Source organism: Brevundimonas diminuta (assembly GCF_039673845.1).
Classification (GTDB): Bacteria; Pseudomonadota; Alphaproteobacteria; order Caulobacterales; family Caulobacteraceae; genus Brevundimonas; species Brevundimonas diminuta_E.
In genome coordinates, this window is record NZ_JBDJMK010000007.1 from 1 (window position 1) to 112,566 (window position 112,566).

Genomic DNA, 112,566 nt, shown 5'->3' on the forward strand with positions numbered 1-112,566 from the left:
CACGTCATGCGCCACGCCATGAACCTGGAAACGGTCAACACCTATGAAGGCGCGCACGACGTCCACGCCCTGATCCTGGGCCGCGCCATCACCGGCGAAGCCGCCTTCTGATAGAAGGGTTCTCATGACCGATCGATCGATGATTCCCGCCCCTTACGGCCCCCTGCACGGCGTGCGCGTGCTGGACCTGTCGCGTGTTCTGGCCGGGCCGTGGGCGACGCAGACGCTGGCGGATCTGGGCGCCGAGGTGATCAAGATCGAGCGGCCGGGCGCTGGTGACGACACCCGGCACTGGGGCCCGCCCTTCACCACGACGACGGACGGCCAGCCCGGCGACGCCGCCTATTTCCTGTGCGCCAACCGGGGCAAGAAGTCGGTCGAGCTGGATATCGCCAGCCCGGACGGCGCCGAGGCCGTGCGTCGTCTGGCCGCGACCTGCGACGTGGTGGTCGAGAACTTCAAGGCCGGCGGGCTGAAGAAATACGGCCTCGACTACGCCGCGCTGGCGGCCGTCAATCCGAGGCTGGTCTATTGCTCCGTCACCGGCTTCGGACAGGACGGGCCGGACGCGCACCGCGCGGGCTACGACTATATGATCCAGGCGATGGGCGGGCTGATGTCCATCACCGGCCAGCCGGACGGCGCGCCCGGCGCCGAGCCGATGAAAGTCGGGGTGGCGGTCGTGGACCTGTTCACCGGCCTTTACGCCTCCAACGCCATACTGGCCGCCCTGTGGCACGCGCGGGCGACGGGCGAAGGCCAGCACGTCGACATCGCCCTGTTCGACGTTCAGGCGGCCATGCTGGCCAATCAGGCGACCAACTGGTTCGTCTCCGGCAAGGCGCCGACGCGGATGGGCAACGCGCATCCCAATCTGGCCCCCTATCAGCCCTTTCCCTGTTCGGACGGGATGGTGATCATCGCCGTGGGCAATGACGGCCAGTTCCGCGCCCTGTGCGGCGCACTGGAGCTGGAGGCTGAGGATCGCTTCGCCACCAACGCCCTGCGGGTCGCCAATCGCGAGGCGCTGGGGCCGCTGATCGCGGCGAAGACGGCGGGCTTCAGCATGCAGGGGCTGATGCAGGCGCTGGAGGCCGCAGGCGTGCCCTGCGGCCCGGTCAACACCATCGACCAGGTGTTCGAGGAGCCTCAGGCTATCCATCGCGGCCTGATGGTCGAACAGACGCGCGCCGATCTGAACGGCCCGGTTCGCACCGTGGCCTCGCCCATCCGCCTGTCGAAGACGCCGCTGCGATACGACGCGCCGCCGCCCAAGCTGGGGCAGGATACGCAGGCGGTGCTGGGGGCGTTGAAGACGGAGGAGTGAGGCCCTTCGCTCCCTCTCAGGCCGTCATTCTCGGGCTTGACCCGAGAAGCCAGCCCCGCAACGTCTGAACAGGCATGGGCTCGACGCGGTCGCCGTCGTGTTTGCTGGATTCTAGGGTCAAGCCCGAGAATGACGGCGGGAAGGCAGGTATGGGCGGCGCCGCTGGTTCAACTCACCTGCCGCTTCTCCAGCTTCCGCGCCAGGGTGCGACGGTGCATCCCCAGACGCCGCGCGGCCTCGGAGATGTTGAAATCGGTTTCGGCCAGAACCTCGTGGATGCGTTCCCATTCCAGCGTCTTGATCGAAGTGGGACGGGCGGTCAGGGGCGCGTCGGGGTCGCCTGCCTCGCGGCCGAAGGCGGCCTCGATGTCATCTGTTCCAGCGGGCTTGGCGAGGTAGTGGCGTGCGCCCAGCTTGATGGCCTCGACCGCCGTGGCGATGCTGGCGAAGCCGGTCAGGACCACGATCACCAGATCCGGATCGAAGGCGTGCAGCGTCTGCACGCAGGTCAGACCCGACGCCGTGCCCAGCTTCAGGTCCACCACGGCGTAGTCGGGGTGATGCGTCTTCAGCAGTTCGACCATCTGGTCGTGGCTGTGCGCGGCCAGCACCTGATAGCCGCGCCGCTCGAACGAGCGCCGCAGGGTGCGCGAGAAGGACTCGTCGTCCTCGACGATCAGAAGCTGGCGGGGTTCGTCGGTCATCTCATGCCCTCTTTCCAGACTGCTTATTTCGGCGCCAGGGCGTCGATGGGCAAGGTCAGGCGCACCATGGCGCCCCCGCCCGCCGCGCCCGGCCGGTTCGTGGCGACGACCGTGCCGCCCAGCTTGCGCACCACATTGACCAGCAGGAACAGGCCCAGCCCCGCCCCTGCCCGCGCCTTGGTCGACTGATAGGGCTGGCCCAGCTTTTCGAGGATGGCGGCGGAAAAGCCGGGGCCGTCGTCCTCAAAGGCGATGAACAGGCCGTCGGCGTCAGCGGCGGCCCGCACCTCCAGATGGCGCGCGCCCGCTTCCTGCGCATTGTCCAGCAGGGCGCTGAACACCTGTTTCAGGGCCGGATCGGCGATGATCGGCGGGTCGCGCGGCGTCGGGCCGCTGAGGGCGACCTGCATGGCGTCGGCGGGGCGGTTGGCCGACCACTCGCCGATGATCTCGCCCAGAAAGGCGCTGAGGGCGGTCACGGTCGGCGCCTCGCCGCGCGCCTCGCCCGCCGACATCAGGATGTTGGTGACGATGGATTTGCAGCGCTCGACCTCGGCCTGCATCTGCTCGATATCGTGGCGCAGGTCGGCATCCTCGGTCAGGGCGGGCATCCGCCGCCAGTCGCTGAGGATGACCGACAGGGAGGCCAGCGGCGTGCCCAGTTCATGCGCCGCGCCCGAGGCCAGCAGCCCCATGCGCACGATGTGGTCCTGTTCCGCCGCCTGCTGGCGGGCCTCGGCCAGATAGGCGTCGCGGGCGCGCACGTTCTGGGTGATCCGCGTGACGAAGGCGACCAGCAGCACGGCGATCAGCAGGAAGTTGACCAGCGACCCCTGCTGGATCAGCCCCAGCCGCGCCTCGGCCCCGATCGGCAGGTCCAGCGGCTGACGCCAGATGGCCAGCAGGGCCAGACAGCCGCTTGTCACCAGCACAAAGCCCCAGGCGAACGACGGCCGCAGCAGCACCGCCGCCAGCACCACCTGCATCAGATACAGCGCCGAAAACGGATTGGTCGCCCCGCCGCTGAAATAGAGCAGCCAGCTGAGGGCCGCCACATCGACGCACAGGGCCAGCAGCAGTTCGGGGTCGGTGACCTCCTTGCGGCGCAGGGTCACGGGGGCGCTGACCAGATTCATCACCGCCAGCGCCGTCGGCGCCAGCAGCAGCGGCCCCAGCGGCAGGCTGATCTTCAGCCCCCAGTGGACGATGACGATGGTCAGCACCTGGCCGATGACCGCCAGCCACCGCAGCTGGATCAGCAGCAGCATGTTGCGGCGGGCGGCGGCGCCGGGCGAAACGGGCGTCTCTACGGCGGCGTCCATGCCCAGCAGATTACGCGCAAACCGGATCAGGTCCATGCCGGACGGCTTCATCGGCCCCGCCCTGCCCTGCGGCGGCGTTCTTCCCGCAGCCAGAACCACGCGCCGCCCGCCGACATCAGCGCCAGTCCGAACCAGGTCAGGGCATAGACCAGATGGCTGTTGGCGAAGCGCACCACCGTCAGCCCGCCGCGCGGCCAGCCGCCGGGATTGGGCGCGGCGTCGGCGTCGATGAAATAGGGCGCAACCGGCCCGTCCAGCCGCTTGGCCGAGGCGATGGCCGCCACATCGCGCGAGAACCAGCGGTCGCCCGCCGGATCATTGTCGCGCAGGAAGCCGCCCTTCGGCTCGCTGATCCGCAACAGGCCGGTGACGGAGACAGGCCCCGCGACCTGCCCCTCAGGGCGAGCGTCCGGCGCCGCGCGCTCGGCCGGGACGAAGCCCCGGTTGATCAGGACGGTGAAGCCGCGCGCGTCTTCCAGCGGCGTGACCACCCAGAAGCCCGGCCCCAGGTCCGTCACCGCCTTCACCCGGACCTCGCGGTCATGCAGGAAGCGGCCGCTGGCGGCGACATGGCGATACTGGTCCCCCTGGCGCGTCACGGCGTCGAAGCCCTGCGGCCCCGGCGCCGGAACCGGCTGGGCGTGGATGCGGCTGTCGACCTGCCGGATCAGTTCCTGCTTCCACGCCAGACGCTGGACCTGCCAGACGCCCAGCGCCGAAAAGCCGATGAACAGCATGGCGAACATCGCCAGCCCCGCCGCCATTCGACGGCGTGAAACCGGGCGGGAGGCCGGTCCGGGGGCTGACGAGGCGGTCACAAGGGCGTCTCCGCTATGAAAGGGTCAGCCCATCACCTGCATGTCGTGGACGGGCATCATATTGGTGTTCAGGTGGTACATGACCCACACCGACCCGGCGACGGCGATGACCACGATCACCAGGGTGAAGATCAGCGCCAGCATGTTCCACCCGCCCTCGGACCGGTGGTTCATGTGCAGGAAGAAGATCATGTGGACCACGATCTGCACCACGGCGAAGCCGGTGATGATCAGACCCGTCAACTGCGGCGCCAGCACCCCGGCCATGACCAGCCAGAACGGAATGGCGGTCAGCACGACCGACAGGGCGAACCCGATCAGATAGCCCTTGTAGGTGCCGTGATCATGGTCGTCGCCGTGGTGATCGTCGTGATGGTCCACAGCGTGCTCGTTTTGGGCTTCAGCGCTCATCGCAGCATCCCGAACAGATAGACGAAGGTGAAGACGCCGATCCAGATGACGTCCAGGAAGTGCCAGAACAGGCTCAGGCACATGAGGCGGCGCTTGTTGGCCTGGATCAGGCCCTTCTGACCCAGCTGGATCATCAGGGTGACCAGCCAGATGCAGCCGAAGGTGACGTGCAGGCCGTGGGTGCCCACCAGGATGAAGAAGGCCGACAGGAAGCCGCTGCGCTGGGGCGTGGCGCCCAGGTGGATCATGTGGGCGAACTCATAGAGCTCGATCCCCAGGAAGCACAGGCCGAACAGGCCCGTGACCGCCAGCCAGATCTGCGTCTGCGCCACCTTGTTGCGGTACATCGCCAGCATGGCGAAGCCGTAGGTGATCGACGAGAACAGCAGCATGGACGTGTTCACCGCCACCAGCGGCAGGTCGAACAGATCCTTGGGCGCCGGGCCCGCCGCATAGTTGCCGCCCAGCACGGCGTAGACGGCGAACAGGATCGCAAAGATGAGACAGTCGCTCATCAGATACATCCAGAAGCCCAGCATGGTGCTGTGGCCTTCCGGGTGGTGCGGCTCCTCTACCGGGTGGAAGATCGGCCGCCCGGCGTCGTCGACATAGTCGGGGTTGAGGGAAGGTGCGTGGCTCATCGGATCACCCCTGCGTCGCTGCTGCGGCCGCCAGGGCCTTGGTGCGCGCGTCCTCGGTCGCCTGAACCGTCTCGGCCGGGATGTAGTAGTCGCGCTTGTAGTTGAAGGTGTGGAAGATGGCGTAGGCGATCAGCGCCGCAAAGCCCGCCGCCGCCATCCACCAGATGTACCAGATCAGGCCGAAACCGACGATCATCGACAGCACCGACAGGATCACCCCCGCCCCGGTGTTGGACGGCATGTGAATGGCCTTGAAGCCTTCGGTCGGGCGCTGATAGCCGCGCGCCTTCATGTCCCACCAGGCGTCGCCGTCGTGGATGATCGGCGTCTTGGCGAAGTTGTAGTCCGGCGGCGGCGACGAGGTCGCCCACTCCAGCGTGCGGCCGTTCCACGGATCGCCCGTCTCGTCGCGCAGCTTGTCGCGGTTGATGATGCTGACGGCGAACTGGATCAGCATGGCCAGCACGCCGACGCCGATGATCGCCACGCCCACGCCCGCGATGATGAACCAGATCTGATAGGCCGGGTCGTCGAAGACCCGCATCCGCCGCGTCACGCCCATGAAGCCCAGGACGTACAGCGGCATGAAGGCCATCCAGAAGCCGACCACCCAGCACCAGAAGCTGACCAGCCCCCACTTCTTCTCCAGCTTGAAGCCGAAGGCCTTGGGCCACCAGTAGTTGATGGCGGCGAACAGGCCGAACAGCACCCCGCCGATGATGACGTTGTGGAAGTGGGCGATCAGGAACAGGGAGTTGTGCAGCACGAAGTCCGCCGGCGGCACCGCCAGCATGACGCCCGTCATCCCGCCGATCACGAAGGTCAGCATGAAGGCGACCGTCCACATCATCGGCAGCTCGAACCGGATGCGGCCTCGGTACATGGTGAACAGCCAGTTGAACAACTTCGCCCCTGTCGGGATCGAAATGATCATCGTCGTGATCCCGAAGAAGGAGTTCACGGACGCGCCCGAGCCCATGGTGAAGAAGTGGTGCAGCCACACCAGGTAGGACAGGATGGTGATGACCACCGTCGCATAGACCATCGAGGTGTAGCCGAAGAGCTTCTTGCCCGAGAAGGTCGAGGTGACTTCGGAAAACACGCCGAACAGCGGCAGGATCAGGATGTAGACCTCGGGGTGGCCCCAGATCCAGATCAGGTTCACGTACATCATCGGGTTGCCGCCGAAGTCGTTCGTGAAGAAGTTGGTGCCGACGTAACGGTCCGCCGACAGCAGCACCAGCGTCGCCGTCAGGATCGGGAAGGACGCCACGATCAGGATGTTGGCGCACAGCGACGTCCAGGTGAAGACCGGCATCTTCATCAGGCCCATGCCCGGCGCGCGCATCTTCACGATGGTGGCGATCAGGTTGATGCCGGACAGGGTGGTCCCTACCCCCGCGATCTGCAGCGCCCAGATATAATAGTCGACCCCGACCCCGGGGCTGTAGCCGATGCCCGACAGCGGCGGATAGGCCAGCCAGCCGGTGCGTGCGAACTCGCCGATGAACAGCGACATCATCACCAGAACGGCGCCGACCGTGGTCATCCAGAAGCTGAAGTTGTTCAGGAAGGGGAAGGAGACGTCCCGCGCCCCGATCTGCAACGGCACCAGATAGTTCATCAGGCCGGTGATCATGGGCATGGCCACGAAGAAGATCATGATCACGCCGTGGGCGGTGAAGATCTGGTCATAGTGGTGGGCGTTCAGATAGCCCTCGGACCCGCCGAAGGCCATGGCCTGCTGGATCCGCATCATGATGGCGTCAGCAAAGCCGCGCAGGAACATGATCAGGCCCAGGATCATGTACATGATCCCGATCTTCTTGTGGTCCACGGTCGTGAACCACTCCTTCCAGAGATAGCCCCACAGCCTGTAGCGGGTGAGCAGGGCCAGCACCCCCAGACCGCCGATGACGACGACGGCGAAGGTGGCGACCAGAATGGGCTCGTGGAACGGGAGGGAGTCCCAGTTCAACCGGCCCAGAAGCGGCGATGTTGTTTGTTCGACAGTCATGATCGTTCAGGCGCTCAGGATTGCGACGCGGCGGGCGCGGACGCCGTGGATGGCGCGGAGAAGAGGGAGGCGAAACGCTCGTTCGGTTCGGACCGGCCGGGACGTTGCAGCCCCTGCCCCATGACCCGGTTCAGCGGCGTGTCGCGGGCGACGTCCTCGCCGAAGGCCTGACGGCGGCGGGCGGCCTCGACGGCGGCGGCCTCGGCCTGCAGCGGGGTGCACAGCGTCATCACATAGGACTCGCCGGCGCCGAAGACGGCGTCGCCACGACGGGCGTATTTGTCATAGACCAGCGGCAGGGTGTTCTTGACCGCCGCCAGACCCAGACCGCCCTTGCGGTCGATGTCCATCATCTCGCCCATGCACATCTTGCCCGGCTCGACGCACATGTTGACCACGGCGTCGAACAGGCGGTCGTCGACCGTGGCGTAGTGGATGACGGGCACCTTCTCGCTGGGCTTTTCAAGTTCCAGATAGGTCTCGCGATCCAGACCCTGACCGGCGGCGCGCACGCCCGCGACCCACTGGTCGAACCCGGCCTGATCCATGCCGCGGAAGGCGAAGCGCATGTTCGAGAAGCCGTCGCCTGAATAGTTGGCCGAGAAGCCGACGTATTCGCCCGGACGGTTGATGACGGCGTGCAGCTTCGTCTCCATGCCCGGCATGGCGTAGATCTGACCGGCCAGCGCCGGGATATAGAAGGAGTTCATCACCCCGGTCGCGGTGATGTGGAAGCGGATCGGCCGATCGACCGGCGCCACCAGCTCATTCACCGATGCGATGCCGTATTCGGGGTAGATGAACAGCCATTTCCAGTCCATCGCCACCACCTCGACCTGCAGCGGGCGGTGATCCTCGGCCACGACCTGCCCTTCGGCGATGCGGTCCAGCGGACGATAGGGGTCCAGCAGGTGCGTGCCCGCCCAGGTGATCGCGCCCAGGCAGATAATGATCAGCAGCGGCGCCGCCCAGATCACCAGCTCCAGATGGGTCGAGTGGTCCCAGTCCGGCTCATACCGGGCTTCCTTGTTCGACTCCCGGTATTTCCAGGCGAAGAAGATCGTCAGCAGCATCACCGGAATGATGACGATCAGCATCAGGTAAACCGACATCAGCAGCAGGTCGCGCTGCTGGGCGGCGATATCTCCGGCAGGGGCCAGGACCACGGCCTGACAGCCGGGCAGCAGGGCCAGAAGAGGCAGAAGCAACAGGGGACGCAGGCGGCGCACGGCGGCTCCAGTCGAGGTTGGGGACAAGGGCACGGTCATCTTGCACGCCCCGTAACCCTGCCCCGAAACAGGCGACATTGGACAATCTGCCCTATCCCCAGTTGGAGCCATCGGGAGCAAAGGGGCGTTTCCTTCATTCTTATTGTCGCGGGCGCGTGTGCGCCCCGGTTCCTGGAGCCTCATCGGTCATGAACGCAGCCAGCGGCGCGCCCTCTTCAGAGCCCCTTGAGCGGGACGCCAGCCGGATCAACGCACGAGACGGCAAAATCGACGCGGGCGAAGTCGCCATCGGCGTCATTATCGGCCGGACGTCGGAGTTCTTCGACTTCTTCGTCTACGCCATCGCCTCGGTCGTGGTGTTTCCACAGCTGGTCTTCCCCTATGCGGGACCGCTGGGCGGGACGCTGCTGTCCTTCGCCGTCTTCGCCGTGGCCTTCCTGGCCCGGCCGTTCGGCACGGCCCTGTTCATCGCCATCGACCGGCGCTTCGGGCGCGGGACCAAGCTGACCATCGCCCTGTTCCTGCTGGGCCTGTCGACGGTCTGCCTGGGCTTCCTGCCCGGGCATGAGCAGGTCGGCCACTGGTCGGCCGCCATGCTGATCGCCCTGCGGATCGGTCAGGGCGTGGCTTTGGGCGGCGCCTGGGACGGCATGGCCTCCCTGCTGTCGGTCAGCGCCCCTGAAAAGCGCCGTGGCTGGTACGCCATGGTTCCGCAGCTGGGCGCCCCGATCGGCCTGATCGTGGCCAGCGCCCTGTTCGCCTATTTCCTGACCAAGCTGTCGGCCGCCGATTTCATGGACTGGGGCTGGCGCTATCCCTTCTTCGTGGCCTTCGCTATCAACGTCGTGGCCCTGTTCGCGCGCCTGCGCATCGTGGTGACCCCGACCTTCCAGGCCGCCTTCGAGACGCTGGAGCTGCACCCCACCCCCGTGACCAAGGCCGTGCGCGAAGAGGGCGGCAGCATCGTCATCGGCGCCTTCGCCCCGCTGGCCAGCTTCGCCATGTTCCACATGGTGACGGTGTTCCCGCTGTCGTGGGTCTTCCTTTACACCGACGAGGCGCCCAGCCGCTTCCTGATGATCGAGCTGATCGGCGCCGTCTTCGGCCTGTTCGCCATCCTGGCCTCGGGCTGGCTGGCCGACCGCTATGGCCGCCGCGCCCTGCTGGCCGTCACGGCGGCCGGTATCGCCGCCTTCTCGGGCTTTGCGCCCCAGCTTCTGGACGGCGGTTCGGCGGGCGAGCTGAGCTATATGATCCTGGGCTTCATCCTGCTGGGCCTGTCGTTCGGTCAGGCGTCCGGCTCGATCGCCTCCAGCTTCAGCCTGACCAACCGCTACACGGCCTCGGCCCTGACGTCGGATCTGGCGTGGCTGTTCGGCGCGGGCTTCGCGCCGCTGGCGGCGCTGGCGCTGTCGGGCCGGTTCGGTCTGGTGGCGGGCGGGGCTTACCTGTTGTCGGGCGCCGTCTGCACCCTGCTGGCTTTGTGGCTGAACCGCGAACTGGCCAAGGGCAACGCGGGCGCCAAGGCGTAAGGCTTTTCTCCCCCCCGCCTGAAAAGAAGGGGCGCGACCTGCCGGTCGCGCCCCTTTTTCAATTCCCCTTCCCCCTCGATGGGGGAAGGGCCGGGGATAGAGGTGAGAACGCGACCGGCGCCGCACAGACGCATGAGACGCCGCGTCACCCCCCTCTTCCTGCACACCGGCTGCCGACACCCTCCCCCATCGAGGGGGAGGGCTTCAGGCATAGCGCCTCAGCCCTGCGCCTTGGCCTTGCGGCGCCAGTGGGTCAGCAGGTGCTCGGTATAGCCGTTCGGCTGTTCCCTGCCCTTGAACACCAGATCGCAGGCCGCCTGCCACGCGGGCCCCTCATAGCCCGGCGCCAGAGGGCGATAGTCCGCATCGCCCGCGTTCTGACGATCCACCACCACGGCCATGCGCTTCAGCGCCTCCATGACCTCGTCCTCGGTCATGACGCCGTGACGCAGCCAGTTGGCCAGGTGCTGGCTGGAGATGCGCAGCGTCGCCCGGTCCTCCATCAGGCCCACGTCGTGAATGTCCGGCACCTTGGAGCAGCCGACGCCCTGATCCACCCAGCGCACGACATAGCCGAGGATGCCCTGCGCATTGTTGTCCAGCTCCTGCCGGATCTCGTCGGCGCCCGGCGCTTCCGTCGCGAACGGCGGGGTCAGCAGGGGCGTCAGGCCGGTCAGCGCGCGCTTGGCGATCTCGGCCTGACGCGCCCAGACGTCGACCTCATGATAATGCAGGGCGTGCAGGGTCGCCGCCGTCGGCGACGGAACCCATGCCGTCGAAGCGCCCGCGCGCGGATGGCCCGCCTTGGCCGCCAGCATGTCGCCCATGCGGTCGGGCGCGGCCCACATCCCCTTGCCGATCTGCGCCCGACCCGACAGGCCCGCCTTCAGGCCGATGTCGACGTTGCGGTCTTCATACGCCTTGATCCAGCCGGTCTCGCGCACCGCCTCCTTGCGGACGACCGGGCCGCCTTCCATCACCGTATGGATCTCGTCGCCCGTACGATCCAGGAAGCCGGTGTTGATGAAGACCACCCGCCCCTTCGCCGCCGCGATGCAGTTCATCAGATTGACGCTGGTGCGGCGCTCCTCATCCATGATGCCCATTTTCAGCGTCAGGGCGGGCAGACCCAGCATGGTTTCGACCGCGCCGAACAACTCGTCGGTAAAGGCCACCTCGTCCGAGCCGTGCATCTTGGGCCGCACAACATAGACCGAGCCAGCAGGACTGTTGCGCGCCTCGGCCGGGCGACGCAGGTCGTGCAGGCCGATCAGGCCGGTCATGGCGATATCCAGCAGATGCTCGGGCGTCTCGCGCCCATGGGCGTCCAGCACGGCGTCGGTTGTCAGGTGCAGGCCGACGTTGCGCACCAGCATCAGGCTGCGCCCCTTGAGCACCAGCCGCGATCCATCGGGCGCCGTATAGACGCGATCAGGGTTCAGCCGCCGCTCGACCGTGCGGCCGCCCTTCTGGAAATCGGCCTGAAGATCGCCGCGCATCAGGCCCAGCCAGTTGGCGTAGACCAGCCGCTTGTCCGCCGCATCGACGGCGGCGACGCTGTCCTCGGCGTCGGCGATGGCCGACAGGGCCGCCTCGACCAGCACATCGGCGACTCCCGCCGGGTCGTCCTTGCCGATGCGGTGCGCGCGGTCGATGACGATCTCCAGATGCAGGCCGTTGTGGAGCAGCAGAACCCCCGACGGCGCGTCGGCCTTGCCCGAATAGCCCGCGAACACATCCGCGCCCGCCAGCCCCGTCTCCAGCCCGCCGTCCAGCGTCACGATCAGGCGGCCATGCTCGACCCGATAGGCCGTGGCCTGAGCGTGTGATCCCGTCGCCAGCGGCGCCGCCTGATCCAGAAAGGCGCGGGCGCGGGCGATGACGCGGGCGCCGCGTTCGACGTCATAGCCGCCCGCCGTCGGCGCCTCGCCCAGCGCATCGGTGCCGTAAAGCGCGTCATACAGGCTGCCCCAGCGCGCATTGGCCGCGTTCAGCAGATAGCGGGCGTTGGTCAGCGGCACGACCAGTTGCGGCCCGGCCATGGTCGCGATCTCGGGGTCGACGTTCGCCGTCTCGGCCCTCACGTCCTCGCGTTCAGGCTCGATATAGCCGATCTCCTGCAGATAGGCCTGATAGGCCGTCTGATCCGGCTGGCCCGGATAGGCGCGATGCCAGTCGTCCAGCTTGTTCTGCAGTTGGTCGCGGCGTTCCAGCAGGTCGCGGTTGCGGCGGCTGAACTGAGCCAGCAGCCCCTCCACCCCGGCCCAGAAGGCGTCAGCGCTGACGCCCGAAGCCGGCGCCGCCTGATCGCGCACGAAGGCGTCCAGTTCTGCGGCGACCTTCAGCCCGCCATGACGGACATAGGCATCGGCGGGGGTCTTGGGGGCGTCGAACATGGCGGTCTCCTTCAGTCTGGAGAATACGCCCCATGACCCGCGCTATCCACGGCGAAGAAAGAGGCTTATCTTTGCATAATCCACAATGATGAGGGCCCGCCATGCTGGCCGAGTATGAAATCTTCGTCCGTGCGCTGGAGGAAGGCAGCCTGTCCGCCGCCGCGCGTCGGCTGGACCTGTCGCCCGCCGTGGCCTCGCGCAGGCTGGCGCGGCTGGAGGACCGGCTGGGCGTGCGGTTGATCGAACGCACCTCGCGCCGTCTGGCCCCGACCGAGGCCGGACGGCTGGTCTATGACCGCGCGGCGCAGCTGCTGGAGGGGGTTGAGGATCTGGAGGCCGTGGTGTCGCGCCGCACGACGCAGGCGCGCGGCCTGCTGCGCGTCTCGGCGCCGACCTCGTTCGGACGGCGGCGGCTGGCGCCCCTGCTCCAGCCGTTTCTGGCGGCCCAGCCCCGTCTGACGCTGGAACTGAACCTGAGCGACGCCTTCGTCGACCTGATGGCCGAGGATGTCGACGTGGCGGTGCGGATCGGCGGCTATGAGGCGGCTGATCCGCTGATGCATCGTCTGGCGCCGAACCGGCGGGTGCTGTGCGCCTCGCCCGCCTATCTGGCCGAGCACGGCGCGCCGGACAGTCTGGACGACCTGCGCCGCCACGCCCAGCTGGCGGCCGAGAACCAGTCGACCTGGCGTCTGGAAGGCCCCGAAGGCCCCGTGGTCTTCCGCGCCCGCAGCCGGGTGCGGACCAACTCAAGCGAAGTGGCGCGCGAACTGGCGCTGGCGGGCGCCGGGGTGGCCCTACGCTCGACCTGGGACGTCGGCGACGAACTGCGCGACGGGCGGCTGAAGGTGGTGCTGCCGCAATATGCCGGATCGTCGGACGTGGCGATCTTTGCGCTGACAGCGGGTCGGGCGCGGGCCGAAACCCGCGTGCGGGCGTTCATCGCCTTCCTGCGCGGCCTGTATGGCGAAACGCCGGAGTGGGATCGGTAGCGCTGTTTCCTTCTCCCGATGGGAGAAGGTGGCCCGAAGGGCCGGATGAGGGTTCCAGGCATCAGTCGGCTTAAGCCGCCGCGAAACGGCTGACGCCGACTGACAGGATCGAACCCTCACCCTTTGGCTGCTTCGCGCCGCCCTTCGGGTCGCCCTAGCCAATCGCCTTCGGCTCTTGGAGGCTCAAGCCCTCTCCCATCGGGAGAGGGTCAGCTATCCTACTTCATCCAGCGGTCCAGCCAGGACGACATCTCATACAGGGTGTGGCCCACCGATTCCCGCGCACGATAGCCGTGGGCCTCCAGCGGCAGGACGACGTATCGCGCCGTCGCGCCATTGCCCTTAAGCGCCGCATAGAAGCGCTCGCTCTGCACCGGGAAGGTGCCCGAGTTGTCGTCCGCCTCCCCGTGGATCAGCAGGATCGGCTCATTGATCCGGTTGGCGAAGGTGAAGGGCGACATGGCGTTATAGGTCTCGGTCGCCTCCCAATAGTTGCGCTGCTCCGCCTGGAAACCGAACGGCGTCAGGGTGCGGTTATAGGCGCCCGAGCGCGCGATGCCCGTCTTGAACAGGTCCGTGTGCGCCAACAGGTTCGCCGTCATGAAGGCGCCGTAGCTGTGCCCGCCCACGGCGATCCGCTCGCGATCCGCCACGCCAAGGGCGACCACGGCGTCGACCGCCGCCTTGGCGCTGGCCGACAACTGCTCGATGTAGGTGTCGTTCGGCTCGGCCCCGTCGCGGCCGATGATCGGCATCGTCGGGTTGTCGAGGATGGCGTAGCCCTGGGTCAGCAGGAACAGGTGGCTCGACCCCGACGGGCGCACGAAGCGGTTGTCGGTGTCCACGACCTGACCGGCGACGGCGGCGTCGGTGAACTCGGCCGGATAGGCCCACATCAGCAGCGGCAGCGGGCCGTCGCGATCCTTGTCGTAACCGGCGGGCAGATACAGCGTCCCCGACAGCTCCACCCCGTCGTCGCGGGTATAGGTGATCAGCTGGCGCGTGGCCTCGGCCAGCTGCGGGGCCGGGTCGGGGAAGTTGGTCAGGGCCGTGACGCCGCCATCCAGATCGCGCACGCGCAGATTGGCCGGATCGGTGCGGCTTTCGCGATAGGTGACCAGCTTGCGGCCCGCCTCGTCCAGCACGCCGACGACGATTTCATACTCGCCCTGCGCCGAGCGCCAGACGCGCTCCGTCTCGCCCGACTTCAGGTCCAGCAGGTCGAGGAAGGGATAGGCCCCCTCGCGCGTCGCCCCGTCACCCTCGACGAAGACCTTGGAGCCATCGGCGCTGAACCGCATGACCGAGCGGCCGCGCGCGTTCGGCTCGGTCACGACCGAGCCCGGATCGTTGTAACGGTCCTGATAGTTGCGATCGACCAGAACGCGGCCCTGTCCCGGGTTCGACGGGTCGATCAGGGTGCGCGTCTCGTGCCGGGTGTTGAACCAGCGGCTGTTGACGATGGCCGCGTCGTCGCGACCCCAGGTGATGCCGCCGTAACGCTCCTTCAGGTCGGCCAGGGTCTGCACCCGGTCGTTGAAGGGCGCGCGCAGCATGAAGACGCGATCGCGCACCTCGGCGGGGTTGCGCGGATCGCCGCCGTCCTGAGCCTCGGCCCAGACCAGTGTGGCGTCGGCGTCGGCCCGCCACTGGACCGCGCGCGGACCGGGGGCCACGGCGTCGAACGGCGTCGGCACATTGTCACGCAGCGGCAGGTCGGCCACGCGATGAACCTGTCGCCCGTTCATGTCGGTGACGATGACGTCCGACGGAAACAGGCTGGCGGGCACGACGTAGGAATAGGGCTTCTTCACCCGCGTCTGCAGGATGTAGCGCCCGTCCGGAGAGGTCGACAGCCCAAGAATGACGCCCGGCTGCCCCACCGAGCGGGCGCGGCCGTTCAGCGACACCACCGTCGGCTGGCTGGTGAAATAATAGTCGAACAGGGCTTCATCGCCCGCATTGGACAACAGGTCCTGATAGGTGCGCACCGGGGCGGCGCGGCCGCCTGTCTCGGTGATGATCGGGCCTTCCGGCGGATGGTCGACGTTCGGCGCCAGACCCCGCCCCGCCGGAACCGCCAGCACCAGCAGCCCCGATGAATCCGACAGCCAGGTGAAGCCCCCGCCGGTCACGGCGTTGACCATCGGCCCGTTCAGCCTGCGCGCCTTGGCCTGGGCGACATCGGCCGTCCACAGCTCCAGTCCGTTCGGCGTATTGAGCAGAAAAGCCACGGTCTGACCGTTCGGCGCCCAGCTGACGTTCGTCAGGCGCGCATTGGCGGGCAGCCCCGTCACCGGGCGCGCAGCCCCGCCGTCGACCGTCTGGAAGCTGAGCCCCGTCAGCCATGCGACGCGGCTGTTGGCCGGGCCGTTGTTCTTCGGATTGATGCGATAGCCCGCCAGCCGCAGCATCGGCTCGGCCAGTTCGGCGATCGGCGGCAGATTGGCGCGGTCAGTCAGCAACAGGGTCTTGCGGTCCGGGCTGATGCTGACGCCCGGGTTGGGCTTGGCGTCCAGGATCTGAGCGATCGGCGCTGGCGGCTGATGATAGGTCGGAGCGGCGTCCTGGGCCGCATTCTGGTTCGCGCTCTGGGCGACCGCCGCAATCGGCAGGGCCAGAACCGGAACGGCGGCGGCGAGGACCAGGGCGGGCAAGGCGGCCCGCAACAGACGGTGGCGCATGGAGCTTCCTTGATTGAAGACACGGCTTGGATCGTCAGGTTTGCGGCCCTGCGGCGTCGGGGTCAACCGCCAGTCTGAGACGCGCGCCCGATGCGCGCATGACGCGAGACGGTCGGCTTGCCGCTTGCCCCTCCCCTTCCCCCGCTTTAAGGACGGAGATGACCGCGATATTCATCAGACGGTGAAAAGGGAGTTCGATGGGCAAGATTTACGCTGACGTGAAGTCCGCGCTGGAGGGGCTGACATTCGACGGCATGACCGTCATGTCCGGCGGCTTCGGCCTGTGCGGCATTCCCGAGAACCTGATCGCGGGTCTGCGCGACACGGGCGTCAAGGGTCTGACGGTCATCTCCAACAATGCGGGCGTGGACGGCTTCGGCCTGGGCCAGCTGCTGGAGACGCGCCAGATCGCGAAAATGATCTCGTCCTACGTCGGCGAGAACAAGGAGTTCGAGCGCCAGTATCTGGCCGGCGAGCTGCAGTTGGAGTTCAACCCGCAGGGCACGCTGGCCGAGCGCATCCGCGCGGGCGGCGCAGGGATTCCCGCCTTCTTCACCGCCACCGGCGTCGGCACGCTTGTGGCCGAAGGCAAGGAAGTGCGCGACTTCGACGGCCGCAAATACGTCATGGAAACCGGCCTGATCGCCGACCTGTCGATCATCAAGGCGTGGAAGGCCGATGAGCGCGGCAATCTGGTGTTCCGCAAGACGGCCCGCAACTTCAACCCGATGATGGCGACTGCGGGCAAGGTCACGCTGGTCGAGGTGGAAGAGATCGTTCCCGTCGGCTCGCTGGACCCCGACCACATCCACACGCCGGGCGTCTATGTCGACCGCCTGATCCAGACCGTGTCCGAAAAGCGCATCGAACAGCGCACGACGCGCAAGCGGGAGACCGCATAGATATTCCCCCTTTGTTCCGGCAGGCAATTGGATACCATGGTTACTTCGAATCACGGAGAACCAACATGGCCAAGTATCGAACGGCTATCGACAGAAACGGTGTGATCTCGCCTTTTCATGGCGGAGAACATGAGTTCGCAGAGCTTCCTAGGCTGAATGACTGGGTGTCTGTTTCCGGTAAAGGCGAGAATGGCCGCGATTGGTTTCAAGTCGTGGCCGTCCTTCACGAACTTCAATCTGATCCCGGTGGTCCTCTGATCATCGTGCAAAAATCGCAAGGCAACCCTCCCACGAGTTGGGGGATGCCAAATATCTAAGGGAAGAGAATGGCCCGCACTCGCGAACAACTGGCTGAACGCGCCGCCAAGGAGCTGCAGGACGGCTTCTACGTCAATCTGGGCATCGGCATTCCGACGCTGGTGGCCAACTACATCCCCGAGGGCATGACCGTCACGCTGCAGAGCGAGAACGGCATGTTGGGCATGGGCCCCTTCCCCTATGAGGGCGAGGAAGATCCCGACCTGATCAACGCCGGCAAGCAGACGATCACCGAAATCCCCGAGAGCAGCTATTTCAGCTCCTCGGACAGCTTCGCCATGATCCGCGGCGGCCACATCAACCTGTCGATCCTCGGCGCGATGGAAGTGGCCCAGAACGGCGACATCGCCAACTGGATGATCCCCGGCAAGCTGGTGAAGGGCATGGGCGGGGCGATGGATCTGGTCGCGGGCGTCAAGCGCGTGGTCGTGGTCATGGATCACGCCAACAAGCACGGCCAGTCCAAGGTGCTGAAAGAATGCACCCTGCCGCTGACCGGCACGGGCGTCGTCAGCCGCATCATCACCGATCTGGCCGTATTCGACGTCAAGCCGGGCGGTTCGGGGCTGGAGCTGATCGAACTGGCCGACGGCGTCACGCTGGACGAGGTCGCGGCCAAGACCGAGGCCGACTACATGGTGGCGCCAGGCGTGGGCTGAAAGCCCCTGCTCCCGCTGTGAAAACAGAAACCCCGGCGACCGCGAGGCCGCCGGGGTTTTTCCATGTCTTCCTTCTCCCCCTGTGGGAGAAGGTGGCTCGCGCAGCGAGACGGATGAGGGGTGTCTGCGCCCCGGCGTCCGGTTTGCGCGCCGATGCGTCGATGAAACTTTTAAGGGCGGCGTCTTCACCCCTCATCCGAGCGCCTTCGGCGCCCACCTTCTCCCACAAGGGGAGAAGGGGATTCAGTCCCGCGTCGCCTGGAAGCCCTGCTGGTCGGTCCACAGGACGATCTGGCGGCTGGCCTCGGCCGTGGCGCGATCGAAGGCGGCGACGATGGCCGACTGGCGGTTCTCGCCCGCGCTTTCGCGCACTGTGATGCGGTCCTCGACGACAAGGCTGCGGTCGCTCATGCGGTAAAGGCGCAGCAGCACGACGATGTTCGCATCCGGCACGGCGCCCGGCGCGGCGTAGGCGGCCTCGAAGCGGCGCACGTCGACGTTCAGCACCAGACCTTCACGCGACAGGGGGCCGCTGCTCAGCACCGTGCAGGTGCCGCCGTCGGCGAAGGCGTTGCGCAGGGCTTCCTCGAACAGGGTCTCGGCCGGAGACACCCAGCGCGCGCCCTTGATATAGGCCGCCTCGGTCCCGGTGACCGCCAGCAGGCGATCGCCGCGCGCAGCCTCGGGGAAGTCGACGCGGCGCATGGCGACGTGAACGTCCGGGCAGGCCGAGGTCGCCCCCGTCCCGGCATAGGCCGAGGCGCCGCCGAAGCGATACAGCTGCACCGGGTCCGGCGTCGCCAGCACGGCGCAGCCCGACACAGCGCCCGCAAGGGCGGCGCAGGCGGCGAGGCTCATCAGTCGGTTGCGGATCATGGCTGCACCTCGATTTCCTTGGACGGCGCCTTGGAGATGAACTCACGCGGACTGTCGCGAACATTGTTGATCAGGGACTGCAGCGAGCGCGTCGCCTGATCCAGCTGGCGGATGGTGTCGTTCAGCTGCGGCACCGTCTGCGTGCCGAAGTCGCCCAGCGGCCCCTCAAGACCGGACGCGGAACGGTTGATCGAGGCGATGGCGGCCTGGGCTTCGCGCGTCGCCGCATTGATGTTGGCGATGGCCTGCTTGCCGTCCGTCTCGACCAGCTGACGGGTCGAGGCGCCCAGCTGCTGATATTCGCCGACGGCGGCGTTGGCCTTGATGATCGTTTCTTCCAACTGCTGGAACATGCCCTTGCGGGCTTCCAGTTCGGCGGTCATGGCCTCGACGTTCTTCACGCTGGACGAGAAGCTACGGATATTGTCGTCGGACAGCACCCGGTTGATCCGGTTCAGCGCGTCCACCGTCTGCGCCAGCACGGTGCCCGAGCCGCTGAGCAGTTCAGCCAGCGGGCTGGGCTGGCTTTCGATCACCGGCACGACGTGGTCGGGATACTGATCCTTCAGCAGGGCGCTGGACGGCTCCCCTGCGGTGATCTGGATGTAGTTCAGGCCGGTGATGCCCTGCGGCTCCAGCTGGGCGCGCGAGGTCACGCGCACCGGGGTCGTGCCGTTCAGGCGGACGCGGGCGATGACCTGGTCGCCCTTTTTGGGATCCAGATTCAGGTTCGTCACCTCACCGACGCGAATGCCGTTGAAGTGGACTTCGCCGCCTTCCGACAGGCCACGAACCGGGCCGTAGAAGACGATGTCATAGACGTCGAAATCCTTGCTGAACTGCAACCGGGCCAGCCAGATCGTGAACACGGCCAGCGCCACCATAAGGGCGACGGTGGCGATGCCGACGGCGGCGTAATGAGCGTCTCTTTCCATCGTTTCGCGCCCTCCTCAGGCCGCGGTCTTGTGGGCGGCGCGACCGCGCGGCCCCAGAAAGTATTCCTTGATCCACGGATGGTCCGAGCGTTCCAGCTCGGCCACCGGGGCCTTGGCCACCACATGCTTGTCGGCCAGCACGGCGACCTCGTCACAGATGGCGTAAAGGCTGTCGAGGTCGTGGGTGATCATGAAGACCGTCAGGCCCAGATCGTTCGACAGCTGTCGGATCAGTTCGTCGAACGCCGCCGCCCCGATCGGGTCCAGACCCGCCGTCGGCTCGTCCAGAAAGACCAGTTCCGGGTCCAGCGCCAGCGCCCGCGCCAGACCGACGCGCTTCTTCATCCCGCCTGACAGTTCGGCCGGTTTCAGATAAAGGGCCTCGGGCTTCAGCCCGACCATGGCGACCTTCATCTCGGCCAGTTCGCGGATCGTCGCCTTGGACAGGCTGGTGTGTTCGACCAGAGGCGCAGAAACATTGTCCAGCACGGTCAGGGCCGAAAACAGCGCCCCCTGCTGGAACAGGACGCCGGTGCGCCGCTCCAGCGCCGCAGCTTCCTTTTCGGACATGGTGGAGCGATCCTCGCCGAACAGGCGCACGTCGCCGCCCTCTGGCTCCTTCATGCCGATGATGGAGTTCAGCAGCACCGTCTTGCCTGTGCCGGACCCGCCGACGACGCCCATGATCTCGCCGCGCCGGACGTTCAGGTCCAGATCCTTGTGGATCACCCGCTCGCCGAACTGGCTGAGCAGGCCCCGCACCTCGATGACGTTTTCACGTTCACCGTTTTCCCTGTCGGTCGCGCCCGTCATATTTTCAGCTCGATGAAGATCAGGGCGAAGACGGCGTCCAGCAGGATGATGGCGAAGATGGCCTGCACCACGGCCGACGTCACCCGACGGCCCAGGCTCTCGACATCGCCCGCCACCGACATGCCCTGACGGCAGCCGATGGCCGCGACCACCAGGGCGAAGACCGGCGCCTTGACCAGACCGACCATCATGTGACGCGGCATATAACCGTCCTCGACCAGCCGCTGCAGGAAGAAGGCCGGGCCGAGGTTCAGCTGGCTCCACGTCACCAGAATGCCGCCCAGCAGTCCGCCCACCATGGCCAGAAAGGTCAGCAGCGGCAGCATGACCAGCAGGGCCGCCAGACGCGGGATCACCAGCGCCTGAAACGGATCGACCCCCATAACCCGCATGGCGTCGACCTCCTGCGTCATGCGCATGGAGCCGATCTCGGCGGCGAAGGACGAGGCCGACCGGCCCGCCAGCAGGACGGCGGTGATGACCACGGCGAATTCACGGAAGACGGCGACGCCGATCAACTGCACCGCAAAGACCCCCGCCCCGAACTGGGTCAGCAGGTCCACGCCGATGAAGGCCACCACGGCGCCGATGAAGAAGTTGGTCACCACCACGATGGGGATGGCGTCCAGACCCGTACGCTCGGCCTGACTGAACCATGCGGCCCAGCGGATGCGGCCCGGATGCTTCAGCGTCGTCAGCACCGAGGCCATCAACCGGCCCAGGAAGGTCAGCGACAGCATGGCCTCGGCGCCGAAGTCATGAACGCCGCGACCGATCTTGGCGAAGCCGCGCGTCATCGGCGCAGACCGGCGCGGCGGGTCCGCCGTGTTACAGTCCAGCTTGGCCACCATCCGGTACAGACGCCCGGCTTCGGGGCGCGCCGACCAGGCGTCTTCGGGAATGGGACTGTCCATGGCCTGAGCCACGGCCAGGGCGCCGGCCGTGTCGAAACGGCCCAGCTCATCAAGGTCCAGAGCAGTCACGGCGCGCCCGTCCAGCTCGTCCTTCAGGCGATCGCCCAGACGGCCCATGGTGACGGTCGACCAGTCGCCGGCCAGCCGCAGCCGCGTCTGGCCGTCCTGATGCTCGTCGATCTTATAGGTCGCCCGTTTCATGAATTCGATACCGACGCAGGCCCGCCTGCACGCACAGCCCGCTTAAAGCTATGCTTTGTGCACTGCGTCAACGGTCGATGACAAATCCTGATCTCTTCCGTCTTTGCTGAACGCAAGCCAAGGCCTCCCGACACGGTGCAGCTTTGTGAACGTCGCCGGATGATTTTCGTTCAGAACCCGGTTCCAGGATCAGGCTTAACGCAGATAATCCAGCAGGGAGACCTGACGCAGCTGGCTGACGACCTGCGCCGAAGCCTGTAGCGCCATCTGCGCCAACTCAAGCTTCACCACGGCCTCGGCCATGTTGGCGTCGGTCTTTCCGGCCAGAATAGTATCCACTGAAATCTTGCGGCTTTCCTGAGAGTCCAGCAGGCGCTCGACCCGGTTCTGCATCCCTCCGTTACGCGCCTGCTGTTCCACCACGCCCTTGGCCGCCGCCTCGAACCGGCCCATCTGGGTGGTCAGGAAAGCCTTCTGCGCATCGCTCATCGGTCCTTCCAGCGGCGTCGTCTCGTGCATCAGCTGAATGTCGCGGAAGATGCCGAACAGCTCCGACCCCACAGCATCGGCCAGAAAGCCCGTGTCCATCGACACATTCTCGTCCAGCCACGAAGACTGCTTCAGCTGATCGTTGCGGAAGGCGTCGTTCGTCCCCGGCAGGGCGGCCAGACGCGCCATCATGCCCGCGCCCGGCTGTCCGGGGATGTCGGGCAGATCCACCGGCGCGCGGTCCACGGCGCCCCCGGCGAACAGATATTTGCCCTGATGCTTCATGTTCAGCCCGTCCTGAGCCTCCATGAACAGGCTTTCCAGCGCGGGCATCAGCGATTCCATGCGCCCGGCGGCGATGGCGTCGGCGATCGCCTGCCGCGCGGCCGTGGCGGCGTCGGCGACCCGGCCCAGCGCCAGATCCTGCGTCTCCAGCCGGTCGGCGACGGTCTTGCTGGTGTCGATGAAGGTCTGGATGCGGGCCTGACTGCTCATCAGGGCGCTGACCGTTTCGGAGTTGCGGCCGAAGCCGACCAGATCGGTGGCGTTCTTTTCGGTGCTGAACACCTTCTGGGCCTCGGCGTGCCGGTTCTGGGCCGACATCAGGTCCAGCAGAGCCGATTGATAGTTTCCGTACGTAGAGACGCGGGTCATCGCACCATTCCCAGCAGGATGTCGTACATATCCTTAGCGGCCTGAACCATGCGCGCCGAAGCGTTAAAGGCTTGCTGATAGGTCGTCATCAGCACCAGCTCCTCGTCCAGATTGACGCCCTCGACCGAGGTGCGGCGCGCCGTCGCCTCCTTGGCCAGAGCCTTGGCGCTGGCGGCGTCGTTCTTGATCATGGCGGCCCGGCTGCCGATCTCGCCCGACAGTTCCGAGGCATAGCGCGACAGCGACATGGAGCCGCCCGCCGCCCCGCCCGCCGCCGAAAAGTTCGCTGCATTCTCGCCCGCGCTGGCCAGCAGACGCGCGCCGCGCGCGTCATTGCGGCTGACCACGGAGGCGCCCACGCCGCCGCTGGCGTCCGCCTTGGCGAAGGCCATCAGGGCCGGATCGCGCGCGATGTCGGCGCGCACCGAAAAGGCGTCCGCGCGCGACGCCCGCGTCCCGCCCAGTCCGAACAGGGCGCTCATCGATACGCCCGAGGGGACCTGAAGCGTGCGGTCCTGCACCACCGACAGGCTGGCGCCCGTCCCCGGCCGCGGGGTGAAGGTCATCTCGCCCGCCGCATTGAGACTGAAGGTGCCCACCCGGCCCGCGCCGGTCACAGGGTCGTTCATCGCGGCCAGCAGACTGGCCATGTCGCCGCCTGCGGGAACGGCGATTTCAATGTCGCGTATCTTTGCGCCCGCGGCGTCATTGAAGCGGAAAGTGATCGTCTCACCCGCGGTGAAGCCGTGCTGCGACGCCGCCGTCAGACCCGTTTCATAGGTCGAGGGCTGGTTGCTGACGATCAGGTCGTTCAGGCCGAAGAAGTGCGAAAAACCCCGCCCGCCCTTGTTCGAGGGCGCAGCCGGGTCATCGGCCACCACGACCCCCGTGCCGGGCGCGCCTTCGATCTTCAGGCGGCCGTCGACGAAGCTGGCGCTGCCGTTGGCGCCCAGCTGGGCGTTCAGATCGGCCAGGAAGGTCGCCGGGTTCAGCGTCGCCAGATCCAGGTCGATCTTCTGCAAGGCCACGCCCTGGCCGTCGGTGATGATGATGGAGGTCCGGCCAGTAAAGCCCGACAGCGCCGTCTCCAGCGACTGGCCGATATTGCGCCCGGTCAGGCTGTTCGGCGGCGGCGCGGCGGATGAGGCGTTGTGCGCCCGGTTCAGTTCATCGGCCATACGCGACATCAGTTCGGCCAGACGCTCGGCCGTCGCCGGGGCTTCGCCGTCGCGCAGGTCCAGCAGCCCCTTCAGTTCGCCCGAGGTCAGGCCCTCGGCCAGCGGCCGCGCCTTGCCGGCGGGCGGCTCGATCACTGTGATCTCGTTGAACACCGTCTCGGCCGAGACGGCGCCCGCGCGCGTATAGTCCAGACGCGCCGCGCCCTGCCCCGCCAGCAGTATGCCCGCCCCGGTGCGGATCTCGACCCCGCCGACGGAACGGTTGGTGATGCGCACGTCCATCAGGCCGGACAACTGGTCGATCAGGGCCGCCTGCGCCGTCTGGGTGCCGGATGAATCGGCGTTGGCCACGGTGGCGCGGGCGATCTCGACGTTCAGCTTTTCGATCTGCTCCAGCAGGCTGTTGACGGCCTCGACCCCGCTCTTGATGCGGGCGTCGGCGTCTTCGCGCACCGCCTGGATCTGGCTGTTGATGCGGGCAGCCTCGTCGAACAGGCTCTGCGTCTTCCAGATCGCGTCCTGCCGCCGGGGGCCGGAGGTGGCGTCCTCGGCCGAGACGGCGAAGGCCGAAAACACGCTGTCGATCTGAGCGAAGAAGCCGCTGCCGGCGCCCGGATCGCCGAACATCGACTGGATGCGGTCATATAGTTCATAGCGCACCGTCTGGCGCCCGGCGTCGGCGCTGGCGTTCAGACTGGCCGCCTGCAGGAAGCGGTCGGTGGCCAGGCGGATGCGGGCGATCTCCACGCCCGAGCCGACACCCTGACTGGCCCAGGACTGCTGGTCGGCGATCTTGCGGACATAGCCCGGCGTGTTGACGTTGGAGACGTTGTCCGAAACCACCCGCAGATGCGTCTGGGCCGCGTTCATGCCCGAGGTGGCGATGTTCATGATCGAGTTGAGGGTCATAGAGCATCCCCTGCGCCGCGGCGCGCCATCGCGCCTTCGCCCGGCAAGCCTTGCAGGCAAGCGTGCAGATCTTGCCCGGCGATCTGAACAGGTCTTCTGACCATCTCTTTGAATTTCCTCGACATCGGCCTTCAGCCCCTGTGCGTTCAGTCTGAAGGGAGGCAAGGCGCGGGCCACGACCGCCCTGCCGACCCGCGCCCGGCAAAAACGGCGCGGCGCGGCAATAAACGCCCGGCGGAAGGGCCGTGCCGCCCCTCCGGGAAAACGAACAGTTTTCTTATTTTTCAAGGAGATAAACCCGCACCCTCGCTCTGGCCCGAGGCTTGCGGAGGGTCTGTCGAATGACCCAGGCGCAGCAGGCGCCGCCCCCTCAGCGACCGAAAGCGCCTGCCTAGAAGCATGTCCGCCCTCAGCCTCCTGTCTGTTTCTGCGCCCGCCGTCCCCGGCGGAGCCGACATGGACGCCCTGACCGGGGCGCCTGCGGACAGCGCCGTCTTCACGGACCTGCTGCTCGCTCTGGACGCGGAAAGCGAAGCAGACGCCTCGCCCCAGCCTGCGCCCGCCCCTGCGCCCGCGAAGGCGGAACCAGCCGTCAGCGCCATGCCCGTCGCGGCGCCCATCTGGTTCGCCCCGCCCGCCGAGGCGGCTGGCCCCCTGTCGATGGAAACCGGCGCCGGAGCGGACGCGCCCTCCCCTGAATCCGCCGCGCCCCTGATCCAGGCCGAGGCCGCCCTCGCCGCCCAGATGGCGCAGGCGCCTGCGACAGCGTCGACCCCCGCGCCCGATCCGGCGTCCGACCTGATCCCCGCCCCCATCACCGCGACCGACAGCGAGATGGCGCCTGACGCAGCCGTCGGCGACGAGACGCCATCGCCGGACGCAGCCGCCCCCGCCAACCGGACTGCGCCTGTCTCCGACGCCCTGCTGGCGGGCCTGACCGGCCTGCGCAACGGAGCGGGCGAGCGACTGGCCCTGGCCCGCGAGGCCAGCCGTGAACCGGCTTCATCCGCCGAGACGACCAACCTGTCGCCCGACCGCAGCGCCTCGCCGCGACCGGACGCCGAGGCCGCATCGCCCGCCGCTTCAGCCCGTCCGTCAGCAACACCGCCTGCTCAAGCCGAGATGGCGGCGGCGCCTGCCGCTCCGTCTTCCGGCGACGCAGACGCGCCGCCCATGCCGCAGGGCGCCCTTGACCCCGCCTCGTCGCCCGCATCCGGCGCTCAGCGCGACCTTGGCCTGTCGCAACTGTCGCGCGCCACGGTCGAGACCACCGCCCAGATCGCCGCCCAGATCATCAGGAAGCTGGACGGCCGCTCGACCCGCTTCGACATGGCTCTGACGCCCGAAGGTCTGGGCCGCGTCGACGTCAGCCTGGAGATCGAATCCGACGGTCAGGTCACGGCGCGTCTGGCCTTCGACAATCCGGCCGCGGCGGCCGATCTGCGCGCCCGCGCCGACGAACTGCGCCGTCAGTTGCTTGAGGCGGGGCTGCAGCTGTCGCCTGACGATCTGGAGTTCGCCGAGCGTGATCCGGCCTCCGGCTTCGGCGGCGGCGCGTTTGATCGCCAGCCCGACCGCCGCGCCTTCGCAGGGGCCGCCCGTCTGAGCGCCGAAGCCGACGCCGCTGTCCCGCCGTCCGGCGCCTGGACATCCCTTTCCCTGACGCCTGACCGCGTCGATCTGAAGGTCTGACGATGGTTGACGCCGTCTCCGCCAACAATGCTGCAGGCCGGGTGAACAACGGCGGCCAGATGCTGGCCTCCAACTTCCAGACCTTCCTGTCGCTGCTGACCACCCAGCTGCGGAATCAGGACCCGCTGTCGCCGATGGATTCCAACGCCTTCACGGCGCAGCTGACCCAGATGGCGGGCGTGGAGCAGCAGTTGCTGACCAATGACCTACTGACCAGCCTGCTGAAGGCCCAGCAGGGCGACGGCCTGACCGGCGCCGCCCCCTATATCGGCAAGGACGCCACCGCCGTCTGGGCCGCCACCCGTTTCGAGGACGGCGAGGCCAGCTGGAGCTATGAACTGGCTGCCGACGCGACCGAGGCCACGCTGCAGGTGCTGGACGCCTCGGGCAAGGTGATGTGGAGCGGCCCCGCCCCCGACCGGACCAACGGCCTGCATGACTTCAAATGGGACGGCCAGACCACCGGCGGCGGTCAGGTCGACGACGGCGGCGTCTATACATTGAAGGTCATCGCCAAGAATGGCGCAGGCAAGGACGTCGACGCCCAAGTATTGATCCGCGGTCGCGTCACCGGCGTGGAAATGTACGATAGCACGCCCTTTGTCATCATCGGCAAGTCGATCATGCCGGTGTCCAGCCTGATCGCGCTCGAAGAGCAGAAAACCGCGAGCGCCCCGCCCGATACGACAGAGGGGAACGCCTGATGCGCCCCTTCGCCGCCGCCTTTTTCGTTTTCAGTCTCACTCAATCGTAAGGAACCCCAGTCATGAGCATCAACGGCGCCATGATGGCCGGCGTGTCCGGTCTGACCGCCAACGCCGCGGCCCTTTCGACGATTTCGCAGAACATCGCCAATGTGAACACCGTCGGCTACAAGCGCGCGTCGACCGAGTTCTCGACCGTCGTCAACGCCCAGACGGCGGGCCTCAACTATTCGGCCGGGGGCGTTCAGGCCTCGGCGCGCCACTTCATCAGCCAGGCGGGCCAGCTGCAGCGCACCACCTCGGGCACCGATCTGGCCATCGCCGGTCAGGGCTTCTTCGTCGTCACGGAAAAGTCCGAGAACCTGGCCGCGTCGGACACGCGCCTGTTCACCCGCGCGGGCGCCTTCAAGATTGATGAGCTGGGCTACCTGAAGAACACCTCAGGCCTGTATCTGCAGGGCTGGCCGGTGGACAAGGACGGCAACGTCAACCTCGACCCGTCCGACATGACTCGCCTGCGCACCATCAACGTCGGCTCGGTCGGCGGCGCTGCTGAACCCACCACCCGCGTCGGCCTGAACGCCAATCTGAAGTCCAGCCAAGGCTCGTCCGATGCGGCGAAAGCATATGCTGCTGTTGAAGCCGGAAACCCCACGCAGCCTCAGATCGACATCGCTTACGACCCTGCGTCAACGACGCGCTCGATGGCTTCCTACGACCCCACCGTGCCGAACCAGGGCACAAAACCGGACTTCCAGATCAGCGTCCCCGTGTCCGATTCAAAGGGCGGAGCGCGGATGATGACCATCTCCTTCCTAAAGAAGCATGATGACCCCAACACCTGGTTCGCGGAAATCCATGCGCCGGACGGATCGGTCGAAAACGCCGACCTGCCGCTGAAGAGCGGTCTGGTGAAATTCACGTCCGACGGCCGTCTGGACACCAGCTTCACCAGCCCCGACGCCCTGTTCCCCGACCCGACCAAGGCCACCATCACCCTGGCCGCATCCGGCGCTGCGCCCGGTCCCGACGATGACGGCGCCTGGCTCGGGTCGGAAGGTCTGGCCGCCCAGACCATCACCTTCGACCTGAACGCCTCGGCGGGCGGGCTGACGCAGTACGACAGCACCTCCATCGTCCAGGCCACCTATACGAACGGCACCGCCTTCGGAAACCTGACCGAGGTGAAGATCGACGAGAACGGCTTCGTCACCGCCATCTTCGACAATGGCGTCATGCGCCGCATCGCCCAGGTCGCCCTGGCCACCTTCCCCAGCGCCGACGGCCTGTCCGAGGTGTCAGGCAACGCCTATCGGGTCAGCCAGAACTCGGGCACCTTCAACCTGAAGGCGCCGGGCACGGGCGGCACCGGCTTCCTGGGCGCCAGCCAGCTGGAGGCCTCGACCGTCGACCTGTCGACCGAGTTCACCGGCCTGATCACCACCCAGCGCGCCTATTCGGCCTCGTCCAAGATCATCACCACCGCCGACGAGATGCTGGCGGAGCTGATCAACATCAAGCGCTGATCGGCCAACGGGAATCCATGAGCAAGGTCTCGTTAGACTCAATGAATCCTTTCTTGCCCCGACGCAGAACGCGCCGGACCGGCCGGATGCGTTTTAGCCATTCCTTCACCACGACGCTTAAACGCCCCTTAGCGGGCGGGGCCCTAGCCTGCGCGTCTATGGTGGTGGTGAGAGAGGCTTAAGCCCATGCTGCAAGAGCGACGCCTTAACAGTAACGGCGAACAGTACGTGGTCGGCCCGACGGGCACGCCCCTGACCCTGCGGGACCTTCCCCCGTCGGACACGAACCGCTGGGTCATCCGCCGCAAGGCCGAGGTCGTGGCCGCCGTGCGCGGCGGTCTGATCAGCCTTGAAGACGCCCTGGCCAAATATCGTCTGACCGCCGAAGAGTTCATGGCCTGGCAGAAGGCCATCGACAAATGGGGCATGCAGGGCCTGCGCACGACGCGCATCCAGAGCTACCGCGACTAGGCTTTGCGCCTGAGCGCATGATGACGGCCGCTCCAGAACGGGGCGGTCTTTTTCATTGGGCGCGCCTTCGTTTCAGACCAGGCCTCGAAATCGCGCGCATCAGGGCCTAAATGGCGGCGATGACCATGGAAGCCCTGACCGACGACATCCTCTGCCCCGTTCCCGACATCGCCCCCATGTCGCCTGCCGACATGGACGCCGCGATCGAGAGCGTGCGACAGGCCGTCGGCCTGCCGCAGGGCGCGCGCGTGGTCGCCGCCATGTCCGGCGGGGTGGATTCCACCGTCGTCGCCGCCCTGCTGCACAAGGCGGGCTATGACGTCGTGGGCGTGACCCTTCAGCTTTACGACCACGGCGAAGCGCTGAAGAAGAAGGGCGCCTGCTGCGCCGGTCAGGACATTCACGACGCCCGGCTGGCCGCCGATCTGATCGGCATCCCGCACTATGTCCTGGACTATGAAAACCGCTTCAAGGACGCGGTGATCGACCAGTTCGCCGATTCATACCTGAAGGGCCAGACGCCGGTCCCCTGCATCCGCTGCAATCAGACGGTGAAGTTCCGCGACCTGCTGGACGTCGCCCGTGATCTGGGCGCCGAGGCGATGGCGACCGGCCACTACGTCCGCCGCGCGACGCACGGCAACCGCTCGCAGATGCGCAAGGCCGTCGATCATTCGCGCGACCAGTCCTACTTCCTGTTCGCCACGACGCAGGATCAACTCGACTATCTGCGCTTCCCGCTGGCCGATCTGGAAAAGCCCCAGGTGCGGGGCGTCGCCGCGTCGCTGGGCCTGCGCATCGCCGCCAAGCCGGACAGCCAGGACATCTGCTTCGTGCCGACCGGCGACTATCGCACCCTGATCGACCGTCTGCGGCCGCAGGGGCGTGAGGCCGGCGACATCGTCCACATGGACGGCCGGGTTCTGGGCCGCCACTCGGGCATCACCGACTACACCATCGGCCAGCGCCGGGGGCTGAACGTCGCCGTGGGCGAGCCCCTGTTCGTGACCAAACTGGACCCCGACAACCGCCGCGTCATCGTCGGCCCGCGCGAAGCCCTGCTGACCGCACGCCTGACGCTGGAGGAAACCAACTGGCTGGGCGATCAGGCCACCATCGAGGAAGCCGCCCGCGACCGCACCCCGGTGCTGGCCCGCGTCCGCTCGACGCGCCAGCCCTCCCCCGCCCGTCTGGCATTCGTGAATGACACGGTTCAGGTGGTTTTCGATCAGGGCGAAGAAGGCGTCGCTCCCGGTCAGGCCTGCGTCCTCTACGACCCGGCCGACGACGAGCGCGTGCTGGGCGGCGGCTTCATCCGTTCGACCGAAGCCGTGGCGGTCTGAGGCGGCTCAAGCCGCCGCATAGACCCGCAGACAGTTGCCATCCGGGTCGCGCGCCACAAAGCCGTGGCCGCCGTCCATGTCACTGGGCGGCAGGACGATGCGCGCGCCGCGGTCCCACCAGTCGATATGCAGTTCGTCCACCACGGCGGGCGCGTCCATGCGCAGGTCCGCCTGCGTCCCGCCGCGCCCGCGCCACAGGCTGAGCGTGCGCCCCGGCGACAGCAGGAAGACGGCGTGGTCCGGCCCCGCCTCCACCGGACGCCGCCCCAGCAACCCGGCGTAATAGCGCGCGCTGGCCCCCGGATCGGCCACGTTCAACAGAATGTCGTCGCTCATGGTCATGGCCCTCCGCCCGTCTGAACAGAAGGGGAACCTAGCCGGGCCTGCCGCCAATATCTGTCAGCATCATCGCGCAGGCCCCTGCCGCTCGCACGCCTCGTGCCATCGCTTCAGCAACACCGCTTTGCGCGTGGGGTAGCGAGCCTCCAGCACCTCGACCTCGACGATGCGATCAGTGCGGAAGGTGCGGAAGTCGCCGCGCAGTTCGCACCAGCCCAGCAACAGCCGCACCCGGTCGAAAAAGGCCAGAGCAAAGGGCCAGACCACACGATCAGACGCCGCCCCCGCCTCGTCGCGATAGCTCAACCTCAGCTTGCGCTCGATGCGGATCGCCTTGCGCAAATGGGCCGGATCGACCGCATCGATGGGGATCGGCGCGCCCGGCCCGATGAACAGGGCCGAGTCCTCCATCTCATCGCGCAGGTCCGGCGGCAGCACCGCCGCGATCCGTGAGCGGGCGCTCAACGCCGCCTCGCTCAGCCGCGCATCCGCCCGCTCGGCCACCCAGCGCGAACCCAGCGCCAACGCCTCTATCTCTTCAGGCGTGAACATCAGCGGCGGCAGCAGATAGCCGGGCTTCAGCACATAGCCCACGCCCGGCTCACCCTCGATGGTCGCCCCCTGCGCCTGCAGACTGGCGATGTCGCGATAGAGGGTGCGCAGGGAAACGCCCGTCTCTTCGGCCAGCACGCGCCCGCTGACCGGCCGACGATGCCGCCGCAGGGTGTTCAACAGATCAAGCAGGCGTTCGGACCGGGACACGCCATGTGCTTAGCAGACCTGCTGCCAGAAAACGGCAGCATCCTGCAGCGTGTGATCAGGCCGCCTCGTCCTTGCCCGGCATGACGTCGCCGACGGTGGGGCGGTTTTCGGTGAAGACGACTTCCACCTCGCGCGGATGCACCATCTCATTGCAGCAGCCGCAGGCGATGCGCGGCTTCAGGTCATGGCCGCACGTCTTGTGGCGCAGGACGATGCCCGACGGCTCTTTGTCATAGACATGCTTCTCGCCCCAGGCGTGCAGGGTGATCAGGACGCCGTACAGATCCTTGCCCTTGGGGGTCAGCACATATTCGTTGCGCGGCGGCCGCTCGGAATAGGGGCGCGGCTCCAGCACCCCGTGATGCACCAGCGATTTCAGCCGCGCGGCCAGCACATTGCGCGCCACGCCCAGCCGCTCCTGCCACTGTTCAAAGCGGCGCACGCCGTTGAAGGCGTCGCGGATGACCAGCATCGTCCAAGGATCGCCGATCACCTCAAGCGTGGCGGCGACAGAGCAACTCTGGCGTGAATAGTCGGCGGTGCGTCCCATAAGGCTGAAAGTGACGCCCCGTCAGGCTTTTGACAAGGGTTGCCAAACGCGACGGAGTCGGTAGGTTTCCATTCGCAACGGACATAGCCGCTCCCCGGCTGTTTCCTTCCCTCGACTCGGAGGCGGAGCCAGCGCAGGTTCCGCCTCCGCTTTTCGATGTGAGCCATGACTGAACCCGATCTGATCCGCGCCGCTTTCCGTCTGACGCCTGAAAATGATGCAGGTCACGATAAGGTTCTGGCCGCCCACCTGTCGGGCGAATTCTCCAATGGCCCGGTCAGCGCCCCGCCCGAGGCGGGCTTTCCTTTCGGCGGCCTGCTGGCGGCCCTGTGCGCCGGGGCCATGCGTCAGGGTCTGGGGATAGAGGCCCCGCTGCGCAGCCTGACGGTCCAGTATCTGGCCGCCGCCCGATACGGCCAGTCGCTGCAATTCCGCCCGCGTATGCTGCGCGGCGGCCGCAACGTCGCCTATGCCGTGGTCGAGAGCGGACAGGGCGACCGGCTGACCCATCACGCCAGCGCCACCTATGGCGCCGACGGGCCGACGCCCGCGCCCTTGACGCCGCTGCTGGCGTCGCCGCCCACGCTGGACAGCCTGAAGGACGCGCCGGGCATCAGCGGCCCGATGTCGCCGCGCTTCGCCCAGCACGTCGACTATCACTTCGAGAACGGCCCCAACATTCTGGGCGGCAATGAGGGCAGGCCCGCCGTCGAGCGGGTGTGGATGCGGGTCAAGGACGGCGCGCCGCTGGACGAACTGCGGATGTGCTATCTGCTGGACGCCCTTTATCCGCCCGCATGGACGGCCTTCAAGTCACCGCCGATGATGACGACGGTGGACCTGCGCTATGACTTTCTGGCCGATCCGACGCCGGACAGCGCGCCCGACGGCTGGGCCTTCTTTGAATACCGGCTGCTGGATCACGGTCTGGGCTGGTCGGTGGACGAAGCCATCGCCTGGGGCGCGGACGGACGGCCGCTGGCGCTGGCCCGCCAACGCCGCAAACTGCTGTGAGGCGCCGCTTGCCAGCGGGCCTCCGCCTCCCCTAATCCCCCACGAAACGATTCACTTACGGAAACGCCTGTCATGACCGCCGCTGCTGATCCCGTCGTCATCTGCTCCTTCGCCCGCACCCCGATGGGCGGCTTCCAGGGCGCGCTGTCGCCGGTCAAGGCCACCGATCTGGGCGCCGCCGCCGTCAAGGCCGCCGTCGAGCGCGCAGGCGTCGCGCCTGAAAAGGTCGAGCAGATCTTCATGGGCTGCGTCCTGCCCGCCGGTCTGGGTCAGGCCCCGGCCCGTCAGGCCGCTATCGGCGCAGGGCTCGGCAAGCACGTCGAGGCGACGACGGTGAACAAGATGTGCGGCTCGGGTCTGCAATCGGCCATGATGGCGCACGACGCCCTGCTGGCCGGCACGGCCGAAGTCATCGTCGCGGGCGGCATGGAGTCGATGACCGGCGCCCCCTATCTGATGAACAAGCACCGCAGCGGCGCCCGCATCGGCCACGACGTCATCGTCGACTCCATGATGATGGACGGCCTTGAAGACGCCTATTCCCCCGGCAAGGCCATGGGCGTCTTCGCCGAGGACGCGGCGGCCCAGTATCAGCTCACCCGCGAACAGATGGACGAATACGCCATCGAAAGCCTGACCCGCGCCAAGGCCGCCATCGCCTCGGGCGCCTTCAAGGCCGAGATCGTCCCGGTCGAAGTCGCCACCCGCAAGGGCCCGATGACGGTCAGCGAGGACGAACAGCCCGGCAAGGCTGATCCCGCCAAGATCCCGACGCTGAAACCCGCCTTCGTCAAGGACGGCGCGATCACCGCCGCCAACTCCAGCTCCATCTCCGACGGCGCGGCCGCCATGGTCATGACGCGCGAAAGCACGGCCCGGGCGCTGGGCCTGCCCATCGTCGCCCGCGTGGTCAGCCACGCCGCCCACGCCCATGAGCCGGGCCTGTTCACCACCGCCCCCGTCCCGGCGATGGAAAAGGCGCTGAAGAAGGCGGGCTGGTCGGTCGAAGACGTCGACCTGTGGGAGGTCAATGAGGCCTTCGCCGTCGTCGCCATGATCGCGCAACAGGAGCTGGGCATCGACCGCGCCAGGCTGAACGTCAACGGCGGCGCCACGGCGCTGGGCCACCCCATCGGCGCTTCGGGCGCGCGCATCCTGTCCACCCTGCTGGCGGCGCTTCAGGCGCGCGGCGGCAAGAAGGGCGTGGCGTCGCTGTGCATCGGCGGCGGCGAGGCCGTGGCCATGGCGGTGGAACTGGTCTGAAACTGCAGCGTTGCAGCGGCACAACCCCTGCTAGCGGAGCGCTACCCTTGAAACTGCCGATCTTCCTCGCCGCCGGCGCCGCCGTCCTGAGCCTGTCCGCCTGCGCCACGGCGCAGGCCGAAGGCCTGTCGCAAGCCGGTCAGGCCGACGCGGGCGACATGAAGGCCTTCCCGGCCGCGACGGCGGGCCAGACCCGTCACGTCATCAACCTGCCCGCCCAGTCGGACGAGAATGCGCTGAAGATCGAACTGATCCTGGGCAAGACCAAGACGGTGGACTGCAACCATCAGTTCTTCGGCGGCAGTCTGGAGGCCCGCACGGCGCAGGGCTGGGGCTATGACTACTATGTCCTGCCTGCCCTGGGGGCCGGGGCCAGCACCATGATGGGCTGCCCCCCCGGTTCGGAGCATCAGGCCTTCGTCACGACGCAGGAACAGCCGCTGATCCGCTACAACTCGCGCCTGCCGGTCGTGGTCTACACCCCGTCGGACGTCGAGGTGCGCTATCGCGTGTGGCGCGCGGGCGAGACCCAGACGGCGCGCTGATCCGCGCCGTCCTTTGCAAACATAGGGGGGCGCTGATCCGCGCCGTCCTTTGCAAACATGAGGGGGCGCTGATCCGCGCCGTCCATTGCAATCAGACGCGGGCGTCGGTCAGCCTCGACCGGCGCCCGTTCTGTTTGGCGCCCGTCACGTCTGCACGCGTCGCGTCTATCCGCATCGCGCCGCATCAGCGAAGCCAGCGAGGCGCATCCGGCGCTCAGGACGATCATGAATCCAAACCTGCTTTTGCGAACTAATTGCAGGTTTGCGCAGAGTCGGCCTTCGTGCAAGCGTCCGCCTCCATTTCCCTTTTAGGAGTCGCCATGCGCGAAGACGGCAAGCTGGATTATCTTGAACTGCCCGCGACCGATCTGGCGGCGCACAAGGCCTTCTACGCCGAGGCGTTCGGCTGGCGTTTTCAGGACTACGGCCCGGCCTATGCGGCCTTCAGCGAGGGGCTGGACGGCGGCTTCACGCCCGACGCCATGACGCCCAAGCCCCTGCCCATCCTCTACGCCCACGATCTGGAAGCCATGCAGGCCAGGGTCGAGGCGGCGGGCGGCGCGATCGCCCACGCCATCTTCGCCTTCCCCGGCGGGCGGCGTTTCCACTTCCGCGACCCGTCCGGCAACGAACTGGCCGTCTGGTCGGAAAACTAGAGCGAAATCGGTTGAGTTGGGCGCATGTCCAACTCAACTCAGATATTCGCTGCAGATGAAAAAGGCCCTATTTGGGGTCTACGGTCTGGGCGATGCGTTCGGCCTCGTCGCGCTCGGCGCCATCGGCGGCCATCACCCAGACGTGGATTTCATTCGGCTCGGCCGGGCGCTGGAACAGATGCTCCATCGCCACGCGGCGCGCGCCGTCCGGCACGATGATCGAGACGCGCCCGCCCACCGTCACCTGCTCGCCCTCATAGATGGGGAACTGCGACGACGGCCCGGTGTAGATCATCAGATAGGTCTTGGGCCCCTTGCGCACGGCGTAGACGTGGGCGCCCGGCGCCGCCCGCCCCTCGACCATCTGGAAGCCCGACGGCAGGTCGATGCTGAACGGCAGGGCCGCGCGCGTCGCCGCGTCCAACTGCGGGCTGGGCGCAGGCGCAGCGGCCGAACCGGACGCCGGAGGCGCCCGCCGCCCGGCGACCGGGGCGTCTGCGGCCGCCGGGGCCGGACGCGAAGGCGCCGCTTGAGGCTGAGGCTGAGGTTGGGCTTGCGGACGCGCCTGTGGCGTCGCGGGCGCAGCGGTCTGAGGGGCGGAAGCCTGGGGCGCGGAAGTTTGCGGCGCCGCCGTCGGACCGCCATTCAGGCGTCGGGTCAGGTCTTCGATCCGGGCGCGTTCGGCCGGATCCTGCTGGGCGCTGACGGAGGTCGCAGCCAGAACGAGGGGAGCCGTCAGGGACAGGGCGAGCAATGCAGCTTTCATGCCCCGACATTGACGCCGGGCGTCGCATCCGGTCAAGCGGACATCTGATCAGCGATCACCCGACGGGCAGTTCGACCCAGAAGGTCGCGCCGTGCCCCGGCGCCGAAACCACGCCGATCTCGCCGCCCTGAAGCTCAGTCAGACGCTTGGCCAGCGCCAGCCCCACGCCATGCCCCTCCACCGCCGAACGCTCAAGCCCCAGACGGTTGAACGGCTCGAACAACTGGGCCTGTTTCTCCGCCGACAGGCCGGGGCCGCGATCGATGACCTCGATGCGGATGCGACCGGCGCTCCATGATGCGCGCATCGTCACCTGACCGCCTGATGCGGCGTATTTGACCGCATTGCCCGCCAGATTGGCCAGCACCTGCGCCAGACGGTGCGAGTCGGCCAGCGCCACCAGTTGATCGTCCTGCGCCTCGATCACGATCTTCATAGCAGCGGCGGCGGGGTTCAGCAGAAGGCTGCGGCGGACGTCTTCCAGCACCCCGACGACCTCGGTGGGGCGCAGGTCGATGCGGACATCCCCGCCCTCGGTGCGCGCCACATCCAGCAGGTCATGGGCCAGCGCCTCGACCTGACGGGCCGTCTTCACCAGCATCTGCGCCATCTCGACCTGCTGCGGCGTCGTCTTGCCCAGATGGCCGCCCGCCCACAGTTCGCCGATGCCGATGACGCCGCCGATCGGGCTCTTGATCTCATGGGCCACATTGGCCAGCAGCCGCGACTTGGCCGCCGAGGCGCGCTCGGCCCGGATGCGCCCCTCGCGGGCGTGTTCGGCCAGACGGTCGCGCTCCTCCAGCAGGGCCGCGACCAGCAGCATCGGCATATAGCCCAGCAGCACCAGAAGCTGGCTCAGCAACACCCGCTCGGACGGGCCGAAGGCGTGATAGGGGCCGCTGCCCGCCATCGCCCCGCCGATCGCCATCACCGACACGATCAGCAGGCTCCACGCCATGCCGACGACCCGGAACCGCATCGCCATCAGCACCAGCGGCGGCAGCAGCATGAAGCCGTAAGGCAGGCTCAAATGCGAAAAGACGCCGTAACAGGCGCCGACGATCAGCCCCGTCAGCACCACGCCCTCGACCAGTCGCGCGGGCCGCCGCAGCATCTCCAGCCGCCTGCGCTCCAGCGACAGGCCGAAGACGCCGACCACCGCGAACCCCAGCGCATGGCTGACCCACCAGAAGCCCAGCGCCTCCACCCAGTCCGAGCCGATGATCGTATGCAGGCCGATGGCGCCCAGCATGGCCGCCGGCATCGGCGCCACGGCGCAGACCGCCAGAAAACGCAGCAGCCCCTCGACGCTGTCGACGCGGAACCCCGGCGACAGCCGCCGCATCAGGGCCACGGCGACCATGATCTCCAGCAGGTCGGCCAGGGTCAGCAGCACCGCCACCGCAGGGCGACCGCCGCCCATGAACTCGCCCGCCAGCATGCCGACCGCGATCAGGACGGCGAAACCGGCGTCATGCGCCAGACCGCGCCCGCCCCTCAGCCACAGCGCCATGGCCGCGCCGCTGGCGCCCCACAGGCCGACGACCACGCCGTTGAAGCGCGCGAAACTGACCGACAGCACCACCAGAACCATGACGCCGACCACCGTCAGGATCGGCAACAGCGGATGGCGGAAATAACCCCCGACGCCCGGCGTCCGCCCGGCCGCGATCGGCCCGGCGTTCGGCGCAGCGCCTGACGGCGAAAGGCCCGCATCCGTCCTTCCGGCAGCGCGGCTCATCATCATGATCTGGTCCACGTGACTAAACAGGCGGCGAACCCTGACCGAGCTTCCTAAACATCCTCTGAAGTCAGACCTTTGAAGTCAGACTGGCGAGGACGCCTCAAGTGCCGCGCCGAACGCCCGCATCGCCGCCGCCGGTCCCTGCGGATGCGCCCAGACCCCGGCGCTGACGGCCACGAAGTCCGCGCCCGCCGCCGCGATGGCCCCGGCGTTTTCCGCCGTGATGCCGCCGATGGCGACGCACGGAACCTCCATCGTCTCCTGCCAGATGGTCAGGATGTCGGGCTCGGCGTGATGGACCACATCCTTGGTCGACGTCGGGAAGAAGGCGCCGAAGGCCACATAGTCCGCCCCGCCCTCGGCCGCCTCCATCGCCAGATGGCGGCTGCCGTGGCAGGTGACGCCGATCATGGCGTCGTCGCCCATGATGCGCCGCGCCTCGGCCAGGGAGGCGTCCTCCTGCCCCACATGCACGCCGTCGCAGCCGGTCGCCCGCGCCAGATCCGGCCGGTCGTTCAGGATCAGGGCCACATCGTGCGCCTGACAGATCGGCTTCAGCCGCGCCACGGCGGCGCGAATCGCATCGTCCGAGGCCTCTTTCAGACGGATCTGCAGGGCGGCGCAGTCCCCGGCCGACAGGGCGGCCTCCAGATCGGCGGCAAAGGCCTCCAGATCCGGCAGGGCGGCGGGCGTGATCAGATACAGCCGACAGGCCGGACGGGCGGGGATTTGCGGTTGACGAGCCATGGCCGTGCCCTGCCCTTCGCCGCCCTCGCCGTCAATGTCGCACGCCCATGCGAATGATTTGCACCCGCCTTAATAAATGATATAGCGAGTTATTCTCAGTGCTTCGGGGCGCGGTCTTGTACGTCTGCAACTGTAACGGTCTTCGTCAACGCGACGTCGCCCTCGCCATCGAGGCGGGCGCCACCCGTCCCAAGGACATCTTCGCCAGCCATCAATGCGCGCCGCAATGCGCCAAATGCGTCTGCGAAATGCGCCAGATGATCCAGGAAACCCAGACCGCCTTCGCTCTCGCCGCCGAATAGAGGCGTCTTTTGAAAGCGGATTTCACTCGCATTATCAATGTAGTGATAAGAACTCGCAAATAATCCACGGCGTTTCAGCCGTGATATGAAGTCCTTACGGGCGGCCGAAAGGCCCTGTCGTCGCGCCGACGTCGCTTTCGCCGCCGCTGAAACAAGGACGACGACCATGAAGGGCGATCCCGCGATCATCCGCACCCTCAATGCGGTGCTGACCAATGAACTGACGGCGGTGAACCAGTATTTCCTGCACGCCCGCATGTTCGAAAGCTGGGGCCTCAGCCACCTCGGCAACGTCATCTACGAAGAATCGATCGGCGAGATGAAGCACGCCGACATGCTGATCAAGCGCATCCTGTTCCTGGACGGCCTGCCCAACCTGCAGGACCTGCACAAGCTGAAGGTCGGCGAAGACCCGATCGAATGCCTGGGCGCCGACCTGCAGCTGGAAATCGACAGCCGCGCCGCCACCCGCGACGCCCTGACCCAGTGCGAGGAAGCCCGCGACTACGTCAGCCGCGACCTCCTGCTGAAGATCCTGGCCGACACCGAGGAGCACATCGACTTCCTCGAAAACCAGCAGAGCCTGATCAAGCTGATGGGCGCGCAGAACTATCTGCAGTCGGCCATGAAGGAAATCGTCACCGACGGCGCCGCCACGGGGAACTGACTCTCTCCCAACCTGCCGTCATCGTCGGGCCCGGCGCGGTGATGACGGCATAGGGGGCGATCGCACGCGCCATTGCCCTTTTTCGGCTAATCCTCTAGGGCTCGCCGCGATTTGGCGCGCCACGCTCTGGCGGTCGGCGCCTGCCGCCCCCCAGCAACGAGCCCTACGGTTCTCATGAAAATCAACGCCAACACCATCAAGCCCGGCATGGTCCTGCAACACAATGGCGGCCTGTGGGTCGTCACCAAGGCCAGCCACGTCAAGCCCGGCAAGGGCGGCGCCTTCGCCAACGTCGAGGCCAAGAACCTCGAAACCGGCAACAAGCTGAACGAACGCTTCCGTTCGGAAGACAAGGTCGAGCGCGTCACGCTGGAACAGCGCGACTACTCCTATCTGTTCGACAACGGCGAGACCCTCGTCTTCATGGACGACGAATCCTATGAGCAGATCGAACTGCAAAAGGGCTGGGTCGGCGAAGACCGCATCCCCTATCTGCAGGAAGGCATGAAGGTCATCATCGAGTCGCACGAAGAGCGTCCGATCGGCCTGGAACTGCCGGAGCACGTCGTGCTGGAAGTCGTCGAGACCGAGCCGACCGTGAAGGGCCAGACCGCCTCGTCGTCCTACAAGCCCGCCAAGGCCTCGAACGGCATCCGCGTCATGATCCCGCCCTTCATGTCGACGGGCGAGAAGATCGTCGTCGACACCTCGACCGGCGAATACGTCCGCCGCGCGGACTAAAAAACACCGCCTTTCCCGGCCAAGGTCGGGCACGCTAAGACTACAGGGGCGCGGATGGTCCGCGCCCCTTTTGCTTCTCCGTCCATCCGGGCCGCAGGCCTTCTGAGGATCGACGGATCAGGAGAACCGCCTATGGCCCTCGCTTCCGCCCTGCTTCAGGTCATGATGGACGCCGTCCGCAAGACCGCCCGCCCGATGCTCCGGGATTTCGGCGAGGTGTCCCAGCTGCAGGTGTCCCGCAAGGGCCCCGGCGACTTCGTCACCGCCGCCGACGTCAAGGCCGAACAAACCCTGTTCGAGCTGCTGCTGAAGGCCCGCCCCGGCTACGGCTTCCTGGGCGAGGAGCGCGGCATGGTCGAGGGCACCGACAAGACCCACACCTGGATCGTCGACCCGATCGACGGCACCACCAACTTCATGCACGCCATGCCCCACTTCGCCATCACGGTGGGCCTGGAGCGCAAGCACCCCGACGGCACGTCCGAGATCGTGGCCTGCGTCACCTACAACCCGGTCATGAACGAGATGTTCTGGGCCGAAAAAGGCAAGGGCTGCTATCTGAACGACACGCGCATCCGCATCGCCGGACGCGCCGACATGGCCGAATGCCTGATCGCCACGGGCCTGCCCTTCATCGGCAAGACGGGCCACGGACAGGCCATCAAGGACATCCACGCCGTCGGCCAGCGCGTCGCGGGCATCCGCCGCCTGGGCGCGGCCTCGCTCGACTTCGCCTGGGTCGCCGCGGGCCGCTACGACGCCTATTTCGAGCGCAACCTGCAACCGTGGGACGTGGCGGCGGGCATCCTGCTGGTCACTGAAGCCGGCGGCGTCGTCACCACCATCGACCAGGACGGCGACCCGATGAGCGGCAAGCAGATCGTCGCCGGCAACCCCGAGATCCAGGCCAAGCTGCGCAAGATCCTGCGCGAGGCGTAAGGCAGAATTCACCCTCCCCTTGAAGGGGGAGGGTGAGCCGTCTTTAGATCGTCTGGACGATCTTCTCGATCCGGGCGGCCACGGCGTTCAGGGCTTCGGCCACGCCGTCGCTGGTCGAAGCGGGCGCCGCGACAGCCGCCGTCGCCGCCTTGGCGCGGCCTGAGTTCTGGACCGCCGCCTGCCGTTTCGCTTCGCCCAGTTCGTCGGCCAGCATCAGGGCGGCCATCAGGAACAGGCGCACGTCGCCGACCTGTCCGACCTGATCGGCCACGCCCTGAACCCGCTCGTTGAACTGGGACGCCAGATCGCGCACCCGCGCCTCCTGACCGTCCGCGCAGCCCACCGCATAGGGGCGGCCGTGAACCTCTACCGTCACCGTCGCCATCAGTTCGCCTCCTCTTGCCCAGCGGCCTGCTGCTGCTCCAGCACCTCGCGCACGGCGTCGGCGGCGCGGGCCAGCGCCTGCGCCGTCTCCTGCCCCGCTGTCTCAAGCTCGGCGATGCGCGCCAGATCGGCCGCGTTCGAGGGGCGCGGCGCGAACAGGTCGTCATCCGCGATCGGCGGCGCCGAGGCGGGCCTCGCCTTCAGCTCCAGCACCTTGCGCTCCAGATCAGCCAGCGCCCGATCAATCCGCGCCTTTGCAGCCGTAACGGCGTCCATGGGGGTCCTTTCTTCCAGATTCCGTGTAGAACCTGCCGGCGCGCCGGGGTAAAGCGGCGCCGCCCCCGCTTTATCCTGTTCCTGAGGAAACGTCTCGCCGTGACCGATGCTCAAGCCGCATTCGCCAAGCCTTCGCCCAAGCAGATGGCCGACGCCATCCGGGTGCTGTCCATGGATGCCGTCGAAAAGGCCAAGAGCGGCCACCCCGGAATGCCGATGGGCATGGCCGACGTCGCCACCGTCCTCTACTCGAAATTCCTGAAGTTCGACGCCAGCCGTCCCGACTGGGCCGACCGCGACCGCTTCATCCTGTCGGCGGGCCACGGCTCGATGCTGATCTACAGCCTGCTGCACCTGACGGGCTATAAGGACGCCACGCGGGAACAGCTGGAAAACTTCCGTCAGTGGGGCTTCAAGACCGCCGGCCACCCCGAATACGGCCACATGACCGGCATTGAGACGACGACCGGCCCGCTGGGTCAGGGTCTGGCCACCTCGGTCGGCTTCGCCCTGGCGGAGCGGCATCTGGCCGCACGTTTCGGCAAGGATCTGGTCGACCACCGCACCTGGGTCATCGCCGGAGACGGCTGCCTGATGGAAGGCGTGTCGCAGGAAGCCATCGCGCTGGCGGGCCGCCTGAAACTGAACAAGCTGTGCGTCCTGTGGGACGACAATGAAATCACCATCGACGGCAAGGTGTCGCTGTCGGACGCCACCGATCAGCTGGGTCGCTTCAAGGCCTCGGGCTGGGCGGTCAAGGCCGTCGACGGCCACGACCACAAGCAGATCCAGAAGGCGCTGAACTGGGCGACCAAGCAGGACAAGCCGACGCTGATCGCGTGCAAGACCAAGATCGGCAAGGGCGCCGCCACTCTGGAAGGCAGCCACAAGACCCACGGCGCCGCGCTGGGCCCCATCGAAATCGCCGCCACCCGTCAGGGGCTGAACTGGCCGTTCGAGCCGTTTGAACTGCCCGAAGGGATCAAGACCGCCTGGGCCAAGGTCGGCAAGCAGGGCGGCAAGGCCCGCAAGGCGTGGGAAGCCCGCCTGCTGAACCACGATCACCGCGACGACTTCACCCGTGCGATGGCGGGCGACCTGCCCACCGGCGCCTTTGAGGCGCTGGACGCCAAGCTGAAGCAACTGGTCGAGGACAAGCCCGCCCTGGCCACGCGCCAGTCCTCGGGCGAGGCGCTGGAGACGGTGTTCAACGCCATCCCGGAAATGGTCGGCGGCTCGGCCGACCTGACCGGCTCGAACAACACCTTCGTCAAGAACACGCAGATCATGGACGCGCCGGATTACGCCGGCCGTTACCTGAACTACGGCATCCGCGAGTTCGGCATGGCCGCGGCGATGAACGGTCTGGCGCTGCACGGCGGGGTCATCCCCTACGGCGGCACCTTCATGGCGTTTGCGGACTACAGCCGTCCGGCGATCCGTCTGGGCGCCCTGATGGGCGTGCGCGCGATCCACGTCCTGACGCACGACAGCATCGGTCTGGGCGAAGACGGCCCGACGCACCAGCCGGTCGAGCATCTGGCGGCCCTGCGCGCCATTCCGAACCTGCTGACCATGCGCCCCGCCGACACGGTCGAGGCGCTGGAGTGCTGGCAGGTCGCCCTGCAGAACAAGACCACGCCGACCGCCATGTGCCTGTCGCGCCAGAAGACCCCGGCCGTGCGCGTGACCGACGCGGGCGAGAACCTGTCGCGCAAGGGCGCCTATGAGCTGAAGGCCGCCAACGGCACAGCGAAAGTCACCCTGTTCGGCACCGGAACCGAGGTCGCCCTGGCCCTGAAGGCCGCCGAGACGCTGGAGGCCGAAGGCGTGCCCACCCGCGTCGTCTCCGTCCCCTGCTTCGCCCTGTTCGAGCAGCAGCCCAAGGCCTATCAGGACGCCGTCATCGGCCGCGGCACCGTCCGCGTCGCCGTCGAGGCCGCGATCAAACAGGGCTGGGAACGCTTCATTGGCGAGGACGGCGGCTTTGTCGGCATGTCGTCCTTCGGCGCCTCGGCCCCGGCCGAAATCCTCTACCGCGAGTTCGGCATCACCGCCGAGGCCGTGGTCGAGGCCGCCAAGGCCCGGCTGTAACCCTCATGCGCCGCTTCGCCCTCGCAATAAGCCTCGGCTTGTCGATGGCGGGCGGCGCAACCGCCCTCGCCGCCCCGGCCCAGGATGCGCTCGCCGTCGCCGAGACGCCCATCGTCATCGGCCGGTCCTACGCCCTGCCCTCGACCGTCATGGGTCAGACGCGAGAGATCAACGTCTGGCTGCCGCCCGGATATGCTGAAAGCGGCCAGACCTATCCGGTCCTCTATGTGCTGGACGGCGGTCAGGATCAGGACTTCCACCACATCTCGGGCATAGCCCAACTGGGGACCATCGTCGGCACGACGCGCGATGTGATCGTCGTCGGCGTCGCCTCGGACGACCGTCGCAACGAACTGGCCCTGCCGACCGACGACGCCGAACTGATCGCCCGCTATCCGACGCAGGGGCAGTCCGACCGCTTCCGTCGCTTCATCAGCGAAGAGGTTCAGCCCTTCATCGAGAGCCGCCTGCGCACCAGCGGCGAGACGGCGCTGATGGGCGAGTCTCTCGCGGGCCTGTTCGTGGTCGAGACCTTCCTGAAAGAGCCGCAGATGTTCGACGCCTATGTCGCCGTCAGCCCCAGCCTGTGGTGGGACGGCGGCAGGCTGGCGCGGCAGTCCGGCGCCCATCTGCGCGATCACTCCAACGAGCCGCGCACCCTGATCCTGACGCTAGGCGACGAGGGCGAGATGATGCAGGCGCCGATGGACGTGCTGACCGCCAACCTGCGCGATCACGCCCTGTCCGGCGTCACATGGGACTTCACCCCGCGCCCGAGCGAGAGCCACGCCAGCATCTATCACGGCGCGGCGCTGGACGCCTTTCGCCGCCTCTATGCGGTTCCGGCCGCGCCCGGAACCTGAACGACTTTTCGGAGCCTGACGCCATGAAGATCGGCACGCCGCTTACCGACCACGCCACGCGCGTCATGCTGCTGGGCTCGGGCGAACTGGGCAAGGAGGTTGCGATCGAACTGCAACGCCTCGGCGCCGAGGTGATCGCGGTCGACCGCTACGCCAACGCTCCCGCCATGCAGGTGGCGCACCGCAGCCACGTCATCCCCATGACCGACGCCCAGGTGCTGAACGGCGTCATCCTGGCCGAGGCGCCGCACATCATCGTGCCCGAGATCGAGGCCATCGCCACCGACGTGCTGGCGGGCATCGAAGCGGCGGGTCTGGCCCGCGTCATCCCCACCGCGCGGGCGACGCAGCTGACCATGAACCGCGAGGGCATCCGCCGCCTGGCCGCCGAGGAACTGGGCCTGCCGACCAGCCCCTACGCTTTCGCCGCCTCGGCCGAGGAACTGGCGGCGGGGGCGCAGGCCGTGGGCTTCCCCTGCTTCGTCAAGCCGGTGATGTCTTCCTCGGGCAAGGGCCAGTCCTATGTCGAAGGCCCCGAAGGCGTCGCCGACGCCTGGGCCTATGCCGAAGCGTCCGGCCGGGTCGCAGGCGGCGTCGTCATCGTCGAGGGCCGCATCGACTTCGACTATGAGATCACCCTGCTGACGGTCCGGTCGTTGCGTGACGGCGCGGTGCGCACGGATTTCTGCGCCCCCATCGGCCATCGCCAGCAGAAGGGCGACTATGTCGAAAGCTGGCAACCGCAGGCCATGAGCGAGGCTGCGCTGAAAGCGGCGCAGGCCATCGCGGCCAAGGTCACCGACGCGCTGGGCGGTCTGGGCGTCTTCGGCGTCGAGCTTTTCGTAAAGGGCGACGAGGTCTGGTTCTCGGAGGTGTCGCCGCGCCCGCACGACACCGGCCTGGTGACGCTGGCGACGCAGGTTATGAGCGAGTTCGCCCTGCACGCCCGCGCGATCCTGGGCCTGCCGATCGATGTTTCCTTACGCGAGCCGGGCGCCAGCGCCGTCATCTACGGCGGGATGGAGGCCGAGGGCGTGGTGTTCGAGGGCGTGGCCGAGGCCCTGTCGGTCCCGACCGCCGACCTGCGCCTGTTCGGCAAGCCCGAAGCCTTCGAGCGCCGCCGCATGGGCGTGGCCCTGGCCCGCGGCGCCGACACGGACGAGGCGCGTGCGCGCGCGACCGAAGCCGCGGGCAAGGTGCGGGTAGCTGCTCCTTAATCCTTCTCCCTCTCCCGATGGGAGAGGGCTTGAGCCCCCAAGAGCGCAGCGATTGGTTGGGCGAAAGGGTGAGGGTTCGCGGGTGAAGTCGGCCGAAGGCCGTGGCTGATCGTCGACGCGACGGCTTACGCCGACGGACAGGACAAGCCCCTCACCCTTTCGCGCGAAGAACGATCGCTGACGCTCTCGTGCGCTCAAGCCCTCTCCCGCCGGGAGAGGGTCGGGATACCCGCTAAGCTTCTTCGACTTTTGTCGATTGGCGCCGGGCGCGATTAAGGTCCAAAAAAGGCGGAAGGCCGCACGCAGTCGGCCACGGAGGACCTTTCGTCATGGGCAAGCTCAGGACGGCGCTGATTTTCGGCGCCATCGCCATATTGGGGGCCGTAGCCCTCGGCGTCATCGCCCTGCATCAGGGCGAAAGCATCAGCGCGGTGTGGATCGTGGTCGCGGCGCTGTGCGTCTACGCCATCGCCTACCGCTTCTACGCCCGCTATCTGGCCGGGAAGGTGCTGGGGCTGAACGCGCGCAGGCCAACGCCCGCCGTCAGGCACAACGACGGCCTCGACTATGTGCCGACGCCGCGCAACGTCCTGTTCGGGCACCACTTCGCGGCCATTGCGGGCGCGGGGCCTCTGGTCGGGCCAGTGCTGGCGGCGCAGATGGGCTATCTGCCCGGTGTGCTGTGGATTCTGGTCGGCGCCGTGGTGGCGGGGGCGGTGCAGGACATGATCGTCCTGTTCATGTCGACCCGCCGCGACGGCCGGTCGCTGGGCGACATGGTCCGCACCGAGATGGGGCCGGTCCCCGGCGTCATCGCCCAGGTCGGGGTGCTGATGATCATGGTCATCATCCTGGCGGTTCTGGCGCTGGTGGTGGTCAAGGCGCTGGCCGAGAGCCCGTGGGGCACATTCACCGTCGCCGCCACCATTCCCATCGCCGTCTTCATGGGCCTGTACACCCGCTTCCTGCGCCCCGGCCGCGTGGGCGAGGTGTCGGTCATCGGCGTGGTGCTGCTGGTTCTGGCCATCATCGGCGGCGGCCATATCGCGGCCGATCCCTTCTGGGGCCCGGCCTTCACCCTGTCAGGCACGACGCTGGCGCTGGCCATGATGGCCTATGGCTTCATCGCCTCGGTCATTCCGGTGTGGCTGCTGCTGGCCCCGCGCGACTACCTGTCCACCTTCCTGAAGATCGGCGCCATCGTCGCCCTGGCCATCGGCATAGTGATCGTGCGGCCGCATGTGCAGATGCCCGCCATCACGCCCTTCATCGACGGGACCGGGCCGGTCTTCTCGGGCGCCCTGTTCCCCTTCCTGTTCATCACCATCGCCTGCGGGGCCGTGTCCGGCTTCCACGCCCTGATCTCGTCCGGCACCACGCCCAAGCTGCTGGAGAACGAGAACCAGATCCCGCTGATCGGCTACGGCGCCATGCTGTGCGAAAGCTTCGTGGCGATCATGGCGCTGATCGCCGCCACCGTGCTGGACCCGGCCGTCTATTTCGCCATGAACAGCCCGGTCGCCGTCATCGGCGCTGACGCCGCATCCGCCGCCGCCGCCGTGGCCCAGTGGGGCTTCCACATCACCCCGGCCGAGCTGGAGCAGTTGGCCAGGGACGTGGGCGAGCACTCCATCCTGTCGCGCGCGGGCGGGGCGCCGACGCTGGCCGTCGGCATGGCGCACATCCTGTCGGGCGTCATCGGCGGCAAGGCCATGATGGCCTTCTGGTATCACTTCGCCATCCTGTTCGAGGCCCTGTTCATCCTGACCACGGTCGATGCGGGCACCCGCGTCTGCCGCTTCATGATCCAGGACCTGCTGGGCATGGCCGTGCCCAAGATGCGCCAGACCCAGTCGTGGACCGGCAACGTCGTGGCCACAGCACTGACGGTCGGGCTGTGGGGCTATTTCCTCTATACCGGCGTGGTCGATCCGCTGGGCGGGATCAACAGCCTGTGGCCCCTGTTCGGCATCGCCAACCAGATGCTGGCGGCGGTCGCCCTGATCCTGGGCACGGTCGTCCTGTTCAAGATGAAGCGGCAGAGGTTCGCCTGGGCCACGGCGGTTCCGGCGGTCTGGCTGCTGATCTGCACCGTCACGGCGGGGTTGCAGAAGCTGTTTCACCCCGACGTGAAGATCGGCTTCCTGGCCCACGCGCGGAAGTATCAGGACGCCATGGCCGCCGGAGAGATCCTGGCCCCGGCCAAGACCATCGGCGACATGCATCGGGTCATCATCAACGACTACGTCAACTCGGCGCTGACGGCGGGCTTCCTGTTCGTGGTGCTGACGGTCGTGGTCTATGGCGTCGGCGCCTGCCTCAAGGCGCTGAAGTCCGACCGGCCCACCGTGGTCGAGACGCCCGCCGAGCATGAACTGACTCTGAGCGACGACGCCATGGATGCGGCCCGTGCCTGAGCCCTCAACCGCAACGACTGGCGGCGCGGACCTGTTCTGCGCCTGTCGGGACACTCTGGTGCGGTGGGGCAAGGACGCCCGCCGCACCGCCGGGCTGATGATCGGCCAGCCGGACTATGACGCCTATGTCGCCCATGCGAAGGCGACCCATCCGGATCAGGCGCCGCTGGACCGCACCGCCTTCTTCCGCCTGCATGAGGCGCGGCGGTTCGGCGAAGGCGGCGGTTTCCGCTGTTGTTGAGGCGACTGAACCGCACCCGGACGGTTACACCCGATCATACCTTGTGACGGCGACGGGCTTGCAACTGGACGCGCTCCGTCCCACTAAGGCGCCCATCATAATCCGCCCCTGATCTGGAGACCCCGCCCCATGACCGTTCGCGTCGCCATCAACGGCTTCGGCCGCATCGGCCGCCTCGTCCTCCGCTCGATCGTCGAGCACGGCCGCAAGGACATCGAGGTCGTGGCGATCAACGACCTGGGCCCGGTCGAGACCAACGCCCACCTGTTCCGCTATGACTCGGTGCACGGCCGCTTCCCCGGCACGGTCACGACCGGCGAGGACTGGATCGACGTCGGCACGGGCAAGATCAAGGTCACGGCCGAGCGCGACCCGGCCAACCTGCCGCACGCCGAGCTGAAGGTGGACATCGCCCTGGAATGCACGGGCATCTTCACCTCCAAGGACAAGGCCTCGGCCCACCTGAAGGCGGGCGCCAAGCGCGTGCTGGTCTCGGCCCCGGCCGACAACGCCGACAAGACCATCGTGTTCAAGGTCAACCATGAGACCCTGACGGCCGACGACATCGTCGTCTCCAACGGCTCGTGCACGACCAACGCCCTGGCCCCGGTGGCCAAGGTGCTGCACGACCTGTTCGGCATCGAGCGCGGCTATATGACCACCATCCACGCCTACACCGGCGACCAGCCGACGCTGGATACGATGCACAAGGATCTGTACCGCGGCCGCGCCGCCGCCCTGTCGATGATCCCGACCTCGACCGGCGCCGCCAAGGCCCTGGGCCTGGTCCTGCCGGAACTGAAGGGCAAACTGGACGGCTCGTCGATCCGCGTCCCGACCCCGAACGTCTCGGTCGTCGACCTGAAGGTCGTCGCCGGTCGCGAAGTCACCGTCGAGGAAATCAACGCCGCCCTGCTGGCCGCTGCGAACGGCCCGATGAGCGGCGTCCTGGCCACGACCACCGACCCGCTGGTCTCGATCGACCTGAACCACGTCGCCGCCTCCTCGACCGCCGCCCTGCCCCAGACCCAGGTCGTCGACGGCAAGCTGGCCCGCGTCCTGACCTGGTACGACAACGAGTGGGGCTTCGCGACCCGCATGGCCGACACCGCCCTGGTGATGGCGAAGTTCCTCTGATCCGGCCTCGCGCCTGACAGACTGCTGACCTATGAGGGGCTCTCGCCGAACGGCTGAGAGCCCCTTGTTTCAAGACGACGGGCCCGCCGCCCTAGATCAAAAGACGGATCACCGATGACCTTCCGCACCCTCGACGACGTTTCCGACCTTTCGGGCAAGGCCGCCCTGGTCCGCGTGGACTTCAACGTGCCGATGGAGGACGGGAACGTCACCGACGACACCCGCCTGAAGGCCGCCCTGCCGACCATCCACCGCCTGCGCGAGGCGGGCGCCAAGGTGGTGCTGCTGGCCCACTTCGATCGCCCCAAGGGCGAGCGCGTGCCGTCGATGAGCCTGAAGCCCGTCGTTCAACCGCTGGAGCTGCTGCTGCACGGCCCCGTGCGCTTCGCCGACGACTGCGTGGGCGATGAGGCCAAAGCCGCCGTGGCCGATCTGGACGCGGGCGGCGTGCTGCTGCTGGAAAACGTCCGCTTCCACAAGGGCGAGGAAAAGAACGACCCGGCCTTCGCCCAGCAGCTGGCGGAACTGGGCGACCTCTACGTCAACGACGCCTTCTCGGCCGCGCACCGCGCCCACGCCTCGACCGAAGGCCTGGCCCGCCTGCTGCCCGCCTATGCCGGTTGCGCCATGGCGCGCGAACTTGAGGCGCTGGACGCCGCGCTGGGCAAGCCGCAGAAGCCGGTCATCGGCATCGTCGGCGGCGCAAAGGTCTCGACCAAGCTGGACCTGCTGAAGAACCTGGTCGCCAAGCTGGACTATCTGGCCATCGGCGGCGGCATGGCCAACACCTTCCTGTTCGCGCAAGGCGTCGATGTCGGCGGTTCGCTGTGCGAGAAGGATCTGGCCGACACCGCCCGCGAAATCATCGAGGAAGCCCGCCGTCAGGGCTGCGAACTGCTGCTGCCGGTCGATGTGGTGGTGGCCAAGGGCGTCAAGCCGGGCATCGAAGCGGGCGTCCGCGCCCTGGATCGCATCGCCGCCGACGACCTGATCCTGGACGCCGGGCCTGAAACGGTCGCCCGCCTGAACCGCGCCATGGACCTGTCGAAGACCCTGATCTGGAACGGCCCGCTGGGCGTGTTCGAGGTTCCGCCCTTCGACAAGGCCACGGTCGAGGCCGCCAAACACGCCGCCGAACTGGCCAAGGCCGGCAAGCTGGTCGCCGTGGCCGGCGGCGGCGACACGGTCGCGGCCCTGAACCACGCGGGCACGGCCGACGACATGACCTTCGTCTCCACTGCGGGCGGCGCCTTCCTGGAATGGATGGAAGGCAAGGTCCTGCCGGGCGTCGAGGCCCTGCGCGCCGCCTAAAAAACGTCAAGGCGAGGGCTGTTCGCGGCCCTCGCCTTGATGTCCAAAGCTTTAGTCTTCGCCGTCAAGGTCGACGGCGCGCGCGACCAGATCGCGCCACGTCGGATCGGTGTCGTCCACCAGATCGACGTCGTCCAGCAGGGCCACCGCCCCGCCGCCGTCGGGCAGGATCAGACCCAGCACCTCCATCAGATCGCCGTCGGGCCCGACGTGGGCCTCAGCCTGAACGATGACCGCCGCCTGTTCGCCGTCGTCCTCCCACCAGATGACCGGCTGGGGCAGCTCCATGTCGATGACGCGCGCATCCTCGGTGTCGCCCAGGGCAAAGACTGCCTTGCCCGCCTGAACGTCATCCAGCGTCGCCACGGCCCCGCTGAAAGGCGTCAGCCGCGACCAGTCGTCGACGTCGAAACCGCCGCCGTCTTCATCAGGCGCATCATCGTTCTGGCTCATCGCCGCTCCTTGATCTGACGCCCCGCAGGCGTCGGACCACTTAGGGCCTGCGCGCCCAAAGTCCACCCTGTCTGAAGCCCGTCACAGCGGCGTGACTTCCTGCCCCCGACCGGCTAAGACCACCGACAAAATCATATCTGGTTCAGGAGACTATCCATGGCGCGCATCACGCTGCGACAACTGCTCGACCACGCGGCGGAGAACGACTACGGCCTGCCCGCCTACAACATCAACAACATGGAGCAGGGCCTGGCCATCATGGAGGCCGCCGACGCCGTCAATGCGCCGGTCATCATCCAGGCCTCGCGCGGCGCCCGCTCCTATGCCAACGACGTCGTCCTGGCCAAGCTGATCGACGCCCTGGCTGAACTGTATCCGCACATCCCGGTCTGCATGCACCAGGACCACGGCAACGGCCCGGCGACCTGCGCCACCGCCATCCAGTACGGCTTCACCTCGGTAATGATGGACGGCTCGCTGGAAGAAGACGCCAAGACCCCGGCCTCCTACGAATACAACGTCGAAGTGACGCGCCGCGTCACCGAGATGGCCCACAGCTGCGGCGTCTCGGTCGAGGGCGAGCTGGGCGTGCTGGGCTCGCTGGAGACCGGCATGGGCGAGGCTGAAGACGGCCACGGCTTCGAGGGCAAGCTGGACCACTCAGCCCTGCTGACCGACCCGGATCAGGCCGTCGACTTCGTCAAGGCCACCCAGGTCGACGCCCTGGCCATCGCCATGGGCACCTCGCACGGCGCCTATAAGTTCACGCGCAAGCCGGACGGCGAAGTCTTGGCCATGAACGTGATCGAGGAAATCCACCGCCGCCTGCCGAACACCCACCTGGTGATGCACGGCTCGTCTTCGGTGCCGCAGGACCTGCAGGACATCATCAACGCCTATGGCGGCCAGATGCCCCAGACCTGGGGCGTGCCGGTCGAGGAAATCCAGCGCGGCATCAAAAACGGCGTGCGCAAGGTGAACATCGACACCGACAACCGCATGGCCATGACCGGCGCCATCCGCAAGCTGCTGACCGAAAAGCCGGGCGAGTTCGACCCCCGCGCCTATCTGAAGCCCGCCAAGGAAGCCATGCGCAAGCTGTGCCAGGAGCGCTATCTGCAGTTCGGCTGTGAAGGTCAGGCGTCGAAGATCAAGCCGCTGTCCACCGCCCAGATGGCCAAGCGTTACGCCTCGGGCGAACTGAACCCGCGCATCGGCTGATCGCCGGTCGCATCGCGATCAGACTGAAACGCCCGCCTCCGTCGACCGGAGGCGGGCGTTTTCATGTTCACCAGACGCCGTAGCGGCCGTCCAGGGCGCGGCGCACCGTCCGCAGTTCGACCTCGGCGTAGCGCAGGTTGTCCTCGGCCCGGCGCAGGTCGCGGCGTGCGTCCTGAAGCTCGCCCTCGACCTCACGGATGCGGTTGCGGATGCGGCGGCGTTCTTCGTCGTTCAGGCCCGACTGATGCAGTTCGCGCCGCTTGGCGTCCAGCTTGTCTTCGCGGCTTTCAACGCGGCGGATCGCCGAGTTCAGCGCGCTTTCGGCCGAAGACATCCCCTGCTCGGCCTCATACATCAGCCGCCCGTCGCGGTGGGCGGGCAGGAAGGCCCGCTCCTCACCCGGCGAGCAGACGCCGTGATAGGTTCCGCCCGCGCGCCCGGCCCGGAAGCCGTTCTCCCAGGTGCAATAGTTCCTCAGCCCGTCCTCGCGCGCCGCCATATAGGCGTTCATGTTCGGGCTGATGCCGTGCTTGGCGCAGGCCTTGGCGTGGTCATGCAGGCGGCTGGACGGATAGCCCTCGGCCCCGTCGCGATAGCCCTGCCCGCCCCAGTCGCCGACCATGCACTGGCCCTCGCTCATGGTGGCGCAGCCCGACAACAGGGCGACGCCCGAAACGGCGATGGCGGCGGCGGTCAGCAGTTTCATCTTTGACCTCTTCTGGCATTCAGGCGAATTCGGCGGCCAATGACGCGTCCCGTCACAAGCCGTGCTATTTCACTCTATGGCCCATGAACCTCTGCTGATGGAAGACGACGAAGCGCCCAAGGTGCTTAACGCCCGCATCGACGCGTCCGGCGGGCGGCTGGACAAGGTTCTGGCCGAGGCCTTCCCTTCCCTGTCGCGCGCCCGGCTTCAGACCCTGTTGGCCGAGGGCGCCGTCACGCGCGATGGACAGGTCGTCTCTGGCGGCTCGGCCAAGGCGCAGGCAGGCCTCTATGCCGTCGCCGTCCCGCCTGAACCGGCCACGATCCCGCAGGCAGAGGCGCTGCCCCTGACCATCCTGTTCGAGGACGACGACCTGATCGTCATCGACAAGGCGCCCGGCATGGCCGTCCATCCGGCGCCCGGCGTCGTCAGCGGCACCCTGGTCAACGCCCTGCTGCACCATTGCGCGACCCTGTCGGCCGTCGGCGATCCCGATCGCCCCGGCATCGTCCACCGCCTGGACAAGGACACCTCGGGCGTCATGGTCGCCGCCAAGACCGACCGCGCCCACGCGGGCCTCGTCGCCCTGTTCGCCGCCCATGATATCGAGCGCACCTATATCGCCCTGACGCGCGGCGCGCCCTCGCCGGAAAAGGCCCGGATCGAGACCCTGATCGGCCGCTCGCCCCACGATCGCAAGAAGATGGCCGTGCTGAAGGACGGCGGCCGCACCGCCGTCACCGACTATGTGGTCCAGCGCGCCTTCGGCCGCCCGGCCAAGACCTCCGGCGCCCCGCTGGCCGCCCGCGTCGCCTGCACCCTGCAGACCGGCCGCACCCATCAGATCCGGGTCCACATGGCCTCAAAAGGCGCGCCGCTGCTGGGCGATCCGGTCTATGGCTCAGGCGCGCCGAACGCCGCCGTGCGCGCCGCCATCGAGGCCGTCGGCCTTCAGCGACAGGCGCTGCACGCCGCCATTCTGGGCTTCATCCACCCGACGACGGGCCAGCCCCTGCGCTTTGAAACCGCCCCGCCGCAGGACATGCAGCAACTCGAGGCACGGCTGGCCGCCCTATAGGCCCTCGCGCCCGATGCGCCAGTAGCCCATGCAGGCCACGCTGCGCTTGGGCAGGCCGCGTTCGCGCGTCAGATGCAGGCGGATATCGCGCGCCGCCTTCGTCTCGGCCGCGACCCAGACATAGACCGCCGCGTCCTGATCGACGTCCGTGTCCCACAGGATTTCCGCGTCGATATCGACCGCCGCGACCGCGTCCTCGCCCTCTTCGGGCGCAGCCGTCGCCATCGTCTTCAGGTCCATGTCGCGCACGGCGGCGACCAGATCCTCGCCATAGCCGGACGTCCGCGTGATCCAGCGGCTCTCGACCCAGTCCGGCGTCTCCATCCGGTCTTCGTCCAGCGGCACCTCGGCCATGAAGCGCACGCGCGGACGATTCTCCCACCCGGACATCTGCTCCAGTATGCCCATGGCGGCAGGCACCGCCGTCTCATCGGCCAGCACCAACACCTGACGCACATCATGCGGCGGCTTCCATTCGAACCCGCCGCGCGGCCCTTCGACCTGGGCGTGCGGCGCCGCCATGGAAATCCGATCCCCCACCCGCGCCCGCATCGCCCAGCGCGAGGCCGGTCCGTGATCGCCGTGCATCACGAAGTCGATGTCGACCTCGCCCGCCTCGGGCCTCAGCGCGCGGATCGTATAGGTCCGCACCGGCGGACGCGTTTCGTCGGGCATCCCGCGATAGTCGTCGTACCAGTCGCCGCCCTTGGCCTGCATCCGCTCGCGCATCAGGGCGGGCTGGCCGTCGGCTGTGGGGAAGAACAGTTTGACCCGCTGATCCGGCGCAAAGGTCGTCACATGCTCGGCGTCCACTCCGCCGAAGGTGAAGCGCGTCAGCGACGGCGTCAGGGCATGGCGCCGCGCCAGCACCAGGTCGAAAAGACGATAGGGGTCCATGTCCTGCCTCACGCTTTAAACTGGGCGTCAGGTAACGCTAATGCGACTTGTTTGCAAACGCGGGCTTTATCAGCAACAATATCTGTGCTAGATGACGATCAATCGCATGGATGCGGCGATCCGCCCCTTTCATTCCGGGCAACGGATTCCCATCTGACCAGTTGAGGGGTGAGGTGATGATGCACGCGTCGTGGTCGGCACCGCAGCGCCCGCTCGAGAATCCGGAGGGACCATATGGCCAATAACACGCTGACGGTGATGTCGCCTGAACAGGGACTGTCCCGTTATCTGACGGAAATCCGCAAGTTTCCGATGCTGACCAAGGATGAGGAGTTCATGCTCGCCAAGCGGTGGAGCGAACACCAGGATCCAGAGGCCGCCCACCGTCTCGTCACCTCCCACCTTCGCCTCGTGGCCAAGATCGCCATGGGTTATCGCGGCTACGGCCTGCCGATCGGCGAGGTGATCTCCGAGGGCAACGTCGGCCTGATGCAGGCCGTCAAGAAATTCGATCCCGACAAGGGCTTCCGCCTGGCGACCTACGCCATGTGGTGGATTCGCGCGTCGATCCAGGAATACATCCTGCGCTCATGGTCCCTCGTGAAGATGGGCACCACGGCGGCGCAGAAGAAGCTGTTCTTCAACCTGCGCAAGGCCAAGAGCCAGATCTCGGCCTTCGAGGAAGGCGACCTGCACCCCGAACACCTCGCCGCCATCGCCACCAAGCTGGGCGTGTCGGAAGAAGAAGTCACCAACATGAACCGTCGCCTCGGCGGCGACGCCTCGCTGAACGCCCCGCTGCGCGCGGACGGCGAAAGCGAGTGGCAGGACTGGCTGGCCGACGACAACGCCGTCAGTCAGGAAACCGAGCTGGCCGAGAACGAGGAAAAGTCGATCCGCATGGGCCTGCTGCAGGAGGCCATGGAAGAGCTGACCGACCGCGAAAAGCACATCCTGACCGAGCGCCGCCTCAAGGACGACCCGGTCACGCTGGAAGAACTCGCCGGTCAATACGGCGTCAGCCGCGAGCGCGTCCGCCAGATCGAGGTCCGCGCCTTTGAAAAGCTGCAGAAGGCCATGCGCGCCGCCGCCGAAGAACGAAACCTCATCGACGCCTGAGGCGCATGAAGGGGCGTCGCCGCGCCCCTACCCCGCCCGCGCCAGCGTCTCGGGCGGCGCCAGTTTCAGCACCGCCTGAACCGGCGCCGTCAGCGCCGCCTTGGTCGGCGCCCCGGCGGCCAGCACCGTATCCAGACCCGCCGCCGCAATGGCCAGCGGCGCATCGCCGGTCTTGATGGCCAGCGCCTTCAGCGTTTCGGCCTGCTGTCTGATGGCGCGCACGGCCTGCATCGGATCGCTGTCGAACTGTGTCAGGGCCGACAACAGAATCCGCATCGCCTGATCCTTGACCGCCACCACGGCCTCGGTCCCCGAACGCGGCTTGTCCGCCTTGCGCTTCTGCGGCCCGGCGTAGTCGTCCGAGTTGAAGCGTCGCCGGTCCGGCCCGACATAGCCCACCGCCTCGACCCAGTCGCGCGGCTTGGTCGCCAGATTCTCGATCCGCCGTTGCAGATCGCCGCTGGTGAAGGGCTTCCTCAGAAACTCATGCACGCCCGAATCCCGCGCGCCCTTGATGGCGCTGGCGGTCGCCTCGGCCGTCACCATGATGATCGGCGCGCGTCGGCATGACAGGCTAGAGCGCCGGATGCGCCGCACCAGCGCCTCGCCGTCCAGCCTGGGCCCCGCCCGCTCAACGCAGATCAGCCCGGGCTCCATCTCGCGCGCCAGGTCCACGACCCGGTTCTCATCGCCCTCGACCGCGACTTCGCGCGACCCGAACCCCTTCAGCAGGTCCATCAGCAGGCGCGCCGCCGCCGGGTTGGGATCGACGATGACCACGCGCCGAACCACCGGCGCGATCCTCTGCATGGTTTTGGCGTCGAGGGCGAACACAGGGCAAGCTCCATTCCAGAGCCTCCCTGCCTATACTTAACCGGTTAAAGCGTCGTTGCCGCAACCTGCGATATCGGCCGGCCGCGGCGCAACGCCCCGATCAGCCCCTATCCCTGAAACGGATCGCGCATCAGGATGGTGTCGTCGCGCTCGGGGCTGGTCGACAGCAGGGCCACCGGCGCCCCGATCAACTCCTCGATCCGCCGCACATATTTCAGCGCATGGGCGTTCAGGTCCTTGAAGGTCCGCACCCCGGCAGTGCTTTCGTTCCAGCCTTCCAGTTCCTCGAACACCGGCTCGGCCGAGGCCTGATCCTTCAGGCTGGACGGCAGATAATCCAGCACCTCGCCGTTGATGCGATAGCCGACGCAGATCTTCAGCGTCTTCAGCCCGTCCAGCACGTCCAGCTTGGTCAGGGCGATGCCGTCGATGCCGTTGATCGCCACCGACTGACGCACCAGCACCGCATCGAACCAGCCGCAGCGGCGCGCCCGGCCGGTGTTCACCCCGACCTCGCGACCGACGACGGCCAGATGCTCGCCGACCTCGTCGTTCAGTTCACAGGCGAACGGCCCCTCGCCCACGCGGGTCGTATAGGCCTTCACAATGCCCAGCACATAGCCGACGCCGCGCGGGCCCACGCCCGACCCCGCCGCCGCCTGACCCGCGATGGTGTTGGAGCTGGTGACATAGGGATAGGTGCCGTGGTCCACGTCCAGAAAAGCGCCCTGCGCCCCCTCGAACAGAACCCGCTTGCCCGCCTTCTGCGCCTCATCCAGCACGCGCCACGCCGGTTTGACGTAGGGCAGGATTTTCGGCGCGATCTCCAGCAGTTGCGCCAGCAGCGCCGCGGGGTCGATCGGCTCCAGCCCCAGACCCGCGCGCAGCGGATCGTGGTGCGAGCGCAGGCGGTCGATCTTGACCTTCAGATCGTCTTCATTGGCCAGATCGCAGACACGGATGGCGCGGCGTCCCACCTTGTCCTCATAGGCCGGACCGATGCCGCGTCCAGTCGTGCCGATCCGGGCGCCCGGCGCGCTGGCGGCGGCTTCGCGCGCCACGTCCAGCGCCGGATGGATCGGCAGGATCAGGCAGGCGTTGTCCGCAATGGTCAGGATATCGGGCGTGATCGCCACGCCCTGAGCCTGGATCTTCTCGATCTCGCCGACCAGATGCCAGGGATCGACCACCACGCCGTTGCCGATGATCGAAGGCTTGCCCTGCACCACGCCCGACGGCAGCAGCGCCAGCTTATAGACCTTGCCGTCGACGACCAGGGTGTGGCCCGCGTTGTGGCCGCCCTGGAACCGCACCACCATATCGGCGCGATTGGACAGCCAGTCCACGATCTTGCCCTTGCCCTCGTCGCCCCACTGGGCGCCGACCACTGCGACGTTCGCCAAGACCTATACTCCGCAATCCAGAATGCGGTGGGAGCCTATAACCCCTGAATCGCCGCTTGTCTTGGCCTGCGGTCTTCCTGCGCGCCTTTAGTTCAGAAGCTGGGGCGGAAAATCCAGTTCGAAGTCGGAATAGTGCGGGGCCACGCCGAACGTCGCCTCTCCGTTGCGCCCGGCATAACGGTCCAGCAGCGGCGAATAGGTATAGAAGTGGATTTTCCGCTTGTCGGTGTCGAACGCCATGAAGCGCAGCCACCCCGCGCCCCCATTGGCTGAGCCAGGCTTGCCGTCGGCGCCGATGGTGTTGCCCTGATAGTCCTGCAGCACCTGATAGACCGGATAGCCCGCATCGTTCAGGTCGGTCCTCAGGCTCTCGCCGTGCGACAGGCCGTCCACCGTCGGCGTCCAGTTATGGCCCGACAGCACCATGAAGATCATCGCATTCTTGCGAATGAAGCGGTCCCACACCTCATCCGGCGGCAGGTTGTCGGCGCCATCGAAATAGGCCTTGTAGTCGTTCGAGCGCGGCGTCCCGCCGTTCGGATCCGGCTTCAGCCATTCGTGCGTGCTGACGATGACGGGACGGCCCGGGTGCGCGTCGATCACGCCCTGCGCCCAGTCCAGCGCCGTCGGCGTCGGCTCCATCTCCAGCGACAGGTGCAGGAAGGCCTTACCTCCGCCCTCGAACAGCTGATAGCTGTTCAGCCCGTTGGCCGAGGCGCCCCCGTACCAGTTCCTGCCGGCGAAATGGCGCGACCCGGCCCCGAAATACACATTCCACAGCCGACCGCCCGCCAGCGGCCGCTTGGCCCCCGGACCTGACGCCCCATCGCGCCACCAGCCATAGTTGTCATAGTCATGGTTGCCCGGAACCATGCCGAACGGAATGTCCGACGCGCTCAGGATCGAGATGGCCCGGTTGGCGATGTCCCACTCGGCGCGCGTGTCGAAGACCTGCCATTCGTCGTCGCCCGTCTTCTGGCGGAACTGGCCGTCGCCATGCTGGACGATGTCGCCGACAAAGCTGACGAAGACCAGATTCTTCTGCGCCTTCTGCTCAACCAGATAGCGCATCTGCCCGGCGAAAATCTCCTCGCCGCGCGGCTGCGCCAGGGTGATGTCGGAATAGTTCTGGGTGTCGGGCGCCACGGCCACGGTGAACACCTCGGCCAGCGCAGGCGTCGCCGCCAGACCCAGGGCCATGATCGCCCCCGCCGTCCGGCCGATACGGCTCCTGAACATATCCAGCATGGACAGGGTCATGCGGCGGCTCCCGGCTCATTCATGTCAGAGCCGCCTGATTAACGGCCCCGCATGACGCTTTCGCCTCATCCGCATCACAACATTGCGGCAGCCGTCACGATCGCCGCATCACCCCGCCTTCAAGACCCCGTCCCAAAGGCCCTGTCCTCAGGCCCCCAGTTCCCCGACCGCCGTCGCGAACGCCCATTCCAGCCACGGCGTCGCGGCCACGACGTCCGCCGTCTCGACCGTGCACCCGCACCACAGGCGCAGGCCCGGCGGCGCATTGCGGTGCGGCTCCATGTCATAGACGGCGCCCTCGCCTTCCAGCAGCGCCTTGAACCGCTTCACAAAAGCCTTCTGCCCCGCTTCATCCAGCGCCGCCACGCGCGCGTCGGTGAACTTCAGGCACACCGAGGTCGTCGAGCGGATCTCCGGCCGTTCCGGCAGGAAGTCGATCCAGTCGGTCCGCTCCACCCACGCGGCCAAGGCGTCATGATTGGCCTCGGTGCGCCGCACCAGTTCCGGCAGGCCGCCCACGCTCACCGCCCAGTCCAGCGCATCGATCCAGTCCTCGATGCTCAATACGGAAAAGGTGTTCATCGCCACCCCGTCCGCCAGCGTCCGGTCAAAGCCCTTCTTGTCGGCGATCCGCAGCACCTTGGGCACCGCCCGGTCCGGCCGATAGGTATCCAGCCGCGCCACCGCGCGCGGCGACAGCACCATGACGCCGATGCCCGCCTCGCCGCCCAGCGCCTTCTGAAAGCTGAAGGTGGTCACATCCAGCTTGTCCCACGGCAGGTCCATCGCGAACGCCGCCGAGGTCGCATCACAGATCGTCAGCCCCTCGCGGTCATCGGCGATCCAGTCCGCATCCGGCACGCGCACGCCCGAGGTCGTGCCGTTCCACGGAAACACCACATCCTTCTTCGGATCGACCTTCGACAGATCCGGCAGTTCGCCCCACGGCGCCGTCAGGGCCTCGGGCTCCAGCCCCAGATGCTCCTTGACGTCCGCCAGCCACGTCAGGCCGAAATTCTCATAGGCGACCACCTGCACCGGCCGCTCGCCCAACATGCACCACAGCGCCGCCTCGACCGCCCCGGTGTCCGAGCCGGGCGTATACAGCAGCACATAATCATCCGGCGGGCTCAACACCTCGCGCGTCAACCGCAGCCCATGCGCGAACCGCTCGACCACCTCCGGCGCGCGGATGCCCCGCCCCATCAGGTTCGTCGGCAACCCCGCCAGCGACCAGCCCGGACGCTTGGCCGTCGGCCCGGCCGAGAACCAGGGGCGAGCGGGCTTGGCGGCAGGCTTGGGCGTCATGTCAGTCTCTGAAGTCTCGGGGAGGAGAAGAAGGCTAAAGCCTTTAGGCCATCAACGGCCCGGCTTATAGGGCCGGCGTTCACGCCATTCGGTCGCAAACCGGACCAATTCGTCGTCCGGCGCCTCCGGCAGCGTCACCACCAGCTTCGCCAGCAGGTCGCCGCGCTTGCCGTTCGCATAGGCGCCGCGCCCCTTCAGCCGCAGCACCTTGCCCGAGTTCGAGCCCTTGGGAAGGGTCATCATCACCGCGCCCTCGGGCGTCGGCACCTGAATCTTGCCGCCCAATACGGCGTCCGGAACCGACACCGGCAGATCCATCGTCAGGTCCGCCCCGTCGCGCTTGAACACCAGGTGCGGCTGGATGCGCAGTTCGATCAGGGCGTCGCCCGCCTGACCGCCGCGCCCCGGCGCCCCCTGCCCCTTCAGCCGGATCGTCTGACCTTCAGACGCGCCCTTGGGAATAACGACATCCAGCATCCGCCCGTCCGAGAACTGGATGCGCCGCGTCGTGCCGGCGATGGCGTCCTCAAGGCTGATATCCAGCGTGGCGCGCACGTCCTGCCCGCGCCCCCCGCCGAACCCGCGCCCGGCATTACGCGCCCCGCCGCCGCCGAAAGCACCGAAAATCTCTTCCAGATCTATGTCGTCAAAGCTGGCCCGTCCGCCAGGACCGCCCTCGCCGCGCCCGCCGAAACCGAAGCCTCCAAAACCGCCGCCGCCCGGCCGTCCGCCCTGCGCCCCGCCGCCGCCGAAGCCGCGAAATTGCTCGCGCCCGTCGGCGTCGATCTCGCCGCGATCATACTTCGCCCGCTTCTCGGCGTCGCCCAACAGGTCGAAGGCGGCGGTGATGCGCTTGAACCGTTCCTCGGCGGCCTTGTCGCCGGGGTTCTTGTCGGGATGCAGTTCCTTGGCCAGCCTGCGGAACGCCTTCTTGATCTCGTCCGCGCTCGCGCCCTTGGAAACGCCCAGTTCCTGATAGGGATCGCCAGCCAATTTCGCTCCACTCCGCATAAACCAAAGACCAGAGCGTCAGTTAAGCCATGCGCCCGCCCGCCGAAAGGGGCCAGTATGGTTTCCTTGCGACACGGCGTCCTTCTCCCGGCGGGAGAGGGCTTGAGCCTCCAAGAGCCGGAGGCGATTGGCTAAGGCGAAAGGGTGAGGGGCTTGTCCTGTCAGTCGGCGTCAGCCGTGGTGCGACGGCTTACGCCGACTTCACCCGCGAACCCTCACCCTTTCGCGCCAGAACGATCGCTTCGCGCTCGTGCGCTCAAACCCTCTCCCATCGGGAGAGGGACGCGGGCGTCACACCCCCGCCACCGCCTCCGCCCCCCAGCCATACCCCTCGCCCCACTGAGCCACGGCGACGCGCGCGCCCGCCCCGACGCCGCCGGGAAAGTCCGCCTCAACCTCAACCGCCCCATAAACGGCCTCCAGCCCCTCGACCTCCCAGACCCGGCGCTCGACATCCCCGTCCAGCACCCGCACCCGGAACCGCCTCGGATCGACCTCGACCGGCTCGCTTTCCCAGCCGTCGCCGCCCCGCCGCACGCGCGGCAACCAGCCCAGCCGCCACCCGCCGCCATCCGCCACAGCCCGCAGATGCGCCGGCCGCCACGGCGCCGCGTTCCGGTTGCTCCAGACGAAGCCGACCTCCGTGGTCCCCGCCCCGCCCGGCGGCGAACCCACAGGCCCCGCTCGCCAGATCCGCGGCAGCCCGCGCTCGACCGCATCAACCTCGGCCCGCGGCATGCCGCGCTCCTGCACGACGACCAGCGCCCCCGCTTCCGCCCCGCGCGCCGCCGCGTTTTCCGTCCCCTGCTGCCCGCGCAACAGACCGCTCAGCCGCCAGACCCCGTCACCGACCAGCTCGGCCCGGCGGAACTGCACCAGCTCCCACCCGTCCGCACTGCGCACCGCCAGCAGATTGGCGCCCGACAGCACCGCTTCCGCCGCCCGACTCTGCGGCGCCTGCCCCTCGATCCGCACGCTCAGCACGCCCGTCTCGTCCCAGCGCCCGACCACGCCTGGCCGCAAGCGCGCCGTCAGCGTGCCCACCGTCGCGGGCGTCTCCACCACCGCCCTCTGGGTCAGACTGTCGACCGAGGCGCCTCCATGCAGCGCCATCGGCGTCCACGGCTCCGCCGCCGCCACGACCACCGGCCGCCCGTCCGCTTCCTCGCCCGGCAGAGGCGGCAGGTCCAACAGCATCAAGAACGGCGCCCCCGGCGTTCCCGCCCCGCCGCCGTCCCCGCGCCACTCCTCCGGCGCATCCACGACAGACACTTCGACCACCGGCGCCAGCACCGCGCTGGGCGTCTCGTCCCAGTCCAGCCGCTCGACGCGCCAGTCGCCCGCACGCCCCTCCACCGCCGTCACATCGCCCGGCTCCAGCCTCAGCGCCTCCAGCGGCCCCAGCCTCAGCGTCAGCCGCTCGGCCGCCTCGCCCTGCAGCAGGCGCCGCGCCGCCGCCGTGGCGAATCCGGCGCCGACCACGGCGGGCAGGGCGGCGTCCACGCCGCCGCCCTCGCCGTCCCCGCGCACCGTGACCGCGCCCAGTTGATAGTCCGCCGCCTCATCGATGAAGCGCAGCCGCGCCGCCCCCGGCCGGGCCGTCAGCCGCCGGTCCGCCGCCGCGCCGCCGCCCTTGTCGGGCAGGGCCAGCGCCGCCTGATGCAGCGTCATCTCCCGCGCCGTCTCGCCCAGCACGGCCACCCGACCATCCCGCTCGGCCGTCGTCGCCCCCAGCGCCTGCACCAGCGGCGCCAGCGCATCCTTCGTCGCCATCGGCCGGTCGATGACATAGCCCGTCACCCCGCCATCCACCGCCCCGACCGTAAAGTCCGTCTCGGTCAGCCCGCCGCGCTTCAGGATCGCCTCGATCAGCCCGCGCGCATCGCCGCCCATCCGCCCGTTCAGCCAGTGCCCCGTGCGCCAGGCGCCCGCATCCGCCCACACCTCATGCAGCGCCGGAAACGCCGGATAAGGCCGCGCGTCCCAGCACCAGACATCCGCACCCTGCAGCATCGGCCCGCCATAGACGCCGGAGATCGGGTTGTTCACCGGCTGCGCGTAGTGCCCCAGCACCGCCTCGATCAGCCGCCTCTGCATCCGGTCGTCGCGCGCCCCGGTCGAGTGCGGCGGCAGGGCGTTCTCACTGCTCTTCGGATCCTGAAACAGGTTCGGCGCATTGCCCCCGCGATCCACCGCCGCACAGCCGAACTCGGTCAGCCGGATCGGCTTCATTCCCGGAACCCAGGCCGTCGACGCCGCCTGCCTGACCCCGCCCACGCGCTCATGATGCCAGTTCGACCACCAGCCCTTCAGATCCTTGTAACGCCAGATCCAGTCCTCGCCGTGGGCGCCGTCCTCGATCGTCGTGCGCCGCTGCGCCGCCCGATCCGCCGCGCTGGCATAAAACCAGTCATACCCCTCGCCGCCCGCGACCTGCGCCGCCAGATAGGCCGGGTCCGACGATCCCTTGAAGTCATCCGCGTCCCGCCCGCCTGCGCCCCCGCGCCAGTCGCCCATCGGCGGATACCAGTCGATGCCCACGTAATCGATGTTCGGGTCCGCCCACAGCGGATCAAGGTGAAACCTCACCTCTCCACCCCTCTGCCAGCCGAAATACTCCGACCAGTCGGCGGCGTAGCTCAGCTTGACTCGCGCCCCGACCACCGCCCGGCACTCGGCCGCCAGCGCCCGAAACTGCGCCACCGCCGGAAAACCTCCGCCCGCATCCCGCGTCCAGGTCAGTCCCCGCATCTCCGAGCCGATCAGCAGGCCGTCCGCCCCCTCATCCGCCGCCATGCGGGCATAGTGCAGCGCCAGCCGCCGCAAGCCCCAACCGCCCGCCGTCCCGAACAGAGCCTCGACCTCGGCCGTCGCCCCCGCCCCGTCCGTTCCCGCGATCCGTCCCCGCCAGGGATAGCCGGGACAGTCCATGAAGACGAAGGGATACAGCGTCACCTCCAGCCCGCGCGCCTTCAGCGCCCGGATCGCCTGACGCACGCTCTGGTCCGACGGCGTCCCACCATAGGCCGGGCCTTCGCCGCCCTGCCCGTCATCGACTTGGCTGATCAGATGCGCATCCGCGCGCGTCAGCCCCGCCACGCCCCAGACCAGCGGCTGCGTCGGCTTGTCCCGCCGCTCCACCCCCGGCCGGACACGGCAATGCCCCATCCGCTCATCATCCCCGAACCAGCCGACCACCAGACTGACCCGTTTCAGCCTCGGCGCCTGGGCCATCAGCTGATCCAGCGAGGCCTCCAGATCCGTCTGCCCCGCCGTCAGATGCACATTCTCCGGCGCCGATTTCGTCAGCCCCTCGCGCCGCATCACCGGCTCGGTCGCCAGACAGAACTCCCCCGCGCCGGGGATCAGGCACACACCCTCCAGCCGGTCCTCCAACTGCGGCGCCGCCCCCTGCGGCCGCCGGAACACCTCAAACGCCAGCTGCGGCGGCCGGTCGCCATAGGCGTCCAGCGGCAGATCCTCGAACACCACATAGGCCGTCCCGCGATAGGCGGGCGCCCGCCCCTCCACCGCCTCGATCAGCGGGTCGGGCGTCTGATCCTCCGTCCCGCGATGCAGCCGCATCGTCACGCCTGCCATATCCATCGGCTGCCCGTCGGCCCAGACCCGCCCGATCCCGTCGATCGCGCCCTCGCACAGGGCCACGGCGAAGCTCAGCGAATAGGCGTAATCGACCGTCTTCTGGCCGCCCTTGCCGCCCGACCGCTTCTCCTTGCGCTCCAGAAAGCGTGCGGCCCAGATCACCTGCCCGACCACCCGCGCCCTTCCGAAGACGCAGGCCATGGGCGCCCCCTCGGCCGAGGACTGCAGCTTCAGCCCCTCCAGCCTCGGCCCCATCTGCCGCGCAGGCGACAACCCGGCGATCAGCCAGCTATCCGTCGCCCGCCCCAGAACCCCGCCGATAAAGCCCCCGATCGGTCCGCCCAGCGCCGACCCGATCCCGCCCAGAACGACCTGCGCCATGCCTGCTCCCTCTTAGAAATTCGGCCAGCGAAACGCCGCGACCAAGCGTCTGCGCCACCACGCCCCCATCCAGCTCTCGACCACCGACCGCCCCCAATAGGCGTGGATCATCCGCCGCTCCGGCCCCTCGACCGCACTCAAGACCGCGCAATGCTTGGCCGGACAGCCCCCCGCCATGCGGAACAGCAGCACATCGCCCAGCCCCGCCTGCTCCGGCGCGATCTCCACCAGCCGCCGCCGCGCCGCGGCCCACAGCGTCTCCTCGCCCCCGACCTCGGCCCAGTCGGGGCGATAGGGCGGCGGCGCCTCCGGCTCCTCGCCGACCACCTCGCGCCACACCCCGCGCACCAGGCCCAGACAGTCCGCCCCCTCGCCCTTCACGCTGGCCTGATGCCGATACGGCGTCCCCAGCCACCCCCGCGCCGCCGCCACAACCCGCCCACGCCACGCCTCTCCCTCCCCGTCCCGGGGAGGGTGGTCGCAGCGAAGCGAAGACCGGGTAGGGAGGACCAGACGATCAAAACGCCCCCCTTCTCCCTCCCCTTCATGGGGAGGGTGGTCGCGCAGCGACCGGGTGGGGCGGGCTTGGTGATCGGCGCTCAACACTTGAACAGCCCCACCGCCCCCACCCGGCTTCGCCTTCGGCTCAGCCACCCTCCCCATGAAGGGGAGGGAGAATTCCTGCGCCCCGCCCCTCATCGCCTGCGGCTCCGCCCGTCATTGCGCCCCGCTACAGGCCGCGCCGTCAGGAAGTCCTCGCCCGGAATGTCCGGAAAGCCCTGAAAATTAACCCCATTCCCGAACACCCCGACGCAGGTCGCCCACCGCTTGTCGCAACTGCGCCCAGCCACCAACGCCGCATCCAGCCCGCAGCGACCATCGCCCAGCACCGCGTCGCAACCCCGGCCGTAAGTCCGCCCGACCACCCGCTCCAGCGCCGCCATCGGCCCGTCCAGATCGGCGACGAACCGCCCGTTCTCGCGCCGTATCCGCGCCAGCCTTCCCCTCCACAGCCGCACCTTCAGGTCCGGCCGCATCCAGTCCACGCGCCACAGCTCGACCTCGGCGGCGTCATACCGCCCCGCCGCTATGTCCTCTTCGGTGATCGCCGCATCATCCAACCCGCCCGACGCCGACAGCGCACCCGCCGACAGCCCGACCTCGCCGTCGCCCGCCCCGCCGGTCCAGCCGCTGGCCGCCCGGCACGCCACGCCCTCAACCTCCAGATCGCGGTCATGGTCGGTGAAGCCCATCGCCCGCCCGTCCGCCCGCCTCAGCAGCCAGACATGGCACAGCGTCGCCGCCCCGCTCTCGATGCGAGCGGCCAGTTCGTTCGGAACATTGCGCATGGCTCAAACCCGCACTTCGATCAGAGGCATGGCGACCATCCGCCCGGCGCCGAAGCTCTCCAGCGTCACCTCCATCCGGTCCGCGTCGAACCGCACCGGCACGTCGAAGGCGAACCCCGCCGTCACCGCCGCGCCCTTGGGCGGCGCCGTCGCCAGCGTCACCCGTCCCGTGACCGCATCCAGGTTGAAGGCCGCCGTCTCCACGCCCGCCACCGCCACCCGCACCGATCCCTCGACCGGCTTGGCGATGACCCGCCGATGATCGCCATAGGCCTTGCTCAACTGAAAGACGCGCGCCTGCCCGTCCCCCGTCCCGATCGCCTGATCCAGCGGCGTCACGGCCGCCCCCGGCGCCCCGCTCCTGAAGTCCGCGAAGTCGCGAAACCGGAACCCGTGCAGTCGCCCGCGCCGCGCCTCGAAGAACGCCGTCAGCGCCGCCATGTCGTCCAGCGACCGCAGCCCCGCCCCGATCAGATAGCGCCTGCGCCCATCCGCCCACGGCGTCGCGCGCCGCTCGAACCCTGACGCCAGCGTCGTGATCTCCGTCCTGCGCTCAACCCCGCCGGTCGAGCCGAACGCCAGCCGCGCAGGCAGGCGCACCTCATGAAAGGCCATGCGTCCTCGCTATTTTATTTGGATTGCGTCCCGCCACGGGACAGATTGCGAACGTTTCGCGAAAAACTTTGTCTCCTCAGCCGCTTCGGGTTGTTTGAAGCGCCAAGCTCCGCCATGATTTCGCCATCACGGCCTCGGGCCGTATCAACCAGGGAGATTCCGCGTGCGCGGTGAAATACTCAGCTACGATGAAGCTGCAGGCACGGGCCTGATCAGCGGCGACGACAGCCTCCGCTACGACTTCGGGTCGTCAGAGGTGCAGGCCGGCGCCGTCATCGCCGCCGGCGCCCGCGTCGACTTCGTCCCTGAGGGCGAGCGCGCAACCCAGATCATGGTGCTGGCGACGGCCAATCCCGCCGCCGCCTTCGGCCAGGCCGCCGCTGCGGCCATAGGCGGCTCCACCGTCGTCAACGGCTATGACTTCAAAACCGCCCTGCTGTCCTTCAACGGCCGCCTGCGCCGCCAGCATTTCTGGATCAGCTGGCTGATCCTGTTGGGGGCCAGCGTCGTCACCGGCTGGATTCCGTTCCTGGGCGTCCTGCTGTCGATTGCGCTGATCTGGCCGAACGTGGCCATCACGGTCAAACGCCTGCACGACATGGGCAAGAGCGGCTGGTTCGCCGTCATCCCCTGGGTCGGCGTCATCGTCGGCACGATCATGATCTTCGGCGCCGTCGGCACCGCTGTCCTCGCCAACCCGCAAGCCTTCGAGAACGAAGACCCCGCGGCCGTCCTGGCCATGCTGGGCTCCATGATGGGCGGCATCGCCGTCATGGGTCTTGTGGGCCTGGCCTTCCTGCTCTGGGTCGGCATCGTCGACAGCCAGAAAGGCGACAACAAATACGGCCCCAATCCCAAGGGCGAATAAGTCCAAAGGGCGCTCTTCGGAGCGCCCTTTTCTTTTTTCCGCTATCGCTCGGCGCGCTGCGCCTCGCTGCTTCAGCGGATTGGCCGCTACCGCTCGACACAAAGCGCCCTACTTCACCGCGCGCCCAGCGCCGTCGCCCGCACCAGCATCCGCGCAATCTGCGTCTCAGAGCGCAACAACCCTTCGGCCCCGCCGTCCACCGTGACGTTCACCGTCACCCCAGGCGCCCCGCCCATCGGCTCGATCGTCCCCGCGCCCGACGGACGGAACACCTCTGGCCCGCGCTCTCCGACCAGATAGGCGCCGCCGCCCATCACCGGCCCGCCGTCCGCCCGCGCCCCGCCGAAGCCTCCTAGCGCCGCCGCTATGGCGCCGGTCAGCCCCCCGCCGCGCACGCCCGCCGCTGCATTGACCGCGTTCAGCACCGCCCGCGCCAGTTCGGCCAGCGTCACCTCCCCGTCCGCCGCCGCCCGCGTCAGCGACCGCGTCAGGCTGGTGCCCGCGCGCCCGAAGGCATCCTCGATCGAGGCCGCCGCCCGCTCCGCCGGCTCCTTCAGCGCCTCCAGCGCCGCCGCAGCCTCCGCCGCCTTCACCGGCACGGCGTCGATCCCGTCCGGCCTGAAACTGTCAGTCATCCGGCCACATCTCCTGCATCCGCTCCAGTTCGCCCCGTCCCAGCGGCGCCGCCTGAACCGGCACCGCCGTCAGCATCCGCCACTCCTTCAGCGACAGCCGCCAGAAGCTCTCCGGCCCCACGCCCATCCGCGCCGCCGCCTGCATCATCTCCGCCCATTGACGGTCCTGCGGCGTCATCAGACCGCCGCCGCAAAGGCCTTCGCCACCGCCTCTGCCGCCTCGCGCGGATCGACCGGCGCGCTCGCCAGCCCGTCCGCCAGCACCGCCTCGCCCCCGCCGCGCAACAGCGCCGCCAGCACCACCATCAGATCCCGCGCCGACAGCGCCTTCATCCGCTCGGCCAGCGCCGCCATCCCGGCCACGCCTAGCCCCGTCTCGATCTCGGCCAGCGCCCCCAGCGTCAGGCACAGCTTCCGCTCCGCCCCCGCCAAGCTCGCGGCGACCTCGCCCCGCACTCCATTGATCGACATCATTCCCCCTCACCCTCCCCGTCCCGGGGAGGGTGGCTGAGCCTGCAAAGGCGAAGCCGGGTGGGGGCGGCAAGGCTATTCAAGCGCCCGCGCCCAATCACCCCGTCCTCCCCACCCGGTCGCTGCGCGACCACCCTCCCCGGGACGGGGAGGGAAAGGCGCCGCACGCCATTCAAACCGCGCTGAACGTCACCTCGCCCGCGCTGGCCAGGCTCAGCGCAAAACTGGCCTCCCCTTCATGCTCGCCCGCATATTCCAGCGCCGCGACCAGGAACGGCCCCTCCAGCACGCCGAAGTCCGGCACGATCAGCCGCCACGTCTTCGCCGCCTGCTCGAAGAAGGCCTCGCGGATCAGGGCGTCCGAGGCCGCGTCGCGGAAAATCCCCTGCCCCAACACCGCCGCCGACTTCACCCCCGCGCCCGCCAGCAGCTCGCGCCACCGCCCGGCGCTGTCGCCGTCCGTCGCGTCCACCGTCTTCGCATTCAGCGAGATGGTCCTGGCCCTCAGCCCCGCCACGGTCGTGAAGGCGCCGCCCGCGCCCTCGACCTTCAGCAGGATGTCCTTGCCCCGTTGCGCCGTCATGATGTTCCCCGTTTCTCTGTTTCCTTCTCCCGATGGGAGAAGGTGGCCCGAAGGGCCGGATGAGGGTTCGCGTTCGCCGTCGGCTGAAAGCCGCCGCGTCACGGCTGACGCCGACTGCAACGTCAGCCCCTCACCCTTTCGCCTTGCCGATCGCTTCGCTCCCGGAGGCTCAAGCCCTCTCCCTCCGGGAGAGGGTTCAGACGTCTTCCGTCACCGCCCGCACCCGCATCACCGCCCACGCCCGTTTCAGATCCGGGCTGCGGAACAGGTCCGTGAACGTCACCGCCACGCTGACCGCCTTCACCCCGTCCGCCTCCAGCACCGCATCGGCGAGCCGCGCCCGCACCGCCGCCGCCACGGCCCGCGCCTCCTCCAGCCCCCTGAACCGACTGGCGCAGGTCAACGTCAGCCGCTGCTCCACCCCGCCGCCGTCCGCGTTCAGCGGCCGACTTTCACACCGCCCGATCAGCAGATGCGGAAACTCGGCCCCCTGTGGCGCCTCATCCCAGACCCGCACCGGATCGCCCAACAGCGCCTTCAGCGCCCCGTCGCCGCCCAGATGCACGATCAGCGCCTTCACCAGCGCTCCTTCATGATCCTTCATCGCGCCCGCTCCAGATCCAGCCTCACCCGGCCCGCCGCCTTCGGATCGGCCTCAATCCCGACCAAGGCCCAGTCGGCCCCGCCGAAGCGCACGACCAACCCTTCCTCCAGCCGCGGATCGGCCCGCACGGTGGCGCTCAGCGTCTCCACGCCGCGCGTCACGCCCGCATCCGTCCGCTCGCGCCGCCTTCGCGCCCCCAGCGCCAGCCACAGCGACCCGACCGGCTCATAGCTGACCACCTGCCCGCCATACGGCGTCTGCGCCTCCACCGGCCGCACCAGGCTGGCGACCACCTTCATCGCGCCCGCGCTCACAGCCGCACCACGCGATAGGGCGCGATCCACCCCTCGACCGGCGCCGCGCTCATCTCGCCGTCGCCACGCTCATAGGCGCGCATCACCAGCATCATCACCGCCAGCCTCAGCGGCGCCGGCGAGGTCGAGGTCAGGCTCAAGCCGACCTCCCCCTCCACCCGCGCGCGGGCGGCATCGATCAGCGTCTGGATCAGCCCGTCCTCCGCCTCATGCTCGACGCGCAGGAACAGCTTCGCCTCCGCGAGGCTCACGGGTGCGCTCATTCAAATCTCCAATGTTTTCTGCGTCCCTTCTCCCGATGGGAGAAGGTGGCCCGAAGGGCCGGATGAGGGCTCCCGGCCGCCGTGGGCGTCAGCCGTCGCGCAGCGGCTCACGCCGACTGAACCGTCAGCCCCTCACCCTTTCGCCTTGCGGATCGCCTTCGGCTCTCCGAGGCTCAAGCCCTCTCCCGCCGGGAGAGGGCCCAGCTTCAGCGCCTCTTACGAAGCCGCGAACTTCATCAGCTTGATCGCATCAAAGTTCTGCACCCCGCCGCCGACACGCTTGGTCGTGTAGAACAGCACATAGGGCTTGGCCGAATAGGGATCGCGCAACACCCGCACCCCCGCGCGATCCACAATCAGATAGCCGCGCGCAAAGTCGCCGAACGCGATCGACAGACTGTTGGCCGCCACGTCCGGCATCGTCTCGATCTCGGTCACCGGATAGCCCAGCAAGGACGCCGTCTCGCCCGGCCGCGTCGCCGGCGACCAGACATAGTTGCCGTCCGCGTCCTTGAACTTGCGCACCGCCGAGACCGTGCGCCGGTTCATCACAAAGCGCCCGTTCGGGCGATACTGGGCCTTGGGCGCATAGATCAGGTCGATCAGCCTATCGACCGGGCTGGCGCTGGCGAAGGCCCCCGCCGCGCCCGAGGCCACGACGCCGATCTGGCCCCAGGTCTGCGTCCCCTCATCCGCCGTGTCATAGGCCAGAAAGCCCTTCGGCTTGTTGACCCCGTCGCCACTGACGAAAGCCGCCGTCTCCTGCGCCGCGAAGGCGTCCTCGACCTCCGCCGCCAGCCATTCGTCCAGGTCGATCAGGGCGTCGTCCAGCAAGGATTGCGTCGCCGCCGGACAGGCGTAGAGATCGGCCGAAGAGAACTCCAGCAGCGCCAGCGTCGCCGGGTCCGTCTCCGGCCTCGCCGCCGTCTCGGCGACCCAGCCCGCCTGCACGCCCGCCGTCGACACCGGCTTCCTGAACACGCCCGAGCCGACCGTGCGCACCGTGGCGATCTCGCGCATCGGCGACCCGGCCATCAGGCGCCGCTCGATGGCGCGTTCCGTCTCCGGCGGCACGACATAGCCCGCCGAGTTCGACGCCGACGACAGCCCCGCCTTCAGCTCCAGCCCGTGCGAGGCGCCCGACTTCATATAGCCGTCCCACGCCGCCTTGGCCTCCGGCGCCGCAACCACAGCGGGCGGCTCGGCGCCCAGCCCAGAAGCACTGAGCATCGGGCGACGGCTCTCGCTAAGCACACGATCCATGCGCGCCTGCGCGCTGGCCACCGCCTGATCGATGCGCGCCACCTTCTCCTCCAGCAGCGCATCAGCCGAAGCCTTCTTCTCGATCTCGTCCAGACGGGCGTCATTGGCCCCTTTGAACGCCTCGAACGCGGCCATCATCTCATGCATGGCGGCGCGCGCCTCGGGATGGCCCGAGACGGTCTTGATCTCTTTCATGATGTCTCCAGAAAAAATGCGCGACCGTCCTGCGGCGCGCCGTCAAACCGGGCCAAGGCCCGGAATCGTCCCATCCTTTGCCGCACTTCAAAAGCGTGCGACCCTCCCGCCTGTCGAACCGGAGGACATGGAGGATGGATGTTGAAACTCGTAGGCGCCGCCCTGCTGGCCTCCGTGGCGGCCATCGCCCTCGTGGCCTGCTCAACCCCTGAGCGCCCGACCATGCCCCGGAATTCGCCTCAAAGTTCGACCCAAAGTCCGCCCCAGACGGCGCCCGCCGGTCCGCCCCGCCTATCCGCCGACGTCTCCCTAGACGCCCGCCTGTTCGAGATCCTCGGCGCCTGCGAGGCCCTTGATCCGGACGGCGACCAGACCTTCGAGGCCCATCTGCGGCGCCACGCCCCCTACGCCGCCCCGGACCGACTGAACGCCCTGCGCCAGGCCCATGCCCGCGGCCGCGCTATCGCCGCTCGACAGACACCCGAATCCTGCGCTGGCCTGCTACGCGCCTACCGTCAGCAAGAGCCCGGCCTGCACGGCCCGGCCGCCGACCGTTCGTCATTGCAGACGACCGACTGATGTCCATCGTCTCAAGCCCAACCTCGCAGCTGTTGAACGCCGCCCGACAGTCCTGGCTTCTGAAACTGGTCTGGGCCTGGCTGCCTTTGTTGCCGCTGTCCCTCTGCGCCGTAGCTAAGCATGGCGATAGTCGATCAGGCTTAATCGCATTTGCGCCCCTGATCCTGTTAGCTCCGCCCGCCGCCTCATTGCTGATCGGCCGGCTGCAGAGCCATGTGCAAAGAAAACGCCATCGTCGTCTGACGCCCCTCCAACAGACCCACGTTTCCGACGAGCCGGAATACGAGCCGCTTCACGAAGTTCTGGCGATCGGCTCGCTCCCTCCTGTCGCGACACTGCCCCCGATGCTTCAGGCGGCCATCGCCCGCCTCGGCGCCAAACCTCCGGCCTGGCTGGCGCCCTTCATTATTCCGTTTTGCCTGGTGTTCAGCGTCGCCCTGGCCGCCCTGGCCCTGCTGGACGATCCTGTCGCCCTACTGACGCGTGGGCTGGGTCAACCCTGGCCTCTCAGCTACTGGAGCACCTACGCCATCTTCGCTGCGATCGGCTTCCTCCTCGTGACTTGGCATTGGCTGCGCGCCATGCACGACCATTATGTCGCCGAAGGCCTCAATGCCGGCCGCCGTCCTTTTCCGGCCTTACGCGCCTGAACCGCGCCCCCGGCAACATCGGAAACGTCACCAGCGACACCTCCCACAGCTCCGCCGCGCTCAGAACCCGCAGGCGCCCGTCCCGCCGCGCCTTCATCGCCCGAAAACCGATCGACAGCCCGTCCAACGCCCCAGCCCGCGTCAGGGCGGCGGCGTAGCGCGCCTCGGCGGACCAGTCCTCGATCCGCCCCTCGACCCACAGGCCGCGCTCGTCCTCGACCATCCGGTCCCAGACGCCGACGACAGCGCGGCTCTCATGCTGATGCAGCATCCGCACCCCGCCCGCGCCGGTCTTGGCCAGACTGTCCGCAAACACCCCGCGCGCCGTCACATCCCCGTTCAGATCCGCCACGCCCCACAGGGAGGCGTAGCCGCAAATCAACAGCCCCCCCTTCTCCCTCCCCGTCCCGGGGAGGATGGCTGAGCCGTCAGGCGAAGCCGGGTGGGGGCGGCCAGGTCGATCAATCGCCGCGCCTGCATCACCACGCCCTCCCCACCCGTCGGCTGCGCCGACACCCTCCCCGGGACGGGGAGGGAAAACGCCTGCCTGTAGCTTCATCATTTCTCCTCCAGCCGCCGCTCGATCCGCTCGACGGCCGCGCGCGTGGCCTCGCCCTGCGCCTCCAGCCGCGCCAGTCGCTCGGCGACCAGCCGCTGCTCATCGACCCTCTGTTCCAGCGTCGCGATCCGCGCCGCCGCCCCTCCAGCCCACACCAGCCCCCCGATGGTCTGCACCAGCAGCGCCGCGATCAGGGCGACCGGCATCCTCTTCCAATCCATCATCCCCACACCTTTCTCCCTCCCCGTCTCGGGGAGGGTGGCTGAGCCCGCAGGGCGAAGCCGGGTGGGGGCGACACGGCAAATCAAACGCCGCGCCTACATCACCCCGCCCTCCCCACCCGGTCGCTATCGCGACCACCCTCCCCGAGACGGGGAGGGAGAGGCGTCGCGCCTAAGCTTCCACTCCCGCCATCCGGCGCCGCTCATCCTCGGTCAGGAAGCTCGCCGCACCCAGCCGCGCCCACAGCGCGTCCCGCTCGACCTGCAGGGCCGGAACCGCATCCAGATCCGGCTCGATCCGGCAATCGACGAAGCGGCTCCCCAGCCACCCCGTCATCGCCCCCGCCGCCTTTCTCACCAGCGGGATCACCGTCCCGCGCCAGAAGGCCGCGTTCGCCTCGCGATAGTTGGCGTAGGTCGCATCCCCCGGAATCCCCAGCAGCTGCGGCGGCACCCCGAACGCCAGCGCGATCTCCCGCGCCGCCGCGTGTTTCCCGGCGATAAAGTCCATGTCGTGCGGCGTCAGGCTCATCGGCTTCCAGTCCAGCCCGCCTTCCAGCAGCAGCGGCCGTCCGGCGTTGCGCGCCCCGGCATGGGCCTCGCCCAGCTCCGCCTTCAGCGCCTCGAACTGATCCGCCGTCAGCCGCTCCCCGTCCTTGGCGCCATAGACCAATGCCCCCGACGGCCGCGCCGCATTGTCCAGCAGCGCCTTGTTCCACGCCCCCGACGCATTGTGCACGTCGATGGCGAAGGCCGCCGCCTCCAGCGGCGAGAATCCGTAATGATCGTCCGTCGGGTGAAACAGTTTCAGATGCATGACCGGCGACCAGCCGTCGCCATGCCGCGCGATCCGCACCGCGCGCCCGCCGACCGCATACTCATAGGCTTCCGGCCACCCCGCCCGGCCCGGCACCACCTTCACCCGATCCGGCCGCAACGCCCACAGCTCGTCAGGCGCGCCGTCGCCATCGGCGTCTCCGGTCGCCTCGACATAGGCGTTACCCGCCGTCTGCAGCGCGCCGTACAGCCCCTCCATGAACTCCCCGCACGACTGCTCGGGATTGGGCTTGTCGATCAGCCGCGCCAGCGGATGCTCCGCGCTCCGCACGCCCCCGACCATCACCATCAACGGCGTCGAGGCCGCCGCCTCCGCGATCATCCGCACGCAGCGATAGGCGACGGCGTTCTTGCCGAACCCCTCATCGGCCAGATGGGCGTAATCGCGCGGCGTCCACCGCGCCCGGCCCGCTCCTGTCAGGGCGATCAGCGGCCCGGTGCGGCTATCCTTGATCTCAGGCGCAGCGATGCGCCGCCGACCAAACGGTCGTCGCCAATCCATTGAAATCTCCATCACCGAATTCTCCCTCCCCGTCCCGGGGAGGGTGGTTGAGCCCGTCAGGGCGAAACCGGGTGGGGGCGGCAGGGCAAATCAAGCGCCCCCTCTGAAATGACCCCGTCTGACATCAGCCAGTCTGAAATCACCTGGCCCTCCCCACCCGGTCGCTTCGCGACCACCCTCCCCGGGCCGGGGAGGGAGAGGCGCCGCGCCTATTCTCACAACGCCCGCAATCTCGGCTGCGTCTTCCCGGCCAGCAGCAGATGCGTCAGCGCCCACACCAGCGCATCCGCCCGATCCGGGCTCCTGCCCCCCGGTGCCTCGCTCCCCAGCGCCATCATCTCTTCCTCCAGCGCCGGAAACGCGCCGCAGTGAACCACCCGCCCCTGCTCATAGAGCGCCGCCACCGGCTCCGCCCGCGCCTTCTTCGACCGGCTGGCGTGGACCAGCTTCACCTGCGCCGGACAGTCCGCCTGCCCCAGCAGGGTCCGCACCATCTCCCCGCCCTGATTGGCCTCGGCCAGCACCAGATCGGCCTCGAACTCGCGCGCCGTCTCGGCCACGCGCCGCGCCCAGCCCGCAGGCGACAGTCCCCGCGCCGAGCGATCCGCCAGCACATAGCCCGTCCTGTCTTTGCGCCCCGCCGTCACGATCCCGCAGGCGTCGCCGTGGGCGCTGGCCGGCGGGTCCACCGCCACCACCACCCGCTCAAACCGCGCCGGACGCCCGCCCCGCGCCCGCGCCAGATCCTCGGCCCGGAACAGGGCGCCGTCGGCCTCGACCACCAGCCCCTCCATCTCCTGCGCCTCCAGCCGCGTCCCGGCGTAGAGCGCCTGCAGATGCCCCAGAAACCCCGGCGCCAGATTGTCCGCATTGTCCTTCGTCGCCAGCCGCGCCTTCACCACCCCCGGCTCGGCCAGCAACCGCCTCAGCGCCGGAATCGGGCGCGGCGTCGTCGTGATCGCCAGCTTGGGATCAGCTCCCAGCCGCAGCCCGAACCTCAGGTTCGACAGGGTCGCCTCGATATTCCTCCAGGCGCAGAACTCATCCGCCCAGGCCGCATGAAACTGCGGCCCGCGCAGACTGTCCGGATCTTCCGCCGAAAACGCATAGGCCGCCGCGCCCGAGGGCCAGACCAGCCTGCGCCGCCCCGCCTCCCAGCGCGGCCGGTTGTCGCCCGGCGCCTGCGCCTTCAGCCCCGATGGTCCCTCGACCATCACCTCGCGCACGTCGTGCAGCGCCGGGCCGACCAGAGCAAACGTCCGGTCCTTCCCCCGCGCCAGTTCGTTCATCCAGAACCCGCCCGCAAAGGTCTTGCCCGACCCGCGCCCGCCCAGCAGCACCCATGTCCGCCAGTCCGCGTCAGACGGCCAGACCTGATCGTCGTTCAGCCTCGGCGTCGCCCTCAGCAGCCGCAGCAGCTCCCCGCGCGGCGCCTGTTCCAGCCGCTGCTGCGCCAAATCCCTTGCGCTCTGCGACCCCGAGAAGATGATCGAGACGAGACTGCAGCTCTGCCCGCACGGTCCGTTCTTCGTCATCGGTGATGTCACGATCGTCTTCGCTCATTCCGTCCTCTTCAGGGTCGCGGGTTTTGCGCGCAGGCGGGGCCGCCAGCGCCGCCACAGCCCTGGCCGTGCGAGCCAGCACCCCGATGGCGCGCCCCCGCTTCTCGGCTTCGGCCACATCGGCCGGAGGCTCCGCCGCAGCCACCACGGCGATCGCTTCGTCGGTCAGTTGCATCAACCGCCCCAGCGCCCCGTCCAGCCACTGCGCGACCGCCGCCGCTCGCCCCGCCTCGTCCCCTTTTCCCGCCATGACCGAACCATAGCGGACCAGCGCCCTCAGGCTGACAGACAGCCTCCAGAACCTTCCAAAGTCGGAAATTTACTGGGTTTGCCCGCCCCCATCGCGATACTCGCGCGCCAACCTCTCTCCCTCCCGTCCCGGGGAGGGCGGCTGAGCCCGCAGGGCGAGGCCGGGTGGGGGCGGCCAGGCTATTCAGGCGCCGCGTTCAGGATCACCCCGCCCTCCCCACCCGGTCGCTATCGCGACCACCCTCCCCGGGACGGGAGGGAGAGGCGTCGCGCTCCGGCTTTTCCTACCCCGCCATCGCTGGCGCTTCATCGCACGCCAGCCAGTGCGTCAGGGCGGCGGCCAGTTCGGTGATCTGGATCGGCTTGGCCAGATGGCCGTCCATCCCCGCCTCCAGACAGCGCGCCACCTGTTCCGCCTGAACATTGGCCGTCAGCGCCAGGATCGGCGTCCTGCGCCCGCCGCCCGCCTGCATCCGGCGGATTTCGCGCGTCGCCCTCAGCCCGTCCATCACCGGCATGTGGACGTCCATCAGCACCAGATCATAGGCGCCCGAATGCACGGCATGGACCGCCTCGGCGCCGTCAGCCACAGCCTCGACCTCCAGCCCCAGATTCCGCAGGATGGCGCTGACCAGTTCGCGGTTGGCCGCCGCGTCGTCGGCCAGCAGCACCCGGCCGCACAGCCCCGTCTGCGACGCCCGTTCGCGCTCCGGCCCGTCGCCCCCGTCCTGCGCCTCCGCCACGGCCAGCGGCGCCTCGAACCAGAAGGTCGAGCCCTGCCCCGGCGTGCTCTCCACCCCGACCTCGCCGCCCATCAGCTCGACCAGACGGCGCGAGATCGCCAGCCCCAGCCCCGTCCCGCCATAGACCCGCGTGGTCGAGGCGTCGGCCTGGGTGAAGCGGTGGAACAGCTCCTCGATCTTTTCAGGCGGAATGCCGATGCCGGTGTCGCTGACCGCCACCCGCATCCGCCACAGGCCGTCCGCATCGAACCGCCCGCCCAGCGTCAGCGTGACCCCGCCGCGCGCCGTGAACTTCACCGCATTGGACAGGAAGTTCAGCATCACCTGCCTCAGCCGCCCCTTGTCGCCGGTCAGGCGCTGCGGCGTATCGGCCGCCACCACCACCCGCAGGCCCAGCCGCTTCAGCGAGCACTGGCTCTCGATGATGGCCGCCGCGCCATCGATCAGGGCCCGCGTATCGAACGGCTCGGGGTCCATCTCGATCGCGTCGGCTTCCAGCTTGGAATAGTCCAGAATGTCGTTGATGACGCCCAGCAGGGCCTCCGACGCCGTGGCGATCCGCTCGACATAGACCCGCTCTTCCGGCGGCAGATGCTCCGATCCGTACAGCAGCCCCGAAAAGCCGATGACGCTGGTCAGCGGCGTGCGCAGCTCATGGCTCATATTGGCCAGGAATTCGCTCTTGGCCTGAACCGCCTTCTCGGCCCGCTCCTTGGCCTCGATGACCTCGGCCTCCAGCAGCTTGCGCCGGGTCATGTCGCGGATCACCACCACCACGTCGTCGACATGGCCGTGCTCGTCCTTCAGCGCCTTGAAGGTGCATTCCACCCACACCGTATGCCCCTGACGGTGCATGGCGCGGTGTTCCAGCCGCGTCGGCGTGCCGGTCTTCACCGCCTCGCCGATGGCCTTCAGCACCAGATGCTTGTCTTCCGGATGCACATAGTCCGTCGACTGGCCGCTCATCTCCTCCAGCGTCCAGCCCAGCAGATGCTTGATCGCCGGCGAGATGTATTTGCTCGACCCGTCCATCTTCACGCGGGTGATGACGTCGCTGACGTTCTCGGCCAGCAGGCGATAGCGGCTCTCGTCGCGGCGGGCGCGCTCCAGCATCCTGTCCTGATCGGTGACGTCCTGCAGCACGCCCAGCAAGGCCAGCACCCGGCCCTGTTCATCCCGCTCGGCGCTGACGTGGGTGACGACGCTGCGCTCCTCGCCGTCCGGCCGGATCAGCTTCAGCCGGGCGTGGAACGGCTTGCCGTCCTCCATGCCGTTTTCGATCAGCGCCCGCATCCGCTCGCCGTCTTCGGGCGCGTGCATGTCCAGCGCCTCGTCCAGCGTCATGCTCAGGCCGTCAGGCGAAAACCCATAGATCCGATAGACCTCGTCCGAGGCCTCCAGCACCCGGCTGGCCCGGTCCAGCCGCCAGTGGCCGACGCCGGACATCTGCTCGACCAGATGCAGCGTCTCCAGCCGCTCGTCGCGGGCGCGGGCGGCGTCCAGGCCGGCGATGATGTCCTCGGCCATGCCCGCCAGACTGGCCAGCTGCTTCATCTGGGTCGCGGTCGGCTCGGGCCGTTCCCGGTCATCCAGAATGCAGAAGGCGCCGACCGGCCGTCCCGGCGGATGGCACAGGGTCGCCCCGACGACGAACTTCAGGTGCGGCGTCTTGCGCACCAGCGGATGGGTCTTCAGCCGCGGATCGCCCGCCGGGTCGGTCGCCACCAGCGTCGCCCCCGGCCCCATCGCCGTCAGGATCGGCGCCAGACTCTCATGCAGCGGAACCCGCTGGACGCACAGCTCGGCGTTGGAGCGGATGATGGCTTCCTGCTCGGTCAACAGCGTCACCACCGCCGCCCGGCAATCGAACAGCGTCGCGGCGAAATCAACCAGACGCTGGAACGGGCCCCCCGAGCCTTCCAGAACCTCGATGCTCTTGGTGAATGACAACTGGCGTTCCCCCGCTCCGTCGTTCTTTTAAATCGCGCCGGACCCCGAAATTTTCCGTTAGCGCGGCCGCAGCGTCGGCGGTTCGGTTCCGCGTTCGCCCATCCATTCCGGCGCTTCGAAATCCAGCGCGTCCTCCGGCTCCCTCAGCGCCGTTTCACACACCGTCTGACGTCGCACGGACACCCCCGCCTCATGCACCGTCTCCCGGTCGCCCGAGACCAGCGGGTGCCACCAGGCCAGCGTCCGCCCCTCGTCCAGCCGCCGATAGGCGCACGACAGCGGCATCCACTTCAGCTGTTCGATATTGTCCGGCGTCAACTGCACGCAGTCCGGCACCTCGGCCTGCCGGTTGGCGTAGTCGACGCAGGTGCAGGCGTCGGTGTCGAACAGCTTGCAATGGACATGCGTCGGGATGATCTGGCCCGTGTCCTCATCCTCGAAGCGGATGACGCAGCACAGACCGCAGCCGTCGCACAGGCTCTCCCACTCGGCCGGAGACATCTCGGCGAGCGTCTTGGTTTCCCAGAACGGCTTGGCGGGCGCGGAATTCATGGCCGCGCCCTATACGCCTCCGCGGCGCATCTGTCGCCCTTCTCAGAAACGACGCAGGCCTTGCCCCAAAACCAACGCCCCGCTTTCTCCCTCCCCGTCCCGGGGAGGGTGGCTGAGCCGAAGCCGAAGCCGGGTGGGGGCGGCCAGGCCATTCAGGCGCCCCCTCCGCGTCTCACTCCCTCAGTGCGTCACGCTCTTGGAGAACAGGTTGATGACCACCACCCCGCCGACAATCAGCACCAGGCCGATGATCGCGGGCGCATCCAGCTTCTGCTTGAACAGGAACAGGCCGATCACCGAGATCAGCACCACCCCCAGCCCGCTCCAGATGGCATAGGCCAGTCCCACCGGCATCTGCTTCAACGCCAGCGTCAACAGATAGAAGGCGATGCCGTAACAGACCGCCAGCCCTGCCGTCGGCAACGGCTTGGTGAACTGCTGCGACTGCTGCAACAGGGTGGTGCCCATCACCTCAAAGCCGATCGCGCCCAGCAGCGCCAGCCATGTCGTCGGGTTCAAACGCCCGCCTCCGCATAGGAATCCGTCAACAGCACGCCCGGCGTCAGCAGCGACAGCAAGGCCTTGCGTTGCTCCGGCGACACCTCATGCGTGCCGAACAGGTCGCTCATCCACAGACCGTCAGCAATCAGCCTCAGCATCAGCGCGTCATCCCTACCCATCGGGTCTTCCGGATCTTCGGTCGTCAGGCTGCGGATCGCGGTGCGCCAGCGCGGGATCAGGCTCGGCTCTATGGCGCAGGCGGCCAGGGCCGCGCGGCCGATGCTGACGTCCCGCTCGGTCGCCGGCTCATTGACGATCGCCCGCAGATAGGCCCGCGCATTGCGGCCATAGGGATTGGGGTCGCGCGCCGCCTCGGCCCGGACCTCCGACGTCATCTCAAGCGCCAGATGATCGATCACCCCCTCCAGCAACGCCTGTTTGCTGGGGAAATGGTGCAGCAGGGCGCCCTTGCTGAAGGGCAGCCGCGCCACCACGGCGTCCAGCGTCATCGCCATCGCCCCCTGTTCGGCGGCGATCTCTATGGCCATGTCGATGATCTGGCGGCGGGTGTCTTCGGGCGTGCGTCTTGCCAATTGAGCGTCCATGCCGCGCGACATACCGTCCGGACGGTTTCATGTAAATCCCGAAAGATTGGCCCTCGCCCCCCTCGACGCGCTATAGGCGTCGCCTCTCCTTTTGGACTGGTTGTCTATGGCCGCTCGCCCCCCTCTCGTCGCCCTCAAGGACGTCCGCCTCCAGGACGGTCAACGCCCGCTGTTCGACGGCGTCGACATGGCGATGGAGCCGCGCAGCCGCGCCGCCCTGGTCGGCCGCAACGGGGCGGGCAAATCCACCCTGATGAAGGTGGTCATGGGTCTGATCGAGCCGGACTCGGGCGACCGCTCGGTCCAGGCCGGCACCCGCTTCGCCTATGTCCCGCAGGAGCCGGTCATCACCGGCGAGACCCTGGCCGACTACGCCGCCTCGGGCGAGGCCGAGCGCTGGACCGCCGAAAGCTGGCTGGAGACCTTCGGCCTCAACCCGAACAAGTCGACGCAAGGCCTGTCGGGCGGCGAGATCCGCCGCGCCGCCCTCGCCAAAGCCTTCGCCGAAGAGCCGGACCTGCTGCTGCTGGACGAGCCGACCAACCACCTCGACATCCTGGCCATCGAACTGCTGGAGAACGAGCTGATCCAGGCCCGTTTCGCCCTGCTGGTCGTCAGCCACGACCGCGCCTTCCTGAACCGCGTCACCGACACCGTGCACTGGCTGGAAGGCCGCAGGGTCCGCACCCTCAACAAGGGCTTCGTCGAATTCGACAACTGGGCCGCCAAGGTCATGGAGGAGGAGGCAGAGTCCCTGCGCCGTCTGACCAAGCGCATCGAGGCCGAGACCTACACCTTCTACCGCTCCATCACCGCCCAGCGCACCCGCAACGAGGGCCGCGCCCGCGCCCTGCAGCAGATGCGTCTGGACCGGGCCGAACGGGTCAAGGATCTGCCGCGCGAACTGAACCTCGGCGTCGATTCCGGCGCCGTCTCGGGCAAGCTGGTCGCCGACATCAAGGGCGTCAGCAAGGCGTTCGGCGACCGCACCATCTTCCGCAACCTGTCCACCCGCATCATCCGCGGCGACCGGCTGGCCATCGTCGGCCCCAACGGCGCGGGCAAGACCACCCTGGTCAAGGTGCTGCTGGGCGAACTGGCCCCGGACGAGGGAACTGTCCGCATGGGCGCCAACCTCGAACCCCTCTACCTCGACCAGTCGCGCGAGGGGCTGAAGTCGGACATGACCCTGTGGGACGCCCTGACGCCGGGCGGCGGCGACAGCATTCTGGTGCGCGGCCGCTCCATGCACGTCGCCGCCTACGCCAAGGACTTCCTGTTCCAGGAGGCCCAGCTGAAGCAGCCCATCTCCACCCTGTCGGGCGGCGAGCGCAACCGCCTGCTGCTGGCGCGCGCCCTGGCCCAGCCCGCCAATCTGCTGATCCTCGACGAGCCGACCAACGACCTCGACATGGACACGCTGGAGAAGCTGGAGGAGCTGCTGGAATCCTACGACGGCACCCTGATCCTGGTGTCGCACGACCGCGATTTCGTCGACCGTCTGGCCACCTCGACCATCGCCCTGAACGGTCGCGGCGACGTGGTCGAGACCCCCGGCGGCTGGCAGGACTTCCTGCGCCAGAACCCCGGCTTCCTCGCCCCGCCCCCGACCCACGCCGACAGCGCGCCGTCAGGGACGCGCCGGGTCGAGAAGGCGGAGCCTTCCGACCGCGCCCCCAAGAAACAGGCCAAGCTCTCCTACAAGGACGCCCGCCGTCTGGAAGAGGTCGAAAAGCTGATGGAGACCCTGCCCGTCGAAATCGCCCGACAGGACGCCATCCTGGCCGACCCCGACCTCTATTCGCGCGACCCGGCCGCCTTCGATCGCGCCATGAAGGCCGCCGAAAAAGCCCGCGCCGACCTCGAAGCCGCCGAACTCGACTGGCTTGAGCTGGAAGAAAAGAAGGCGGCGCTTTCGGCCTGACAGCCCTCCCTCGCCAGCCCTGTCAAAGGGTAAAACTGCTTTTTGGCGCCGAAATTGTCCACGAAGACTCTTCGGCCAGATGCCGCAACTTCATCCGATCTCCCCGCGTTTTGCTGCAATTCTACGGTTTACATTCGGCGCGGCTTGCCGCCTGATCCGCGCAGGATCGCGTTGTTCGCGCGCCCGGCTCTCGAGGGATGAGCCGCGTAGACCAAATGGGGGTTTTCGAATGAAGAAACTGCTCGTCGCCGCTGTGTCGGCGCTTGCCCTGGCCTCGCCGGCCATGGCCATAGCCCAGGCCCGCGGTGCGGACGCGCCGCGCCCGGCCGCCGCCGACCGCGCCGAGATTCCGCCGCCCGTCATGTCCGAGACGCGCCACACCGGCGTCTTCGGCGGCCAGCGCATCGCCTATCGCGCCATCGCCGGCGAGACCTATCTGAAGGACAAGGACGGCAAGCCGCTCGCGGCCATGGTCTCCTACAGCTACATCAAGGAAGGTCCGAAGGATCCGAACCGTCCCGTCACCTTCCTGTGGAACGGCGGCCCCGGCTCGGGCTCTCTGTGGCTGCACATGGGCGCCTTCGGGCCCAAGCGCGTGGTCCTGCCGGACGCCAAGGACGACGGCGCCCCGCCCTATCCGATCATCGACAACGTCGACTCCCTGCTGGACGTCACCGACATCGTCTTCATCGACCCGATCGGCACCGGCTTCAGCCGCGCCCTGGGCGACAAGGACCCGGCCGACTACTGGGGCGTGACCAAGGACGCCAAGTCCATCGCCGAATTCATCCGCCTGTGGCTGAACACGCATGAGCGCTGGAACGCGCCCAAGTTCATCGGCGGCGAAAGCTACGGCACGACCCGTTCGGCGGCGGTGATCAACGAACTGGAAGGTTCCTACACCGACGTTTCGGTCAACGGCATCCTGCTGATCTCGTCGATCCTGGACTTCAGCCTGGCCGCCGACGCCCAGGGCAATGAGATGGGCTTCGTCACCAACCTGCCGTCGATGGCCGCCACCGCCTGGTATCACGACAAGGTCCCCAACAAGCCCGCCACGGTCGAAGAGTTCGTCGACGAGGCCCGCGCCTGGGCCATCGGCCCCTACGCCACTGCCCTGCTGAAGGGCAACGCCCTGCCCGCCCAGGAGCGTGCGACCATCCTGCAGCAGCTGTCGCGCTACACCGGCGTGTCGCAGGCCTATCTGAGCAACGCCAACCTGCGCCTGTCCCCCAGCCGCTTCTACAAGGAGCTGCTGCGGGATCGCGGTCTGACCATCGGCCGTCTGGACACCCGCTACACCGGCGTCGACTACGACAACGCCGGCGACCGTCCGGACAACGACCCCAGCTTCTACGGCATCGACGGCGCCTATACCGCCGCCATGAACGCCTGGGCGCGCGAAGGCCTGAAGTATTCGCCGGACGTGGTCTACTCCTCGATCGGCGGCACCCGCGGCTGGGACTGGAACCTGCCGACCGCCGGTCGCGGCGGAGCAGAATACCTGAACGTGGCCCCCTACATCGGCCGCGCCCTGCGTGAGAACAGCGGCCTGCGCGTCTGGGTGGGTCAGGGCTACTATGACTTCGCCACGCCGTTCATGGGCGCCGAATACTCGCTGAACCGTCCGGGCTTCCCGACCGACGGCCGCATCGAGTGGCACTACTACCACGCCGGCCACATGATGTACGTGCGCGAGGACGACCTGAAGAAGCTGTCGAACGACATCCGCAACTTCATCCGCGCTCGCTGATGATCGCCCCGCCGTTCGCCCATCCGGGCGGGCGGCGGACGCCTTTAGGGGGCTGCCTGACGGCGGCCCCTTTTTGCTGTGGACAAGACAAGGGGCTGATCCGCCTTGGCGAATTCGTTCCGTCCACAGATGTCCACAGGATTACCCACCGCGTCCGGGACAGTTCCGCACAGACGCCGCGATTTGGGCTGTTGCCCAATAACGGATTTCGCGGGAACGTCAACAGGCCGAAGGGACACGGCGGCGCGGAAATCCGGGGAGACCCGGAAATCAAGCGAACCGGTCCGGCTTCCTGACCCAGGGTTCCAAATCTCTTCGGAGCATGCGGAAACACCGAAGCAGGGCCAAGGCTCCCGATCCTTTAGCGCCTCGGTGCAGGGATCACGGAGAACCGGGCCGGGATCGACGGACGGCGCGGGGCTCGCCCTGCGGAACGCCGAAGACCAGAAGCCGATGGAAGCTTCGCCGAACGACGCCGGGTTCGCCCGCCGACGCACAGGCCGACTTCCGACCCGATAACGGTCAGGTCCAACCCGGACTTGGCGAGGGGACGCGACCCGCGATCAGACCGGCGACGGTTCGTTCAGGGTCTCGCCCCCTCGCTCCAATTTCAGGACCGCTTCATCGCCGCGCCACAGTGCGCCCTGGCGGCCTCCCCGGCGCATTTTCGGCGTCCGGCGCGGCGCGCGGCCTTCCCAACCCCCGTTCGCCCCCCTACTACCTGAAGGCGATGAACACCCTGCGTCCCTCCCGTCGCGGCCTGATGGCCGGCGCTGTCGGCCTGGCCGCCCTGCCTGTGCTGGCGGGCTGCGGCCGGTCGTCGGCGCCGACCGACGCCTCCGGCCGGGTGCGGCTGCGCGTGGCGGCGGGCGGCGCGGCCGGGGCGCTGCACGGCGGCTTCTATCAGGCCGTGGCCATCGGCGCCTATGAGCGGCGCGGCCTGAACGTCGAGATCCTGTCCGGCCCGTCCGGCGCCGACATCCCGGCCCTGCTGGCCGCCAGCGCGGTCGAGCTGGCCGTCGGCCGCGACAGCTTCCTGTCCCTGCGCCTCGCGGCCGAGCGGGCGCCGGTCAAGGCCGTCGCCGCCTTCCTGCAGAAAGACCCCGTCGTCCTGATGGCCCACCCGGACCAGCAGCTGGAGGATCTGACCGTCCTGCGCGGGCGTCGCATCCTGATGGACCCGGCCGACCACGGCGGCTTCTGGGCATGGCTGCGCGCCCGCTTCGACCTGACGCCCGATCAGGCCCAGACCGGCGCCATGGCCGACAACCTCGAGGCCTTCGGCAAGGACGATCAGGCGGTTCTTGTCGGCCGCCTGACCGACGGCGACCCCGGCCTTGTCGCCCGTCAGACCGGGTTCGAGCCGGTCATCATCTCTCCGGCCGCCGACGGCTACCCCTCCTATTCCGGCCTGGTGCTGGCGCCCAACGCCTTCGCCCGCGACAACGCCCAGGCCCTGCGCGACTTCATCGCCGCCTCGGTCGAGGGCTGGCGCGACTATGTCCACGGCGACGGGACCAAGGGCGACGCCCTGATCCGCCGCGCCAATCCCGACCTGTCCCAGCGCCTGCTGGACACGGTGCGCGCCGCCCTGCGCGCCGAGGCCATGGTCGACGGCGGCGACGCGGCCCTTTACGGCCTGGGCGCCATGACGCCCGAGCGCTGGCAGGCCTTCGCCGAACAGACGCAGGGCGCCTATCCCGCCGCCCCCGACTGGCGCGAGACCTTCACCAACCAGTATCTGCCCGCGCGGGGTTAAGCCCGCCCGGCGTTAGGTGAGGCTTAATCCGCATCCCATAGTATGCGGACTTCAACGTCTTCACCCTGAACGAGGCGCCGTTGCTCCGCCCCCTGACCACCGCCGCCCTTCTGCCCGCGCTCGGCGCGGCGACGGTCGCATGGGCGCAGCCTGCCCCCCAGATCGCCCATCAGACCAACAGCCAGGCCGCCAGACCGGCGCCCGGCCCCTGGTCCGGTCAGGCCGCCCCGGCCCGATCCTACGCCCCGCATGCAGGCGGCGCAGCGACGGCATGGCGCCCACCGGTCATTCCTCACGGCGGCTATCCGTGGCGCGAAGACGGTCCCCAAACCTCGTCCCAATCCGCGCCCCCGCCTGAGTTCCGCCCGGTGACCAGCCACCCGGACGCCCGCTGGCGCCCCTATGTCGAGCCGGTCGCGCCGCCGCCTCAGCCGCCCGGTCCGTGGAACCATCAGCCCTACGTCCCCGACGCCGCCCGACCGGCCCCCCAGCCGTCCGTCACGGCGCCTGCGCCCTATCCCGCTCCCCAGCACGAGGCCTACCCCGCCACGCCGCAGGAGCGCGCCCCCTACCCCCAGCCCACGATTTCCCAGCCGGTCGTTCGCCAGCCCCCCGCGCCTCAAGCCGTCGCTCCCGCGCCCGCCCGGCGCGAGCTGACGCCTGCCCAGACGCCCCCGCCCATGCCCGAGCCGCAGCGCGCGATGCAGCCTGCGCCCACGACCGTCCAGCCCGCCGCGCCCCAGGCCGCGCCTCCCGCGCCCGCCCGGCGTGAGCTGACGCCCGCCCAGACGCCGCCTCCCATGCCCGAGCCGCAACGGCCGATGCAGCCCGCGCCCACGGCCGTCCAGCCCGCCGCGCCTCAACCGACGCCCGAGCCCGTCCGTCAGCCTGCGCCTCAGCCCGCCCCGGCGGTTGAGCCCACGGCGCAAACGCCCGCTCAACCGGCTCCGGCCGATCCGGCCTACGACCCCATGGCCCCGCGCCGCGACGCGCCCATCTTCCAGTTGCAGAGAAACACGCCGCAGCCGCCCGCAGCCGCCCCGGCGCCGCAACCAGCCGCCACGGACGCTGCACGTCCCGATCCCAAGTCCGCCCCTCAACCGGCTCCTGCGGCAGCGGCGAGCCAGCCCGCCCCGGCCCCTGTCGCCGTCCCGGCTCAGGGCAGCGCCCGCTACTACTCCGTCCACCGTCAGGCGGGCCGCCAGCCGGACGCCACGCCCCTGCCCGCGCCCAACTATCTGGACGCCATGCCGGTGGAGCTGAACGACACCCCGACCTCCGACGACCTGGCCCAGCCGCCCGAGCCGCCCGCCCTGATGCGCGACGCCCAGGGCCGCCTGCGCGCCGCGCCGATGGCTGACGATCCCCTGCTGCCATGAGCGACAGCGTCCTCTCCGCCTCCGCGCCCGCTGCGGCTGAAACCGGGTCGCGCCTGCCCGACCTGATCGCCCTGGCGCAGGAGGACTCCAGCCCCAAGCGCCGGGCCCTGCTGCGAGAACTGACCGACCGCTTCTTCGGGACGCCCCACCGCACCGAGGCCGAGGACGCCCTCTACGGCGCCGTTCTGTCCGACCTGACCGACGCGATGGAGACGGCGGTGCGCGCCGAACTGGCCCAGCGCTTCGCCCATGCCTCCGACGCCCCGCACCAGCTGATCCGCCGCCTCGCCAACGACGAGGCCGAGACGGTCGCCGCCCCGGTCCTCAGCGCCTCACCGGTGCTGACCGAGGACGATCTGATCCACGTCATCCGCTCGCGCGGTCAGGGCCATATGCGCGCCGTCAGCCGCCGCGTCGCCGTGTCCGAGGCCGTGTCCGACGCCATCGTCGAGCGCGGCGACGACGAAACCCTGGGCGTGCTTCTGGGCAATCAGGGCGCCGCCCTGTCGCGCGCCGCCAGCGAGACCGCCGTCGAGCGCGCCCGCATCAACCCCGCCCTGCACGAGGTCACGGTCGAGCGCGCCAGCCTGCCGCCCGACCTGCTGAACGACCTCTATTTCGACGTCGAGGCCCGCCTGCGCCAGCGCATTCTGGAGCAGAACGCCCGGCTTGATCCGGCCCTGCTGGAACACGCCCTGGCCGCCGGGCGCGCCCGCGTCGCCGCCGACGACGGCGCCCTGCCCGCCGACTACGCCGAGAGCCTGGCCTATGTCGAGGAACTGCGCGCCGCCAACCAGCTGACGCCGCAGGTGCTGGCCCGCTTCCTGCGCTCGGGCGGCCAGACGGCCTTCCTGATCGCCCTGTCGCAGCTGGCGGACGTGGATTTCCACAGCGCCCGCAAGATCATCGAACGGCGCGAACTGGACGCCCTGGCCGTGGTCTGCAAGGCGGCCGATCTGGATCGCGCCCTGTTCCTGACCTACGCCGTCGTCCTGTTGAACACCGACGACAACGCCATGGGCAAGGCCCGCGCCTATGCGGGGATGTACAACGAACTGACGCGCGAGGCGGCCATGCGGACCCTGCGCTTCTGGCGCGCGCGCAAGGGGATGCAGGCCGCGGCCTGACCCCTCAGTGCTTGCGCGGCGGCGCAGGCAGCCTGCGCTCCCGATCGAAATCCACCCGGTCGCGCGGCAGGGCCTCGGGGCATTCGTCGCGCATGAAGGCCAGCATCTTCTCACGCACCTCGGCCCTCAGATCGAAGGCGACCGAGGCGTTGCGCGCGCTGGTCATGCAGCGCACCTGCGCCACCCGTTCGGTGATGTCCGTCACCTGCAGCGCCACCACATCCCCGTCCCAGTGCGGCGAGGCGTGGGCGATCTGCTCCAGCTTGATCCTCAGCCGGTCGATCGGCGCCTCATAGTCCACATAGAGGAAGGCCACCCCGATCAGGCGCGTATCGTCGCGCGTCCAGTTCTGGAACGGCTTCTGGATGAAATAGGTCAGCGGCAGCACCATGCGCCGCCAGTCCCACAGCTTGACCACCACATAGGTCGAGGTGATCTCTTCGACCCGTCCCCACTCGCCCTCGACGATGACGGCGTCGTCCAGCCGGATCGGCTGTGAGGTGGCGATCTGGATGCCCGCGATCAGATTGGTCAGGAAGGGTTGCAGCGCCAGACCGGCGACGATGCCGACCACGCCCGCCGAGGCCAGCAGCGACAGCCCCCACTGCTTGACCCCCGGAATGGTCAGCAGCGCCAGCCCCAGCGTCACCAGTCCGATCAGTATGGCGGCGACCCGCTGCAGGATGCGCGTCTGGGTGACGTGCTTGCGGGCGTAGAGGTTGTCCTCCGCCTCCATGTTGAACTTCTTCATATGGACGATGGCGCCCATATCCACGGCCCCGGCCAGCATCCAGCCGGACACTAGGATGAAGCAGAACAACAGGGTCCGGCGGATGAACAGCGACGGCTCGGGCGCCAGGGGCGACACCGTGACCGCCAGCGCCAGGGCGATGATCATCACCGCCAGATGCACCTTCAGCCGGGCGCGCTTCAGCATTCCCTTCCAGAAGGCGTCGCGGTTGCGCACCGCCAGCCGCAACAGGGCGAACACGACATGGTTGGCCGCCCAGCCGATGAAGACAAAGGCGACCATGATGATGGTGATCACCGCCCATTTCGGCAGCCAGTGGAACTGGCGCCAGAGCGCAAACACGGTGTTGGTCAGGTCGAGCACGAACTGTGGCATGGCCAGAACCTAGACCCAGCCGCGCCCAACGTCACCCGCTTCCCTCTCCCACCGGGAGAGGGTTCAGGCGGCCGCCGCTTCCACCAGATCGGCCAGTCGTTGCGCCGCATCGGGAATAGCCACCGACCGCGCGCCCTCCGACATCGCCGCCAGCGTCGCCGGGTCCGCCAGAATCCCCTCCAGCGCCGCCGTCAGCCCGTCCGCCGTCAGATCATCCTCGGCGATCACCTTCGCCGCGCCTGCCTCGGCCAGCGCCCGCGCGTTCAGCGTCTGATGGTCGTCCATCGCGATCTTCAGCGGTATCAGCACCGACGGCAGAGACGCCACCGCCAACTCCGAACAGGTTGAAGCTCCCGCCCGTCCGATCACCAGATGCGCCTTCGACAGCCGGTCGGCCATGTCACGGAAGAAGGGGGCGACCTCGGCCTCGATCCCGGCGTCCAGATAGATCTGGCGCGCGGTCTCCAGCGTCTCGGGCCGCGACTGTTGCTGCACCTTCAGACGGTTGCGGATGGCCTCGGGCAGGGCCGCCAGCGCGCGCGGCGTCGTCTCGGACAGGATGCGGGCGCCCTGACTGCCGCCCGTCACCAGCACATGGATCGGCCCGCCGTCCGTCGGCGCGGCATAGGCCCGGTCGAAGAGGGCGCGGATGTCCGGCCGCACTGGATTGCCGACCAGCTGGACGCGGCTTTTCACCTTGTCCGGCGCCCGGCCCAGCGTCGGAAAGGCCGCCGCGATCACGCCCACGCTGGGCGCCAGATAGCGGTTGGTGCGGCCCAGCACGGCGTTCTGCTCATGAATCACGGTTGGACGCCGCGTCGTCACCGCCGCCAACAGGGCTGGCGCCGACGGATAGCCGCCGAAACCCACCACCACGTCCGCGCCCGTGCGCTGGAACGCCGCCTTGGCCTGACCGACGCCCTTCATGATCGCCAGCCCGGCCTTCATCAGGCCGATGGGGCCGGAGCCGGTCGCGGCGTCCAGCGCCAGACGCTCTTCGGCCGGAAAGGCGTGGGCGTATTGTTCGCCGCGTTTGTCGGTAGCCAGCACCACGCGCCAGCCGCGCGCCGCCATCTCGCGGGCCAGCGCCTCTGCGGGGAACATATGGCCGCCGGTGCCCCCGGCGGCGACGACGCAGACCTTGGTCATGGATAGCGCTCTCTTACGGCAGCAGGCGGCGACGCGGGTTGACGTTCGACCCCAGTTCATAGGCGCCCGGACGGCGCCGGGTCAGGGCCAGCGCAAAGCCCATCGTCAGCCCCATGGCCATCATGGACGACCCGCCATAGCTGATGAAGGGCAGCGTCATCCCCTTGGTCGGGATCAGGTTCAGGTTCACCGCCACATTGATGCAGGCCTGCAGGCCGATCAGCATGAACAGCCCCGCCGCCGCCGTCTGTTCAAAGGAATCGTTCAGCTTCATCGCCTTGCGCATCCCGCGGATGACGATGAAGGCGTAAAGCCCGATCATGGTCAGCGACAGCACCAGTCCGAACTCTTCGGCGCCGACCGAATAGATGAAGTCGGTGTGCAGGTCGGGAACGTGGCGCTTCATCACCCCCTCGCCGATGCCGCGCCCGACCAGCCCCCCGGCGCGGATCGCCTCGGATGCGCGGTCGATCTGGTGGGTGTCGGTCGTCTCGGGCGACAGGAAGCGGCTCAGGCGGTCGCGCATGTGGCCGAACATGAAATACAGCGACACCACCCCGCCCGCGCCCACCGCCGCCAGCGCCGCCACCCACTTCAGCGGCACCCCGGCCATAAAGAAGACGGCCATGAAGGTGGTGGTGATCAACAGGGTCTGGCCGATGTCCGGCTGGATCAGCAGCAGGCCGACCGTCAGCGCCCACATGCCGAAGGCGATGCTGACGCCGGGCACGCCCTCGCCCTTCTGGGCCTCGGCGAACATCCAGGCGGAGAAGACGATCAGGCCGGGCTTGGCGAACTCGGACGGCTGCAGGCTGAACGGCCCCAGATTGATCCAGCGCGCCGCCCCCTTCACCGTGTCGCCGATGAAGGGCAGGGCCGCCATGACCACGATGGCGCAGGCCAGCGCCAGCACCGCGATGCGCCTGACTCCGCGCGGCGACAACAGAGACGCCCCCAGCATCAGGCTGACGCCCATGGTCGAGAACACCATCATCCGCCACGAATAGTGGAAGGGATCACGGATCGATTCATCGGCCAGAATGGCCGCCGGGCTTGAGGCGAAACTCAGCGCCACCCCCAGCGCCATCAGCGTCAGCGCCGCGCCCAGCAGGCCGCGATCCACCGTCCAGAACCAGCGCGCCACCATGCTCTGGTCATTGCGCGAAAAGGGATGGCTATAGCTGTTGTGGGTCATGCGGCAGGCTCCGCCCGTGCGCCCAGTCCCAGAACGGCGGCGCGGAACGCCTCGCCCCGGACCTCGAAATCAGGGAACTGGTCAAAGCTGGCGCAGGCGGGCGACAGCAGCACCACCTGCTCGCCCCCGGCCTTGGCCGCGTCGGCGGCGGCCAGTTCGACGGCCCGCTCCATCGTCCCGGCCACGACGTGCGGCGTATCGGCCAGAGTGACGGCGAAGGCGTCCGCCGCCTCCCCGATCAGATAGGCCCGCGCCACACGCGGGAAGAGGTCGCGCAGAGCGTCGATCCCGCCGTCCTTGGCCCTGCCCCCCGCGATCCAGAAGACGGCCGGATAGGACGCCAGCGCCTGCCGCGCCGCATCGGCGTTGGTCGCCTTGGAGTCATTGATGAAGCGCACGGCGCCCAGCCGCCCGACGGCCTCCATCCGGTGCGACAGACCGGGGAAGGTCAGCAGCCCCTCAACCGCCGCCTCATGCGTCACCCCCAGAGCCCGCGCCGTGGCGTAGGCGAAGGCCGCGTTCTGCGCGTTGTGCCGACCGGGCAAGGACCGCGCGGCGGTCAGATCAGCCAGCACTTCGCCGCCCGCCGTCAACACGCCAGCCGCCGCCCCATACCCTTCTCCCCTTGTGGGAGAAGGTGGGCCCGAAGGGCTCGGATGAGGGGTCTCTCCGACCGAAGCCACAGCCGCGTCGCCGGACACGGGGCGCAACCCCTCATCCGTCTCGCTGCGCGGTCCACCTTCTCCCACAAGGGGAGAAGGAAGAGATACGACCGTCTCCACCCGCCGTCCCTGCGCCCGCAGGTCCGCCGCAGCCTTCCGACCCCATTCCTCGTCCACGCCGATCAGCGCCAGCGCCTCACCATCCTGCGCCTGAAAAATCCGGCGCTTGGCGGCGACATAGCCCTCCATGCCGCCGTGGCGGTCCAGATGGTCCGGCGACACATTGGTCAGGATCGCCACGTCCGGCGCAAACCCCGTCGTCAGGTCCAGCTGATAGGACGACACCTCGATCACATAGACCGCATCCGCCGTCGGCTCCGGCAGGGCCAGCACCCCGATGCCGATATTGCCGCCGATATGGACCGTCAGGCCCGCCTGCTTCAGCACCCAGCCGATCAGGGCCGTCGTCGTCGACTTGCCGTTGGTGCCGGTGATGGCGACCACGCGCGGCCGCTCGCCCGGCGACAGGGCGGCCAGCGCCCGCGCAAACAGCTCCACATCGCCGATGACCGGCACGCCCGCCTCATGGGCGCGCTCGACGGTCCAGTGCGGTTTCGGATGGGTCAGCGGCGCGCCCGGCGACAGCACCAGAGCCGCGAACCCGGACCAGTCGGCGCGGGTCAGATCCTCAACGACAAAGCCTTCCGCCTCGGCCTGCATCCGGCCCGATACGCCGTCGTCCCACAGCACAGGGACCGCCCCGCCCGCCTGAAGCGCGCGCGCCGCCGTAATCCCCGACCGCCCCAGGCCGAAGACCGCAACGCGACGCCCCTCGAAGCCGGGAACGGGGATCATTCCCACCCTCCGTCATCCTCGGGCTTGACCCGAGGATCCAGACACGCCGACGCCAACCGCACCGCCCCGACGCCGAACGTCAAGGGCCAGGATCCTCGCCACAGCAGCGAGGATGATGCGGAAAGGGCGGCCGCTTTCATCGCAGCTTCAGCGTGGCCAGACCGGCCAGCGCCAGCATGGCGGCAACGATCCAGAAGCGGATCACCACGGTCGACTCCGGCCAGCCCATCTTCTCGAAATGGTGGTGGATCGGCGCCATCAGGAAGATGCGCTTGCCCGTCAGTTTGAAGTAACCGACCTGGATCATGACCGAGGCCGCCTCGACAACGAACAGGCCGCCGACAATGCCCAGCACCAGTTCGTGCTTGGTCGCCACGGCCATCGAGCCCAGCGCCCCGCCCAGCGCCAGCGAGCCGGTGTCGCCCATGAAGATCTTGGCCGGAGGCGCGTTATACCACAGGAAGCCCATCCCCCCGCCGATGATGGCGGCGCAGAAGATGGCCAGCTCGCCCGATCCGGGCACATGGTGGACCTGCAGATACTCGGCGAAGACGAAGTTGCCGACCAGATAGGCGATGATGCCGAAGGCGCCCGCCGCCATCATCACCGGCACGATGGCCAGTCCGTCCAGCCCATCCGTCAGGTTCACCGCGTTCGAGAAACCGATGATGGTGAAGGCCGCGAACGCCACATAGAACCAGCCGACGTTCAGCAGCACCGCCTTCAGGAACGGAAAGGCGATCGACGTCTCCAGCCCCGGCGAGGTCGGCGAACGGGTCATCCACAGCACGGTCAGCACGCCGGCGATCACGGCCACGACCGTCTGGGCCAACAGCTTCTGCTTGGACGTCAACCCGGCCGAGGTCTGCTTCGTCACCTTGGCGTAGTCGTCGATGAAGCCCAGCACCCCGAACGCCGCCGTCACGCCCGAGACGATCCAGATATAGGGGTTGGTCAGGTCGCCCCACAGCAGCACGGCCACGCCGATGCCCGCCAGGATCATCAGCCCGCCCATAGTCGGGGTGCCGACCTTGGACAGGTGCGACACCGGGCCGTCGTCGCGGATCGGCTGGCCCCGGCCCTGCTTGGCGCGGATCCAGTTGATGAAGCGGCTGCCCATCGCCACCGCAACGATCATCGAGGTCGCCATCGCCAGCGCCACGCGCACCGTCTGATACTGGATCAGGTGCAGCAGCGGATAATCCTGAGCGACGTCCGCATAATAGAGATAGAGCAGGTAGAACATGGCTTTTTAGTCCCCTATCGGACCGCGCGCGGCGCGGTCCTGCTTGAGGGGGTTTCTCCTCATTTCTCTATCGTTCCGCGCGCCGCGTCATGCAATGCGCCCAGAGCCGCCGCAACCAGCGACGCCTTCGACCCGTTCGAGCCCTTGACCATGACCACGTCGCCCGGCTGCACCAGCGCGGCGGCCTCAGTCGCCAGTTCGGCGGCGGTCTCGCGCCACTCGCCGCGCAGCGACTGCGGCAGGGCGTCATGCAGCAGGCGCATCTGCGGCCCGGCCGTATGCACCACGTCCAGACCGGCGGCGATGATGGCGGGGGCCAGCCCCTCATGCAGGGCGCGGCTGTGCTCGCCCAGCTCCAGCATGTCGGTCAGGACGACGACCCGGCGCCCGCCCGGCCCCACCGACCGCGCGCCCAGACTGACGAAGCCCGCCTTCATCGACAGCGGATTGGCGTTGTAGCTCTCGTCGATCAGGGTGAAGGCCCCGCCGGGGACGGCCACCGTCCGCTCCTGCCCGCGCCCGGCCAGCGGCTGGAACCCCGCCAGCGCCTGCAACGCCGTGTCCAGCGACACCTCCAGCGCCTGCAGCATCAGGATGACGCACAGGCTGTTCAGCCCCCAGTGCACGCCCGATTGAGCGAGGCGATATTCGATGCGCCGTCCGTCCAGTTCGGCCGTGACGGTCGCGCCCTCGCTATCAGCCACGAAATCCAGCAGGCGCGCGTCGCAGCCCGCATCATGGCCGAAGGTCCGCACCACGGCCCCGGCCTTTTCCGCCCCCTGACGCACGATGTCGGCATGGGCGTCGGCGGCGTTGACCACGGCGATCCCGCCCGGCGCCAGCCCCTCGAAGATGGCGGCCTTCTCGCGCGCCACGCCCGCCTCGCCGTCGGCGAAGGCTTCGATATGCACTGGCCCGACCGTGGTGACGCAGGCGGCGTGCGGGCGCACGAACTGCGACAGCGGCCCGATCTCGCCCGGATGGTTCATGCCGATCTCGAACACGGCGCGGTCCGTGCCCTGCGGCATACGCGCCAGCGTCAGCGGCACGCCGATGTGGTTGTTGTAGCTCTTGATCGAGGCGTGGCTTGATCCGGCCAGATCGAGGCCCGCCTTGATCGCCTGTGTCACGCTGGTTTTGCCGACGCTGCCGGTGACGGCGCCGCGCAGTCGGGCGCGGTCGCGCGCGGCGACGCCCAGCGCCTCCAGCCCCTTCAGGGTGTCAGGAACCAGCACATAAGACCCGCCCTCGACCGGCCGGTCGACCAGCGCCACGGTCGCGCCCGCCGCAAAGGCGGCTGCGGCGAACTCATGCCCGTCTCGCGCGCCGTGCAGGGCCAGGAACAGATCGCCCGGCGCAATCTCGCGGCTGTTGTAGGTCAGGCCCGAGACAGTGGCGTCGGGTCCATGAAGCCGTCCTCCGGTCGCCGAGGCGATGGCTTCGGCGGTCCAGAGCGGCGTGTGTGCGTCAGGCATGGTCTTTCAGGGCTTCGGTCGCTTCGGCGGCGTCGTCGAAGGGATGCACGACCCCGCCGACGATCTGACCCTGTTCATGCCCTTTTCCGGCGATCACGACCACATCTCCTTCACGCATCAGGGAGACGGCGTGGCGGATGGCCTCGCGGCGGTCGCCGATCTCCAGCGCGTCGGGGCAGCCTGCACGGACCTGAGTCCGGATGGCGGCGGCGTCTTCGGAACGCGGATTGTCGTCGGTGACAATGGCCACGTCGGCCAGACGTCCGGCGATCTCGCCCATCAGGGGGCGCTTGGCCCGGTCGCGGTCGCCGCCCGCGCCGAAGACGACGATCAGCTTGCCCGTCGCGTGCGGGCGAAGGGCGTTCAGCACCGTCTCCAGCCCGTCCGGCGTGTGGGCGTAGTCGACATAGACCTCGCCCCCGCGCGCGCCGCCGGGGATGCGTTGCAGACGGCCCTGCGCGCCCTGAATCAGCTCCAGCGCCGGGATCACGCGGTCGGGGTCTTCGCCGCCCGCGATGCACAGGCCCGCCGCCACCAAGGCGTTCGACGCCTGAAACGCCCCGGCCAGCGGCAGCAGGACGTCATGCACCCGGCCACGCACGTCGATGCTCAGGCGCTGGCCCTCCGGCGTCGCGCGGCGCGCCAGCAGGGTCAGGTCGCGGCCGCGCTCGCCCACGCCCATCACGCCCAGTCCCGCCATGATCGAGGCCGAGGCGAAGGCCGAATAGGCGTCGGAATCCGCGTTCAGAACCGCCGTGCGCCCGCGCGGCAGCAGGGCCTCGAACAGGCGCATCTTGGCGGCGCGGTACTCGTCCATCGTGCCGTGATAGTCGAGGTGGTCCTGCGTCAGATTGGTGAAGCCCGCCGCCCTGATCGCCACCCCGTCCAGACGCCGCTGGTCGATGCCGTGGGACGAGGCCTCCAGCGCCAGATGGGTGACTTCCTTGCGCGCCAGTTCGGCCAGCAGGCGCGCGGCCTCGGCGGCGTCGGGGCTGGTCAGGCCGGGGCCGGTCAGGGCGTAGGTCCTGTCGCCCTTCTGGCCGACGACGCCCAGCGTGCCCATGCTGGCCGACTTCAGGCCCATCCCCGCCCAGATCTGGCGGCAGAAGTTGGCGACCGAGGTCTTGCCGTTGGTGCCGGTGATCGCGACGCAGGTGCGCGGCTGGGCGCCGTAGAAGGCGCGCGCGGCGATGGCGTAGGCCCGGTGCACATCGCCCGATCCGACCAGAACCGGCGCCGCGCCCTCTGGCGTATCCGACGGCGCCAGAACAGCCGCCGCGCCCTTGGCCAGGGCTTGCGGAATGAAGGCGCGTCCGTCGGCCTGCGTCCCCGGCAGGGCGACGAACAGGGCGCCGGGCACCACCTGACGGCTGTCGGCGGTGACAGCGGTGATCTCGGGATCCGAGGCCACGTCGCGGCGCAGCAGTTCGGAAAGACGCAGGTGGGCGGCGGGAAGGCTCATCGACCGTCGCCCTCCACGTCCTGAAACTCGGGGATCTTTTCGCCCAGCGCGGTGGACCAGCGGTCGGCCTTGCGCTCGACGCCCAGGAAGCCCGCGATGCGGTTGGCGATCCGGCCCACGGCGGGCGCGGCGACATAGCCGCCGGTGCGCGGATAGACGCCCGGCTCGTCCATCAGGACGAAGACGGTATAGCGCTTGGCGTCCACCGGCCCGTCGGCCGGGAAGACCCCGGCGAAGGAGCCGACGGCCACCGCCGGATTATAGCGGCCGTTGACCAGCTTGTTGGCCGAGCCCGTCTTGCCGCCCATGCGCAGGCCCGGCGCATCGGCGAACCGGCCCGAACCGCGCGTCACGTTGCGGCGCATCAGGTCCAGCATGACGGCCGATGTTTCGGGCGAGACGACCTGATGCGTCTGGGCGTTCGGACGCCCGCCCTTGCGCAGGGTCGGCGCCACATAGCGCCCCCCGTTGCTCAGCGCGCCATAGGCCGCCACATACTGGATCGGCGTGACCATGACGCCATAGCCGAAGGACAGCGACGCCAGGGTGCTGTCGTCCCACTTGCGCACCTTGGGCGGGGCGGCCGATTCCTTCAGCTCGATCGGGGCGGCGTCCAGCAGGCCCAGACGGCGGAAATAGTCGCGCATCACATCGCCGCCCATCTCGACCGCCAGTCGCGAGGTGCCGATGTTGGACGAATGCAGATAGACCTCCTCCAGCGTCAGCACCTTGTTGGTGGCGTGGAAGTCGGTGATGCGGCGCTTGCCGATCTGCAGCGCCTGAGAGGCGTCGAACAGGGTGTTCATGTCGGCCCGGCCGGTGTCGATGCCGGCGGCGACGGTGAAGCTCTTGAACACCGAACCCATCTCATAGTGGGCCGAGACGACGCGGTTCAGCGTGGCCTCTTCCGGCGCGGCGTTGCGACGGTTGGCGTCATAGGTCGGCCATGAGGCCATCGCCAGAATCTCGCCCGTCTGCACATCGGCGACGACGGCGACGGCGCCCTTGACCTTGTGCTCCTCGGCGGCGATGGCCAGCTCGTTCTCGACCACGCCTTGAACCCGCAGGTCGATCGACAGGGGGAAGTCCTCGCCCGCCACGCCCGCCGCGCGAATTTCCTGATTGAAGGCCAGTTCGGCGCCCGCAACGCCCTCGCCGCCCGTGTCCGAACGCCCGATCAGATGCACGGCCGAGCTGCCCAGCGGATAGACGCGGCGGTCCTCCGGCTCGAACGTCACCCCGCCCAGAGCCAGCCCATGAACCGCCCGGCGCTCGGTCGGCGTCAGGCCGTTCAGCACGATCAGACGGCGCTCGCCGCTCATGACCTTGTCCAGCCGCTTGGCCGAGATGCGCGGCAGGGCGCGGCGCAGCTGGGCCTTGGCCGCCGGAATGTCCCAGACCTCGCGCGGGTCGATATAGAGACCGTAGTGGGTGATGTTGGTCGCCAGCAGCTGGCCGTTGCGATCCACCAGATCGGCGCGCGTCAGGGCGCCGGGGTTGAAGCCCGCCCCCGCCCCGCCGCGCGGCGTCAGCAGGGCCGCGTGCGCCGCCCCCAGCGTCAGCCCGGCGAACACCACGCAGAAGGCCGCCATGATCAGGAAGATGCGGACGCGGGTGTCTTCTTCCGGGCGGGCGTCGGCGCGGGCGCGCTCGAACGAATGCTCCAGATTCCACACCAGAGAGGCGACCCAGCGCCCCCAGGCCGAAACGGCGCCGCCGAAGGTCGCCTGCGGACGACCGCGATAGCCGCCCATGCCGTGATGGTCATGCACGCTCATGGCGCCGCCTCCACAGCCGGTTTTACGGCGGGTTTCTCAGCAAGCGCGGGCGCGATTTCAGGCAGGGTCGTCTCGCCCGCCTGCTTCTTCACATCGACCGGCCCCAGGCCGATCTCGCGCGACAGGGCCTCCAGCCGCGCAGGCTGCTCCAGCCGCGTGACCTCGGCGCGCAGCAGGCGGACCCGCTCGCGGTTTTCACGGATGTCGCGCTCGATGCGGCTGATCTCAGCGCTCTCGCGGGCGGCGGCCGCCTTGGCGATGTAGACCGAGAAGACCAGCGCCAGAACGCAGGCCACGCCGATGATCTCGACGCAGCGCACGCCGCGCACCTTCCACTCGAACAGGCGCTTGATCGGGGCGGGCATGGCGATCATGCGGCCCTCCCCTTCATCGCGCCCCAGGCCGAGGCGTCGGTCCGAACCGCCGCGCGGATCTTGGCCGAGCGGGCGCGGGGGTTGGCGGCCAGTTCGGCCTCGCCCGCCTCGCGCGCGCCCTTGAACAACAGGTCGAAGCTGGGCCTGCGCGTCTCGACCGCGACCGGCGCATGGCGCGATCCGCCCGGCGCATTGCCCGTGCGCTCGGTCAGGAAGGCCTTGACCATGCGGTCTTCCAGCGAATGGAAGGTGACGACGACCAGCCGCCCGCCCGGAGCCAGCGTCGCCTCGGCCGCCTCCAACCCGCGCTCCAGCTCGCCCAGCTCATCGTTGACGGCGATGCGCAGGGCCTGAAACACTCGCGTGGCCGGATGGATGGCGGCGCCGCGACGCCCGCCCAGAGCCTTCTCCACCACCTCGGCCAGATCCAGCGTGCGGGTGAATGGCCGCTCGACCCGGCGACGCAGGATGGCGGTGGCGACCCGGCCCGACTGGCGCTCGTCGCCATACAGCTTGAAGATATGGGCCAGCGGCCCGTGATCCCAGGTGTTGACGATGTCGGCGGCGGTCGCGCCCTCATCCGACATCCGCATGTCCAGCGGCCCGTCGCGCATGAAGGAGAAGCCGCGCTCGGCCTGATCCAGCTGCATCGACGAGACGCCGATGTCGAAGACGGCGCCGTCCAGCTTCGCCTTGCCGCTCTCCTCGAACGCCTCCGCCAGACCCGAAAAGGGCGTGCGGATCAGCTGGAACTGCTCGGGAAAGTCGCGCGCCACGGCGTCCGCAAACGGCTGCACCGTCGGGTCGCGGTCCAGCGCCACCACATCCGCCCCACGCTCCAAGATGGCGCGCGTATAGCCGCCCGCCCCGAAGGTGGCGTCGATGATCACATCGCCCGCCTTGGGCGCCAGCGCCTCGATCACCTCGGCCAGCAGGACGGGCGCGTGCGGAGAGGTCATGCCGCCCCTCCGTTCTTGGCGGCCATAGCCTGACCTTGGGCCTGACGCCGCATCTCGCCGAACTGCTTCAGGCCCTCGCGCGCCATGCGGCGCTGCTCGGCGCGGTGCGCGGCCCACTTGTCCTTATTCCAGATCTGGAAGCGCTCGCCGACGCCATAGATGACGACCGTGTCCGACAGGTCGACCTCGGCGCACAGATGTTCCGGCAGGGTGATGCGCCCGCCCGAGTCATAGGCCAGCGGCTTCTGCTCGCCGAAGATCGAGGCCTCCAGCGCCGAGCGATACGGATCGCCGAACGGCAGGCTTTCGATCACCGCGCGATATTCGGCGAACAGCTTGTCGCCGCCCGCTTCCAGACAATCGGCTTCGATGGAGGGAAAGCAGAAGACGCCATGCTCGGCGCCGTTCTCAGCCGTGCGGAATTCCTGAGGGATCAGGAGACGGCGCTTGCCGTCCAGCTGCTTCTCGTAGGTCGAGAGAAACACGCCCTGCCCTATCGAACCCTGCGGCCCGTCCCTGAAATCCGTTGAAAAAAGCCCACGCGTCGGGCCTTCAGCCCCTACTCATGAGCTATTGGGATAGCATGGTACAGAATGGGCCTCAATGGGATTAGTTGACGCCCTTTAACCTAATTTGCGGTTCCGAAGTCGTCGCCACGACTGTAAAATGGGAACATACACAGAACAAAATGAGTATTCACAGCCTGTGGACGGGTTCTAACGCCTTGATTTCAACGGAATGGTTAACAGGCCGCCCTCTCCCGATGGGAGAGGGCTTGAGCCTCCAAGAGCGAAGCGATTGGAACAGGCGAAAGGGTGAGGGTTCGCGGGTGAAGTCGGCCGAAGGCCGTGGCTAAGCGTCAACGCAACGGCTTACGCCGACTGACAGGACAAGCCCCTCACCCTTTCGCTTGGCGGATCGCCTTCGGCTCTCCGAAGCTCAAACCCTCTCCCGCCGGGAGAGGGTCAGTCGCCCCTGAAATAAACACCAGACGGCCTGTAAGCCGGGTTCTGTTCCGCTCGAAAGCGGCGACGATCATTCCTCTGGGCCGCCCATTGCTGGACGGCTCTCGCGACCTACCCGGACATCTGGGGCGGTGAACCCTGCGGGGCAAGCCCCGCGCGATGTCCCTATTTGGTCTTGCTCCAGGCGGGGCTTGCCATGCCGTCGACGTTGCCGCCGACGCGGTGGGCTCTTACCCCACCCTTTCACCCTTCCCTGAGCCGAAGCCCAGGCGGTTTGCTTTCTGTGGCGCTGTCCCTCGGGTCGCCCCGGGCGGGCGTTACCCGCCGCCTTTTCACCGTGGAGCCCGGACTTTCCTCGACAGGAGCAAGCCCCCGCCGCGACCGCCCGGCCGTCTGGCGAGCGCTAGATGCGCGCGATAGGGCGCCGCGTCAATCCAGAACGCCGGTGACGCTCTCGACCGAGGCCAGTTGCAGCAGCCCCACCAGACGCGCGCGCGTCTCGCCGTCGGCCACGCCGTCGACGCGATCCGGCCGCCAGTGGCGCTGGAAAGCCTCGACCGTCAGGCGCGTCTCGTCGTCATAGGCGCCGCCCGGCTGCAGCCCATAGCCCAGCCGATGCAGGCCCGAGCGCAGGACGATGACGCCCAGCCCCTCGTCTCCCGGCGACAGGGACGCGCCCAGGGCGCCGATGCGTTCCGGCGCCGGGTCGAACCACAGGCCGTGCCCGGCCTCGGCCAGACGCTTCCAGGGGAACAGCTCGCCCGGATCCTGCTTGCGCTCGGGCGCCATGTCGGAGTGGCCGATGATGCGGGCGTCGGGGATGGACCAGCGGGTGCGGATGTCGCCGACCAGGGCGATCACCGCCTCGATCTGCGGCTCGGGGAACAGGCGATAGCCGAACTCATGGCCCGGATTGACGATCTCGATGCCAATGGAGGCGGCGTTGACGTCCGTCTCGCCCTGCCAGGCGCCGCGTCCGGCGTGCCAGGCCCGGCGTTCTTCCGGCACCAGACGCAGGACGGTGCCGTCCTCGTCCACGACATAGTGGGCGGAAACCTTGGCCTCGGGGTCGCGCAGGCGCGCGATCGCCGCCTCGGCCGTCTCCATGCCGGTATAGTGCAGCACCAGCATGTCCGGCGGGCCGCGCCGGGCGTCGAAGTTCGGAGAAGGCGCGTCGGTGAAGGCGGTCATGAGGGGCCGATCAGCGCCCCTCTTTTTCCCAGCCGTAGGCCACCCAGGTGTCGCCGACCTTGCGGGCGTCGATCACGCCGTCATCGCGACGGCGACGGGCGGTCATGGCGCGGCGGGCGCGCAGGGCGAAACCGGCGAAGAAGACCAGCACGCCGGCCACCAGGGCGATCATGGCCACGGCGGCGGCGGTGAAGACCGCCAGCAGGGCGCCCACGGTCACGGCCAGCGCCGTGGCGATCAGGCCCGCCACCCAGACGAAGGGCGCCAACAGGCCGGAACCGGGCCGACGGCGCGCGTTGAAACCCAGCTGGCCCATCGGGTCGGAGTTGATCATGAACTCAAAGCCTCTCTCAGCGTCCTGATGAACGCCTGAAGCGACAATGTCGGCCCATCAACATGAACGGTCAATGGACTGCGACATCACGCACCAGTCACTTTTGCTGATCGGGACGCGCCTCAGAAGGCGGGCTGGTCCGCCAGAACCACCGCCCCACCGCTGCGCATCCGGTCCGTCTCGACCCGGTTCAGCATGGCCTGCGCGGCCGGATCGCCCATCACCTGACCGACCTTGACCATGGCCTCGGCCGCCTGTCCCGAGGCGCCGAAGGCGGTCGCCAGCGCTTCCCACGGCGTCTGCGGCTGCGGGAAGCGCTTGAAGCGGACCACGTCGGACGACGGGATCTTGGCCAGCTGGCGCGCCTTGGCCACGGCCTCTTCCAGACCGCCCAGCTGATCGACCAGACCCAGGCCGTGGGCCTGGGCGCCGGTCCAGACGCGGCCCTTGGCGATCTCGCGCACGCGCTCGACCGGCAGCTTGCGGCCCTTGGCGACGCGGGCGACGAACTCTTCGTAGATGCGGTCCATCGAGGCGGCGAAGGCCGCGCGCTGGCCCTGATCGAAGCCTTGCACCGGCGAGAAGGCGTCAGCGTAGTCGCCGCCGACCGACAGGCCGCGCATGTCGACGCCGAAACGGCCCAGCGCATCAGCCAGCACGAACTTGCCGCCGAAGACGCCGATCGAGCCGGTCAGGGTCGAGGGCTGGGCCACGATCCAGTCGGCCTCCGAACTGATCCAGTAGCCGCCCGACGCGGCATAGGCGCCCATCGACACAACCACCGGCTTGCCCGCCGCCTTGGCCGCGCGCACGGCGGCCAGCACTTGCTCGGATGCCTCCGGCGAGCCGCCCGGCGACGAGACGCGGAAGACGATGGCCTTGACGTCCTTGTCCTCGATGGCGGCGTAGATGGCGCGCGCCGTGTCGTCTGAACGGATCATGGCGCCGCCGCCGAAGGGCGAGTCATTGGCGCCGCGACCGGTCATGATGGCGCCCTCGCCGCCGACGATGGCGATGGCCGACTTGGCCGAGCCCGAGCCCGAGGTCGTGCGCGTCCCCTTCATCGAGGCGTATTCGCCGAACTTGACGATCTTGGCGTCCTTGCCCGCCTTTTCCTTGGCGGCGTTTTCGGCTTCCTCGACCTGACCGATCTTGTCGACCAGCTTCAGCGACAGGGCCTGATCGGCCGAATAGGGACCGGCTTCGATGACGGTCTTCAGGGCCTCGGGCGTGGTCTTGCGGTCGCGGGCGATGTTGGCGATGGCGCTGTCGTGGATCGAACCCATCCAGGCCAGCATGGCCTCGCGGTGCGGGGCGGTGAAGTCGCTCTGCGTATATTCGTTGACGGCGTTCTTGTATTCATAGCGCTGTTCGAAGTCGGCCTTGACGCCATACTTCTGGAAGGCGCGGCCCAGGAAGACGCTGTCCGCCGCCAGACCCACGGCCTGGAAGTTGGCCGTGTTCTGCAGCCACAGCTGATCGGCGCTGGAGGCGACCATATAGCTGGACATCACCGCGCCCACGGGCATGAAGCCCTGGCTGTGCGCGATCACCGTCTTGCCCGAAGCGCGGAAGCGGGCGATCGCCTGACGCACTTCATCAGCCGAGGCGGGCGTCATGCCGGCTTCGGGCGCGCGCACCAGCAGAACCTTGACGTTGTCGTCGGCCGCCGCCTGAGCCAGCACGTCCACGACCTGAATCACCGAAAGGCTGGGGCTGCCGAAGGCCGCAAAGGGGTTGGTCGGCGTCTGGTCCGTCAGCCCGCTGCGCAGGTCCAGCTCCAGCACCGTATGGGCGGGGGTCGAAGGCTTGGACGCGCCGGCCGCCATGGCGAAGAAGATCAGCGCCACCACCGGCAACACGACGAAGAAGGCCACAAGCCCGGCGAAAACGCCCAGCATGGTGAGGAAGAACTGCTTCATGGGAAGGCGTGCGTCCAGGATCGCGGCCAGAGGCGGCCGAGCGCGAGGATAAAGCCCCCGCCCGCCGCGTCAAATGAACGGACGGTAATGAACCAAATCAAAAAACCCTCTCCCGGTGGGAGAGGGCTTGAGCCTCCAGGAGCCGAAGGCGATTGGCTAAGGCGAAAGGGTGAGGGTTCGCGGTTGAAGTCGACCGAAGGTCGTGGCTGACCATCAATGCGACGGCTCACGCCGACTGACAGGACAAGCCCCTCACCCTTTCGCGCCAGAACGACGGCTCCGCCGCCGTGCGCTCAATCCCTCTCCCATCGGGAGAGGATCGCTTTAATCACCGCCCGATATCGTACGTCCCGCTGATGTCGATACGCACCGACAGCTCCCCTGCCGAAACCGGGGTCGAGGCGCCGGCGTCCATCGAGGCGGCGCGGGCGTACATCATCGGCGGACGCACATCAGGCACATAGCCGCCGCCCTCGGTCAGAGAGCGCACCTGCCCCAACTGCACGCCCATCGCTTGAGCGTACAGACGCGCCTTGTCCTGCAGGGCGCGCACGGCCAGCACGCGGGCCTGATCCTCAGCCGCCTTGGCGTCCTTCAGGCCGAAGCTGATGCCGTCGATCTGGTTGACGCCCGCGCCGACCACGGCGTCGGCGGTCGTGCCGACCTTGGTCAGATCGTTGATGACCACGGTGACGCGGTTCGAGGCCTGATAGCCGCGCAGCTTGGGCGATTCGTTCTGCTGATAGTCGTATTGCGCCGACAGGTTCAGACCCGAGGTCTGGATGTCGCGCTCGGCGATCCCGGCGCGGCGCAGGGCGGCGATGACGCGGGTCATCTGCTGGGCGTTCTGAGCCATGGCCTCCTGCGCCGTCGCGGCGTCGGTCACCACGCCGAAGTTGATTGTCGCCTGATCCGGCGCGACCTTGACCTCGCCATAAGCCGACAGGTTCAAGGCGGGTTGTTGGGCCATGGCGTGCACCTGCATCGGAGAAGCGCCGCCGGGCTGGGATTGAGCAGATGCGACGGCCGGCGCCGCCAAGGTCATCAGGGCCGTGCCCAACATCAGGGCGCGTGCGGTGCGGGTCATGGGGAGGTCTCCGTCGAATTCATTCCAGCAGGCGCGTTCGCCAGCCACGACCGAACTTAGCCGTTTCAAGCTGAACAAACGCAAAATACCCCCGTGCAGGTTCCGTTCATCCGCGTGAAAAGCGTGACAGGCGCAAGGCGGCTTTGCAGCAGCGGCGACGCCTGCTAGGCACAGGCTTCTGTAGTGCTTCGCGGCGCGTGATCAGCCGCCCGGGGGCGTGTAGCTCAATGGTTAGAGCCGACCGCTCATAACGGTCTGGTTGGGGGTTCGAGTCCCTCCACGCCCACCACATACGAACGCCGCTGTTCAAGGACGCTCCATGCCCGCCCTGCTGCTCGCCGCCCTTCTGGCCGTCGCCGCCCCCTCGCCCGACTTCGAGACGCTGGAGCCGGTTCCGGCGGCGGCTCAGGGCGAGGCCATCCCCGCCTGCACCGCCGATCGCCGCTGGTGCGCCCTGATCGAGGCGAGTGAAACCGACGAACAGTTGGTGCTGCGCCTGTATGACGGCCTGCCCAGCGGCCGGGCGCCCGTGGCGTCCCGCAGCATTGAAAGCGAAGTCTCCGAAGGCTTCTGGAAGCCCGGCGCCATCCTGCGCCGCGCCGGAAGCGACGAGATCATCCTCGGCGCCGACATGGAGCTTCAGGCCATGTATTCGGGGGGCGGCGGCATGTCGTCCCATCGGACGTTGGTCCGCTTCATCCCCGGCCAGACGCCGCAGGAAATCCTGAGCGTCCCCCTGTCCGGTTCGCTGATGATCCGCGCCTGCTTCGGCGAAGAAGACATGAAACAGCGCGCCGGCGCCTGCCACGATGAATATGAGTTCGAGGCCGAACTGAAGACTGACGGCGACGCCTTTCCGCCGCGCCTGACCTATGCCTCGACCGCGACCACCTTCCCCGGCCGGGTGTCGCGCAATGAGGACTCGCTGGCCAACCCGCCGCTGAAGCCGAAGGATCTGGTCAAGGCGATCGACGCCGAATGCAGCGTGCAGCGCGTCTTCACTTTCGATCCGGCATTGAGCGCCTATGTTCCCGACGCGCCCCTGCCTGACTGCGGCGACTATACTGTTCCTTGAGACTGCGTTGAGCTTCGCCTGATGTCCTATGTCGCCCGTGACGACCGCCCCGCCGACAAGGCCGAACGCTATGTCGAGGTCGAGGCCGAGATTCTGGCCGTGCTGGACGGCGAGCCGAACCTGACGGCGCGCATGGCCACCGTCGCCTCGATGCTGGCGGACGCCTTCCCCGCCTTCTTCTGGACCGGCTTCTACGTCGTGGATGCGGACAAGGGCGATGAACTGGTCGTCGGCCCGTATCAGGGCACGCTGGGCTGTCTGCGCATTCCGTTCGGGCGCGGCGTCTGCGGCGCGGCGGCGAAGACGCGCCAGACTCAGGTGGTTGAAGACGTCCACGCCTTCCCCGGCCACATCGCCTGCGACAGCCGCTCGGCCAGCGAGATCGTGGTCCCGGTGCTGGACGCGGCAGGCGAGTTGATCGCGGTGCTGGACGTGGACGCGACCGAAAAGGCCGCCTTCGACGCCGTGGACGCGGCGGCGCTGGAACGGCTGATGAGCAGGGTGTTCGGCGCAGGGTGAAGCCCTTCCCCTCTCCCGGCGGGAGAGGGCTTGAGCGCACGAGAGCGCAGCGATCGTTCTTGCGCGAAAGGGTGAGGGGCTTGTCCCATCAGTCGGCGTAAGCCGTCGCATCGATGGCCAGCTACGGCCTACGGCCGACTTCACCCGTGAACCCTCACCCTTTCGCCTTCGCCAATCGCCTCCGGCTCTTGGAGGCTCAAGCCCTCTCCCATCGGGAGAGGGTTCCGACACGACGCCTGCCTGCACCCGTGCTACCTCCCCTTCATGCGGATCGGAATCGACTTCGGCGGCACCAAGATCGAGGCGGCGGCGCTGGATGCGTCCGGGGCCTTCGCCGCGCGCATTCGTCAGCCCAACCCCGGAACCTATGACGCCGCCATCAACCTCGTCGCCGACCTGATCTGGCGGGTCGAGGCCGAGGTCGGCACCGCGCAATCGGTCGGTCTGGCCATTCCCGGCTCGCCCTCGCCGCGCACCGGCCTGATCCGCAACGCCAACTCCACCTATCTGAACGACCGCCCTCTAGCCGAGGATCTGCAGGCTGCGCTGAACCGCCCGGTGCGGCTGGCCAATGACGCCAACTGTCTGGCCCTGTCCGAGGCCGCCGACGGCGCAGGCGCGGGCGCGGCGAGCCTGTTCGGCGTCATCCTGGGCACCGGCTGCGGCGGCGGACTGGTCATCGACGGCACGCTCGTAGAGGGGGCGCACGCCGTCGCCGCCGAGGTCGGCCACATCTCCCTGCCCTGGCCCTCGGCGGAGGAAGCGCCCGGCCCCGCCTGCTGGTGCGGTCTGAACGGCTGTCTGGAGACATGGATTTCCGGCACCGGCTTCCAGCGCGATCATGAAGCCGCGACCGGCCGGGCGTGGAAGGCGCAGGCCATCGTGGACACCGCCCGCGCGGGCGACGCGCAGTCCGCCGCCGCGTTGGACCGCTACATCGACCGGCTTGGGCGCGGACTGGCCATGGTGATCAATCTGGCCGACCCGGAGGTCTTCGTGCTGGGCGGCGGGATGTCGAACGTGGGCGAGCTTTACGACCGCCTGCCCGCCGTCGTGGCCCGCCATGTCTTCTCCGACCACTGGGACGGGCGGATCGTCCCGGCGAAGTGGGGCGATTCCTCGGGCGTGCGCGGCGCCGCGCGACTGTGGGACGCCTGATCCCCGATTGCCTGATCTCCGATTGATTGGGCCGCACGCCCCGCTATGGTCCGCGCCGAACCGACAGGAGCAGGAAGCATGAGCCAGAGAGTCGTCGCGATCACCGGCGGATACGGCGCCCTTGGCCGGGCGGTCGTCGAGGCGGCGCAGGTGCGCGGCCTGTCGGTCGCCGTCATCGGCCGCACTCCGCCGCTCCAGCCGAACCCCCATGTCTTCGAGATCAACGGCGTCGACCTGACCGACCCTGCTCAGGCCAAGGCCGCAATCGAGGCCGTGGCCGCCCATTTCGGCCGTCTGGACGCCCTGCTGAACATCGCGGGCGGCTTCGTGTGGAGCCCCGTCGAAGGCGACGGCGACGAATTCGACCGGATGCACGCCCTCAACGTCAAGACGACGCTGAACGCCAGCCGCGCCGCCCTGCCCCATCTGAAAGCTTCAAGCGAAGGCCGCATCGTCAACATCGGCGCCAATGGGGCGATCAAGGCCGGGCACGGCATGGGCGCCTACGCCGCGTCC

General features: G+C 68.3%; 108 protein-coding genes, 1 tRNA gene and 1 other RNA gene (1 of these 110 only partly in view). 42 read left to right on the plus strand and 68 right to left on the minus strand.

Annotation, left to right across the window (positions count from 1 at the left end):
• The first annotated feature begins 124 nt into the window (after window positions 1-124).
• On the plus strand, window positions 125-1,327 hold the full coding sequence (locus ABE454_RS08675; protein ID WP_346530917.1) for a CaiB/BaiF CoA transferase family protein: 1,203 nt from the start codon (window positions 125-127) through the stop codon (window positions 1,325-1,327).
• Between the two features lie 167 nt (window positions 1,328-1,494).
• Here the strand turns inward: ABE454_RS08675 and ABE454_RS08680 are convergent, their stop codons facing one another.
• The 7 genes from ABE454_RS08680 to cyoA form a co-directional block, all read right to left on the minus strand.
• Entirely contained in the window at window positions 1,495-2,031 is a 537-nt protein-coding gene (locus ABE454_RS08680) for a response regulator transcription factor (protein WP_346530918.1), read from the minus strand.
• A 23-nt stretch (window positions 2,032-2,054) separates the two neighbouring features.
• Window positions 2,055-3,404: an ATP-binding protein gene (locus tag ABE454_RS08685; protein ID WP_346530919.1), complete on the minus strand. Its 1,350-nt coding sequence runs from the start codon at window positions 3,402-3,404 to the stop codon at window positions 2,055-2,057.
• Entirely contained in the window at window positions 3,401-4,117 is a 717-nt protein-coding gene (locus ABE454_RS08690; RefSeq protein ID WP_346531220.1) for an SURF1 family protein, read from the minus strand. Before ABE454_RS08690 ends, ABE454_RS08685 begins: the two co-directional genes overlap by 4 nt.
• A 78-nt stretch (window positions 4,118-4,195) precedes the next feature.
• Window positions 4,196-4,582 (minus strand): cytochrome o ubiquinol oxidase subunit IV, encoded by a 387-nt coding sequence (gene cyoD / locus ABE454_RS08695; protein WP_346530921.1) that lies wholly within the window; start codon window positions 4,580-4,582, stop codon window positions 4,196-4,198.
• Entirely contained in the window at window positions 4,579-5,223 is a 645-nt protein-coding gene (gene cyoC, locus ABE454_RS08700; protein ID WP_346530922.1) for a cytochrome o ubiquinol oxidase subunit III, read from the minus strand. Before cyoC ends, cyoD begins: the two co-directional genes overlap by 4 nt.
• Before the next feature lie 4 nt (window positions 5,224-5,227).
• Window positions 5,228-7,240, minus strand: coding sequence for a cytochrome o ubiquinol oxidase subunit I (cyoB, locus tag ABE454_RS08705; RefSeq protein ID WP_346530923.1), 2,013 nt, complete (start codon window positions 7,238-7,240; stop codon window positions 5,228-5,230).
• Window positions 7,241-7,254: 14 nt separating this feature from the next.
• Window positions 7,255-8,508, minus strand: coding sequence for a ubiquinol oxidase subunit II (gene cyoA / locus ABE454_RS08710; protein WP_346530924.1), 1,254 nt, complete (start codon window positions 8,506-8,508; stop codon window positions 7,255-7,257).
• A 149-nt stretch (window positions 8,509-8,657) separates the two neighbouring features.
• On the opposite strand from cyoA, the gene ABE454_RS08715 reads away from it, so the two are divergent.
• Entirely contained in the window at window positions 8,658-10,001 is a 1,344-nt protein-coding gene (locus ABE454_RS08715) for an MFS transporter (protein WP_346530926.1), read from the plus strand.
• Between the two features lie 218 nt (window positions 10,002-10,219).
• Here the strand turns inward: ABE454_RS08715 and ABE454_RS08720 are convergent, their stop codons facing one another.
• Complete coding sequence (locus tag ABE454_RS08720; protein ID WP_346530927.1) at window positions 10,220-12,397, minus strand: malate synthase G; 2,178 nt, start codon at window positions 12,395-12,397, stop codon at window positions 10,220-10,222.
• Between the two features lie 101 nt (window positions 12,398-12,498).
• Between ABE454_RS08720 and ABE454_RS08725 the strand changes: the two genes are divergently transcribed.
• A complete protein-coding gene (locus tag ABE454_RS08725; protein ID WP_346530929.1) occupies window positions 12,499-13,389 on the plus strand; it encodes a LysR family transcriptional regulator in 891 nt (296 codons plus the stop codon).
• A 218-nt stretch (window positions 13,390-13,607) separates the two neighbouring features.
• Here ABE454_RS08725 and ABE454_RS08730 read toward each other — a convergent pair whose 3' ends face one another.
• On the minus strand, window positions 13,608-16,073 hold the full coding sequence (locus ABE454_RS08730) for a S9 family peptidase (protein ID WP_346530930.1): 2,466 nt from the start codon (window positions 16,071-16,073) through the stop codon (window positions 13,608-13,610).
• Between the two features lie 197 nt (window positions 16,074-16,270).
• Between ABE454_RS08730 and ABE454_RS08735 the strand changes: the two genes are divergently transcribed.
• The 3 genes from ABE454_RS08735 (at window position 16,271) to ABE454_RS08745 (ending at window position 17,952) form a co-directional block, all read left to right on the plus strand.
• Window positions 16,271-16,975, plus strand: a complete 705-nt coding sequence (locus ABE454_RS08735) for a CoA transferase subunit A (RefSeq protein ID WP_346530932.1) — start codon at window positions 16,271-16,273, stop codon at window positions 16,973-16,975.
• Between the two features lie 65 nt (window positions 16,976-17,040).
• A complete protein-coding gene (locus ABE454_RS08740; RefSeq protein WP_346530933.1) occupies window positions 17,041-17,292 on the plus strand; it encodes a hypothetical protein in 252 nt (83 codons plus the stop codon).
• 9 nt (window positions 17,293-17,301) lie between these two features.
• Window positions 17,302-17,952, plus strand: a complete 651-nt coding sequence (locus ABE454_RS08745) for a 3-oxoacid CoA-transferase subunit B (protein WP_346530935.1) — start codon at window positions 17,302-17,304, stop codon at window positions 17,950-17,952.
• A gap of 243 nt (window positions 17,953-18,195) precedes the next feature.
• Here ABE454_RS08745 and ABE454_RS08750 read toward each other — a convergent pair whose 3' ends face one another.
• From ABE454_RS08750 to flgK, 6 genes are all read right to left on the minus strand, one after another.
• Window positions 18,196-18,828 carry an ABC-type transport auxiliary lipoprotein family protein gene (locus ABE454_RS08750; protein ID WP_346530936.1) on the minus strand — a complete coding sequence of 211 codons (633 nt, stop codon included), beginning with the start codon at window positions 18,826-18,828 and terminating at the stop codon, window positions 18,196-18,198.
• Window positions 18,825-19,763 carry an MlaD family protein gene (locus tag ABE454_RS08755; RefSeq protein ID WP_346530938.1) on the minus strand — a complete coding sequence of 313 codons (939 nt, stop codon included), beginning with the start codon at window positions 19,761-19,763 and terminating at the stop codon, window positions 18,825-18,827. The genes ABE454_RS08750 and ABE454_RS08755 overlap by 4 nt, the downstream gene beginning before the upstream one ends.
• A gap of 15 nt (window positions 19,764-19,778) precedes the next feature.
• Window positions 19,779-20,576 carry an ABC transporter ATP-binding protein gene (locus ABE454_RS08760; protein ID WP_346530940.1) on the minus strand — a complete coding sequence of 266 codons (798 nt, stop codon included), beginning with the start codon at window positions 20,574-20,576 and terminating at the stop codon, window positions 19,779-19,781.
• Window positions 20,573-21,691 carry an MlaE family ABC transporter permease gene (locus tag ABE454_RS08765; RefSeq protein WP_346530941.1) on the minus strand — a complete coding sequence of 373 codons (1,119 nt, stop codon included), beginning with the start codon at window positions 21,689-21,691 and terminating at the stop codon, window positions 20,573-20,575. The genes ABE454_RS08760 and ABE454_RS08765 overlap by 4 nt, the downstream gene beginning before the upstream one ends.
• 195 nt (window positions 21,692-21,886) lie before the next feature.
• Window positions 21,887-22,834, minus strand: coding sequence for a flagellin (locus ABE454_RS08770; protein WP_346530942.1), 948 nt, complete (start codon window positions 22,832-22,834; stop codon window positions 21,887-21,889).
• Window positions 22,831-24,921: a flagellar hook-associated protein FlgK gene (gene flgK, locus ABE454_RS08775; protein WP_346530944.1), complete on the minus strand. Its 2,091-nt coding sequence runs from the start codon at window positions 24,919-24,921 to the stop codon at window positions 22,831-22,833. Before flgK ends, ABE454_RS08770 begins: the two co-directional genes overlap by 4 nt.
• Before the next feature lie 399 nt (window positions 24,922-25,320).
• Between flgK and ABE454_RS08780 the strand changes: the two genes are divergently transcribed.
• The 5 genes from ABE454_RS08780 (at window position 25,321) to mnmA (ending at window position 30,657) form a co-directional block, all read left to right on the plus strand.
• Window positions 25,321-26,613, plus strand: a complete 1,293-nt coding sequence (locus tag ABE454_RS08780) for a flagellar hook-length control protein FliK (protein ID WP_346530945.1) — start codon at window positions 25,321-25,323, stop codon at window positions 26,611-26,613.
• A 2-nt stretch (window positions 26,614-26,615) separates the two neighbouring features.
• Window positions 26,616-27,317: a flagellar hook assembly protein FlgD gene (locus tag ABE454_RS08785; RefSeq protein ID WP_346530946.1), complete on the plus strand. Its 702-nt coding sequence runs from the start codon at window positions 26,616-26,618 to the stop codon at window positions 27,315-27,317.
• A 62-nt stretch (window positions 27,318-27,379) separates the two neighbouring features.
• Window positions 27,380-28,843, plus strand: coding sequence for a flagellar hook protein FlgE (gene flgE, locus ABE454_RS08790; RefSeq protein WP_346530948.1), 1,464 nt, complete (start codon window positions 27,380-27,382; stop codon window positions 28,841-28,843).
• 186 nt (window positions 28,844-29,029) lie between these two features.
• Window positions 29,030-29,314, plus strand: a complete 285-nt coding sequence (locus tag ABE454_RS08795; RefSeq protein WP_003165657.1) for a DUF1153 domain-containing protein — start codon at window positions 29,030-29,032, stop codon at window positions 29,312-29,314.
• A 110-nt stretch (window positions 29,315-29,424) separates the two neighbouring features.
• Entirely contained in the window at window positions 29,425-30,657 is a 1,233-nt protein-coding gene (mnmA, locus tag ABE454_RS08800; protein WP_346530949.1) for a tRNA 2-thiouridine(34) synthase MnmA, read from the plus strand.
• A gap of 6 nt (window positions 30,658-30,663) precedes the next feature.
• On the opposite strand, the gene ABE454_RS08805 is transcribed toward mnmA, so the two are convergent.
• The 3 genes from ABE454_RS08805 to ABE454_RS08815 form a co-directional block, all read right to left on the minus strand.
• Window positions 30,664-30,993, minus strand: a complete 330-nt coding sequence (locus ABE454_RS08805) for a VOC family protein (protein WP_346530950.1) — start codon at window positions 30,991-30,993, stop codon at window positions 30,664-30,666.
• Window positions 30,994-31,062: 69 nt separating this feature from the next.
• Window positions 31,063-31,758, minus strand: coding sequence for a helix-turn-helix transcriptional regulator (locus ABE454_RS08810; protein WP_346530951.1), 696 nt, complete (start codon window positions 31,756-31,758; stop codon window positions 31,063-31,065).
• 55 nt (window positions 31,759-31,813) lie between these two features.
• Window positions 31,814-32,308 carry a winged helix-turn-helix transcriptional regulator gene (locus ABE454_RS08815; RefSeq protein ID WP_346530953.1) on the minus strand — a complete coding sequence of 165 codons (495 nt, stop codon included), beginning with the start codon at window positions 32,306-32,308 and terminating at the stop codon, window positions 31,814-31,816.
• A gap of 165 nt (window positions 32,309-32,473) precedes the next feature.
• Here ABE454_RS08815 and ABE454_RS08820 point away from each other — a divergent pair, with 165 nt between their 5' ends.
• The 4 genes from ABE454_RS08820 (at window position 32,474) to ABE454_RS08835 (ending at window position 35,786) form a co-directional block, all read left to right on the plus strand.
• Window positions 32,474-33,322 carry an acyl-CoA thioesterase gene (locus ABE454_RS08820; protein WP_346530955.1) on the plus strand — a complete coding sequence of 283 codons (849 nt, stop codon included), beginning with the start codon at window positions 32,474-32,476 and terminating at the stop codon, window positions 33,320-33,322.
• Between the two features lie 72 nt (window positions 33,323-33,394).
• Window positions 33,395-34,585 carry a thiolase family protein gene (locus ABE454_RS08825; RefSeq protein ID WP_346530956.1) on the plus strand — a complete coding sequence of 397 codons (1,191 nt, stop codon included), beginning with the start codon at window positions 33,395-33,397 and terminating at the stop codon, window positions 34,583-34,585.
• Window positions 34,586-34,632: 47 nt separating this feature from the next.
• Complete coding sequence (eco, locus tag ABE454_RS08830) at window positions 34,633-35,130, plus strand: serine protease inhibitor ecotin (protein WP_346530958.1); 498 nt, start codon at window positions 34,633-34,635, stop codon at window positions 35,128-35,130.
• Window positions 35,131-35,450: 320 nt separating this feature from the next.
• Window positions 35,451-35,786, plus strand: a complete 336-nt coding sequence (locus ABE454_RS08835) for a VOC family protein (RefSeq protein WP_346530959.1) — start codon at window positions 35,451-35,453, stop codon at window positions 35,784-35,786.
• Between the two features lie 67 nt (window positions 35,787-35,853).
• On the opposite strand, the gene ABE454_RS08840 is transcribed toward ABE454_RS08835, so the two are convergent.
• From ABE454_RS08840 to thiE, 3 genes are all read right to left on the minus strand, one after another.
• Complete coding sequence (locus ABE454_RS08840) at window positions 35,854-36,552, minus strand: hypothetical protein (RefSeq protein ID WP_346530960.1); 699 nt, start codon at window positions 36,550-36,552, stop codon at window positions 35,854-35,856.
• 55 nt (window positions 36,553-36,607) lie between these two features.
• Window positions 36,608-38,299, minus strand: coding sequence for a sensor histidine kinase (locus ABE454_RS08845; protein ID WP_346530961.1), 1,692 nt, complete (start codon window positions 38,297-38,299; stop codon window positions 36,608-36,610).
• A gap of 78 nt (window positions 38,300-38,377) precedes the next feature.
• Window positions 38,378-39,043, minus strand: coding sequence for a thiamine phosphate synthase (thiE, locus tag ABE454_RS08850; RefSeq protein WP_346530962.1), 666 nt, complete (start codon window positions 39,041-39,043; stop codon window positions 38,378-38,380).
• A gap of 116 nt (window positions 39,044-39,159) precedes the next feature.
• On the opposite strand from thiE, the gene ABE454_RS08855 reads away from it, so the two are divergent.
• The 4 genes from ABE454_RS08855 to ABE454_RS08870 all read left to right on the plus strand — a co-directional run bounded on the left by ABE454_RS08855 (window position 39,160) and on the right by ABE454_RS08870 (window position 41,692).
• Window positions 39,160-39,345 carry a (2Fe-2S)-binding protein gene (locus ABE454_RS08855; protein ID WP_346530963.1) on the plus strand — a complete coding sequence of 62 codons (186 nt, stop codon included), beginning with the start codon at window positions 39,160-39,162 and terminating at the stop codon, window positions 39,343-39,345.
• Window positions 39,346-39,511: 166 nt separating this feature from the next.
• Complete coding sequence (gene bfr / locus ABE454_RS08860; protein ID WP_346530964.1) at window positions 39,512-40,012, plus strand: bacterioferritin; 501 nt, start codon at window positions 39,512-39,514, stop codon at window positions 40,010-40,012.
• Window positions 40,013-40,186: 174 nt separating this feature from the next.
• Window positions 40,187-40,753, plus strand: coding sequence for an elongation factor P (gene efp / locus ABE454_RS08865; protein ID WP_346530965.1), 567 nt, complete (start codon window positions 40,187-40,189; stop codon window positions 40,751-40,753).
• Between the two features lie 132 nt (window positions 40,754-40,885).
• A complete protein-coding gene (locus tag ABE454_RS08870; protein ID WP_125900056.1) occupies window positions 40,886-41,692 on the plus strand; it encodes an inositol monophosphatase family protein in 807 nt (268 codons plus the stop codon).
• 43 nt (window positions 41,693-41,735) lie between these two features.
• On the opposite strand, the gene ABE454_RS08875 is transcribed toward ABE454_RS08870, so the two are convergent.
• Entirely contained in the window at window positions 41,736-42,077 is a 342-nt protein-coding gene (locus tag ABE454_RS08875) for a cell division protein ZapA (RefSeq protein ID WP_346530967.1), read from the minus strand.
• Entirely contained in the window at window positions 42,077-42,352 is a 276-nt protein-coding gene (locus tag ABE454_RS08880) for a hypothetical protein (RefSeq protein ID WP_346530968.1), read from the minus strand. Before ABE454_RS08880 ends, ABE454_RS08875 begins: the two co-directional genes overlap by 1 nt.
• A 144-nt stretch (window positions 42,353-42,496) precedes the next feature.
• Between ABE454_RS08880 and tkt the strand changes: the two genes are divergently transcribed.
• The 7 genes from tkt to ABE454_RS08915 all read left to right on the plus strand — a co-directional run bounded on the left by tkt (window position 42,497) and on the right by ABE454_RS08915 (window position 51,632).
• The gene (tkt, locus tag ABE454_RS08885) at window positions 42,497-44,446 is read left to right on the plus strand and encodes a transketolase (RefSeq protein ID WP_346531223.1); all 1,950 of its coding nucleotides are present in this window, start codon (window positions 42,497-42,499) and stop codon (window positions 44,444-44,446) included.
• A gap of 5 nt (window positions 44,447-44,451) precedes the next feature.
• Window positions 44,452-45,309: an alpha/beta hydrolase gene (locus tag ABE454_RS08890; RefSeq protein ID WP_346530970.1), complete on the plus strand. Its 858-nt coding sequence runs from the start codon at window positions 44,452-44,454 to the stop codon at window positions 45,307-45,309.
• Window positions 45,310-45,332: 23 nt separating this feature from the next.
• On the plus strand, window positions 45,333-46,526 hold the full coding sequence (purT, locus tag ABE454_RS08895) for a formate-dependent phosphoribosylglycinamide formyltransferase (protein ID WP_346530971.1): 1,194 nt from the start codon (window positions 45,333-45,335) through the stop codon (window positions 46,524-46,526).
• Window positions 46,527-46,855: 329 nt separating this feature from the next.
• Entirely contained in the window at window positions 46,856-48,943 is a 2,088-nt protein-coding gene (locus ABE454_RS08900) for a carbon starvation CstA family protein (RefSeq protein WP_346530972.1), read from the plus strand.
• Complete coding sequence (locus tag ABE454_RS08905) at window positions 48,936-49,184, plus strand: YbdD/YjiX family protein (protein WP_346530974.1); 249 nt, start codon at window positions 48,936-48,938, stop codon at window positions 49,182-49,184. Before ABE454_RS08900 ends, ABE454_RS08905 begins: the two co-directional genes overlap by 8 nt.
• Window positions 49,185-49,313: 129 nt before the next feature.
• A complete protein-coding gene (gene gap, locus ABE454_RS08910; RefSeq protein ID WP_024354671.1) occupies window positions 49,314-50,321 on the plus strand; it encodes a type I glyceraldehyde-3-phosphate dehydrogenase in 1,008 nt (335 codons plus the stop codon).
• Between the two features lie 114 nt (window positions 50,322-50,435).
• Window positions 50,436-51,632 (plus strand): phosphoglycerate kinase, encoded by a 1,197-nt coding sequence (locus ABE454_RS08915; RefSeq protein WP_346530976.1) that lies wholly within the window; start codon window positions 50,436-50,438, stop codon window positions 51,630-51,632.
• A gap of 51 nt (window positions 51,633-51,683) precedes the next feature.
• On the opposite strand, the gene ABE454_RS08920 is transcribed toward ABE454_RS08915, so the two are convergent.
• The gene (locus ABE454_RS08920) at window positions 51,684-52,085 is read right to left on the minus strand and encodes a hypothetical protein (RefSeq protein ID WP_346530978.1); all 402 of its coding nucleotides are present in this window, start codon (window positions 52,083-52,085) and stop codon (window positions 51,684-51,686) included.
• Between the two features lie 156 nt (window positions 52,086-52,241).
• Here ABE454_RS08920 and fba point away from each other — a divergent pair, with 156 nt between their 5' ends.
• The gene (gene fba / locus ABE454_RS08925) at window positions 52,242-53,306 is read left to right on the plus strand and encodes a class II fructose-bisphosphate aldolase (RefSeq protein ID WP_346530979.1); all 1,065 of its coding nucleotides are present in this window, start codon (window positions 52,242-52,244) and stop codon (window positions 53,304-53,306) included.
• A gap of 67 nt (window positions 53,307-53,373) precedes the next feature.
• Here the strand turns inward: fba and ABE454_RS08930 are convergent, their stop codons facing one another.
• Window positions 53,374-54,012: a DUF2799 domain-containing protein gene (locus ABE454_RS08930; protein ID WP_346530980.1), complete on the minus strand. Its 639-nt coding sequence runs from the start codon at window positions 54,010-54,012 to the stop codon at window positions 53,374-53,376.
• Between the two features lie 97 nt (window positions 54,013-54,109).
• Here ABE454_RS08930 and ABE454_RS08935 point away from each other — a divergent pair, with 97 nt between their 5' ends.
• Window positions 54,110-55,090: an RluA family pseudouridine synthase gene (locus tag ABE454_RS08935; protein ID WP_346530981.1), complete on the plus strand. Its 981-nt coding sequence runs from the start codon at window positions 54,110-54,112 to the stop codon at window positions 55,088-55,090.
• Here ABE454_RS08935 and ABE454_RS08940 read toward each other — a convergent pair.
• Window positions 55,085-55,987, minus strand: a complete 903-nt coding sequence (locus tag ABE454_RS08940) for a siderophore-interacting protein (RefSeq protein WP_346530983.1) — start codon at window positions 55,985-55,987, stop codon at window positions 55,085-55,087. The two genes, ABE454_RS08935 and ABE454_RS08940, sit on opposite strands and share 6 nt — an antisense overlap.
• 234 nt (window positions 55,988-56,221) lie before the next feature.
• Here ABE454_RS08940 and rpoH point away from each other — a divergent pair, with 234 nt between their 5' ends.
• Window positions 56,222-57,106, plus strand: a complete 885-nt coding sequence (rpoH, locus tag ABE454_RS08945; RefSeq protein WP_346530984.1) for an RNA polymerase sigma factor RpoH — start codon at window positions 56,222-56,224, stop codon at window positions 57,104-57,106.
• A 27-nt stretch (window positions 57,107-57,133) separates the two neighbouring features.
• Here the strand turns inward: rpoH and ABE454_RS08950 are convergent, their stop codons facing one another.
• The 9 genes from ABE454_RS08950 to ABE454_RS08990 all read right to left on the minus strand — a co-directional run bounded on the left by ABE454_RS08950 (window position 57,134) and on the right by ABE454_RS08990 (window position 68,870).
• Window positions 57,134-57,940, minus strand: a complete 807-nt coding sequence (locus ABE454_RS08950; RefSeq protein ID WP_346530985.1) for a response regulator — start codon at window positions 57,938-57,940, stop codon at window positions 57,134-57,136.
• Between the two features lie 107 nt (window positions 57,941-58,047).
• Window positions 58,048-59,343 (minus strand): adenylosuccinate synthase, encoded by a 1,296-nt coding sequence (locus tag ABE454_RS08955; RefSeq protein ID WP_346530987.1) that lies wholly within the window; start codon window positions 59,341-59,343, stop codon window positions 58,048-58,050.
• An 87-nt stretch (window positions 59,344-59,430) separates the two neighbouring features.
• Complete coding sequence (locus ABE454_RS08960; RefSeq protein WP_346530989.1) at window positions 59,431-60,603, minus strand: metallophosphoesterase; 1,173 nt, start codon at window positions 60,601-60,603, stop codon at window positions 59,431-59,433.
• 147 nt (window positions 60,604-60,750) lie between these two features.
• Window positions 60,751-61,911: a phosphoserine transaminase gene (locus ABE454_RS08965; protein WP_346530991.1), complete on the minus strand. Its 1,161-nt coding sequence runs from the start codon at window positions 61,909-61,911 to the stop codon at window positions 60,751-60,753.
• Between the two features lie 51 nt (window positions 61,912-61,962).
• On the minus strand, window positions 61,963-62,904 hold the full coding sequence (locus tag ABE454_RS08970; protein WP_346530992.1) for a DnaJ C-terminal domain-containing protein: 942 nt from the start codon (window positions 62,902-62,904) through the stop codon (window positions 61,963-61,965).
• 309 nt (window positions 62,905-63,213) lie between these two features.
• Window positions 63,214-66,906 carry a baseplate multidomain protein megatron gene (locus ABE454_RS08975; protein ID WP_346530993.1) on the minus strand — a complete coding sequence of 1,231 codons (3,693 nt, stop codon included), beginning with the start codon at window positions 66,904-66,906 and terminating at the stop codon, window positions 63,214-63,216.
• A 12-nt stretch (window positions 66,907-66,918) separates the two neighbouring features.
• Window positions 66,919-67,338, minus strand: a complete 420-nt coding sequence (locus tag ABE454_RS08980; RefSeq protein ID WP_346530995.1) for an NlpC/P60 family protein — start codon at window positions 67,336-67,338, stop codon at window positions 66,919-66,921.
• A gap of 263 nt (window positions 67,339-67,601) precedes the next feature.
• Window positions 67,602-68,255 (minus strand): baseplate hub protein, encoded by a 654-nt coding sequence (locus ABE454_RS08985; protein WP_346530996.1) that lies wholly within the window; start codon window positions 68,253-68,255, stop codon window positions 67,602-67,604.
• Window positions 68,256-68,258: 3 nt separating this feature from the next.
• Window positions 68,259-68,870, minus strand: a complete 612-nt coding sequence (locus ABE454_RS08990) for a DUF2460 domain-containing protein (protein ID WP_346530997.1) — start codon at window positions 68,868-68,870, stop codon at window positions 68,259-68,261.
• Between the two features lie 163 nt (window positions 68,871-69,033).
• Here ABE454_RS08990 and ABE454_RS08995 point away from each other — a divergent pair, with 163 nt between their 5' ends.
• Window positions 69,034-69,738 carry a DUF805 domain-containing protein gene (locus ABE454_RS08995; protein WP_346530999.1) on the plus strand — a complete coding sequence of 235 codons (705 nt, stop codon included), beginning with the start codon at window positions 69,034-69,036 and terminating at the stop codon, window positions 69,736-69,738.
• Window positions 69,739-69,851: 113 nt separating this feature from the next.
• Here the strand turns inward: ABE454_RS08995 and ABE454_RS09000 are convergent, their stop codons facing one another.
• The 8 genes from ABE454_RS09000 to ABE454_RS09035 form a co-directional block, all read right to left on the minus strand.
• A complete protein-coding gene (locus ABE454_RS09000; RefSeq protein WP_346531000.1) occupies window positions 69,852-70,373 on the minus strand; it encodes a phage tail tape measure protein in 522 nt (173 codons plus the stop codon).
• The gene (locus tag ABE454_RS09005; RefSeq protein WP_346531001.1) at window positions 70,366-70,551 is read right to left on the minus strand and encodes a phage tail assembly chaperone; all 186 of its coding nucleotides are present in this window, start codon (window positions 70,549-70,551) and stop codon (window positions 70,366-70,368) included. Before ABE454_RS09005 ends, ABE454_RS09000 begins: the two co-directional genes overlap by 8 nt.
• Window positions 70,551-70,847: a GTA-gp10 family protein gene (locus ABE454_RS09010; protein WP_346531003.1), complete on the minus strand. Its 297-nt coding sequence runs from the start codon at window positions 70,845-70,847 to the stop codon at window positions 70,551-70,553. The genes ABE454_RS09005 and ABE454_RS09010 overlap by 1 nt, the downstream gene beginning before the upstream one ends.
• A gap of 169 nt (window positions 70,848-71,016) precedes the next feature.
• A complete protein-coding gene (locus ABE454_RS09015; protein WP_346531004.1) occupies window positions 71,017-71,427 on the minus strand; it encodes a phage major tail protein, TP901-1 family in 411 nt (136 codons plus the stop codon).
• Between the two features lie 196 nt (window positions 71,428-71,623).
• Window positions 71,624-72,031, minus strand: a complete 408-nt coding sequence (locus ABE454_RS09020) for a DUF3168 domain-containing protein (protein WP_346531006.1) — start codon at window positions 72,029-72,031, stop codon at window positions 71,624-71,626.
• A complete protein-coding gene (locus ABE454_RS09025; protein WP_346531008.1) occupies window positions 72,028-72,330 on the minus strand; it encodes a head-tail adaptor protein in 303 nt (100 codons plus the stop codon). Before ABE454_RS09025 ends, ABE454_RS09020 begins: the two co-directional genes overlap by 4 nt.
• An 11-nt stretch (window positions 72,331-72,341) precedes the next feature.
• Window positions 72,342-72,608 carry a head-tail connector protein gene (locus ABE454_RS09030; protein WP_125901764.1) on the minus strand — a complete coding sequence of 89 codons (267 nt, stop codon included), beginning with the start codon at window positions 72,606-72,608 and terminating at the stop codon, window positions 72,342-72,344.
• Between the two features lie 216 nt (window positions 72,609-72,824).
• The gene (locus ABE454_RS09035) at window positions 72,825-74,066 is read right to left on the minus strand and encodes a phage major capsid protein (protein WP_346531010.1); all 1,242 of its coding nucleotides are present in this window, start codon (window positions 74,064-74,066) and stop codon (window positions 72,825-72,827) included.
• A 138-nt stretch (window positions 74,067-74,204) separates the two neighbouring features.
• Here ABE454_RS09035 and ABE454_RS09040 point away from each other — a divergent pair, with 138 nt between their 5' ends.
• Both ABE454_RS09040 and ABE454_RS09045 read left to right on the plus strand, forming a co-directional pair.
• The gene (locus ABE454_RS09040) at window positions 74,205-74,645 is read left to right on the plus strand and encodes a hypothetical protein (RefSeq protein ID WP_346531012.1); all 441 of its coding nucleotides are present in this window, start codon (window positions 74,205-74,207) and stop codon (window positions 74,643-74,645) included.
• Window positions 74,645-75,295, plus strand: a complete 651-nt coding sequence (locus ABE454_RS09045) for a hypothetical protein (protein ID WP_346531013.1) — start codon at window positions 74,645-74,647, stop codon at window positions 75,293-75,295. The genes ABE454_RS09040 and ABE454_RS09045 overlap by 1 nt, the downstream gene beginning before the upstream one ends.
• Here the strand turns inward: ABE454_RS09045 and ABE454_RS09050 are convergent.
• From ABE454_RS09050 to ABE454_RS09090, 9 genes are all read right to left on the minus strand, one after another.
• A complete protein-coding gene (locus ABE454_RS09050) occupies window positions 75,255-75,677 on the minus strand; it encodes an HK97 family phage prohead protease (protein ID WP_346531014.1) in 423 nt (140 codons plus the stop codon). The genes ABE454_RS09045 and ABE454_RS09050 overlap by 41 nt on opposite strands.
• A gap of 176 nt (window positions 75,678-75,853) precedes the next feature.
• Window positions 75,854-76,078, minus strand: a complete 225-nt coding sequence (locus ABE454_RS09055; protein WP_346531016.1) for a hypothetical protein — start codon at window positions 76,076-76,078, stop codon at window positions 75,854-75,856.
• Window positions 76,079-76,247: 169 nt separating this feature from the next.
• Window positions 76,248-77,426, minus strand: coding sequence for a phage portal protein (locus ABE454_RS09060; protein WP_346531225.1), 1,179 nt, complete (start codon window positions 77,424-77,426; stop codon window positions 76,248-76,250).
• A gap of 203 nt (window positions 77,427-77,629) precedes the next feature.
• Window positions 77,630-78,871, minus strand: a complete 1,242-nt coding sequence (locus ABE454_RS09065; protein WP_346531017.1) for a DNA-packaging protein — start codon at window positions 78,869-78,871, stop codon at window positions 77,630-77,632.
• Window positions 78,774-79,226: a hypothetical protein gene (locus ABE454_RS09070; protein ID WP_346531019.1), complete on the minus strand. Its 453-nt coding sequence runs from the start codon at window positions 79,224-79,226 to the stop codon at window positions 78,774-78,776. The genes ABE454_RS09065 and ABE454_RS09070 overlap by 98 nt, the downstream gene beginning before the upstream one ends.
• A 283-nt stretch (window positions 79,227-79,509) precedes the next feature.
• Window positions 79,510-81,918 (minus strand): hybrid sensor histidine kinase/response regulator, encoded by a 2,409-nt coding sequence (locus ABE454_RS09075; protein ID WP_346531020.1) that lies wholly within the window; start codon window positions 81,916-81,918, stop codon window positions 79,510-79,512.
• A 57-nt stretch (window positions 81,919-81,975) separates the two neighbouring features.
• Window positions 81,976-82,470, minus strand: coding sequence for a YcgN family cysteine cluster protein (locus ABE454_RS09080; RefSeq protein ID WP_346531021.1), 495 nt, complete (start codon window positions 82,468-82,470; stop codon window positions 81,976-81,978).
• A 180-nt stretch (window positions 82,471-82,650) separates the two neighbouring features.
• Window positions 82,651-82,989, minus strand: a complete 339-nt coding sequence (locus tag ABE454_RS09085; protein WP_346531022.1) for a DMT family transporter — start codon at window positions 82,987-82,989, stop codon at window positions 82,651-82,653.
• On the minus strand, window positions 82,986-83,564 hold the full coding sequence (locus tag ABE454_RS09090; protein WP_346531023.1) for a TetR/AcrR family transcriptional regulator: 579 nt from the start codon (window positions 83,562-83,564) through the stop codon (window positions 82,986-82,988). The genes ABE454_RS09085 and ABE454_RS09090 overlap by 4 nt, the downstream gene beginning before the upstream one ends.
• A 112-nt stretch (window positions 83,565-83,676) precedes the next feature.
• Here ABE454_RS09090 and ABE454_RS09095 point away from each other — a divergent pair, with 112 nt between their 5' ends.
• From ABE454_RS09095 to ABE454_RS09115, 5 genes are all read left to right on the plus strand, one after another.
• Window positions 83,677-85,500 (plus strand): ABC-F family ATP-binding cassette domain-containing protein, encoded by a 1,824-nt coding sequence (locus tag ABE454_RS09095; protein ID WP_346531025.1) that lies wholly within the window; start codon window positions 83,677-83,679, stop codon window positions 85,498-85,500.
• A 229-nt stretch (window positions 85,501-85,729) separates the two neighbouring features.
• Window positions 85,730-87,253 carry a S10 family peptidase gene (locus ABE454_RS09100; protein ID WP_346531026.1) on the plus strand — a complete coding sequence of 508 codons (1,524 nt, stop codon included), beginning with the start codon at window positions 85,730-85,732 and terminating at the stop codon, window positions 87,251-87,253.
• Window positions 87,254-87,983: 730 nt separating this feature from the next.
• Window positions 87,984-89,012, plus strand: a complete 1,029-nt coding sequence (locus ABE454_RS09105; protein WP_346531027.1) for an ABC transporter substrate-binding protein — start codon at window positions 87,984-87,986, stop codon at window positions 89,010-89,012.
• A gap of 80 nt (window positions 89,013-89,092) precedes the next feature.
• Window positions 89,093-90,391, plus strand: coding sequence for a hypothetical protein (locus tag ABE454_RS09110; protein ID WP_346531029.1), 1,299 nt, complete (start codon window positions 89,093-89,095; stop codon window positions 90,389-90,391).
• Window positions 90,388-91,518, plus strand: coding sequence for a DUF2336 domain-containing protein (locus tag ABE454_RS09115; protein ID WP_346531030.1), 1,131 nt, complete (start codon window positions 90,388-90,390; stop codon window positions 91,516-91,518). The genes ABE454_RS09110 and ABE454_RS09115 overlap by 4 nt, the downstream gene beginning before the upstream one ends.
• Before the next feature lie 4 nt (window positions 91,519-91,522).
• Here the strand turns inward: ABE454_RS09115 and ABE454_RS09120 are convergent, their stop codons facing one another.
• From ABE454_RS09120 to ABE454_RS09195, 16 genes are all read right to left on the minus strand, one after another.
• A complete protein-coding gene (locus ABE454_RS09120) occupies window positions 91,523-92,644 on the minus strand; it encodes a mechanosensitive ion channel family protein (protein WP_346531032.1) in 1,122 nt (373 codons plus the stop codon).
• A gap of 63 nt (window positions 92,645-92,707) precedes the next feature.
• Window positions 92,708-93,793, minus strand: a complete 1,086-nt coding sequence (gene murG, locus ABE454_RS09125) for an undecaprenyldiphospho-muramoylpentapeptide beta-N-acetylglucosaminyltransferase (protein ID WP_346531034.1) — start codon at window positions 93,791-93,793, stop codon at window positions 92,708-92,710.
• Between the two features lie 13 nt (window positions 93,794-93,806).
• Window positions 93,807-94,988: an FtsW/RodA/SpoVE family cell cycle protein gene (locus ABE454_RS09130; RefSeq protein WP_346531036.1), complete on the minus strand. Its 1,182-nt coding sequence runs from the start codon at window positions 94,986-94,988 to the stop codon at window positions 93,807-93,809.
• Window positions 94,985-96,505: a Mur ligase family protein gene (locus tag ABE454_RS09135; RefSeq protein ID WP_346531037.1), complete on the minus strand. Its 1,521-nt coding sequence runs from the start codon at window positions 96,503-96,505 to the stop codon at window positions 94,985-94,987. Before ABE454_RS09135 ends, ABE454_RS09130 begins: the two co-directional genes overlap by 4 nt.
• A gap of 136 nt (window positions 96,506-96,641) precedes the next feature.
• On the minus strand, window positions 96,642-97,751 hold the full coding sequence (mraY, locus tag ABE454_RS09140; RefSeq protein WP_346531038.1) for a phospho-N-acetylmuramoyl-pentapeptide-transferase: 1,110 nt from the start codon (window positions 97,749-97,751) through the stop codon (window positions 96,642-96,644).
• A gap of 59 nt (window positions 97,752-97,810) precedes the next feature.
• Entirely contained in the window at window positions 97,811-99,226 is a 1,416-nt protein-coding gene (locus ABE454_RS09145; protein ID WP_346531040.1) for a UDP-N-acetylmuramoyl-tripeptide--D-alanyl-D-alanine ligase, read from the minus strand.
• Window positions 99,219-100,688 (minus strand): UDP-N-acetylmuramoyl-L-alanyl-D-glutamate--2,6-diaminopimelate ligase, encoded by a 1,470-nt coding sequence (locus ABE454_RS09150; RefSeq protein WP_346531041.1) that lies wholly within the window; start codon window positions 100,686-100,688, stop codon window positions 99,219-99,221. The genes ABE454_RS09145 and ABE454_RS09150 overlap by 8 nt, the downstream gene beginning before the upstream one ends.
• Window positions 100,685-102,466: a peptidoglycan D,D-transpeptidase FtsI family protein gene (locus ABE454_RS09155; protein WP_430826022.1), complete on the minus strand. Its 1,782-nt coding sequence runs from the start codon at window positions 102,464-102,466 to the stop codon at window positions 100,685-100,687. Before ABE454_RS09155 ends, ABE454_RS09150 begins: the two co-directional genes overlap by 4 nt.
• Window positions 102,463-102,840, minus strand: coding sequence for a cell division protein FtsL (ftsL, locus tag ABE454_RS09160; RefSeq protein ID WP_346531043.1), 378 nt, complete (start codon window positions 102,838-102,840; stop codon window positions 102,463-102,465). Before ftsL ends, ABE454_RS09155 begins: the two co-directional genes overlap by 4 nt.
• The gene (gene rsmH / locus ABE454_RS09165; RefSeq protein WP_346531044.1) at window positions 102,837-103,799 is read right to left on the minus strand and encodes a 16S rRNA (cytosine(1402)-N(4))-methyltransferase RsmH; all 963 of its coding nucleotides are present in this window, start codon (window positions 103,797-103,799) and stop codon (window positions 102,837-102,839) included. Before rsmH ends, ftsL begins: the two co-directional genes overlap by 4 nt.
• The gene (locus ABE454_RS09170) at window positions 103,796-104,284 is read right to left on the minus strand and encodes a division/cell wall cluster transcriptional repressor MraZ (RefSeq protein ID WP_200166062.1); all 489 of its coding nucleotides are present in this window, start codon (window positions 104,282-104,284) and stop codon (window positions 103,796-103,798) included. Before ABE454_RS09170 ends, rsmH begins: the two co-directional genes overlap by 4 nt.
• A gap of 498 nt (window positions 104,285-104,782) precedes the next feature.
• An RNA gene (gene rnpB, locus ABE454_RS09175) (RNase P RNA component class A) lies at window positions 104,783-105,161 on the minus strand.
• A 32-nt stretch (window positions 105,162-105,193) separates the two neighbouring features.
• The gene (locus ABE454_RS09180; RefSeq protein WP_346531045.1) at window positions 105,194-105,955 is read right to left on the minus strand and encodes an N-acetylmuramoyl-L-alanine amidase; all 762 of its coding nucleotides are present in this window, start codon (window positions 105,953-105,955) and stop codon (window positions 105,194-105,196) included.
• Between the two features lie 10 nt (window positions 105,956-105,965).
• A complete protein-coding gene (locus ABE454_RS09185) occupies window positions 105,966-106,289 on the minus strand; it encodes a hypothetical protein (RefSeq protein WP_346531047.1) in 324 nt (107 codons plus the stop codon).
• Window positions 106,290-106,411: 122 nt separating this feature from the next.
• Window positions 106,412-108,211, minus strand: a complete 1,800-nt coding sequence (gene sppA / locus ABE454_RS09190) for a signal peptide peptidase SppA (RefSeq protein WP_346531048.1) — start codon at window positions 108,209-108,211, stop codon at window positions 106,412-106,414.
• Between the two features lie 328 nt (window positions 108,212-108,539).
• Window positions 108,540-109,298, minus strand: coding sequence for an SIMPL domain-containing protein (locus ABE454_RS09195; protein WP_346531049.1), 759 nt, complete (start codon window positions 109,296-109,298; stop codon window positions 108,540-108,542).
• Between the two features lie 213 nt (window positions 109,299-109,511).
• Here ABE454_RS09195 and ABE454_RS09200 point away from each other — a divergent pair.
• From ABE454_RS09200 to ABE454_RS09220, 5 genes are all read left to right on the plus strand, one after another.
• Window positions 109,512-109,587 (plus strand) — tRNA-Ile (locus tag ABE454_RS09200).
• Between the two features lie 30 nt (window positions 109,588-109,617).
• Window positions 109,618-110,373, plus strand: a complete 756-nt coding sequence (locus ABE454_RS09205) for a hypothetical protein (protein WP_346531050.1) — start codon at window positions 109,618-109,620, stop codon at window positions 110,371-110,373.
• 21 nt (window positions 110,374-110,394) lie between these two features.
• Window positions 110,395-110,892, plus strand: a complete 498-nt coding sequence (locus tag ABE454_RS09210) for a GAF domain-containing protein (protein WP_346531051.1) — start codon at window positions 110,395-110,397, stop codon at window positions 110,890-110,892.
• Window positions 110,893-111,156: 264 nt separating this feature from the next.
• Window positions 111,157-112,050 carry an ROK family protein gene (locus tag ABE454_RS09215; protein ID WP_346531052.1) on the plus strand — a complete coding sequence of 298 codons (894 nt, stop codon included), beginning with the start codon at window positions 111,157-111,159 and terminating at the stop codon, window positions 112,048-112,050.
• A gap of 78 nt (window positions 112,051-112,128) precedes the next feature.
• On the plus strand, window positions 112,129-112,566 hold the 5' portion of the coding sequence (locus tag ABE454_RS09220; protein ID WP_346531053.1) for an SDR family NAD(P)-dependent oxidoreductase. It continues 240 nt past the right edge of the window; only the first 438 of its 678 coding nucleotides appear in the window; its start codon is at window positions 112,129-112,131; the stop codon falls past the right edge of the window.

Excerpts from the sequence above, each read along its gene's own strand:
- ABE454_RS08675 (WP_346530917.1), top strand. The coding sequence starts at position 125 with ATGACCGATCGATCGATGATTCCCGCCCCTTACGGCCCCCTGCACGGC.
- ABE454_RS08680 (WP_346530918.1), bottom strand. The coding sequence starts at position 2,031 with ATGACCGACGAACCCCGCCAGCTTCTGATCGTCGAGGACGACGAGTCC.
- ABE454_RS08685 (WP_346530919.1), bottom strand. The coding sequence starts at position 3,404 with ATGAAGCCGTCCGGCATGGACCTGATCCGGTTTGCGCGTAATCTGCTG.
- ABE454_RS08690 (WP_346531220.1), bottom strand. The coding sequence starts at position 4,117 with ATGGCGGCGGGGCTGGCGATGTTCGCCATGCTGTTCATCGGCTTTTCG.
- cyoD (WP_346530921.1), bottom strand. The coding sequence starts at position 4,582 with ATGAGCGCTGAAGCCCAAAACGAGCACGCTGTGGACCATCACGACGAT.
- cyoC (WP_346530922.1), bottom strand. The coding sequence starts at position 5,223 with ATGAGCCACGCACCTTCCCTCAACCCCGACTATGTCGACGACGCCGGG.
- cyoB (WP_346530923.1), bottom strand. The coding sequence starts at position 7,240 with ATGACTGTCGAACAAACAACATCGCCGCTTCTGGGCCGGTTGAACTGG.
- cyoA (WP_346530924.1), bottom strand. The coding sequence starts at position 8,508 with ATGACCGTGCCCTTGTCCCCAACCTCGACTGGAGCCGCCGTGCGCCGC.
- ABE454_RS08715 (WP_346530926.1), top strand. The coding sequence starts at position 8,658 with ATGAACGCAGCCAGCGGCGCGCCCTCTTCAGAGCCCCTTGAGCGGGAC.
- ABE454_RS08720 (WP_346530927.1), bottom strand. The coding sequence starts at position 12,397 with ATGTTCGACGCCCCCAAGACCCCCGCCGATGCCTATGTCCGTCATGGC.
- ABE454_RS08725 (WP_346530929.1), top strand. The coding sequence starts at position 12,499 with ATGCTGGCCGAGTATGAAATCTTCGTCCGTGCGCTGGAGGAAGGCAGC.
- ABE454_RS08730 (WP_346530930.1), bottom strand. The coding sequence starts at position 16,073 with ATGCGCCACCGTCTGTTGCGGGCCGCCTTGCCCGCCCTGGTCCTCGCC.
- ABE454_RS08735 (WP_346530932.1), top strand. The coding sequence starts at position 16,271 with ATGGGCAAGATTTACGCTGACGTGAAGTCCGCGCTGGAGGGGCTGACA.
- ABE454_RS08740 (WP_346530933.1), top strand. The coding sequence starts at position 17,041 with ATGGCCAAGTATCGAACGGCTATCGACAGAAACGGTGTGATCTCGCCT.
- ABE454_RS08745 (WP_346530935.1), top strand. The coding sequence starts at position 17,302 with ATGGCCCGCACTCGCGAACAACTGGCTGAACGCGCCGCCAAGGAGCTG.
- ABE454_RS08750 (WP_346530936.1), bottom strand. The coding sequence starts at position 18,828 with ATGATCCGCAACCGACTGATGAGCCTCGCCGCCTGCGCCGCCCTTGCG.
- ABE454_RS08755 (WP_346530938.1), bottom strand. The coding sequence starts at position 19,763 with ATGGAAAGAGACGCTCATTACGCCGCCGTCGGCATCGCCACCGTCGCC.
- ABE454_RS08760 (WP_346530940.1), bottom strand. The coding sequence starts at position 20,576 with ATGACGGGCGCGACCGACAGGGAAAACGGTGAACGTGAAAACGTCATC.
- ABE454_RS08765 (WP_346530941.1), bottom strand. The coding sequence starts at position 21,691 with ATGAAACGGGCGACCTATAAGATCGACGAGCATCAGGACGGCCAGACG.
- ABE454_RS08770 (WP_346530942.1), bottom strand. The coding sequence starts at position 22,834 with ATGACCCGCGTCTCTACGTACGGAAACTATCAATCGGCTCTGCTGGAC.
- flgK (WP_346530944.1), bottom strand. The coding sequence starts at position 24,921 with ATGACCCTCAACTCGATCATGAACATCGCCACCTCGGGCATGAACGCG.
- ABE454_RS08780 (WP_346530945.1), top strand. The coding sequence starts at position 25,321 with ATGTCCGCCCTCAGCCTCCTGTCTGTTTCTGCGCCCGCCGTCCCCGGC.
- ABE454_RS08785 (WP_346530946.1), top strand. The coding sequence starts at position 26,616 with ATGGTTGACGCCGTCTCCGCCAACAATGCTGCAGGCCGGGTGAACAAC.
- flgE (WP_346530948.1), top strand. The coding sequence starts at position 27,380 with ATGAGCATCAACGGCGCCATGATGGCCGGCGTGTCCGGTCTGACCGCC.
- ABE454_RS08795 (WP_003165657.1), top strand. The coding sequence starts at position 29,030 with ATGCTGCAAGAGCGACGCCTTAACAGTAACGGCGAACAGTACGTGGTC.
- mnmA (WP_346530949.1), top strand. The coding sequence starts at position 29,425 with ATGGCGGCGATGACCATGGAAGCCCTGACCGACGACATCCTCTGCCCC.
- ABE454_RS08805 (WP_346530950.1), bottom strand. The coding sequence starts at position 30,993 with ATGAGCGACGACATTCTGTTGAACGTGGCCGATCCGGGGGCCAGCGCG.
- ABE454_RS08815 (WP_346530953.1), bottom strand. The coding sequence starts at position 32,308 with ATGGGACGCACCGCCGACTATTCACGCCAGAGTTGCTCTGTCGCCGCC.
- ABE454_RS08820 (WP_346530955.1), top strand. The coding sequence starts at position 32,474 with ATGACTGAACCCGATCTGATCCGCGCCGCTTTCCGTCTGACGCCTGAA.
- ABE454_RS08825 (WP_346530956.1), top strand. The coding sequence starts at position 33,395 with ATGACCGCCGCTGCTGATCCCGTCGTCATCTGCTCCTTCGCCCGCACC.
- ABE454_RS08835 (WP_346530959.1), top strand. The coding sequence starts at position 35,451 with ATGCGCGAAGACGGCAAGCTGGATTATCTTGAACTGCCCGCGACCGAT.
- ABE454_RS08840 (WP_346530960.1), bottom strand. The coding sequence starts at position 36,552 with ATGAAAGCTGCATTGCTCGCCCTGTCCCTGACGGCTCCCCTCGTTCTG.
- ABE454_RS08845 (WP_346530961.1), bottom strand. The coding sequence starts at position 38,299 with ATGATGATGAGCCGCGCTGCCGGAAGGACGGATGCGGGCCTTTCGCCG.
- thiE (WP_346530962.1), bottom strand. The coding sequence starts at position 39,043 with ATGGCTCGTCAACCGCAAATCCCCGCCCGTCCGGCCTGTCGGCTGTAT.
- bfr (WP_346530964.1), top strand. The coding sequence starts at position 39,512 with ATGAAGGGCGATCCCGCGATCATCCGCACCCTCAATGCGGTGCTGACC.
- efp (WP_346530965.1), top strand. The coding sequence starts at position 40,187 with ATGAAAATCAACGCCAACACCATCAAGCCCGGCATGGTCCTGCAACAC.
- ABE454_RS08870 (WP_125900056.1), top strand. The coding sequence starts at position 40,886 with ATGGCCCTCGCTTCCGCCCTGCTTCAGGTCATGATGGACGCCGTCCGC.
- ABE454_RS08875 (WP_346530967.1), bottom strand. The coding sequence starts at position 42,077 with ATGGCGACGGTGACGGTAGAGGTTCACGGCCGCCCCTATGCGGTGGGC.
- ABE454_RS08880 (WP_346530968.1), bottom strand. The coding sequence starts at position 42,352 with ATGGACGCCGTTACGGCTGCAAAGGCGCGGATTGATCGGGCGCTGGCT.
- tkt (WP_346531223.1), top strand. The coding sequence starts at position 42,497 with ATGGCCGACGCCATCCGGGTGCTGTCCATGGATGCCGTCGAAAAGGCC.
- ABE454_RS08890 (WP_346530970.1), top strand. The coding sequence starts at position 44,452 with ATGCGCCGCTTCGCCCTCGCAATAAGCCTCGGCTTGTCGATGGCGGGC.
- purT (WP_346530971.1), top strand. The coding sequence starts at position 45,333 with ATGAAGATCGGCACGCCGCTTACCGACCACGCCACGCGCGTCATGCTG.
- ABE454_RS08900 (WP_346530972.1), top strand. The coding sequence starts at position 46,856 with ATGGGCAAGCTCAGGACGGCGCTGATTTTCGGCGCCATCGCCATATTG.
- gap (WP_024354671.1), top strand. The coding sequence starts at position 49,314 with ATGACCGTTCGCGTCGCCATCAACGGCTTCGGCCGCATCGGCCGCCTC.
- ABE454_RS08915 (WP_346530976.1), top strand. The coding sequence starts at position 50,436 with ATGACCTTCCGCACCCTCGACGACGTTTCCGACCTTTCGGGCAAGGCC.
- ABE454_RS08920 (WP_346530978.1), bottom strand. The coding sequence starts at position 52,085 with ATGAGCCAGAACGATGATGCGCCTGATGAAGACGGCGGCGGTTTCGAC.
- fba (WP_346530979.1), top strand. The coding sequence starts at position 52,242 with ATGGCGCGCATCACGCTGCGACAACTGCTCGACCACGCGGCGGAGAAC.
- ABE454_RS08930 (WP_346530980.1), bottom strand. The coding sequence starts at position 54,012 with ATGAAACTGCTGACCGCCGCCGCCATCGCCGTTTCGGGCGTCGCCCTG.
- ABE454_RS08935 (WP_346530981.1), top strand. The coding sequence starts at position 54,110 with ATGGAAGACGACGAAGCGCCCAAGGTGCTTAACGCCCGCATCGACGCG.
- ABE454_RS08940 (WP_346530983.1), bottom strand. The coding sequence starts at position 55,987 with ATGGACCCCTATCGTCTTTTCGACCTGGTGCTGGCGCGGCGCCATGCC.
- rpoH (WP_346530984.1), top strand. The coding sequence starts at position 56,222 with ATGGCCAATAACACGCTGACGGTGATGTCGCCTGAACAGGGACTGTCC.
- ABE454_RS08960 (WP_346530989.1), bottom strand. The coding sequence starts at position 60,603 with ATGACCCTGTCCATGCTGGATATGTTCAGGAGCCGTATCGGCCGGACG.
- ABE454_RS08965 (WP_346530991.1), bottom strand. The coding sequence starts at position 61,911 with ATGACGCCCAAGCCTGCCGCCAAGCCCGCTCGCCCCTGGTTCTCGGCC.
- ABE454_RS08975 (WP_346530993.1), bottom strand. The coding sequence starts at position 66,906 with ATGGCGCAGGTCGTTCTGGGCGGGATCGGGTCGGCGCTGGGCGGACCG.
- ABE454_RS08985 (WP_346530996.1), bottom strand. The coding sequence starts at position 68,255 with ATGCGCAATGTTCCGAACGAACTGGCCGCTCGCATCGAGAGCGGGGCG.
- ABE454_RS08990 (WP_346530997.1), bottom strand. The coding sequence starts at position 68,870 with ATGGCCTTTCATGAGGTGCGCCTGCCTGCGCGGCTGGCGTTCGGCTCG.
- ABE454_RS09000 (WP_346531000.1), bottom strand. The coding sequence starts at position 70,373 with ATGACTGACAGTTTCAGGCCGGACGGGATCGACGCCGTGCCGGTGAAG.
- ABE454_RS09005 (WP_346531001.1), bottom strand. The coding sequence starts at position 70,551 with ATGACGCCGCAGGACCGTCAATGGGCGGAGATGATGCAGGCGGCGGCG.
- ABE454_RS09010 (WP_346531003.1), bottom strand. The coding sequence starts at position 70,847 with ATGATGTCGATCAATGGAGTGCGGGGCGAGGTCGCCGCGAGCTTGGCG.
- ABE454_RS09015 (WP_346531004.1), bottom strand. The coding sequence starts at position 71,427 with ATGACGGCGCAACGGGGCAAGGACATCCTGCTGAAGGTCGAGGGCGCG.
- ABE454_RS09020 (WP_346531006.1), bottom strand. The coding sequence starts at position 72,031 with ATGAAGGATCATGAAGGAGCGCTGGTGAAGGCGCTGATCGTGCATCTG.
- ABE454_RS09025 (WP_346531008.1), bottom strand. The coding sequence starts at position 72,330 with ATGAAGGTGGTCGCCAGCCTGGTGCGGCCGGTGGAGGCGCAGACGCCG.
- ABE454_RS09030 (WP_125901764.1), bottom strand. The coding sequence starts at position 72,608 with ATGAGCGCACCCGTGAGCCTCGCGGAGGCGAAGCTGTTCCTGCGCGTC.
- ABE454_RS09035 (WP_346531010.1), bottom strand. The coding sequence starts at position 74,066 with ATGAAAGAGATCAAGACCGTCTCGGGCCATCCCGAGGCGCGCGCCGCC.
- ABE454_RS09040 (WP_346531012.1), top strand. The coding sequence starts at position 74,205 with ATGTTGAAACTCGTAGGCGCCGCCCTGCTGGCCTCCGTGGCGGCCATC.
- ABE454_RS09045 (WP_346531013.1), top strand. The coding sequence starts at position 74,645 with ATGTCCATCGTCTCAAGCCCAACCTCGCAGCTGTTGAACGCCGCCCGA.
- ABE454_RS09055 (WP_346531016.1), bottom strand. The coding sequence starts at position 76,078 with ATGATGGATTGGAAGAGGATGCCGGTCGCCCTGATCGCGGCGCTGCTG.
- ABE454_RS09060 (WP_346531225.1), bottom strand. The coding sequence starts at position 77,426 with ATGGAGATTTCAATGGATTGGCGACGACCGTTTGGTCGGCGGCGCATC.
- ABE454_RS09070 (WP_346531019.1), bottom strand. The coding sequence starts at position 79,226 with ATGGCGGGAAAAGGGGACGAGGCGGGGCGAGCGGCGGCGGTCGCGCAG.
- ABE454_RS09080 (WP_346531021.1), bottom strand. The coding sequence starts at position 82,470 with ATGAATTCCGCGCCCGCCAAGCCGTTCTGGGAAACCAAGACGCTCGCC.
- ABE454_RS09100 (WP_346531026.1), top strand. The coding sequence starts at position 85,730 with ATGAAGAAACTGCTCGTCGCCGCTGTGTCGGCGCTTGCCCTGGCCTCG.
- ABE454_RS09105 (WP_346531027.1), top strand. The coding sequence starts at position 87,984 with ATGAACACCCTGCGTCCCTCCCGTCGCGGCCTGATGGCCGGCGCTGTC.
- ABE454_RS09115 (WP_346531030.1), top strand. The coding sequence starts at position 90,388 with ATGAGCGACAGCGTCCTCTCCGCCTCCGCGCCCGCTGCGGCTGAAACC.
- ABE454_RS09120 (WP_346531032.1), bottom strand. The coding sequence starts at position 92,644 with ATGCCACAGTTCGTGCTCGACCTGACCAACACCGTGTTTGCGCTCTGG.
- murG (WP_346531034.1), bottom strand. The coding sequence starts at position 93,793 with ATGACCAAGGTCTGCGTCGTCGCCGCCGGGGGCACCGGCGGCCATATG.
- ABE454_RS09130 (WP_346531036.1), bottom strand. The coding sequence starts at position 94,988 with ATGACCCACAACAGCTATAGCCATCCCTTTTCGCGCAATGACCAGAGC.
- ABE454_RS09135 (WP_346531037.1), bottom strand. The coding sequence starts at position 96,505 with ATGATCCCCGTTCCCGGCTTCGAGGGGCGTCGCGTTGCGGTCTTCGGC.
- mraY (WP_346531038.1), bottom strand. The coding sequence starts at position 97,751 with ATGTTCTACCTGCTCTATCTCTATTATGCGGACGTCGCTCAGGATTAT.
- ABE454_RS09145 (WP_346531040.1), bottom strand. The coding sequence starts at position 99,226 with ATGCCTGACGCACACACGCCGCTCTGGACCGCCGAAGCCATCGCCTCG.
- ABE454_RS09150 (WP_346531041.1), bottom strand. The coding sequence starts at position 100,688 with ATGAGCCTTCCCGCCGCCCACCTGCGTCTTTCCGAACTGCTGCGCCGC.
- ABE454_RS09155 (WP_430826022.1), bottom strand. The coding sequence starts at position 102,466 with ATGAGCGTGCATGACCATCACGGCATGGGCGGCTATCGCGGTCGTCCG.
- ftsL (WP_346531043.1), bottom strand. The coding sequence starts at position 102,840 with ATGATCGCCATGCCCGCCCCGATCAAGCGCCTGTTCGAGTGGAAGGTG.
- rsmH (WP_346531044.1), bottom strand. The coding sequence starts at position 103,799 with ATGACCTCTCCGCACGCGCCCGTCCTGCTGGCCGAGGTGATCGAGGCG.
- ABE454_RS09180 (WP_346531045.1), bottom strand. The coding sequence starts at position 105,955 with ATGACCGCCTTCACCGACGCGCCTTCTCCGAACTTCGACGCCCGGCGC.
- ABE454_RS09185 (WP_346531047.1), bottom strand. The coding sequence starts at position 106,289 with ATGATCAACTCCGACCCGATGGGCCAGCTGGGTTTCAACGCGCGCCGT.
- sppA (WP_346531048.1), bottom strand. The coding sequence starts at position 108,211 with ATGAAGCAGTTCTTCCTCACCATGCTGGGCGTTTTCGCCGGGCTTGTG.
- ABE454_RS09195 (WP_346531049.1), bottom strand. The coding sequence starts at position 109,298 with ATGACCCGCACCGCACGCGCCCTGATGTTGGGCACGGCCCTGATGACC.
- ABE454_RS09205 (WP_346531050.1), top strand. The coding sequence starts at position 109,618 with ATGCCCGCCCTGCTGCTCGCCGCCCTTCTGGCCGTCGCCGCCCCCTCG.
- ABE454_RS09210 (WP_346531051.1), top strand. The coding sequence starts at position 110,395 with ATGTCCTATGTCGCCCGTGACGACCGCCCCGCCGACAAGGCCGAACGC.
- ABE454_RS09215 (WP_346531052.1), top strand. The coding sequence starts at position 111,157 with ATGCGGATCGGAATCGACTTCGGCGGCACCAAGATCGAGGCGGCGGCG.